Origin of the sequence: Acinetobacter guillouiae CIP 63.46, assembly GCF_000368145.1 — a bacterium.
Lineage (GTDB): Bacteria > Pseudomonadota > Gammaproteobacteria > Pseudomonadales > Moraxellaceae > Acinetobacter > Acinetobacter guillouiae.
Genome location: NZ_KB849281.1, coordinates 362067 through 477409, shown reverse-complemented (window position 1 = coordinate 477409; position 115343 = coordinate 362067). Strand labels below are relative to the sequence as shown.

General features: G+C 38.5%; 94 protein-coding genes and 3 pseudogenes (2 of these 97 cut by a window edge). 69 read left to right on the top strand and 28 right to left on the bottom strand.

Annotated elements, in window-relative coordinates:
• The 5 genes from F981_RS02110 to F981_RS02090 form a co-directional block, all read left to right on the top strand.
• Nucleotides 1–108: the end of a type I restriction-modification system subunit M gene (locus F981_RS02110; protein WP_004717797.1), read on the top strand. Its footprint begins 1452 nt before the window's first position; only the last 108 of its 1560 coding nucleotides appear in the window; its start codon lies off the left edge, out of view; it ends in the stop codon at nt 106–108.
• A 28-nt stretch (nt 109–136) separates the two neighbouring features.
• The gene (locus tag F981_RS02105) at nt 137–598 is read left to right on the top strand and encodes a GIY-YIG nuclease family protein (protein ID WP_004717796.1); all 462 of its coding nucleotides are present in this window, start codon (nt 137–139) and stop codon (nt 596–598) included.
• A gap of 464 nt (nt 599–1062) precedes the next feature.
• Entirely contained in the window at nt 1063–3975 is a 2913-nt protein-coding gene (locus F981_RS02100) for a type I restriction endonuclease subunit R (protein ID WP_004717794.1), read from the top strand.
• A 106-nt stretch (nt 3976–4081) separates the two neighbouring features.
• Nucleotides 4082–5578, top strand: a complete 1497-nt coding sequence (locus F981_RS02095; protein ID WP_004717793.1) for a DUF262 domain-containing protein — start codon at nt 4082–4084, stop codon at nt 5576–5578.
• A 5-nt stretch (nt 5579–5583) separates the two neighbouring features.
• Nucleotides 5584–7584 (top strand): DUF262 domain-containing protein, encoded by a 2001-nt coding sequence (locus F981_RS02090; protein ID WP_004717792.1) that lies wholly within the window; start codon nt 5584–5586, stop codon nt 7582–7584.
• A gap of 138 nt (nt 7585–7722) precedes the next feature.
• Here F981_RS02090 and F981_RS02085 read toward each other — a convergent pair whose 3' ends face one another.
• Together F981_RS02085 and F981_RS02080 are read right to left on the bottom strand one after the other, a co-directional pair.
• The gene (locus F981_RS02085; RefSeq protein ID WP_004717791.1) at nt 7723–8763 is read right to left on the bottom strand and encodes an IS481 family transposase; all 1041 of its coding nucleotides are present in this window, start codon (nt 8761–8763) and stop codon (nt 7723–7725) included.
• 122 nt (nt 8764–8885) lie between these two features.
• On the bottom strand, nt 8886–9773 hold the full coding sequence (locus tag F981_RS02080; RefSeq protein ID WP_004717790.1) for a LysR family transcriptional regulator: 888 nt from the start codon (nt 9771–9773) through the stop codon (nt 8886–8888).
• 696 nt (nt 9774–10469) lie between these two features.
• Between F981_RS02080 and F981_RS02075 the strand changes: the two genes are divergently transcribed.
• Nucleotides 10470–10931 (top strand): hypothetical protein, encoded by a 462-nt coding sequence (locus F981_RS02075; protein WP_004717789.1) that lies wholly within the window; start codon nt 10470–10472, stop codon nt 10929–10931.
• A gap of 228 nt (nt 10932–11159) precedes the next feature.
• Here the strand turns inward: F981_RS02075 and F981_RS02070 are convergent, their stop codons facing one another.
• Together F981_RS02070 and F981_RS02065 are read right to left on the bottom strand one after the other, a co-directional pair.
• Nucleotides 11160–11606 carry a GNAT family N-acetyltransferase gene (locus F981_RS02070; RefSeq protein WP_004717788.1) on the bottom strand — a complete coding sequence of 149 codons (447 nt, stop codon included), beginning with the start codon at nt 11604–11606 and terminating at the stop codon, nt 11160–11162.
• 273 nt (nt 11607–11879) lie between these two features.
• Entirely contained in the window at nt 11880–12347 is a 468-nt protein-coding gene (locus F981_RS02065) for a hypothetical protein (RefSeq protein ID WP_004717787.1), read from the bottom strand.
• A 446-nt stretch (nt 12348–12793) separates the two neighbouring features.
• Here F981_RS02065 and F981_RS02060 point away from each other — a divergent pair, with 446 nt between their 5' ends.
• From F981_RS02060 to F981_RS02050, 3 genes are all read left to right on the top strand, one after another.
• Nucleotides 12794–13375 (top strand): DUF4189 domain-containing protein, encoded by a 582-nt coding sequence (locus tag F981_RS02060; protein ID WP_004717786.1) that lies wholly within the window; start codon nt 12794–12796, stop codon nt 13373–13375.
• A 260-nt stretch (nt 13376–13635) separates the two neighbouring features.
• On the top strand, nt 13636–13926 hold the full coding sequence (locus tag F981_RS02055; protein ID WP_004717784.1) for a hypothetical protein: 291 nt from the start codon (nt 13636–13638) through the stop codon (nt 13924–13926).
• 11 nt (nt 13927–13937) lie between these two features.
• On the top strand, nt 13938–14381 hold the full coding sequence (locus F981_RS02050; protein ID WP_004717783.1) for a hypothetical protein: 444 nt from the start codon (nt 13938–13940) through the stop codon (nt 14379–14381).
• 127 nt (nt 14382–14508) lie between these two features.
• Here the strand turns inward: F981_RS02050 and F981_RS02045 are convergent, their stop codons facing one another.
• Nucleotides 14509–14847 (bottom strand): hypothetical protein, encoded by a 339-nt coding sequence (locus tag F981_RS02045; RefSeq protein WP_004717780.1) that lies wholly within the window; start codon nt 14845–14847, stop codon nt 14509–14511.
• A gap of 187 nt (nt 14848–15034) precedes the next feature.
• Between F981_RS02045 and F981_RS02040 the strand changes: the two genes are divergently transcribed.
• Nucleotides 15035–15796 carry a DUF4882 family protein gene (locus F981_RS02040; protein ID WP_004717778.1) on the top strand — a complete coding sequence of 254 codons (762 nt, stop codon included), beginning with the start codon at nt 15035–15037 and terminating at the stop codon, nt 15794–15796.
• Nucleotides 15797–15987: 191 nt separating this feature from the next.
• On the opposite strand, the pseudogene F981_RS02035 reads toward F981_RS02040, so the two are convergent.
• From F981_RS02035 to paaZ, 3 genes and pseudogenes are all read right to left on the bottom strand, one after another.
• Nucleotides 15988–17229 (bottom strand): annotated as a pseudogene (locus F981_RS02035) (OprD family outer membrane porin).
• 20 nt (nt 17230–17249) lie between these two features.
• Nucleotides 17250–18626 carry an MFS transporter gene (locus tag F981_RS02030; RefSeq protein WP_004717771.1) on the bottom strand — a complete coding sequence of 459 codons (1377 nt, stop codon included), beginning with the start codon at nt 18624–18626 and terminating at the stop codon, nt 17250–17252.
• Between the two features lie 785 nt (nt 18627–19411).
• Nucleotides 19412–21481, bottom strand: coding sequence for a phenylacetic acid degradation bifunctional protein PaaZ (gene paaZ, locus F981_RS02025; protein WP_228129013.1), 2070 nt, complete (start codon nt 21479–21481; stop codon nt 19412–19414).
• A 304-nt stretch (nt 21482–21785) separates the two neighbouring features.
• Here paaZ and paaA point away from each other — a divergent pair, with 304 nt between their 5' ends.
• The 14 genes from paaA (at nt 21786) to F981_RS01955 (ending at nt 34560) form a co-directional block, all read left to right on the top strand.
• On the top strand, nt 21786–22727 hold the full coding sequence (gene paaA / locus F981_RS02020) for a 1,2-phenylacetyl-CoA epoxidase subunit PaaA (protein WP_004717768.1): 942 nt from the start codon (nt 21786–21788) through the stop codon (nt 22725–22727).
• A gap of 36 nt (nt 22728–22763) precedes the next feature.
• Nucleotides 22764–23054 (top strand): 1,2-phenylacetyl-CoA epoxidase subunit PaaB, encoded by a 291-nt coding sequence (gene paaB / locus F981_RS02015; RefSeq protein ID WP_004717766.1) that lies wholly within the window; start codon nt 22764–22766, stop codon nt 23052–23054.
• Nucleotides 23055–23065: 11 nt separating this feature from the next.
• On the top strand, nt 23066–23821 hold the full coding sequence (gene paaC, locus F981_RS02010; protein WP_004717764.1) for a 1,2-phenylacetyl-CoA epoxidase subunit PaaC: 756 nt from the start codon (nt 23066–23068) through the stop codon (nt 23819–23821).
• A 28-nt stretch (nt 23822–23849) separates the two neighbouring features.
• Nucleotides 23850–24350 (top strand): 1,2-phenylacetyl-CoA epoxidase subunit PaaD, encoded by a 501-nt coding sequence (paaD, locus tag F981_RS02005; protein ID WP_004717762.1) that lies wholly within the window; start codon nt 23850–23852, stop codon nt 24348–24350.
• Nucleotides 24351–24402: 52 nt separating this feature from the next.
• A complete protein-coding gene (locus tag F981_RS02000; RefSeq protein WP_004717759.1) occupies nt 24403–25461 on the top strand; it encodes a 2Fe-2S iron-sulfur cluster-binding protein in 1059 nt (352 codons plus the stop codon).
• A gap of 25 nt (nt 25462–25486) precedes the next feature.
• A complete protein-coding gene (locus tag F981_RS01995; RefSeq protein ID WP_004717758.1) occupies nt 25487–26257 on the top strand; it encodes an enoyl-CoA hydratase-related protein in 771 nt (256 codons plus the stop codon).
• Nucleotides 26257–27048, top strand: coding sequence for a 2-(1,2-epoxy-1,2-dihydrophenyl)acetyl-CoA isomerase PaaG (gene paaG, locus F981_RS01990; RefSeq protein ID WP_004717756.1), 792 nt, complete (start codon nt 26257–26259; stop codon nt 27046–27048). The genes F981_RS01995 and paaG overlap by 1 nt, the downstream gene beginning before the upstream one ends.
• A 2-nt stretch (nt 27049–27050) precedes the next feature.
• Nucleotides 27051–28604 (top strand): 3-hydroxyacyl-CoA dehydrogenase, encoded by a 1554-nt coding sequence (locus tag F981_RS01985; protein WP_004717755.1) that lies wholly within the window; start codon nt 27051–27053, stop codon nt 28602–28604.
• A 10-nt stretch (nt 28605–28614) separates the two neighbouring features.
• Entirely contained in the window at nt 28615–29829 is a 1215-nt protein-coding gene (gene pcaF / locus F981_RS01980) for a 3-oxoadipyl-CoA thiolase (protein WP_004717753.1), read from the top strand.
• A gap of 69 nt (nt 29830–29898) precedes the next feature.
• Nucleotides 29899–31227, top strand: coding sequence for a phenylacetate--CoA ligase PaaK (gene paaK, locus F981_RS01975; protein WP_004717752.1), 1329 nt, complete (start codon nt 29899–29901; stop codon nt 31225–31227).
• A gap of 49 nt (nt 31228–31276) precedes the next feature.
• Nucleotides 31277–32218: a PaaX family transcriptional regulator gene (locus F981_RS01970; RefSeq protein WP_004717750.1), complete on the top strand. Its 942-nt coding sequence runs from the start codon at nt 31277–31279 to the stop codon at nt 32216–32218.
• A 60-nt stretch (nt 32219–32278) separates the two neighbouring features.
• The gene (locus tag F981_RS01965) at nt 32279–32866 is read left to right on the top strand and encodes a hypothetical protein (RefSeq protein ID WP_004717747.1); all 588 of its coding nucleotides are present in this window, start codon (nt 32279–32281) and stop codon (nt 32864–32866) included.
• A gap of 148 nt (nt 32867–33014) precedes the next feature.
• Nucleotides 33015–33596, top strand: coding sequence for a hypothetical protein (locus F981_RS01960; protein WP_004717746.1), 582 nt, complete (start codon nt 33015–33017; stop codon nt 33594–33596).
• Nucleotides 33597–34101: 505 nt separating this feature from the next.
• A complete protein-coding gene (locus tag F981_RS01955; RefSeq protein WP_004717743.1) occupies nt 34102–34560 on the top strand; it encodes a hypothetical protein in 459 nt (152 codons plus the stop codon).
• A gap of 131 nt (nt 34561–34691) precedes the next feature.
• Here the strand turns inward: F981_RS01955 and F981_RS01950 are convergent, their stop codons facing one another.
• Together F981_RS01950 and aspT are read right to left on the bottom strand one after the other, a co-directional pair.
• Nucleotides 34692–36293: a bifunctional aspartate transaminase/aspartate 4-decarboxylase gene (locus tag F981_RS01950; protein ID WP_004717742.1), complete on the bottom strand. Its 1602-nt coding sequence runs from the start codon at nt 36291–36293 to the stop codon at nt 34692–34694.
• 54 nt (nt 36294–36347) lie between these two features.
• Entirely contained in the window at nt 36348–38033 is a 1686-nt protein-coding gene (gene aspT, locus F981_RS01945; RefSeq protein ID WP_004717741.1) for an aspartate-alanine antiporter, read from the bottom strand.
• Between the two features lie 534 nt (nt 38034–38567).
• Between aspT and F981_RS01940 the strand changes: the two are divergent.
• Both F981_RS01940 and F981_RS01930 read left to right on the top strand, forming a co-directional pair.
• Nucleotides 38568–46349 (top strand): annotated as a pseudogene (locus F981_RS01940) (YadA-like family protein).
• Between the two features lie 101 nt (nt 46350–46450).
• Nucleotides 46451–46867 carry an outer membrane protein assembly factor BamE gene (locus F981_RS01930; protein WP_004717738.1) on the top strand — a complete coding sequence of 139 codons (417 nt, stop codon included), beginning with the start codon at nt 46451–46453 and terminating at the stop codon, nt 46865–46867.
• 174 nt (nt 46868–47041) lie between these two features.
• Here F981_RS01930 and F981_RS01925 read toward each other — a convergent pair whose 3' ends face one another.
• Together F981_RS01925 and F981_RS01920 are read right to left on the bottom strand one after the other, a co-directional pair.
• Nucleotides 47042–48103 (bottom strand): alpha/beta hydrolase, encoded by a 1062-nt coding sequence (locus F981_RS01925; RefSeq protein WP_004717735.1) that lies wholly within the window; start codon nt 48101–48103, stop codon nt 47042–47044.
• 441 nt (nt 48104–48544) lie between these two features.
• Nucleotides 48545–49354 (bottom strand): IclR family transcriptional regulator domain-containing protein, encoded by an 810-nt coding sequence (locus F981_RS01920; protein WP_004717733.1) that lies wholly within the window; start codon nt 49352–49354, stop codon nt 48545–48547.
• Nucleotides 49355–49491: 137 nt separating this feature from the next.
• On the opposite strand from F981_RS01920, the gene pobA reads away from it, so the two are divergent.
• The 3 genes from pobA to F981_RS01905 all read left to right on the top strand — a co-directional run bounded on the left by pobA (nt 49492) and on the right by F981_RS01905 (nt 52547).
• Entirely contained in the window at nt 49492–50724 is a 1233-nt protein-coding gene (pobA, locus tag F981_RS01915) for a 4-hydroxybenzoate 3-monooxygenase (protein ID WP_004717731.1), read from the top strand.
• A gap of 436 nt (nt 50725–51160) precedes the next feature.
• Entirely contained in the window at nt 51161–51595 is a 435-nt protein-coding gene (locus F981_RS01910) for a hypothetical protein (protein WP_004717730.1), read from the top strand.
• Between the two features lie 271 nt (nt 51596–51866).
• Nucleotides 51867–52547 (top strand): GntR family transcriptional regulator, encoded by a 681-nt coding sequence (locus F981_RS01905; protein ID WP_004717728.1) that lies wholly within the window; start codon nt 51867–51869, stop codon nt 52545–52547.
• Nucleotides 52548–52612: 65 nt separating this feature from the next.
• Here F981_RS01905 and F981_RS01900 read toward each other — a convergent pair whose 3' ends face one another.
• Nucleotides 52613–53557, bottom strand: a complete 945-nt coding sequence (locus F981_RS01900; protein WP_004717725.1) for a PDR/VanB family oxidoreductase — start codon at nt 53555–53557, stop codon at nt 52613–52615.
• A gap of 12 nt (nt 53558–53569) precedes the next feature.
• Nucleotides 53570–54646, bottom strand: coding sequence for an aromatic ring-hydroxylating dioxygenase subunit alpha (locus F981_RS01895; protein ID WP_004717724.1), 1077 nt, complete (start codon nt 54644–54646; stop codon nt 53570–53572).
• Between the two features lie 648 nt (nt 54647–55294).
• Here F981_RS01895 and F981_RS01890 point away from each other — a divergent pair.
• The gene (locus F981_RS01890; protein WP_004717720.1) at nt 55295–56641 is read left to right on the top strand and encodes an MFS transporter; all 1347 of its coding nucleotides are present in this window, start codon (nt 55295–55297) and stop codon (nt 56639–56641) included.
• Nucleotides 56642–56673: 32 nt separating this feature from the next.
• Complete coding sequence (locus F981_RS01885; protein WP_004717718.1) at nt 56674–57957, top strand: OprD family outer membrane porin; 1284 nt, start codon at nt 56674–56676, stop codon at nt 57955–57957.
• Between the two features lie 198 nt (nt 57958–58155).
• Here F981_RS01885 and F981_RS01880 read toward each other — a convergent pair whose 3' ends face one another.
• The 3 genes and pseudogenes from F981_RS01880 to F981_RS01870 form a co-directional block, all read right to left on the bottom strand.
• On the bottom strand, nt 58156–58632 hold the full coding sequence (locus tag F981_RS01880; RefSeq protein ID WP_004717716.1) for a hypothetical protein: 477 nt from the start codon (nt 58630–58632) through the stop codon (nt 58156–58158).
• Between the two features lie 348 nt (nt 58633–58980).
• Nucleotides 58981–59379, bottom strand: coding sequence for a hypothetical protein (locus tag F981_RS01875; RefSeq protein ID WP_004717714.1), 399 nt, complete (start codon nt 59377–59379; stop codon nt 58981–58983).
• Nucleotides 59372–60711: pseudogene (locus tag F981_RS01870) on the bottom strand (MFS transporter). The gene F981_RS01875 and the pseudogene F981_RS01870 overlap by 8 nt, the downstream one beginning before the upstream one ends.
• Before the next feature lie 100 nt (nt 60712–60811).
• On the opposite strand from F981_RS01870, the gene F981_RS01865 reads away from it, so the two are divergent.
• The 5 genes from F981_RS01865 to F981_RS01845 all read left to right on the top strand — a co-directional run bounded on the left by F981_RS01865 (nt 60812) and on the right by F981_RS01845 (nt 65803).
• Nucleotides 60812–61705, top strand: coding sequence for a LysR family transcriptional regulator (locus F981_RS01865; protein ID WP_004717711.1), 894 nt, complete (start codon nt 60812–60814; stop codon nt 61703–61705).
• A 202-nt stretch (nt 61706–61907) separates the two neighbouring features.
• Complete coding sequence (locus F981_RS01860; RefSeq protein ID WP_004717709.1) at nt 61908–62588, top strand: paraquat-inducible protein A; 681 nt, start codon at nt 61908–61910, stop codon at nt 62586–62588.
• Nucleotides 62585–63391: a paraquat-inducible protein A gene (locus F981_RS01855; RefSeq protein WP_004717708.1), complete on the top strand. Its 807-nt coding sequence runs from the start codon at nt 62585–62587 to the stop codon at nt 63389–63391. Before F981_RS01860 ends, F981_RS01855 begins: the two co-directional genes overlap by 4 nt.
• Before the next feature lie 11 nt (nt 63392–63402).
• The gene (locus tag F981_RS01850) at nt 63403–65070 is read left to right on the top strand and encodes a PqiB family protein (protein ID WP_167468956.1); all 1668 of its coding nucleotides are present in this window, start codon (nt 63403–63405) and stop codon (nt 65068–65070) included.
• Nucleotides 65060–65803 (top strand): PqiC family protein, encoded by a 744-nt coding sequence (locus tag F981_RS01845; RefSeq protein WP_004717703.1) that lies wholly within the window; start codon nt 65060–65062, stop codon nt 65801–65803. The genes F981_RS01850 and F981_RS01845 overlap by 11 nt, the downstream gene beginning before the upstream one ends.
• Nucleotides 65804–65910: 107 nt before the next feature.
• Here F981_RS01845 and F981_RS01840 read toward each other — a convergent pair whose 3' ends face one another.
• From F981_RS01840 to F981_RS01830, 3 genes are all read right to left on the bottom strand, one after another.
• Nucleotides 65911–68139 carry a phosphocholine-specific phospholipase C gene (locus F981_RS01840; protein WP_004717702.1) on the bottom strand — a complete coding sequence of 743 codons (2229 nt, stop codon included), beginning with the start codon at nt 68137–68139 and terminating at the stop codon, nt 65911–65913.
• Between the two features lie 26 nt (nt 68140–68165).
• Nucleotides 68166–68312, bottom strand: coding sequence for a hypothetical protein (locus F981_RS23835; RefSeq protein ID WP_016539485.1), 147 nt, complete (start codon nt 68310–68312; stop codon nt 68166–68168).
• A gap of 389 nt (nt 68313–68701) precedes the next feature.
• Entirely contained in the window at nt 68702–69568 is an 867-nt protein-coding gene (locus F981_RS01830; protein ID WP_004717699.1) for a DUF4344 domain-containing metallopeptidase, read from the bottom strand.
• A 384-nt stretch (nt 69569–69952) separates the two neighbouring features.
• On the opposite strand from F981_RS01830, the gene F981_RS01825 reads away from it, so the two are divergent.
• The 5 genes from F981_RS01825 (at nt 69953) to F981_RS01805 (ending at nt 73571) form a co-directional block, all read left to right on the top strand.
• Nucleotides 69953–70819: a metal-dependent hydrolase gene (locus F981_RS01825; protein WP_004717697.1), complete on the top strand. Its 867-nt coding sequence runs from the start codon at nt 69953–69955 to the stop codon at nt 70817–70819.
• 30 nt (nt 70820–70849) lie between these two features.
• Nucleotides 70850–71287: a PaaI family thioesterase gene (locus F981_RS01820; RefSeq protein WP_004717695.1), complete on the top strand. Its 438-nt coding sequence runs from the start codon at nt 70850–70852 to the stop codon at nt 71285–71287.
• A 142-nt stretch (nt 71288–71429) separates the two neighbouring features.
• Nucleotides 71430–72110, top strand: coding sequence for a glutathione S-transferase family protein (locus F981_RS01815; RefSeq protein ID WP_004717694.1), 681 nt, complete (start codon nt 71430–71432; stop codon nt 72108–72110).
• Complete coding sequence (locus F981_RS01810) at nt 72107–72880, top strand: SDR family NAD(P)-dependent oxidoreductase (protein WP_004717691.1); 774 nt, start codon at nt 72107–72109, stop codon at nt 72878–72880. The genes F981_RS01815 and F981_RS01810 overlap by 4 nt, the downstream gene beginning before the upstream one ends.
• Before the next feature lies 1 nt (nt 72881).
• Nucleotides 72882–73571, top strand: coding sequence for a Rossmann-fold NAD(P)-binding domain-containing protein (locus F981_RS01805; protein ID WP_004717689.1), 690 nt, complete (start codon nt 72882–72884; stop codon nt 73569–73571).
• A gap of 68 nt (nt 73572–73639) precedes the next feature.
• Here F981_RS01805 and F981_RS01800 read toward each other — a convergent pair whose 3' ends face one another.
• Nucleotides 73640–74536 carry a LysR family transcriptional regulator gene (locus F981_RS01800; RefSeq protein ID WP_004717688.1) on the bottom strand — a complete coding sequence of 299 codons (897 nt, stop codon included), beginning with the start codon at nt 74534–74536 and terminating at the stop codon, nt 73640–73642.
• A 123-nt stretch (nt 74537–74659) separates the two neighbouring features.
• On the opposite strand from F981_RS01800, the gene F981_RS01795 reads away from it, so the two are divergent.
• Nucleotides 74660–75412, top strand: coding sequence for an SDR family oxidoreductase (locus F981_RS01795; protein WP_004717686.1), 753 nt, complete (start codon nt 74660–74662; stop codon nt 75410–75412).
• 124 nt (nt 75413–75536) lie between these two features.
• On the opposite strand, the gene F981_RS01790 is transcribed toward F981_RS01795, so the two are convergent.
• Both F981_RS01790 and dsdX read right to left on the bottom strand, forming a co-directional pair.
• Nucleotides 75537–76877: a D-serine ammonia-lyase gene (locus F981_RS01790; RefSeq protein WP_004717683.1), complete on the bottom strand. Its 1341-nt coding sequence runs from the start codon at nt 76875–76877 to the stop codon at nt 75537–75539.
• Between the two features lie 17 nt (nt 76878–76894).
• Nucleotides 76895–78232, bottom strand: coding sequence for a D-serine transporter DsdX (gene dsdX, locus F981_RS01785; protein WP_004717682.1), 1338 nt, complete (start codon nt 78230–78232; stop codon nt 76895–76897).
• A 219-nt stretch (nt 78233–78451) separates the two neighbouring features.
• Here dsdX and dsdC point away from each other — a divergent pair, with 219 nt between their 5' ends.
• From dsdC to F981_RS01750, 7 genes are all read left to right on the top strand, one after another.
• Nucleotides 78452–79384, top strand: coding sequence for a DNA-binding transcriptional regulator DsdC (gene dsdC, locus F981_RS01780; protein ID WP_004717679.1), 933 nt, complete (start codon nt 78452–78454; stop codon nt 79382–79384).
• Between the two features lie 786 nt (nt 79385–80170).
• Entirely contained in the window at nt 80171–80977 is an 807-nt protein-coding gene (locus tag F981_RS01775; RefSeq protein ID WP_004717677.1) for a hypothetical protein, read from the top strand.
• A gap of 268 nt (nt 80978–81245) precedes the next feature.
• Nucleotides 81246–81731 (top strand): sigma-70 family RNA polymerase sigma factor, encoded by a 486-nt coding sequence (locus F981_RS01770; RefSeq protein WP_004717675.1) that lies wholly within the window; start codon nt 81246–81248, stop codon nt 81729–81731.
• 7 nt (nt 81732–81738) lie between these two features.
• Complete coding sequence (locus tag F981_RS01765; protein ID WP_004717673.1) at nt 81739–82719, top strand: FecR family protein; 981 nt, start codon at nt 81739–81741, stop codon at nt 82717–82719.
• Nucleotides 82720–82786: 67 nt separating this feature from the next.
• Complete coding sequence (locus F981_RS01760; protein WP_004717671.1) at nt 82787–83371, top strand: biliverdin-producing heme oxygenase; 585 nt, start codon at nt 82787–82789, stop codon at nt 83369–83371.
• Nucleotides 83368–83832 (top strand): YbaN family protein, encoded by a 465-nt coding sequence (locus tag F981_RS01755; protein WP_004717669.1) that lies wholly within the window; start codon nt 83368–83370, stop codon nt 83830–83832. Before F981_RS01760 ends, F981_RS01755 begins: the two co-directional genes overlap by 4 nt.
• 78 nt (nt 83833–83910) lie before the next feature.
• Entirely contained in the window at nt 83911–86619 is a 2709-nt protein-coding gene (locus F981_RS01750; protein ID WP_004717667.1) for a TonB-dependent receptor, read from the top strand.
• Nucleotides 86620–86839: 220 nt separating this feature from the next.
• On the opposite strand, the gene F981_RS01745 is transcribed toward F981_RS01750, so the two are convergent.
• From F981_RS01745 to F981_RS01735, 3 genes are read right to left on the bottom strand one after another with little or no spacing between them, the layout of a single operon-like run.
• Nucleotides 86840–89929, bottom strand: a complete 3090-nt coding sequence (locus F981_RS01745; RefSeq protein ID WP_004717664.1) for a MexW/MexI family multidrug efflux RND transporter permease subunit — start codon at nt 89927–89929, stop codon at nt 86840–86842.
• 12 nt (nt 89930–89941) lie between these two features.
• Nucleotides 89942–91045: an efflux RND transporter periplasmic adaptor subunit gene (locus F981_RS01740; protein ID WP_004717663.1), complete on the bottom strand. Its 1104-nt coding sequence runs from the start codon at nt 91043–91045 to the stop codon at nt 89942–89944.
• Nucleotides 91042–91470, bottom strand: coding sequence for a DoxX family protein (locus F981_RS01735; RefSeq protein WP_004717661.1), 429 nt, complete (start codon nt 91468–91470; stop codon nt 91042–91044). The genes F981_RS01740 and F981_RS01735 overlap by 4 nt, the downstream gene beginning before the upstream one ends.
• 290 nt (nt 91471–91760) lie before the next feature.
• Between F981_RS01735 and soxR the strand changes: the two genes are divergently transcribed.
• The 5 genes from soxR (at nt 91761) to F981_RS01710 (ending at nt 101329) form a co-directional block, all read left to right on the top strand.
• Nucleotides 91761–92222: a redox-sensitive transcriptional activator SoxR gene (gene soxR / locus F981_RS01730; RefSeq protein WP_004717659.1), complete on the top strand. Its 462-nt coding sequence runs from the start codon at nt 91761–91763 to the stop codon at nt 92220–92222.
• Between the two features lie 258 nt (nt 92223–92480).
• Complete coding sequence (locus F981_RS01725) at nt 92481–95651, top strand: type VI secretion system Vgr family protein (protein ID WP_004717657.1); 3171 nt, start codon at nt 92481–92483, stop codon at nt 95649–95651.
• A gap of 15 nt (nt 95652–95666) precedes the next feature.
• Nucleotides 95667–100490: an RHS repeat-associated core domain-containing protein gene (locus tag F981_RS01720; protein ID WP_004717655.1), complete on the top strand. Its 4824-nt coding sequence runs from the start codon at nt 95667–95669 to the stop codon at nt 100488–100490.
• Complete coding sequence (locus F981_RS01715; RefSeq protein ID WP_004717653.1) at nt 100478–100873, top strand: hypothetical protein; 396 nt, start codon at nt 100478–100480, stop codon at nt 100871–100873. The genes F981_RS01720 and F981_RS01715 overlap by 13 nt, the downstream gene beginning before the upstream one ends.
• 123 nt (nt 100874–100996) lie before the next feature.
• Nucleotides 100997–101329, top strand: a complete 333-nt coding sequence (locus F981_RS01710) for a hypothetical protein (RefSeq protein WP_004717651.1) — start codon at nt 100997–100999, stop codon at nt 101327–101329.
• 109 nt (nt 101330–101438) lie between these two features.
• Here the strand turns inward: F981_RS01710 and F981_RS01705 are convergent, their stop codons facing one another.
• A complete protein-coding gene (locus F981_RS01705) occupies nt 101439–101780 on the bottom strand; it encodes a winged helix-turn-helix transcriptional regulator (RefSeq protein WP_004717650.1) in 342 nt (113 codons plus the stop codon).
• Between the two features lie 142 nt (nt 101781–101922).
• Between F981_RS01705 and F981_RS01700 the strand changes: the two genes are divergently transcribed.
• The 4 genes from F981_RS01700 (at nt 101923) to F981_RS01685 (ending at nt 105670) form a co-directional block, all read left to right on the top strand.
• Nucleotides 101923–102579, top strand: coding sequence for a DsbA family protein (locus tag F981_RS01700; RefSeq protein WP_004717647.1), 657 nt, complete (start codon nt 101923–101925; stop codon nt 102577–102579).
• A 25-nt stretch (nt 102580–102604) separates the two neighbouring features.
• Nucleotides 102605–103465: a Vmh family MBL fold metallo-hydrolase gene (locus tag F981_RS01695; RefSeq protein WP_004717646.1), complete on the top strand. Its 861-nt coding sequence runs from the start codon at nt 102605–102607 to the stop codon at nt 103463–103465.
• 469 nt (nt 103466–103934) lie between these two features.
• A complete protein-coding gene (hchA, locus tag F981_RS01690; protein WP_004717644.1) occupies nt 103935–104804 on the top strand; it encodes a glyoxalase III HchA in 870 nt (289 codons plus the stop codon).
• 128 nt (nt 104805–104932) lie between these two features.
• Nucleotides 104933–105670 (top strand): PA1136 family autoinducer-binding transcriptional regulator, encoded by a 738-nt coding sequence (locus F981_RS01685; protein ID WP_004717643.1) that lies wholly within the window; start codon nt 104933–104935, stop codon nt 105668–105670.
• 240 nt (nt 105671–105910) lie between these two features.
• Here the strand turns inward: F981_RS01685 and F981_RS01680 are convergent, their stop codons facing one another.
• A complete protein-coding gene (locus tag F981_RS01680; protein ID WP_004717641.1) occupies nt 105911–106726 on the bottom strand; it encodes an IclR family transcriptional regulator in 816 nt (271 codons plus the stop codon).
• Nucleotides 106727–106984: 258 nt separating this feature from the next.
• Between F981_RS01680 and F981_RS01675 the strand changes: the two genes are divergently transcribed.
• The 11 genes in view from F981_RS01675 to F981_RS01625 are tightly spaced (at most 42 nt apart) and all read left to right on the top strand, a layout consistent with a single transcriptional unit that may run on beyond the window.
• The gene (locus tag F981_RS01675) at nt 106985–107290 is read left to right on the top strand and encodes a non-heme iron oxygenase ferredoxin subunit (RefSeq protein ID WP_034615827.1); all 306 of its coding nucleotides are present in this window, start codon (nt 106985–106987) and stop codon (nt 107288–107290) included.
• 25 nt (nt 107291–107315) lie between these two features.
• Nucleotides 107316–107615 (top strand): recombinase-like helix-turn-helix domain-containing protein, encoded by a 300-nt coding sequence (locus tag F981_RS01670; protein ID WP_004717634.1) that lies wholly within the window; start codon nt 107316–107318, stop codon nt 107613–107615.
• A gap of 17 nt (nt 107616–107632) precedes the next feature.
• A complete protein-coding gene (locus F981_RS01665) occupies nt 107633–108700 on the top strand; it encodes an aromatic ring-hydroxylating oxygenase subunit alpha (RefSeq protein WP_004717632.1) in 1068 nt (355 codons plus the stop codon).
• Nucleotides 108693–109457, top strand: coding sequence for an SDR family oxidoreductase (locus F981_RS01660; RefSeq protein WP_004717630.1), 765 nt, complete (start codon nt 108693–108695; stop codon nt 109455–109457). Before F981_RS01665 ends, F981_RS01660 begins: the two co-directional genes overlap by 8 nt.
• 11 nt (nt 109458–109468) lie before the next feature.
• Nucleotides 109469–110401, top strand: a complete 933-nt coding sequence (locus tag F981_RS01655; RefSeq protein ID WP_004717628.1) for a VOC family protein — start codon at nt 109469–109471, stop codon at nt 110399–110401.
• 25 nt (nt 110402–110426) lie between these two features.
• Nucleotides 110427–111638 (top strand): NAD(P)/FAD-dependent oxidoreductase, encoded by a 1212-nt coding sequence (locus F981_RS01650; protein WP_004717624.1) that lies wholly within the window; start codon nt 110427–110429, stop codon nt 111636–111638.
• 40 nt (nt 111639–111678) lie between these two features.
• Entirely contained in the window at nt 111679–112902 is a 1224-nt protein-coding gene (locus F981_RS01645; protein WP_004717622.1) for an MFS transporter, read from the top strand.
• A 24-nt stretch (nt 112903–112926) separates the two neighbouring features.
• A complete protein-coding gene (locus F981_RS01640; protein ID WP_004717620.1) occupies nt 112927–113448 on the top strand; it encodes a cupin domain-containing protein in 522 nt (173 codons plus the stop codon).
• A gap of 42 nt (nt 113449–113490) precedes the next feature.
• Nucleotides 113491–114303, top strand: a complete 813-nt coding sequence (locus F981_RS01635) for an alpha/beta fold hydrolase (protein ID WP_004717618.1) — start codon at nt 113491–113493, stop codon at nt 114301–114303.
• Between the two features lie 20 nt (nt 114304–114323).
• Nucleotides 114324–115118: an SDR family oxidoreductase gene (locus F981_RS01630; protein ID WP_004717617.1), complete on the top strand. Its 795-nt coding sequence runs from the start codon at nt 114324–114326 to the stop codon at nt 115116–115118.
• A gap of 9 nt (nt 115119–115127) precedes the next feature.
• On the top strand, nt 115128–115343 hold the 5' portion of the coding sequence (locus tag F981_RS01625; RefSeq protein ID WP_004717614.1) for an aspartate dehydrogenase. It continues 576 nt past the right edge of the window; 216 of the gene's 792 nt are visible here — the first part of the coding sequence; its start codon is at nt 115128–115130; the stop codon falls past the right edge of the window.

The following is a 115343-nucleotide window of genomic DNA, read 5'->3' as shown; positions in this document are numbered from 1 at the left end:
GAAGTGGCTATTAGGCTCGAAAAAATAGATGAAAATTTAGAGCAGATTGATTTGGATATTAGAAAGTATTGCGATGAGCTAAGTGTTCGGTATCCATTTAAAATTTGATTATTAAATATAGAAAAAGGAGGCAAAAATGCAAATTGAATTAGATTGGTATGAACCAATAGAGCTAGGTAGTTCAAGTACATTAAAAGAGAATGTTAAGAACTTTGACTTTTCGTTACTTCCTGAAATCTCAGGAGTCTATATTTTTTATAGAGAATATGGGGGATATCAAGAAGCTCTGTATGTTGGGAAGTCTGAAAATATTCGCACAAGAATGAAGTCTCACTTTAATAGCATTAAGTTAATTGATGGCCTTATAGATACACCTAAAGGTCAAAAAAAGTTAATCTTTGCTGAAGTCAAAAGTCGTTCAGATTTAGCAAAAGCATTAGCTCAAGCTGAAAAAGGATTAATCAATCAATTAGATGACGAAAAGCATCCTTTACTTAATCGTAAGCTAATGAAGGATCAATACGATTTTATTATTTCTAAAGGAAATCCATTAAGCATTATTGATGAAGAGATAGCCGTATTTTCTAGCAAGGTCTAATTTTATTATCACTGCACGGTAATAATCATGCAGTGAAATTGTCTTTATTTTTTAGATATAACCAGTCAGGGTGAATCACAACAGTTTTGATACCATTACTATGCACTGCTCGATAATTAGGTTGTAACCTATCGTCTTTTGAAATATAGAATCGAGCAAATGCCTTTAGATTAATCACATAGTCAAACATTTCATGTTCTTCTAGATCTAATGTTTTTTTAGATGATTGAGTGGATTATGAGAACTTTCACGTCCTAATCGGAAACTTACAAGGTTAGTTTTTCGATTCTTTTGTTGGAATGAATATAACTTTTTCTGTTAGTAAATAAAAACAATCACTATATTTTGATCAAAAATCGCCATAGACCTCTCGCTGTATATGAAATGCGTTAAATTAGTGCTATTTTAACATTTTAAAATGATGTAAATCATTACATTATAATGACTAGAGAAGAGATGGAAGCGTGGGTACACAAGTAGAACTTGAGCTGGAAAATAACTTCATTCAACAACTTGAAGGGTTAGGCTATGAACGAGTGATGTTACGGACAGAAAAAGCATTAGTCGATAACTTAAAACTGCAAATCCAGAAGCTCAATCAAATCCATCATGTTTTTTCAGAACAAGAGTGGAAACAGGTTTGGCATTACCTTACGAAAGAAACATCTGTCTTTAGTAAAGCACAATTGTTGCGTGATCGTTTCCCACTAAAATTCGATGATGGTACGGTCAAGCATCTATCTTTTCTTGGTGAAAACGCGATAGAAAATATCTACCAAGTTTCTAATCAAATTGTATCAAATCATTCTGCCTTGAATGGTAAAACGAGTCGTTTTGATGTCACTTTATTGGTGAATGGATTTCCGCTTATACAAGTCGAGTTAAAACGCCGTGGAGTAGAGATCCAACAAGCATTTAAGCAAACCATTGAATATGCAAAATCAGCCTATAAAGCAGGTGATGGTTTATTTGGTTATATCCAGTTTTTTGTGATTAGTAATGGTGTCAACTGCTTGTACTATGCCAACGGCACCAAAAATATCGAATTTGCATTCCCGTGGGCAGATGAAAATAATAAAAATATCAACGATCTTACTGAGTTCACTAAAGCCTTCCTAAATCCGACACACGCCTTTAAGATGTTGTCACAGTACATTGTGTTACATCACTCCGATCAATTTTTGATGATCCTGCGTCCGTATCAAATTTATGCCATCGAACGCATGGTTGAACATGTCAAAACATCTAAAGAAAATGCTTATATTTGGCATACCACTGGCTCAGGTAAAACCTTAACCTCGTTTAAGGCAAGTCAGTTACTGATTAGGAATCCTGAGATTCGTCGCATAATTTTTGTCGTTGACCGTAAAGATTTAGATGAGCAAACCTACACTGAATTTAATGCGTATAGAGAAGGTTCTGTGGATAGCACCAACAACACTGCCAACCTCATTAAGCAATTACGCTCCTTAGATAATCGTTTAGTGCTGACTACTATTCAAAAGCTGAATAATGCGATTACCAAAGACCGCCATCAGAAGGAGATGGCAGATTTACAAGATGAAAAAGTGATTTTTATTTTTGATGAATGTCATCGTAGCCAGTTTGGTGAAACACATCAGAACATCAAACGCTTCTTTAAAAATGCTCAAATGTTTGGTTTTACGGGGACACCAATTTTTGATAAAAATGGTTTAAAGAAATCGGGAGAGAAATTTACGACTGAATTTTTATTTCCTAAACGCTTGCATGAATATCTCATTGTGGATGCAATTACCGATCGCAATGTGCTTCCTTTCCAAATTGACTATTGGGGAAAATATAGCACCACAAGTGAAACTGATAGTAATGAAAAAGTTGAGGAAATTGATAGCAAAGAGTTATACGACAATCCTGAACGCTTGGAAAAAATTGTTCGTCATATATTGAGTATCCATGATAAAAAAACTCGTAACAGAGAGTTTTGTGCCATGTTCTGTGTGAGTTCAGTTGAAAATCTCATTCAATACTACGAACTGTTTGAAAAAGTCCAAGCTGAAATGGTAGAAGACGCAGAAAGAAACAAGACCTATTTCCAACCAATTTCAGTGCGAACAATTTTCTCATTTGGTGTAGAAGAACAGGATCAGCAGAATACCGCAGATGAAATAGAAGCAGGTATGATCGCTGAAGAACCAGTGGATGCCCCAAATACTGTAGATGAGTCAAGAAAGGCAAAACTCGACAAGTATATTGCCCAATACAATGAAATCTATGGTTCAAGTTACAATACAACAGATAGCTTCTATGAGTACTATCAAAATCTTGGTAAGCGAGTGAAATACTTTAACATCAAGTATGAGAAAGATGAGCAGATAGACTTACTTCTTGTTGTGAACATGTTCCTGACAGGATTTGATTCAAAACCATTGAACACGATCTATGTAGACAAAAACTTAAAATACCATGGTTTGATTCAGGCATTCTCACGCACCAATCGTGTTTATAAACCTTCAAAGCCATTCGGAAATGTGGTTTGTTATCGAAACTTAAAGCAAGCAACGGATAAGGCATTACGTTTGTTCTCTGATAAGAAACCATTCAGTAGTGTAACCATACCTGAAATGAGTGTGTTCTTAGAGGAGTATGAAACCGCTGTAGCACAGTTGAAAACACTGACTCCAAATTGTCAGGATGTAGATGATTTAAAACTTGAAGCTGAACAATTGAAGTTCGTAGAAACATTCAGGGAAGTTCTACGTTTGAATAACCTACTCAATATGTTTACTGAGTATGACAAAAACACAGCGCCAATCACTGCTCAAGATTTAGAGGATTATAAAGGTAAATACAAAGACTTATATAATCGTATTAAACAGCCATCTGATGATAAAGAGAAAGTCTCAGTCCTAGAGGATATAGACTTCCAATTGGAACTTGTACATAACGACCGAGTGAATCAAGATTACATTATGGCACTGCTTGGGTTGATTGTGACCGCATCGAGTCAAGCGCAGAAGGATCAACGTAGAAAAGAGTTGATAGATATGCTGAGTAATGATGCCAAGATGTACAACAAAAAAGACCTGATCGAAAAATTCATCAATGAACAATTACCAAAGATGATCACAGGGCAAACGGTGAAGCAGGCATTCTCTACATTTTGGGATGCAGAAAGAGCGCAAGCCTATGAAGGGTTCTGTCGAGATGAACAGTTGAAAAAGTCTGAGTTTGATAGAGTGGCTGATAACTTTAATTTCACAGAGCGTCTTCCATTGCCGCATGAAATTAAAGAATTACCTATTCAAAAACCACCATTGCTAAAGCGTAATCTTTATTTCGCAGAGTTGCATACAAAGACATCTGAACTATTAAGTCACTATAGTTTGAAATTGTAAAAAAATGAATGCTGTGACAGGACTCAAGTCAGCCGAGGTATTTCTCGGGTGAAGGCTGTGAAAAAGTCGCTTTATGATGAACATCTTGAATGAATATTGAAAAAACATGACCGCAGCAACTGCAATGTTAGAGTCGAGAGTAATCTCATTAAAAGAACTGTATCAACAGCATTTGAGTATTCCTGATTATCAACGTCCTTATAAGTGGACAGAGAAGCATGTTAGAGTGCTGTTTGATGACCTAGATTATTTTATTGCAGGGATTACAGCGAAGAACCGTGATGATGAACGTTATAAGTATCGCTTAGGGACAATTGTTCTGCATAGTAATGTGATCTTCCATCCTAAAAAATCTGCTGACCTTTATAAGTACTCTCTCGAACAGATTGTTCAGCATAAACTGCCAAAAGTTAAAAAAGATATCGTAGATGGTCAGCAACGGACATTAACTTTTTATTTAATTTGGCATGCTTTACAAGCGAGAAAAGATCAACTCAATAAGTTGGATTTGCCTGATTTTGGTTTAGATATTCCTGCTTGTCGCATTAGCCAAGAAAATTTACGTCGAAATTATGATGTGGTTGAAAAGCTGATCGATAAGCCACGCTCAATGCCGTTAGAAGAATATGTTGATACTCTTTTAAGTAAATGTGAGTTCGTAATAGTTGAGCTAAGCAAGCTATCTGAGGCTTTCCAGTTCTTTGATTCACAGAATTCGAGAGGATTAGACCTACATCCACATGATTTGTTGAAAGCATACCATCTGCGAGAATTTGATCCATCAGAAGCAGAGTTAAAAACAAAAGCCGTTCAGCAATGGGAGCAAAGGAATGAAAAGGAAGTCCATCGAATATTTTCTCATTTCCTGTATCCCATCAGACAGTGGACGAAAGGGGAAAAGGCATTTCACTTTGGCAAAGCACAGGTGGAGGGGTTTAAAGGTTTGTCACTGCATCAGGAAGATCAGTTTCCACTGAGTCAGTCATATCGTATCTTGCACAGCATGGTCGATGAGTACAACAGTGATCGCTTCCGCAAGGTAGATAACATACATTTGGCTTACCCATTTCAAATCACCCAAACTATGATCAATGGGAGACGCTTTTTTGAATGGTTTAGCCATTATGAAAGCAAAGCTTTAGAATTGCTTCCTCTACAAAGTTATGATGCTTGGGTCAAACCATTATTAACCACATCAATGTCGAAAAAAATTTGGAATGTCATCAATGGTGTTGCCTTGACTGAAAATCATAAAGATTATGATTATTCAGGCAGAACAAGAACAGGTGATGGCTATGTTCGGAAAATGCTTAATGCTTTTCTGCTAGCTTACTATGATCGCTTTGGTGAGGTGGAGTTTTCGAGTGCTTTGGGGATAGGGTTTATTTGGGCATACAGTATACGCCTTAAGCAATCTAGCATCTATGAATCTAGTATTGAGAACCATGTGATAGGGCAAAATCTTTTTAGGCGTTTGGATCAATCACTACGACCAAAAGATTTCTTTAATTTTTCCTTGAATATCTATATTGATGTTAGCCAAACAAGTAAAGCCAAAGGTATTGAAAAATTGTTCAAAGAAATGAAATACATGGCGGAGTAAGAATAATGTCTATAGAGCAATCAAAGCCATATACTATTTTAGAGTTACTTAGCGAGGATGTGAATTATCAAATCCCTGTGTATCAAAGAAATTATGCTTGGGGACGACCGCAGATCCGAGCATTAATACAGGACATCTATGACTATTACCTGAAGTCTAGGTCAGGTATTGAAAACTATTATATCGGTAGTTTAGTCGTAGCCAAAAAAGACAATCACTTTGAAGTGTTAGATGGACAACAACGATTTACGACATTAAATCTTATAGCTTTATTTTTAAAATCTAAACTTAACAATCCGAAAATACATCAATTTAATTATATACGATTAAGTTTTGAAAGCCGTGAAAAGTCAGCAATCCTATTGGATTCATTATGGAAATTCTTTAGTGATCAATTCCTTGAAAAAAACATAGATAGATTGAATATAGAGTATGGGGATCACTCTATTCTGAGAGGCTATCGAATCATTGCTGAAGAGTGTTTGAAGATAGTCCAGAGAAATGAGCTTGAAAAATTTGCAGACTATTTGTTGGATCACGTCATTATTTTACGCACCATGATTCCAGAGCTTGCAGATGTAACGCATTACTTTGATGCTCTGAATAACCGAGGAGAACAGTTAGAAGCACACGAAGTCATTAAGGCTCATTTTCTCAGTCTATTAAGTACGGATGATGATCGTTATCTTGTTCATCAGGTATGGTCTGCATGTCAGGATATGTACAAATATGTTGCTTATGGTTTTGATGTGGTACAGAGAAAGCAAATATTCGGTGCTTCGTATCATGATTGGGCAACCAATAATTATAATGCGCTTAAGAGATGCCTGACAGTTGAAAATACCTCGAAAGACTCTGATTCAGAAGGTAAAATCTCATATGGAGCTAAGCTTAATTTAGCAGAAATTTTAAAACTTGATGTGGTTCCTGTTAATCAAAAACACATAGATGAAGAGTCTAGTGAACGTTTCACAAGCATCATTGATTATCCAAACTTCCTGATGCAAGTTTTGAAAATTTATGTCAAAACGTATGTGAAAGATCGTAATCCAAGTTCCATTGCACTCGATGATAAGACTTTATTAGAGAGCTTTAAAAAAACGATTGTCGACGCGAGTCATGCAAAAGACTTTATTTATCTACTTTTGAAAATACGTTATTTATTTGATCTGTATGTCATCAAACGTGAGAATAGTCTCCAGCACAAAGGCTGGTCTCTAAAAAAACCAAAATACTACAGTTCTGGGAATGTGAATTATGTAAATACATTTTCCAAGACAACGCAAGAAGAGGGACATGAGTTAGCACTAGACGGTGATCAAAGAAACCTAGTAATGCTTTTATCCGCATTTCATGTTTCCTACCCGACCCATGCACGTAAGAACTGGTTATTCAGTGTTTTGAATTGGCTCGTTGATCATAGTCAAAATATCAGTTTAGAAGCTTATTTTACATATGTAGAAAATTTAGCACGAACGTTGATCAAGAAGCGCTACTTGAGTTCAGTACCACAAGACTATGAAAGTTTCATGTATGCTGACAAATTTGATTGCGATATGGTAGTGACTGTACAAGATATTGCAGTACATTTTAGCTATGGGAAGATTCCTTACTTCTGTTTTAACTATTTAGATTACGTTTTATTGAAGAAGGGAAAAGGAAGCCATACTAAGTTTTACTTTAGTTATAAGGATTCTATTGAGCACTTTTATCCACAGAACCCAAAGGTAGGTAAACCTTTATCAGAGGAATCAGTGTTACATAGTTTTGGTAATTTAGGTTTGGTCAATCAGAGTGAAAATTCTACTTTAACTAATGACATGCCGATCCAAAAAGCAAGTTGGTTAAGGAAGTATACAAAAGTACCAACCAGCTTGAAGTTAGAGTTGATGATGCAGGTGGTCGAGAAGAATGGATCTGACTGGAATACCGAGAGTATAGAAAAACATCAGCGTGAAATGGTAAAGTTACTAATAGAAGATTTAAACAGAAAAGTATGTTCTTAGTGGCATGCTTTTTATTATGTATACCTTTTAGTGTATTAAATTCAATTAAATCTTAAAAAAATAAAATAAAAACAATAATTAGGTGTACTAGCTCAAACCAGATCTGACAGTTACCCATTTTTTAGTGTGCCTGTCAGGTTAAATTTGAGCTAAATTCTTCTCAGCCCAAATTCGCTTCCCATCAAGTAATGTTTCCAGTGGTGTGCGACCACAGCACATTTTTCCCTGATGAGTTCGTTCAGTATTATAGAATTTTTGCCAAACGTCTAGATCAGCTTGTAATTCCTCTAATGTACTATATAGCTTCTTCCTAAATGTAATTTGATAAAACTCCTGCAAGATCGTCTTATGGAAACGCTCGCATATTCCATTCGTTTGTGGGGATGCTGCTTTTGTTTTGGTGTGATCAATATCATTGATGGCTAAATATAGCTCATAATCATGTTGTTCAACCTTACCGCAATATTCAGTACCTCTATCTGTCAGGATACGCAGCATTGGTAGATCCTGCGACTGATAAAATGGTAGTACACGATCATTTAACAGATCTGCCGCTGTAATCGGTGTTTTCGTTGTATAGAGCTTGCAATGAACGACTTTGCTGTAGGTATCGATGAAAGTTTGTTGATAGATTCGACCGACACCTTTCAGATTGCCAACGTAAAATGTATCTTGGGCTCCAAGATATCCTGGATGGTGTGTTTCTATTTCGCCACAAGCAACATCATCTTCATGTTTACGCTCAAGTGCAGCAATCTGATGATCATTTAACTCAAAGCCATCTTGTGCCACTTTGGCTTCTAAGGCTTTCAATCGCTTTTTAAAATTCTCTAAATTGTGGCGAAGCCAAATAGATCGAACCCCGCTACCTGAAATGAATACACCATTTTTACGCAATTCATTACTACTGCGGTGTTGACCATAAGCTGGATATTGGATTGCGAAATCAATAACGGCTTGTTCTGTCGCATCGTCTACACGATTCTTAAGATTCGGTACTCTTCGGGATTTATTGATGAGTGAATCAACATCACCTGATTCAACGAGTTCCTGATAACGGTAAAAGGTATCTCTAGAGACACCCATGACTTTACAAGCTCTGGATACATTTTGAAGTTCTTCAGCTAAATTGAGTAAGCCTACTTTGTGTTTGATGATTTGATTGTTAGTATGCAACATAAGAAAGTTACCTTTGTTTGATTAAGATTCGACACCTTTATCAAAACGGGTAACTTTCTCTTTTTCAAGATCAATGTCTGATCAGATCTGAACTAATACAAATTATAACATTCCAAGGAAATTCAATAATTAATATTGTCTTTGGTAAAGTTAATAAAATCTTTGACAACATCTCTCTTTTTTAATTTTGAATACACCATGTAAAGTGATAATTCAGATGAATGATTGTCTTTAAAACACTCAATTAATACACCATCTTCTAATTCTTGTTTCACCTCGTGATATAAACGATATCCGATACCAAATCCTTGAATCATCCATTGGTGTGTAACTTCAGCATTATTACTTTTTAAATAAGGGTGTACATGAACTTCAAATATTTCGTCATTTATGCTGTATTTCCAATCTTGATATATGTGACGATTTCGTATTAGACAGATGCAGCGATGATTGAGTAAGTCTAAGGGATGTGTAGGATAGCCAAATTTATTAAAATATTTGGGTGAAGCACAGAATATACGTCTAGTATCGAGTAAAACTTCTGAATTGTAGATTACATTATTGGGTTGTTCGAGTTGAAAAAGGATATCGAGTTCATTTTCCACAAGATCCATTTTCGAGTCAGAAAGAATGAGTTCGATTTCTAGATTTGGATGCGGTACGCTGAATTTTGCTATTAAATCACCTAACTTACTGCGACCAAGATAATTTAAGCTACCAATACGTAATTTACCTGCAAAAGAATTCACATTTTGAGAAACTTCGTCATGAACTTGTTTCATTAAAGATGATATGTAAATACTGCGATCTAATAATAGTTTACCAGCCTCTGTTAAATCAAATTGTCTAGCAGACCTATTCATAAGCCTCTTACCATAAAAATATTCAAGTTTTGCTAACTTTCTACTTACTGTTGGCAGGGGAATATCCATTTCAATGGAAGCACGCGTCATTGATTTTGATGAGGCTAATGTTATAAAGAAATCTAAATCACTAATTTCATCTTGCATAATTTGCTTTCCGTAGCATAAATCAATTTAATTTTTGTATAGCACACCTTTGTCCAAAATATAATTGATGCTTTTTAAAATTAAATTTGAGGTGTTGTTAACTTTTATTTTTTTTCAAAAATCCCATTTTCATTAAAATTTAAAAATAGCGATTTGACTTACAATGGTCATTATAGCAGTAGTTAGGATAAGTATGAGGAAAATTAATATTTTGAAAAATATAAATTTAATTCAGAAATTGTAAATAAAATTGAATAAAAAAGTGTTATGGCTAAATATGTCATAGAAAAATATAATATTAAATATAGAAACCTATTTCTCTTGGTATTTTTAGGTTCAAAGTTAATTATTTTAGCCAATCACAAGTCGAATGTAACTTTGAAAGTTTATGCACTTTTCCAGCCAAAACTCCATATCAACAGATTCATGGAAAATTTACCTTCTATACAATTGTTTTTTGACTATTATTCTTGAGAAATTCAATTTTTCCGCTGAGGATCATTTGAAAGCATGATGGCTTCAAACTATCTTACTAACTCAGTATTTTATAAAAAATCCTGGTCTCGAATGTTTGCTAAAATTACGAAGAGATGTAAGCAATAATATAATTACAAGTACAATTTGAAAATCACGCACATTACAAATAAGGTATGATACGTAGCGATGACTTTCACTATTTTGAGTTGAGTATACTTGATGAAAAAAATATTAATGTTGCTGATCAGTCCTGTAATTGCTGGTTCTGTGTATAGCGCTGAAGATTGGTCGAAAAAGCCTCAATCCTATGCATTTTTACAAAATGAAGAACCTCAATATGGGAATAACAATAGTGAACATGTTGATTTTTTTGAGTTGTCAAAGCAACAAGAGCAAGATCGTATCGCTCAACGTGAGGTAAATGTCGCAAAAATGTATGAAAGTCGGGCAAATACTTCTAATATGAGTCCATTTGAAAGATCTCAATATCTTCTGAAAAATAACGATACTTATGCTTTGAATGCACATGAAAATGAACAGCAGTTAAAATCATTGCAAAAGGCACGCAATAGAGGGGTAATTTCAGAGCGCGATTATCAACAGAAAATGATTAAGCAAAATCAGATGCCTTTAGAACAGAAAAATAATCAACTTAAATATTCAATCCCTGTAGGGGAGTGATGATGAATATCTTTAAGTGTGATTGGTGTTGAACGGGTTTTTTTAATTACTTATTTTTATAAAGGAGTACCTTAGGGTACTTTTTTTAACACATTAAAAATTCAACTTCGCTACAGGTTGAAATCGTTATGAGCAATTCTATAATCTTTCGTTATCTTTGATTTAAGTTTTTATCATAGTATTTACGAATCATCCGTATCTCCTAAAAAACATTAAGTTAAAGCGTAATTATATTAAAGGGTTAGAATAAAAATAAACTAACTCTGGATCACCATCATCAAGATTTTCTATGTGACCGCTCGCGATAAATCCAGAATTTAGTAATAATTGCTGCATTGGCAAATTAGATCGATTAGTTGTGGTAAAAAGCTTCGGATGTTGGCAGTTAGCCTTTAATACATTCAGTAATGCTCGTCCCGTACCACAGCGACGATAAGGTTCTCCGACCATCAGCATCTCAATAAAACCGCATCCGAAAAAATGGTAATTTAGAACGCCGTAGCCCATTACTTTTCCATTTTTTTCAACAAGAAAGCAGACACCCTGCATACACCAATTGTGGATTTGCAATATTCGCTGCGGATCGTGTGAGGCAACACTGTCAATAGCGATTAAGTCTTTAGTGTCAGTTTCAGTCGCTAGGCGAATAAGTATATGTTCATTTATATCAGTCATTACGCTATTCACTATAGCAAAATATATAGACCAATTTAGAATTATGGTCGTGATAAGAAATTCTAGATAGTTTCTTTATAGATCAATCGCCTAATAATAGCCTTACCGCAAAAATTAGAATCAGGGCAGAGTAAAGATATTTTACTTTGAGGTATTGATACTATTGCTAAGCACAATGAGTCTAGGGTTTTGAATCATGTAAAGAATAAAGTGCTCAAGTGAGCCTAAATCAGATATAAGCTCATTTGAAATTATGAGCTTTAAGCTACGCTATCACTTCTTTTTATCACAACCGATTACTATGGCATCGGTGATGATGTTCTTTTTATCGGTGTACAGGGTGATATTGCAAAAGTAATCGATAACAGTCCGATTTTCTGTATATCCAGTCTTCCGATATACAGGTTCGCTACCAACTGGCATTTGGCCAACCACGCCACCGCCGCCGATTCCAACCATGGTCGTCTTTTGGCCAATATACTCAACACCTGTCTGCACGAAAACTTTTTCTGGTGTTACATGAGTTTGCACTCGATTCCACCCATAGAAGCCACCACTACCATACGACGATGGACCTAGACCATGATCAGGTTTGCCAAATATTTTAAATGCATTACTGGCTGGTTGCCCTACTAGTTTTTGTGCAGCCACTTCGACTTCATTGGGTTTGGTGGCCAAGGTGGCGCAAGCGCTGATACTAAGCACCATGAGGGTGACACAACTATATTTGAATAAAGGCATGGAAAAGACTCCTAAAATAATCAATGTTATACGTACAGAGCAGAGCGAGATATTAATTCATCATAATTTATTATTTGGTATATATTTCACACGATTATATCGCATAACTATTGATAGTCAAAAGCCCATTCTCACTAAAATAATTTGGTGTTAACTTTCCTCTGCTCATAGTCCATTGATGATCTTTTTAGAAGGCGCGATCCTCGTATTGAACGCTGTTTTGAATAAACTTTATTATATTGGGTTTGTTAATCAATATATTGATTTAATTAGAAATGTTGCATAAATATCAAGTTGTGATGAGCACGATCATCAGAATAAAAATAAGTAATGCCAATTCAAAATTTGAGTTTAGTGATGAATTATTTTAAGATTTAGAATGACTAAAAGTTAATTTATAAATGATAGATATTTCACAAAATAATTTACGGCATGGATGAAAAATTATGGCTAAATACAATAGACCGCAGATCATACAATTTTTTATATCGTTAATTTATCTTACTCTATTTTCTTTAACGATGTCAGGTGTTGCGCATGCTGAGGGGAATTGTCCTCCGGGCTATTATCCTATCGGTGGTCAAGGTGTACAAGGCTGTGCGCCTATTCCGAATTATGGAAGCAGTGGGGGATATTCAGCTCCAAGCTACCGGACCCCAAGCACAGAAGGTTATGTCGCTTCGGGTACAAATGGTGTAATTGGTGTGGCTACTGCAAAAATTTTCCGCAGAAAGTTAGAAGAGAAAGCATTGCAAGCTTGTGAAAAAAAAGGTGGGACTGATTGCAGAATTTGGTTTACTTATGATGACAACCATTGTGCGACTGTAGGTCAAGCGGAAGGAACAAATAGGTTGTATAAAGCACGAACAACGGCGGGTGAAGTAAGCGATGTTGTTCCAATGTTAGTCCCAGGAAGTAGAAAAGCTTTAGGACGGAAAAAAGTTTTAGAGGCGTGTCGTTATGATGGCTTTCCTGAGACTCAATGCAAAATTATTTATGAAGATTGCCGTAGGCTTAATCTTCCATAAGTATTTTATTTTGCGATTAAAATATGAAATACAAAGCTTGGGAAGACGTTTACGGAGTCGAGCTGAAGCGAGTTTTTAAGACAAATAAAACTACCTTCGGGTGGTTTTTGTTTAATGGATGATTCTAGCTTGGTACTAGAAATACTTGCTATTTCTTATAAGCATCATTTTGTTAATGGAGGAAGTTTTGAGCTAGGGTGATCAAATTTTGTATAGTTTCTTTCTTATACTTTAATATCAATGTAATGGGCAGAGGACTTATGCTACAAACATTAGAGTGGACTTTACCTGATTCTGTCTATGACCCATATGATTATGAATTAAATAAAGATACAGATTTTAAAAAATTGAATCCTGAGCAACAGGCTAATATTGTAGCTGATTATTTTGGATTAATTGAAGGATATAATCAGATTAATTTCAGTTTAGCTTGGCGAAATCATATAGCTGATAATTCACAGTATATAAGACAGGTAATGCAACCGATTATAAGTAATCCTTCAGGATATACACTGGTTTCTAATTCTACTCCGACTCCATTAATTTACTGAATTATCATCTCATGAAAAATATTAATTTATTAAGTGTTTTTTTTATATCAATAATATTAATTGGTTGTAAAGAGAAACGTGTAGCTGATTTCCAATATGAAATATTAAAAGATAAGAGCATTTGTTCATTAAAACCCCAAGAAATTTATGATTCTAATGAGTTTTCAATGTTTGACACATCATTTAAAAATGAAAGTGGAAGTTTCAATGATGAATTATCAAACAAAATATATGCACAAAGTTTAGAAAATTTATCTAATAAAGATAGTAAATATATTTTTTGCTTTTCAAAAGATATGCTTATGTCAAATTATTTAGAGACTCAGATCCGTATTGAGTTAAAAAAAGGAAAATCCTTTAGACAATATGAATTTATAAATTACTTCTGTCTAACTAAAAAAACTTCAATTATGAATTTCAATATTCGGGATAAGAGTATACAAGAATGCCAATAATTCTGATTTCCGTAAAATTACCATAATACAGGTGACTTGAAATCTTACTTTCAACATCTATATCTTAGTCAAAGCAGTTCTAGAATTCGGCATGCTGGAACAGTTTTACCGAGTAAGTCTTAAGTTTTTAAAAGTGGACTTTGATCTGTTTATCTGCCGTTCTGCATCGTATTTTTTGCTGTTCTATAGGTAAACCAATGAGTTCATCATAAGCATTCATTACCTGTTCATCTGTAGGGTCAATCAGTTCACGGGAAACCTTACATTTCTTTTGATTTTTTAAAAACAAAGCACTTAAGCTTTTTCCGTAAGTTGAATTTTCATCTTTGTCACAAAGACTACTAAGAGCAACTAAACGAGCAAATTTTAATTGTTGAACTTGGATTTGACATGATGATTTGGATTTTGGTAACTCAGCCCAAGTTCCACTACTAATTAAGAGGTTGAGAAGTAGGAATTTTTTCATTTTTTGATCCTTTATTTTGTTTATTCAATGATAGATTTTTTATTGGAAATAACAAGATTGAGCTACTAGGAAATTAGAAAACTAACTTTTATTTTTTATTGAATAGTTAGTAAATTTTTATCGGATTTATTTCATATAACTCATTTCCTGTTCTATATTTTATTTTCAAAATAACAAGGAATGGATAATGAAAAAATTAACAATAGCACTAGCAACTGGATTGATGAGTATGAGTGGGTGGAGTGCTTGTACTTATAATTTTGATGCGACACAAGCTCAAATATCTGCAGTTTTCTCAGGATTTCAGAAATTCCCCAGTATAGTTGGACAAAAGACATCATTTACAACAACTGTCACTCCAGAGAACTCTCAACAGATGTATATTGCAGCAAATGGTAATGCAATTTCAGGTCAAAGTAATGGTAGTGCTGTTCCACAGAGTGGAATCTTCGCTTATGAATACAAGATTAAAGTGCCAACAACCTTGCTTCCTAATAATGAACAGATATTTATGTATCCTAATTATGCTGATGCTTATTACGATAATGGAAAAGGTCAAATAGTAGCTCTATATGCAAATCATTTACTCGGTAGTACCACTCCAAATAAAGTCACAATTGGCGTGGGGAGTACTGTTGATGGTGCAACAGGTATGATTGAGCTGCCTTTGACAAGTACAACTGATGGATATCAAAAAATTGGTATATATGTAAACCAAGATACAAAGCAGGTTGGTGTCATTTATAATGGCGTTAATAAGGGTTATGTTTCAACAAATCCAAGTAAGATTAATAGCTTAGCTTTTACAAATGGAATGGCTTACTATGGAACAGATTCGACTTCACCTAATATTGGAAAGGTCCATTCAGTAGAACTTATTACTGATAAAAATCAATTCCAATTTACTTATCCAACAGGTACGAAAGACATTTGTGGAAATGTAATTTAAAATATTGTTGTAATGTAAAACTCTTCGATTTTCATAAATGAAAAACGAGTTTTAGTGATTTTAAACAATTAGGCCTAGTCAGACAATATGGCCATATATTAAGCGACAATCAGTTGAGATAAACGTTTTTCCTCATCCATGCCTGATGAAATTCATCAGGCATGGATTGACGCTATTTCGAGACGAGATGATTAGAATTTGTATTGATAATTGATAAAGAAACGATTTTCTGTAAAATCACTTCCATAATCTTGCTGGTAACGTGTAAATAAGTGCTGTAAAGACAGTCCTTTTAGCGCAGGTTGTTGAAAATTATAAGTCGTCAGAACATCAAGTTCGGACTCTTTGTTTTTATCACCATTGCTCATTTTAATATCTCGTCCAACCGCGTACTTTGCAATGCTGTTTAAACCGAGGATGTAATCTTTAAAGTCATAACCATAAATAAAATGCCATGATTTTTCATTTTCTTTAAAAAAGCCGGTGACATTCCAGTTAATAAAATAAAGCTCAGGTAAAAAACCATCAGGCAAAGGGTAGGCGTCCCCAATAATTCGTTGATAACCAACACCTAAAGTGTGATTGTTCAGTTTCAATGTTTCCAACAAACCTACATTTTGACTATCGATGTCTAAAGCATTACTATTATCTTGCGAATTAAAATATCGTAATTTTTAATGCAAGGCGATATTGTCAGCAATTGGGTATCGATGCTCCACGCCTAAATAGTGTTTATCATATAAATTTTCTAAATGCCCATAGTAATAATTGATATTAAAATCTTTATTCACATCATAAGATAAATTCAGGTAATCCAATCCATCTGAATAATGTTTTATACCTTTCTGCGTATAAGAAAATTTATAAAAATCCTCCTCATTGCGCGGAGAGTTTTTCGACACATGACCAAGTTCGACTTTAAGTTTTTCCTGAATTGGAAATTTTAAGTTCACACCTTGATAAGTCGTTAAAAGCTGACGGCTTGTGTCGATTGCGGTCATGGGTAAATTGAGCCATAACTCACCCACTCTCAATTCTGCCTGATCATATTTAAGTTTAAGTGTACCCCCATATTTTAAATAGTCTGCTGCTTGTTCTTGTTTGACTGGGTCAAAAGGCAATACGGTATCATTGACATGTTTGTCATTGCTTAGACGTACCGCATATTGCATTGAACCATCAACGCCAATTTGCAGAGGATGTTTTAAAATTTCAATGGGTGTGTCATAAAATTGTGAGTGATAAAATAATGATACGCCTTGTGACCAACTCCCCGAATCTTTGACATTTTCTTGGTCAAAATTGCGATCAATATAGGCATTTTTTAAAGTTAATTTCCATTCATCTTTGGCTAGCGTTAGTTGTGTAAAAGCACAAGTATTGATGAATATGAGCGTAGTAAAAATCTTTGTAAATGGTGTATTGAATAACATAAGGCATCCTTGACTTAAGTTTATTTCCAGATGAAAGGTGATTTTTTCTGGGTTTCTTCAGCATCAGGTTCTAAAGCAATACCTGTACGGTCTTTAAAAATACAAATCGCTAAAAAAGCAATCACGGACATCACGGTTAAATACGCACTGACTAAATAAATACCGTTTACTTTGCCGATTAATGCTGCTGCAATTAATGGCGCGAACGCACCGCCAATGATTGAGCCAATTGCATAAGTGATGGATATACCTGAAAAGCGAATAGAAGCAGGGAAGAGTTCAGAATAAAAGACAGCTTGTACACCATAGGTGATTCCAATACCTATTGATAATAGGGCTAAGCCTGACATGATGTAGCTATAGTTGCCTGTACTGATCAGTGGGAAAAGTACCAGAGCGGTAATGATTTGAATCAATGAACCGAAAATATAAACTGGTTTACGTCCAAATTTATCTGAAAGCACTGCAGATAACCAAGTAAAGAAGGTCCAAATAACGGCAGAAATACTGATCAATGTTAAAATGATAGGACGCTCTAAATTCAGACCATTTGGATTGGTGGTAAAGCTTTGAATAAAGCCACCAGCAGTCATGTAGCCCAGCGCAGTTGTACCAGCTATCAATAATGCTGAGCTAAAAATGACTTTTTTATACTGTCCAAAAAGTTCACGGATCGGTTTCTGTGTGGTGCCTTTCTGTTTTAATTCCTCAAAAATAGGGCTTTCTTCAACAGAACGGCGAATCCAGTAGCCTAAAGCAAAGAGGAAAATACTGCATATAAATGGAATTCTCCAACCCCATGCTAAAAACTCTTCTCCTGGTGAAACATAGCCAGTCATGATCACTAAAACCAGTGATGCCAGTAATAAACCAAGTGGAACACCGAGTTGTGGGAATGAGCTAAATAATCCACGTTTGTGGGTTGGTGCATGTTCAACGGCCATCAATACAGCGCCGCCCCATTCACCGCCTGCGGAAATTCCTTGTAAAATACGCAGTAAAATTAAAATGATAGGCGCGATGATACCCACGCTGTCGTAAGTGGGTAATAAGCCAATCAGAGTTGTGGTTCCACCCATCATGATTAACGTAGCGGCTAGAACGGTTTTACGTCCAAACTTATCGCCAAAATAACCTGCGATAAATGCGCCAAAAGGCCGAAAAATAAAACTAATACCTACAGATGCAAAAACCAACAGTGTGGCAAAGGCCGGACCTGCGGGTTTAAAAAACAGTTGATTAAAAACTAAGCCTGCTACAGCGGCATAAATAAAATAGTCATACCACTCTATTGTGGTCCCAACAATCGTTGCTATCGCAATTTTGCGAGTACGTGATGCCGATGAAGTGGGAAGTGCAAGCGTCGAGCCGTGCAATTCTGCTTGAGAGTTTTCCATAGCTTTTCCTTTTTGTATTTCACTTATGCTTCAATCTATTCTTGGTTTTTTGATTGAAACAAAATCCTTGTCGTATTGACTCATCATGAATCAATCGAATAATTATGCTTGAATATTTTTTAAATGGATACACTATTTTTAAAATAAAATAGAAATGGTATCTTTTTAATTTAAATTGGTAATGTTTTGAATTTTAAATAATGATATTAAAATATTTTAAATCAAATGATTATAATTTTTATCGATGTATTGGTTTTAATTTTTATTTGTAATTCGATACTAAAATTAATTAAATTATAATTTTTTAGTATCTTTTTATGTCTTTTATTAAGTCTTTTGCAACAAGAAAACACAAATAAACTGATTTGGGTAAATATGATTTTGCAGACGAAGTTGAATCAGGTTTTGTATAAACCCTTATAAGTTATATCTTCACTCAGTCATCCAATCGATTAAGCTGTAATGTGTGCTGTCGTGTTATCAATCAACGTTGTATCCGTGTGAGCAATCACCTCATCTAAAGTTATTTTGGTCGCGTGTTTAATTCCATGAATTTCATCTTTATTTAGGCAAATACATCATCACGACCAACAATGTGATTTATTAATGCCGAGATCGCTGACTGAAATTGCATCTGTTCAGTATTTATTCTGGGATAATTTATTCTAGGATATGTTTGAAAAACTCCCCTAAAGCCTAGCTTGATTGCCACACAATGACTGAGGCTAACTTTGGAAATTTAGGAGAGCTGATTCAATAAAAATTAGTTTTAAACAAACGCTTAATTAGTCGCGATTGACTAAGGTTAAAATATCGTAAGTGGCAACTAGTTCATGTCGTTGGTTTTTTACTTTAATGTCCCAAACAACAACGCCGTGGGCTTTTTGGCTTGGGTCTTGTAAAGGCTTCGGGGTTTTTTGTTTACAGGTTAATTCGACTTGAATGGTATCTCCGATTTTAACAGGCTCTACAAAACGTAAATTGTCCATCCCATAGTTTGCAATCACTGGACCTGGTGCTGCATCTACAAATAACCCCGCAGCGGCGGATACGATAAAATAGCCATGCGCAACACGATCACCAAATATTGAGTCAGCCGCAGCAATTTTGTCCATATGTGCATAGAAGTGATCGCCACTTAAGCCAGCAAAATTGACAATATCAGCTTCTGTCACAGTGCGGCGAGCAGTCAATAGGCGTTCACCGATACGTAATTCATCAAATGATTTTTTAAAGGGATGAATTCGATCTTCAAAAATCTCTGAACCAATGGTCCAACTATGACCAATTTGTGTCATGGCTTTGGGTGAACCTTGGATTGCTGTGCGTTGCATATAATGTTTTACCGCACGTAAACCACCTAATTCCTCACCACCACCAGCACGACCTGGACCGCCATGAACTAAGTAAGGAAGAGGCGAACCATGACCTGTACTTTCTTTGGCATTTTCACTATCTAGGATATGTACACGACCATGCCAAGGTGCAATTTTGGCAATGATCTGCTCTACATTTTCATCCGCATTGCGCACCACAGAAGCAACTAAACTACCTTCTCCTCGTGCAACTAAGTCAGCGAGCTCTTGAAGGTTTGCATAAGGCATTAAAGTAACAACTGGACCAAAAGCTTCTATTTGATGAATGGTCGTGGCTTGGCTTGGATTTTTACAGACTAAAACAGTCGGTGGATAAAATGCACCTTGTTCAGGATTTTCAGCTTGAATGGTGAAATCTTGACGGAGGTGGCTACCAAATACAATTTCAGCCTCTTGATTGAGTTGCTCTACTTTTTCTGCCACATCATGTTTTTGTTTTACACTGGCTAATGCCCCCATAGTGACATTTTCACGTTCAGGGTTGCCCACGACCACATTTTTTAATTTTGCGATTAAGCGTGTTTGTACTGTTTCAAGTAACTCTACGGGAACAAAGGCACGACGGATTGCAGTACATTTTTGCCCGGCTTTTGTGGTCATTTCACGAAAAACTTCTCGTACAAATAGATCGATTGTTTCCGTAGATGTGTGTTGAGTCAAAATAGCACTATTGACAGAATCTGCTTCCATGGTAAATGGAATTGAATAATGATTTAAATGCGGCGTTGCGCGTAATTTTTGCCCAGTGGATGCAGAACCTGTAAACGTTACTGTGTCTTGAGGGTTTAAATGTTCGAATAAATCATAAGTTTGACCACAGATAAGCTGTAATGCACCTTCTGCTAAGATGCCGCTAGCCAAAATGTCTTTGACAACAGCGTGGGTCAATTCTGCACCTTCCGTGGCCGGTTTAACGATACATGGCACACCCGCCAATAATGTAGGGGCAATTTTTTCTAACATTCCCCAAATTGGAAAATTAAAAGCATCAATATGCACAGCGACACCAGCCTTTGGGCTAAGAATATGCTTTGCACCAAAGGTACCGTTTTTAGACAGCGGAATCCAAGCATCTTCAACCAAGGCGGTTTCATCGCTGAGTTCACGACGAACTAAACTTGAATAGACGAATAAAGTTCCGATCCCACCCTCGATATCAATCCAAGCATCTTTACGGGTACAACCTGTTGCTTTGGCAAGTTCATAATAGCTTTCTTTGCGTTCCAGCAAATATTGAGCGACTTGTTTTAATGCATTGGCACGTTGATGGAAAGTCAGTGATGCAAGTGCAGCACCTTTTTGTTTTGCATAATCAACAACGGCTTGAGTGTCGATTCCTTGACTACTCACTTGATAAATGGCTTCGCCTGTTATCGCATGATAGACAGTACGGAAGTCTTGTTGAGCGATATATTCTTGTCCATAAACCAAAGAGCTTAATGTTTTAATCGCAGGCTGCGTGGTTGATTTTGTGGTCATTTCATCGGGTTCCGTATGGGGTATTGCCGTATCTAAATCAAGCATTACTCAAACTCCTTTTGTGATACGTTTTAGATGGTTTTCTATTTTTAATGACTCATAATTTGTCTTTTAAATTTTAAAATGTCAAATTTTTTTAGCTAAATATTGTGATATTAAAAATATAATAAAAATAATTTTAATTAAAACAATTGTTTGCAAAAGTTAATCTTGGAATAATTATGATACATAAAAATATGTATTGATTTTTTATTTGTATCGTTTTAATTTAAATAGCATAACACTTGGGATAAGTGAGGACACAATGAATAATCATCAAAAAGATTTCGATCAATCTCTCGAAAAGGATATTTCGATTGAGCCTAAAGATTGGATGCCAGATGCATATCGTAAAACTTTAATTCGTCAGATTGGACAACATGCACACTCAGAAGTTGTGGGAATGTTACCTGAGGGCAATTGGATCACGCGTGCACCAAGCTTAAAACGTAAAGCTGTTTTACTTGCTAAAGTTCAAGATGAAGCAGGGCATGCATTGTATTTATATAGTGCGGCTGAAACCTTGGGTGCCGATCGTGATGACATGATGGATAAACTCATTGCTGGGCAGATGAAGTATTCATCAATTTTTAATTATCCAACCTTAACTTGGGCCGATGTTGCTGCCATTGGCTGGTTGGTTGATGGTGCGGCAATTGTCAATCAAGTTGCGTTATGTCGTACCTCTTATGGTCCCTATGCACGTGCCATGGTGCGTGTATGTAAAGAAGAAAGTTTCCATCAACGCCAAGGCTTTGAAGCCATGATGCAGTTGGCAAATGGGACACCTGAGCAAAAACAATTGGCACAAGATGCAGTGAATCGTTTTTGGTGGCCTGCACAAATGATGTTTGGTCCGAGTGATGACAATTCTCCAAACAGCGCGCAAAGCATGCAATGGAAAATTAAACTCTTTAGTAATGATGCACTCCGTCAAAAATTTGTGGATAACACGGTACCGCAAGTTTTACAGCTTGGTTTGACTGTGCCAGATCCTGACTTACGTTTTAATGAAGCAACAGGACATTACCAGTCTGGTGAAATTAATTGGGACGAATTTTTTGACATTCTTGCAGGTAAAGGCCCATGTAATCACGAACGTATCGAAGCACGCCGTAAAGCGTGGGAAGGTGGCAAATGGGTACGTGATACTGCTGTGGTCTATGCACAAAAAAAGCAACAACAAGCTGCTGCCAAAGTTGCTTAGTTCAGAGTTTTAGTCAAATTTAATAAGGATTTTATGATGGACAATAAAAATAACTGGTCGCTATTTGAAGTTTTTGTACGAAGTAAACAAGGTTTAAGCCATCGTCATGTGGGTAGTTTACGTGCACCAGATGCAGAAATTGCACTCCAAAATGCCCGTGATGTTTATACCCGTCGCAATGAAGGGATCAGTATTTGGGTGGTGAAATCTGAATGGATTACTTCATCTCAACCCGATGAAAAAAATGAATTTTTTGATCCAGCATTAGACAAGGTATATCGTCATCCGACGTTTTACCATATTCCAGATGGCATTGAGCATATGTAAGGGGGACGAAGATGAGTCATTCAGTATTTGCACAGTTCCTATTGCATTTGGGTGATAGCCAACTGATTTTATCGCATCGTTTGGCCGAATGGTGTGGTCATGCGCCTGAGCTAGAGCTGGATATTGCATTAGCCAATATTGGTTTGGATTTGCTAGGTCAAGCCAGAACATTGTTAAGTCTTGCCGGTGAAGAGGAAGGCTTAGGTCGTGACGAAGATCAATTGGCATTTTTCCGTAACGAACGTGAATATCGCAATTTATTGTTATGTGAACAACCCAATGGTGACTTTGCACAAACCATGGTACGCCAGTGGTTAATGGATCATTATCATCATTTGTTATTTGCTGCATTAACCCATAGCCAACACAAAGCGTTAGCTGCATTTGCGCTGAAATCATTACGTGAAGTGAAATATCACTTACGTTTTTCTACTGCTTGGATGGAACGTTTAAGTTTAGGGACGAGCGAAGCACATGCAAAAACCCAATTAGGTTTAAACGAACTGTGGCGTTTTAGCAAAGAATTATTTGTCTTAACCACCGAAGAACAAGGCTTGGTATCAGAAGGCTTAATTCCAAATATTGAACCTTTAAAAGCGCAATGGCTGGATGTCGTAACAGTTGAACTGCAACGTTTTGAGCTTAGTTTACCTGAAACAGGGGCGTATCGTAGTGGTGCAAAACAAGGCCTGCATACCGAACATTTAGGTTTCGTTTTGGCTGAATTGCAATATATGCAACGTACTTATCCCAATATGAGTTGGTAAGTTCAGCTTTTCACAAGGAGTGAAGCACATGAATTTAATTCGACAATTTAGCGATGATTGCTGGGATATTTTACAACAGATTTCTGATCCTGAAATTCCAGTGTTATCGGTTGTGGATTTAGGCATGATTCGTGGGGTGGAGTTGAATCAGGACAATAATATTGTGGTTCGACTTACACCCACCTATAGCGGTTGCCCTGCAACAGACGTGCTGAAAGATGAAATCGTACACGCGTTTACTGCAAAAGGTTTCACACCGATTCAAGTTGTGGTGGATTTAACAGAAGCTTGGACCACCGATTGGATGAGCCAAAATGGCAAAGACAAGCTGAAACAATACGGTATCGCACCTCCAAAAGGCGAGGCACACAGTTGTGGTACACATGTCGCATTAACCGATGGGATTGAATGTCCACATTGCCACAGCATACACAGCAAATTATTAAGCGAATTTAGTTCTACTGCATGTAAAGCCTTATATCAATGCCAAGACTGCTTAGAACCATTTGACTATTTCAAATGTATTTAAGTTGAACATTGTTCAACAGTTTGAAAAGTTAAAATGAAAGAGGGATTTTCACATGAGTCAATTTGTACCATTAACCATAAAATCAATTACGCCTCAAACTGAGCAGGCGATTTGTATTGCGTTTGATCTTACCCCAGAACAGCAACAGCGCTTTCAGTATCAACCAGGGCAACATTTAACTATTCGCCATTTAACAGAAAGTGGTGAAATTCGTCGTTGTTATTCGATTTGTAGTGATGTTCAAGAAGATATGAGTATCGCGATTAAAAAAATTGATCAAGGTCAATTTTCAACTTGGGCAAATGACAATTTAAAAGCCGGTGATCAACTTGAAGTAATGCCGCCGCAAGGGATTTTTTTTCAAAAAGTTGCCAAAACTGGAGGAAAAAACTACTTAGGATTTGCCGCAGGCAGTGGAATTACCCCAATTTTATCCATTATAAAAACAGTGTTATTACAGCAACAAGCTGCCAGTTTTACCCTGATTTATGGCAATCGTACTTGGAAACAAACCATGTTTGCTGAGCAAATTATGGATTTAAAAGATCGTTTTAAAGAGCGTTTTCAATTGATCAATGTCTTCTCTCGTGAAATGAATGACAGTGCTTTGTTTAATGGTCGGATTGATGCTGAAAAACTGCAATTATTATTTAAAGCAAATCTGATTCATGCAGAATTTGATCATTGTTTTGCCTGTGGTCCCAATGAAATGATGGAGGCCATCGAAACGGTTTTACCTGAATTTGGCATTGAACGCAGTAAAATTCATACTGAACGTTTTAATACTGGGGCTGTGAAAAAAGCCACAGCGCAGCATATTGGCAATCGTAATGAAGAAAAAGTCAATATTGTGCTGGATGGGCGCGAGTTGATCATTGAAGTCGCCAAAGAAGATGACAGTATTCTAGATGCTGCATTACGTGCCGGTGCTGATTTACCTTATGCATGTAAAGGTGGCGTGTGCGCAACCTGTAAATGCAAAGTACTTGAAGGCAAGGTCGAGATGGCAATTAACTATAGTCTTGAACCTGAAGAACTTGCAAAAGGTTATGTACTCAGCTGTCAAGCATTGCCAACGACTCCAAATGTGCGTTTGAGTTTTGATGAATAAAACGGAATAACATTGGAGCAGAGAGATGGATTTCTTAAAAACCAGTTTAGTGAAAACAGGCGTCATGCTTATCGAGTTAAATCGCCCAGAAAAACATAATGCGCTAAATAATGCCACCTTAAAACAACTTGTGGATGTGCTGCAAGATTTAGAGCGGGACCAAAGTATTAAAACTGTTGTGATTACCGGTAATGAAACATGTTTTGCAGCGGGTGCTGATCTAAAAGAATTGGCAGCCCTTGATGTGGTGACAATCCAGCAAGATCAACGTCCGTTACTATGGAAACACATTGATGAGTTTTCAAAACCAATCATTATGGCGATCAATGGCTTTGCCTTTGGTGCAGGCTTTGAGCTCGCCTTGCATGGCGATATTGTGCTGACTGGTGAAAATGCACAATTTGCCTTACCCGAAATTGGTTTGGGTATGTTGCCTGGTGCAGGTGGTACACAGCGTTTAGCACGTTTGGTCGGACAGCAATTGGCCATGCGTTGGGCAATGACAGGGGAACGTATTTCTGCAGCGCTTGCATTGCAACATGGCATTAGTAGCCAAATTTGCCCAAGCGCACTGACGGTGCAATATGCAATTGAACTGGCAGAAAAAATTGCCAAACAAGCGCCATTGGCAATCCATGTCATTAAACAATCGTTGAAATCCATCCATGAAGTAACTTTAAGCCAAGGCTTGAAGCAAGAACGTCAGCATTTTGTCTGGCTTACGGCAACTCAAGACCGTAAGGAAGGTATTGATGCATTTTTTGAAAAAAGAAAACCAGAATTTAGAGGTGTGTGATGGATTACCAAACCATAATTGTTGAAGAAAAAAATGCAGTCGGTTATTTAACTTTTAATCGCCCAAAGCAACTGAATAGTTTTAATGAAACGATGCATCATGAAGTATCACAAACATTAAAGGCCTGGGCCAAAGATTCAAATATTCGCGCGGTGGTGATTTCAGCCGAAGGTCGTGGTTTTTGTGCCGGGCAGGATTTAGCTGATCGAGTGGTTGATCCCAATGCAGACGCACCTGATTTGGGGGTATCGATTGAAAAATATTACAACCCATTAATCAAACTGATTACAGAAATGCAGAAACCCGTGATTTGTGCAGTAAATGGTGTGGCGGCTGGAGCAGGTGCAAATATTGCCTTGGCTTGTGACATTGTTCTTGCCGCAAAATCTGCATCATTTATTCAAGCCTTTTGTCGCTTAGGATTGGTGCCTGACTCAGGAGGCACTTGGTTTTTACCCCGTTTGGTTGGACGCGCGCAGGCAATGGGTTTGGCAATGCTGGGCGATAAAATTTCTGCTGAAAAGGCAGAGCAACTGGGCATGATTTGGCAAAGTGTTGCAGATGAACAACTCAAAGCTGAAGCGGAAAAATTGGCTAAGCATTTGGCAACACAACCCACCTATGGCTTGTCTTTAATAAAAAAAGCAATCCATGCTGCTGCTGACAATAGCCTAGATGATCAATTGATTTTAGAGCGTGACTTACAGCGTTTAGCAGGTCGTTCCAGCGATTATAAAGAAGGCGTACAAGCATTTATGCAAAAGCGTAGCCCTGAATTTAAAGGATGCTAATCATGCAACAATTCAATTTACAGCAAGCAAATGTCGCTGTTATTGGTGCAGGAACGATGGGTATCGGGATTGCTCAACTGGCTGCGATGAATGGTCATCAAACGCTGCTCTTTGACCATGATCTCAATATAGCCAAGGCATCACTTGCACAGCTGACAGTACAACTGAATAAACGTGTACAAGCTGGAAAAATAACACAGGCCCTTGTGGACAGTGCATTGGTGAATTTAACTGTGGCGGATGATATTCAACAACTTGCGGCAGCAGGATTAATTATTGAAGCTGTAGTGGAAAATAAAGAAGTGAAACAAAGCATTTTTCAACAACTTGCTGCAATTTGCTCAGAACAGACTATTTTTGCTTCTAATACCTCCTCCATTTCAATAACTGCAATAGCGTCTGTGATTCCGCAACCTGAACGTGTGATTGGATTACACTTTTTTAACCCTGCACCGGTAATGAAACTAGTTGAAATTGTACAAGGCTTAAAAACTGCCAAAGTGAATGCAGATGCTTTGTGTAATCTGATGCAGACATGGAACAAAGTACCCGTTTTAGCCAAATCTACGCCTGGTTTTATTGTGAACCGCGTGGCTCGTCCGTATTATGCTGAAGCTTTCCGTGCTTTACAGGAAAATGTGACGACGCCTGAACAGTTAGATTTCATTTTACGTGAATGTGGTCGCTTTGTGATGGGACCATGTGAGTTGACGGATTTAATTGGTCAAGATGTGAATTTTTCAGTGACACAGAGCGTTTATCAGGAATTTTTTTACGAGCCACGTTATCGTCCCTCTCTTATTCAAAAACAACTGGTAGATGCAGGTTGTTTGGGGCGTAAAAATAAACAAGGCTTCTATAATTATCATCAAGAACAACCAACACCAGTATATCGCTTACCTGAAATGACTCAGGATAGCTCACAGAACATGAATGTGAGTATCCATGGTGAATGGGCCAATCAAGCTGATTTTATTCAGCGCCTAAAAAATCAAACGACATTCAATATCAACAAAGTTGTGTCTCAACAAAATTATATTCAAATTGATGATATTGATCTCCAACTCACGCAAGGCGAATCTGCCGATATTGTTTATACACATCAAAAAGTTGTACTGATGGATTGGCATGCGGATTGGAACAAGGCTAAAGCAATTGCAGCGACGGCATCTCCAGCATGTTGCCAAGCAGATCAAGAAAAAATGACACAATTCTTTGCTGCAATTGGTGTTCATGTAGTTTGGACAAAAGATCATCCTGGGTTATATGTAATGCGAAGCATTGCAATGTTAGTCAATGAAGCTTGCGAGGCGGTTTTGCATGATGTCGCGACAGAACACGATATTGATGCTGCCATGAGATTTGGAGTGAATTATCCGCAAGGTCCGTTCCAATGGATGACGCAACTGGGTGCACAACAGATTTTGATGATTTTAGAAAATTTACATCAAGTTTATGGTGAGGAACGTTATCGCCCAAGTCTGTATTTAAGAAAAAAAGTTGCTGCTTTGGCTTTACCCGTGCAGCAAGCACAACAATTAAAACAAGCAGGATAAGGAGTAAAAAATGGAACAAGTGTTTATTTGTGATGCTATTCGTACTCCAATTGGTCGTTATGCAGGAGCTTTAAGTAGTATTCGTACAGATGATTTGGCTGCTTTGCCGATTCAATATTTAAAACAACAACATCCTACGTTGGCTTGGGATCAGTTAGATGAGCTTATCCTTGGTTGTGCCAACCAAGCCGGTGAGGATAATCGTAACGTCGCTCGAATGGCATCATTACTTGCGGGACTACCAGAATCAGTACCTGCGATTACGGTAAACCGTTTATGTGCTTCGGGATTAGATGCGATTGGTTTGGCTGCACGTGCTATTAAGTCAGGTGAAGCACAATTTGTATTGGCAGGTGGTGTTGAGTCAATGAGTCGTGCGCCATTTGTACAGTCCAAGCCAGAAACCGCTTTTAGCCGAACACCAAGTATTTATGATACAACTATTGGTTGGCGCTTTATCAATCCAAAATTTAAAGCAAATTTTGGGGTGGACAGCATGCCTGAAACCGCAGAAAACGTTGCTGAAAAGTTTCAGATTAGCCGTGAAGATCAGGATTTATTTGCTTTCAATAGTCAGAAAAAAACGGCAACTGCGCAACTTAATGGCGTGTTTGCAGAAGAAATATGTGCTGTAGAAATAATCGATCGTAAAAAAAATCTAACACGTATAACTGAAGATGAACAACCACGCGCAGATACCTCACTGGAAAGTTTGGCAAAATTAAAAGCACCATTCCGCAAACAAGATGGTTCTGTCACAGCAGGAAATGCATCGGGTGTAAATGATGGAGCCGCTTGTGTGTTATTGACCAGTGAAAGTTTTGCAACGGCAAATCAGTTGAAACCACTTGCCAAAGTTATTGCAATGGTGAGTGCAGGTGTTGAAGCAAAATATATGGGAATTGGTCCAGTACCAGCAGTACAAAAACTGCTGAAACAGACAGGTTTAAGTCTGGATCAAATGGATGTCATTGAGCTGAATGAAGCATTTGCAGCACAATCACTTGCAGTAATGCGTGAACTGGGTCTGGACGATGATGATGCACGTGTCAATCCCAATGGCGGAGCAATTGCTTTAGGTCATCCATTGGGTATGAGTGGTACACGTTTGGTGATCACGGCAATGAAAGAATTGAAACGCCGTAATGGAAAATATGCACTATGTACGATGTGTGTGGGTGTTGGGCAAGGTGTTGCGCTTATTTTGGAAAATTTTGACGCATAACAACCACTGCAAGACCAAACCAAGGATTTTAAGAAACAGCCAAAGGATGGCTGTTCAGGGAGTAACAATATGAATAACAATACATTGGAACATTTAGAAAAAGCATCGGTTGATGAATTACGCAATGTTCAATTTGAACGTATGAAACAAACATTGCAACATGCTTATCAGAATAGTGCCGTCTATCGTCAGAAATTTGATGAAGTTGGGATACATCCTGATGATTTTAAAACTTTAGCAGATCTAGCTAAATTTCCATTTACCTCTAAAAAAGATTTACGCGAAAATTATCCATTTGGCATGTTTGCAGTTCCACAACAGCAAATAGTCAGAGTACATGCCTCGTCAGGTACAACGGGGCAACCCACTGTTGTAGGATATACCCAAAAAGATATTCAAGTTTGGTCTGATGTTGTGGCGCGTTCTTTACGTGCTGCAGGTTTAAGTAATCAAGATATTATTCAAGTGTCTTATGGCTATGGACTATTCACTGGTGGTCTAGGTGCGCACTATGGTGTTGAGCGCTTAGGCGCAACGGTCATTCCTATGTCAGGTGGTCAAACTGAAAAGCAAGTACAATTAATACATGACTTTAACCCCACGGCAATTATGGTGACACCATCCTATTGCTTAAATATCATTGAAGCATTGGAGAAAAGATTTGGTACTGCTAAAGAGTGCTCCATTAAAACCGGAATATTTGGTGCGGAACCGTGGACCAATGAGATGCGTAAAGAAATTGAAGATCGTTTAAGGATCGATGCACTGGATATCTATGGCCTATCTGAAGTGATGGGACCCGGTGTGGCGATGGAGTGTCTAGAGACTAAAGATGGTTTAACCATTTGGGAAGATCATTTTTATCCTGAAATTATCAATCCAGAAACAGGAGAAGTGTTGGCTGATGGTGAATTGGGCGAATTAGTTTTTACCACGATTACCAAAGAAGGCATGCCTGTCATTCGTTACCGAACCCGAGATTTGACTCGTTTATTGCCAGGCACAGCAAGAACAATGCGCCGTATGGATAAAATTGTTGGACGTAGTGATGATATGATGATTATTCGTGGTGTAAATGTATTTCCATCTCAAATTGAAGAACAAATTTTACAAATCCCTGAATTGGTTCCTAATTATGAGATTCAGATTTGTAAACAAGGTCATCTGGATGGATTGCACATCCGTACAGAAATGCGTCAAGATATACCTCAGGAAATACACGCACAACTGTGTACTCAGCTCAAAACTAAGATCAAAACGATGGTTGGAATTACGGTAAGCATTGAAATTTTGACAGAAGGGGCATTGCCACGTTCAGAAGGTAAGGCTCAGCGTGTATTTGATTTGCGCAGCAATAATCATGTTACACATCCATCAAGTACGCTTAGCCTCGGTTAATTTGATTGTTGTTATTTGAGATTTTTAAATTAAGGTCCTATCGAACATTATGAATTCAAAATTAAAACTTGCTATAGATGATTTTATTACCAAAGAAATGTTAAGTGGAACGTCACTGATCATGACGGTTTTTGGTGATTGTGTTCATCATCACGGTGGGATTATCAGTCTTGCAAGTTTGATTCAGTTAATGAGTGTTTTTGGACTCAATGAGCGTTCGGTACGGACTGCTGTATTTAGATTGGTACAAAATGGCTGGTTAGTGTCTGAAAAAATTGGTCGTACAAGTTATTATCGTGTGACTGAAAGTAGTCTCAATGGTTTTACACTCGCAGATACTAAAATTTATAATTTTAATCATAAAGAATGGGATCAAAGTTGGGATTTGGTCTTACTCAGTTCATTAGATATTGATAATAAACAAATTTTAAAGAAAGAGTTGGAGTGGCTGGGTTTTGCCAGTATCGCAAGTAATGTAATGGCTTATCCAAGTTGCGATAAATTGAAATTACAGAATTTATTGCTCAGTCAGAACATGACAGATCAAGTGGTAATTTTTAAAGCTGAAACTTTGCAACTGTGGCAAGAATCTTATCCAACAGTAAAACGAATGGTGGAAGTTAATTGGCCAATTCTTGAGTTACATTCACGTTATGAAAAATTTATCCAAGATTTTCGAGAGTTCTTAAATCTTGTGGAAAATTCAGATGATATGGATGCCGCACAAGCATTTCAAATCCGTATTTTGCTTATTCATCAATTCCGCCGAATTTTATTAAAAGATCCAAATTTACCATTTGAATTATTACCTTCAAACTGGTTATCGCTGAATGCGAGAAATTTGAGTAGTAACCTCTATCAACTGGTTGTTTTTGCAGGGGAAGAGTATTTTATGCAGTTTGCTCGCACATCAGAAGGTTTTATGCCACCTTTACATCCTATGTTTTATAAGCGATTTGGTGGTTTAAAAGTTGAGGAAATGGACGCTTAAACCCACCAACGCATTTAATTATTTAAATGAATTGAGCTTTGAAAAATATGGATTATTCACATGCCTTGTTATGCCATTGATAATGTAATTCCAGTCGTACATCCTAACGCCTTTGTACATCCAACTGCTGTATTAATTGGTGATGTTATTCTTGAAGAGGGCGTTTATATTGGCCCTTTTGCTTCGTTACGTGCTGATTTTGGACAGATTCATGTCTGTAAAAATTCCAATGTGCAAGATAACTGTGTGATTCATGGCTTTCCGAAAAGTATTACCTTAATCGAAGAGTATGGGCATATCGGTCATGCTGCTATTTTACATGGCTGTACAATTGGCAAAAATGTTTTGGTTGGCATGAATAGTGTCATTCTTGATGAAGCTGAAATTGGTGAAAATACCATTATTGGGGCCAATAGCACAGTTAAAGCCAAGGCAGTTATACCCGCAAATGTGCTCGCTCTTGGAAGTCCTGCAAAAGTCGTTCGTGATTTACTAGAACAAGAAATTGAATGGAAGCGAAATGGAACAAATGAATATATTCATCTTACACAGCGTTGTATAAATTCATTACGAGAGGTGGAACCTTTGATTTCTTTAGAGAATCGGTTGGATTTTACAAACTTTAAAGCTGAGCATAAGTTGTACTAGTAAAATATAAAGTTGTGATTAGATGTATCATCTGTAACGGAAAGGTATTAAGGGATATAGGTGGGTTGTATACGCTGAATATGTTAAATGGAAAGGTTAAAATCAATATAAACTATATGTATGAATCAATATTAAGGTAAAAAACGCCGTGTCTTTAACTTCGAAAACAAATCAAGAAATTTTTAAACAAATAATGGAAATCGCAAATAATTTTAACAGTGAGAAAGAAAACTATCTTCAAGCATATTCTTATTTTTTAAATTATTTTAGAAAAATTGATCGTATTCAATTGGATGATATCGTTATAGGAATAAGTTTTACTTATTCATGGATGCCAACAATTTTAAAAAAAATTGATCTTACAAATTCTGAAAATTTAATATTAATTTTGAATAAAGTAAAAAATGGAGAAGTAATCTCAATTGAAGAAATTAATTTATTAAAGCAAGCATTTAACAATTCTCTTGTTGGAACATCAAAGCTATTACATTTCATTAATCCAAATAAATATGCAATTTGGGACAGTAGAGTCTTTAAGTTCTTGAGTGGAGAAAAATCATATATTTCAAAATTTAAACAAGCTGAAATTTATATTGAATATCTGCAGTTACTTGATAATTTGAAGTTAGAAGAGGATTTCAATATTTTTTTCACACTAATTCAGCATAAAGTTGGTTATGAAATTTCAGAATATAGAGCTTTAGAGTTGGCCTTTTACAAAGGTGGATAATTTGAAATTAAAAAATATGGTTTGTGGTATTTTTTATTTAAATATCAATATTTTGATTTTAATTTTAAGTGCTCAGCGTACTGAAAAATTCTACTTTATGTATAGTTTTAAAAGAAGTTAGGTTCGGGTTATTTTTATTGAATAGTTAGTAAATTTTTATCGGATTTATTTCATATAACTCATTTTCTGTTCTATATTTTATTTTCAAAATAACAAGGAATGGATAATGAAAAAATTAACAATAGCATTGGCAACTGGATTGATGAGTATGAGTGGGTGGGGAGTGCTTGTACTTATAATTTTTTCGCCAATCTCTTAAAATAAGGAAAAATATCCTCTTACTGATGATTATCCAAAGCTTATGGTGGCCACGCAACAAATTGAACAAGTCAAGCTGTTGAGTAAAAGGCTGTTGTCATAGATGTCTAGGTGGTTCTTTTATTTGTTAAGATTGGGTAAAATTACTGCAAATTTAGCACTTTATAAAATGTAGATTAGGATGATGATGAACAAAATTTTAGTGATTGCCTTAGGGATATTGCCAGTATTTGCACAAGCACAAAGCTTCAAATACACAAACACCGAGTCTGGTTTTAAAAATTATCAGGGACTAGCCACTTTAACAGGAAAATTTTCACGTAATTTAGACCCTGAATATTTGGATTATATGGGCGATGATATTTGCTTTGAACCTAACAAAACATCAGCTGCACTTATTCCACGCCCAAAAGGTGATACACGAGATGTATGGTTTTGCTTTAGCAACTTTGATGCAGCAAAAAAGACTTTTAAGTTACCAGACAATATTAAAAAAGATTATTGCCAATATGAGGGACAGGCAACGATTCATATTAAAGACTATCATTTATTTATAGAGGAAACTGAAGGTTTTGATTCAACTCAATTAGTTTCAGCGACCAATATTACTCCTGCAAAAGCAATAAAATGTAAAGTGCAGAATTAAGACTGTTTGAATACTGTGATGAGATTTGATAACTACAAGTAAATAGAGCTTAACTTGGTTAGCTATTCGCAAACAGAAAAGATCGCATTAATGCGATCTTTTTTTAAAACAAATACTTAATCTATTTATACTCATTTATTCTTTTTGCTGGCTTTTTTATATTCCAGATAGGCTTCTTCAGCAAATTTTCGTAATGAAGTCCCGATTGCTGCATATTGGAATTCATTTAAGTTGGCAAGCGAGGCGCGTGCAGAAGGATGTTGAACACCAAAACCTGAACCCGGAAGTAGTACTACACCTGTTTCATCAGCAACTCGGAAAAGTAATTCTGTTGGATTCTTATTTTTCATCACCCAATCAGCAAATGCATCACCATATAGTTTCCGTGAGGTATTTTCTAAATTGACCAAGGTATAGTAATCAACGGCATTCGGATCTTGTGGGACTTCAACCCCAAGCTGTCTATAAAGCGCAGCATCACGTTCTCGAACCACAGATTTCACTGCTTTTTTATAGCTTTGACGAGAATCCATCATATTAAATAAAGCAAAAAGAACCATTTGTACTTGTTGAGGTGTGGATAATCCAGCCGTGTGATTTAAAGCAACATTACGGCTATCGGCAACAAGGCGATCAATAAACTTAATATTAGATGGATCTGTGGTGAGGGATGAGTAACGTTCTTCGAGTTCTTTCTTGTCTTTTTTAGAAAGCGCCGCAATTTTTTTATCTAAAATATTATGATTACTCAAGGCAATGACCCCAAGTCTCCAGCCAGTTGCACCAAAATATTTAGAGAAAGAATAAACCAGAATGGTATTGTCAGGGCAAATTGCAAATAAGGATTTAAAGTTATCTGCAAATGTGCCATAAACATCATCTGTTAAAATAATCAGGTCAGGACGCTTTTTAACAATATCAGCCAAAATCGCTAAACCTTCATCACTCATTTTAACCGAAGGTGGATTGCTTGGATTTACCAAGAAAAATGCTTTAATCGATGGATCTTCTAATTTGCGTAATTCTGATTCAGGGTATTGCCAACCAAGATTAGGATCAGCTTTGATGAGTACTTCTTCGAGCTGATAATCATTGAGTTTTGGAATTTCGAGATAAGGGGTAAAAATAGGCGAACCTATGGCAATACGATCACCATGTGAAATAATTTTATTTTCTTTTAATGAATTAAAAATATAAGCCATTGCAGCTGTACCGCCTTCCACTGCAAATAAATCGAGTTCCTCTTTAGGCATACCTTGTACGCCCATTTCACGTAAAACATATTCTTTAATAATCTTTTCGCTGACTCTTAGCATTCGATCTGGGACAGGATAATTACAGCCAAGTATACCTTCGACCATTTCGAGTAAGAATGCATCGGGATCAAGTCCCAATTGGTCACGAACATAAGAAATCGCTTTACCCAGAAAAACAACACCTGGCTTGTCACGATTTTCTAGGATGAAGTGGTCAAAGCGTGATTGCAATCCTTCCGCACGAGGAAATCCACCAAGTCCTTCTGGCATATAGGAAAAAGAAAATTCTGATTCAGTGGCAGAAAATAAACCCAATTGGAAAAAGGCACGCCGTGGAACAGTTGCAAGAAAGTTTGGATTTCCTCGTCCCGCATTGAGCATCATACGATCGGTATGGCTTTGTGCTAAAGCAATTAATTCATCTTTGAGTTCAAATGGGCTCAGTTTTGCATATTTTGAATAATCAACGTTCCCCATGGGAAGTCTCCTTAATTATCTTGAAGTGAATGAGTTTGAAATTTATAAAATTATTTATGCTAAACCGACAATCAGAGGGCCAAGCAAGGTTAAAAATACATTTGCGAGTGCATAGGTAATCGCAAATGGGACGGTCGGAATTGAGTTTCCAGCTTTGTCGAGTACGCCACCAAAAGCGGGGTTTGCACTGCGTGAGCCAGTTAATGCTCCAGCCATTACGGCGACATTGTTATAACGGAGTACATAACGGGCAAACAGCATTGAAAGAATCAGCGGTACTAGTGTGACCACCATTCCGATCATAAACAGGGACAAGCCACTTTCTTTAATGGTTTGAATGGCCTGTAAACCTGATTGCAAACCGACAGCAGCAACAAAACCAGCAAGACCTAAATCTTTGAGAAGTTGTGAAGCGGCTAAAGGCATATTGCCGTGGACTTGGTTACGGCTACGTAGCCAACCAAATAACAGACCTGATAACAGCGCACCGCCACCTGCACCAAGGGTTAAAGGAACATCACCAATACGTACAACAAATAGGCCAATGACTAAACCAACAACTAAACCTGCACCGTGGAAAATCCAGTCTGTTTTTAAGCTTTCTGGTAAAGCTTTACCCGCCTCTTTGACTAAGCGCTCAAGATCACTTTTAGTTCCATATACGGTGACCACATCGCCTTGACGCAGGACCGTATCATCACTTAAAGCTTGTGCTTCACTGTTACGTTTAATTGCAAGTACATAAATGCCATGCTTTAAATAATCTGGTGTATTGGCTTTGATATCTCCAAGGGTACGGTTGGCATATTTTGAGTTTCGTAATATGACATCTGTGGTATCCATGATCATTTCCATGCCTTGTGAGGATTGCAACTCAGATCCAATAAACTCGGCAATGGAAACGATACTTGCCCTGCGACCAACGACCAGAACAACATCATCTTTCTGTAAGGTAATTTCTGGCGCAACATCAATAAATTGATCTTTGCGTTTTAATCGTTCAATGGTGACACTCGGTACTTGTGTTTCGAGTTCGGCAATGGTGTGTCCTGATGCTTGTTTGACTTTGTAAATACGACCAACAATTTCAGGCATAGCCAATTCTTGACCAGGTGCCAGTTCAAATGCACCTTTTAACTGTTCCGCTTGCGCTTTTAAGGCATCATCATGAATTTCTCGTCCCATAAATTTTGGCAAGATATTCACACAGACAATAATTGCGCCTAGAGAACCAAAGATATAGGTCACGGCATATCCAATCGCAACATTGGCTTGAAGTTTCTGAATTTCTGCAAGTGGTAAGTCTAGGCGAGAAATCGCATCGCCCGCAGTACCAATAATCGCAGACTGGGTCATCCCACCTGCAGCTAGACCTGCGGCTAAGCCTTTATCTAGATTAAAGATTTTTGCCATGACTAAGACCGTAATGAGTCCACATACAGCCATAAAAATAGCCAACAAAATTTCTTTAATGGATTGTGGTCCAAGCGATTTAAAAAACTGTGGGCCACTTTCAAAACCGACTGCATAAATAAATAAAGCAAAAAGAATCGCTTTTACACCATTGTCGATTGGTACCCCAATAAGACTTAGAATAACAGCGACAAGTAATGATCCTGCAACACCACCAAATTGAAACTTTCCAAATTGAAATTGACCGATCCAAAACCCTATTGCTAAGGATAAAAATAATAGGATTTCAGGACTATGTTTTAATTCACCTTGTAGCCATTCAATCATTTTACGGCCCCACCTTTATTATTTAATCTATATTTGATTATGAATAGAATGTTCATTTTTTTACGTTAAATGGAAAATACTATATCAATCGAGGTTGTGTAAAACATCCATATTTAAAATATATTATTTCATTGTTTTTTTATTCATTTAAATAATATGAAAAATATAAAGAATATTAAATTTTACTTAACTAAAGAAAAATTCTAATCTTTATTTTTTGCTTGGATTTCTTATTTATTTCTAATGAGACTATGTTGATTGGTAATTTTTTATTAAAATTTAATTTATTTAAAAATAAATTTAATAAAGATAAACAAATTCTTTTGTATTTTTAAGGTGTTTGTATCGATGGTTATTTTATCATAAGTTATTGAAAATAATATATTATTTATTTTAATATTGGATATTTGTTTTTCTGGTGTTAGCAAAATGTATCGTTTGGTAAACAGTATGGAAAAATATAAATATATTGTGCATTTTATTTGAAAAGTAATTAATAAATTAAAAACTTCATTATAAATGTAGGTATATATTATGAATAAAGTGTATAAACTGGTCTGGAATGCTACAGTGGGAAGCTGGGTTGTAGTTTCTGAAATTGTAAAAGGTAATAAGAAATCGAAAATTAATAAAATTGTGAAAGGTTCGATGTTTTTATTATTTATTGTTAATTCAAATGCTATTTTAGCACAAGATATTAACGAGAGTTTAAATGTAAATGGTAGTTTAACTGCAACTGGAGATGTGTTTGCAAATGGTATTTCATTAACAACAGTAAATACTGATTTAGATCAAGCAAAAAATGATTTAAATACTCTTGATGATCAAGTTAATAATACTTCTACGGGGTTGGTCACAAAGGTATCACAGGTTGATTTTGATAGCTTAAATAACCAAGTAAATGATTCAAGCACGGGGCTGGCGACGAAAGTGTCACAGTCAGATTTCAATACATTGAATAGTCAAGTCAATGATGTCAACACTGGGTTAACCAGCAAAGCATCTGCCACGGATTTGAATTCGCTGAAGAACCAAACTTGGAATATACAAAGCAATGGTGGGACGTCTAGAGCTGTAAAAGCTACAGATACCGTGAATTTTGTGAATGGTAAAAATATTGCTGTGACCAATGCGGGTACAGATATTTCAATTTCCACAGTGGATGATCCAGAGTTTAACTCAGTAAAAATTGGTGATACAACAAATAATACCGTATTGACCAGTACAGCAAATGGTTTAGATCTTGGTGGCGATAAGCTCACAAATTTAGCCAACGGTAGTATTGCTGCAGGATCTACAGATGCAGTGACAGGTGGACAAGTGAATGATTTACTTTTCCAAAGTGGTCAAGGTATCAAATATTTCCACACCAACTCATCTCTTGTTGATTCACAAGCCAATGGTTTAAATTCTCTCGCTATAGGCCCTGTGGCAAAATCTGAAGGTGAGCTATCAATCGCTATCGGTCATCTCTCAAATGCTACAGGACTCAACAGTATTGCTGTCGGAAATACAGCCAATGCCATAAATGATTATTCTATTGCTTTTGGTAAAGAAACAGGCGCACTTGGCGCCAATTCAACCTCTATTGGAAATGGTGGTCAAGCGAGAGCATTGACCCCGACTTATAACGTATCCAATACGCAACTGATTGCAATCAATGGTATTCCTGTCACTGCAATGGGAACAGATCCCAGTACAATTACTGAAATTAATGGGGTTGCCGTCTCTGCATTGCAAGTGAATCAGTTCCTTACAGCTCTGCAAAATGGCGCCAATATGTCTGTTGGCGATAAAAGTGTTGCATTGGGGTCTTCTGCATTGGCGGGTGGGCCTTCAAGTATTGCGATTGGGGATGCTGCTATAGCAACAGGAACGCATTCAAATGCAATTGGTCAGGGTGCAAATGCCGTGGGAACCAATGCCAATGCGATAGGAACCTCGGCATCCGCTGCGACCAATGCCAATGCGATCGGAAATTCAGTGTCTGCGAGTGGAACTGCGAGCGTCGCAATCGGAAATCAAGCGACTTCAGGAGGTGCGAGTTCAATTGCATTGGGTGATGGCGCAAAATCTAGTGTGGTTAATGGTGTTTCAATTGGTAGTGCAGCAGGAGTAGGTTCTATTGGTTCTGGTACATTTGACCGCAATGGGCATATCGCCGTTGGAGCAAACGCAGGACAAAATATTAGTGGTAACCAATCGATTGCTATAGGGGTTGGTGCGGGTAGCAATTCAACAGTCAACTCAACAAGTTCTGATTACAATATCGCTTTAGGTAGCGATGCAGGAACAAACTTATCGGGTAATCAGAATATTTCAATTGGTTTTGGCAGCAATAAAGATAGAAATGCTACCGTACAAAGCTCAGTGGCGATCGGTGCGGCAACATTTACTGAAAGTTTAGGGGTTGCAGTTGGAACACGAGCAAGTGTTGCTCAAGGTGGTGTTGCACTCGGTTATGACTCGATTGTGACGGGTACTTCAGGGGTTGCAATTGGCTTGGATTCTTTAGCAGGTCAAAGTGATGTGGCATTAGGTTCAGGAAGTATTGCGCAAAATAACTCACTTGGAAATGGTTATATCACCAATGTCTCTGGTGGTGTGGGGGGCTTTAACATTGTTTCGGTCGGGAATAAAAATGAGCAACGTCGAATTACCAATGTTGCAGATGGTTCAGAATTGCAAGATGCGGTGACGGTCAATCAGATTAAAGCTTTACAAAATGACATTATCCGTGTGATGGGCGCAACGGATGCAAAAGGTAATCCTGCAACTATTGGAAGTGGCGGTACTTTACCTCTAATCCAAGTCAATGTTAAAGATTCTTCAGGAAATACCAGTAAGCTTCCAACAACAATTCAAGATGCTTTTGATTTACTGGGTACAGGACAAATTGGTGGCGTAGTACCTGATGCTGTGTTGTATAACTCAGACAAATCAGTTGTGAATTTAGTCGGTACTGATGGAACGATTATTCGCAACGTAAAAGGCGATGAAAATGATCTGTCCTCAGCGGTGAATTTTGGGCAATTAAAAACAGCTGTTGCGGAAGCAGGACCACAATACTTTTCAGTAAATACCACGGATATCAATAATAAAAACAATACAGGGGCAAATGGCGACAATTCTTTAGCAATTGGCCCGAGTGCCAGTACATCTTCCCTTGCAGCGGGGAGTGTTGCTTTAGGTAGTAATGTGATTGTAGCAAGAGAAAAATCAGTTGCGATTGGTGCGGGTGCGGGTTCAGTAGGGGTTTCCTCAATTTCAATCGGTGATTCTTCGATTGCCACAGGTACAAATAATATTGCGATGGGGAAAAGCGCAGAAAGCCGTGGCGAAGATAGTATTGTTATAGGGAATGGTTCTGAGGCGGACGGCACCAAGTCAAACTATGCGGTCGTTGTAGGGAGTGATGCTGAAGTTAATTCCGCAGATCAAGGGATTGCAATTGGTCGCCAAGCATTGTCTCAGGGAGATAATGCGACGGCAATTGGTTATCAGTCTAAAGCCAATGGTGCGCAGAGTGTTGCATTAGGACGTTTTGCCACAGCAACTGCTGAAGACAGTATGGCCTATGGAGATAATGCTAAAGCTTCGGGTGCGAATTCTACTGCAATAGGTTCAGATGCAAACAGTACTTCTCAAGATGGTTTGGCAATAGGCTCTCAAGCAAAAAGCTATGCAGCAAAAGCCACGGCAATTGGTCAAAACGCAGAAAGTGCGGGTGAAAATGCGATAGCGTTTGGTGTCAACAGTGTAAGTCGTGCTAAAGATGCCACTGCAATAGGCAATAATGCAACTTCAAATGGAATCAATGCGATTGCACTCGGCAAACAATCCAATGCAAATGCTTTAAATTCAATTGCGGTGGGTACGGAAACCAATGCACTTCAAGAGGATGCGGTCGCAATCGGAAATAGTGCTTCGGTGAGTGCGAAAGGCGCAACTGTATTGGGTAAGTCTGCAACAGCATCACATGAAAATGCTGTAGTTTTAGGAAATAACTCAGTTTCGGCAGCTTATGTGGCAACCAAATCAGCCACAATTAATGGCAAAACCTATAATTTTGCAGGAGCTCCCGCTGCTTCTTCTAGTGTAAGTGTCGGAGATGTCGGGGCTGAACGAACCATTGTCAATGTTGCTGCTGGGCGTGTCAGTAGCTCAAGTACAGATACAATCAATGGCAGTCAATTGTATCAAACCAATCAAGCCATTACCGATTTAGCAGATACGCCATTAAGCTTTGTTGGAGACACTGGCGCGAAAGTAGAGCGTAAATTGGGTGAGCAATTAAAGCTCACTGGTGGAGCGACTGGGGTACTTACAGATGGCAATCTTGGGGTTGTAAGTAATGGTACCGATACTTTGCAATTAAAATTGGCCAAAGATGTCAACCTGACTGCTCAAGGAAGCTTAAGCGTCGGCACTTCCAAAATTACAGATGGGCAGGTGGAAATTAAAGACAGCACCAATAATAGTAATATCAGCACCTCCACTCAGACAGTGATTACTGCTGGGGCAAGCAGTAATAGCGCAAATGCCAATACCATTAACTTAAAAAATGCGAGCAATAATGTTGTGTTAAGTGGTACGACAGGTACTTTGACAGGACTAACCAATAAAACTTTAACTGAATCAGACTTTGCCAAAATGGGGCGTGCAGCAACGGAAGAACAGCTTAAGTTAGTCAATGAGGTGGCTGAAAATGCCAATAAAGGTTGGAATTTAACCACCAACAAAGACGCTACAGGCACTACAAATATTGCAGCCACAGATACAGTCGATTTTTCAAATAGTGATGGCAATCTAGCCATTGGTCACACTGGTGCAAATGTCGATCTAAAACTTGCAGAAATCGTTAATGTGGGCGGACTTCCTGGTGGGGCAAACATTGCCATTAATGGCAAAAATGGCACGATTACAGGATTAACCAATACTACCTTTGATCCAAGTAATTATTTATCTGGGCGCGCTGCAACAGAGGATCAATTGGCAACACCAATTACATTTGCTGGAGATAATGCTGGTGTGAATGTTGATCGTAGATTGGGGCAACGCTTGAGTATTGTCGGTGGTGAATCTGTTGCGAGTAATTTAACCGACAATAACATCGGCGTGGTTGCAGACAGTACCGACAATAAACTAACCATTAAACTCGCTAAAGATATTCAGCTCGATAGTGTAAATGCGAGTGGCACCGTGATCGATAGCAAAGGCTTAACTTTTGTAAACGCAAGTGGCGGTGCTGTGCCGAATTCACCAAGTGTGACCGTGACAGGAATCAATGCGGGGACCAATAAATTGACCAATGTTGCATTGGGTGATATTAGTGACAGCTCTATGGATGCAGTAAATGGTAGCCAGATTAAACAGATCATCGATAAAGGATTTAGCATTAGTGCAAATGCTGACACTGCAGCAAAAGATACGATTGGTCTCGGTGAAAATGTTGATTTTAGTGCAACCGATGGCAACATTAAAATTACCAACACAGGCAATAATGGAATTAGCTTTGGGCTTGAGCCAGTGGTCAAGATTGGACCTGCCACAGGTGGGAATCCAATAACAGTCAATGGTAATACAGGAACAATTACAGGCCTAAGCAATACAACTACATCCAGTAATGACTTTGCTACAGTCGGTCGCGCGGCCACAGAAGAACAGCTCAAACAGATGCAAACTGGGCTCAATGATGCGGGCTTTGGCTTAACGGCTGGCGACGGCAATACCATTAACAAAAAATTGGGCGAAAGTATTGAAGTTATTGGTGCCGATAGCAATATTGCCACCAAAGTTACTGGTGGCAAAGTTGAAATAGAGCTTGCCAAAAATATTGATCTGAGTACTGCAGGTAGTTTAACGGTCGGTACCAGTAAAATTACAGATGGTCAAGTTGAATTAAAAGATGCGGGCAAATCGAATATTAGTACAGTGAATAGCACAATTGTCAGCGATGGTACCAATAGCAGTACGCTGGGTGCAGGAAATATCAATGTCAGTAATGGCATCTATCAAACCCAAGTCGGTCCAACACAAATTGTTGTAGGTGGTGCAAACCCTGTTAGCGTGAATGGCTCAACAGGGCGGGTGAGTGGTTTAAGCAATACCACTTGGGATCCAAATGCAATTTACAATTAAAAACAAGCTGCGACTGAAGAGCAGTTAAAACAAGTCAGTGATGTGGCTCAGAATGCCAATAAAGGTTGGAACGTCAAAACGGATGCTATTTTGGGGACAACCCAAGTCAAACCAGGCGATACGGTTGATGTTGGTTTAGCGACAGGTGAAACTAATTTAAATGTCAGTGCAAAAAATGACAGTAATGGAACGACAACCATTGATTTCAGCTTAAATAAAGACCTAAATATTGATAGCGTCACTGCAGGTACCGCAACGGATTCCACTGTGCTGAATAAAGATGGTATTACCGTACAAGATGGTAGCACTCAAAGTGTGGTGGGTTCTGGCGTGATTAGCGTCAAAAATACGGTCAATCATGTTGTCCTTGATGCCAATAAAGGCACACTAGAAGGTTTAACCAATAAGACCACATCAAGTCATGATTTTGCTACCACAGGTCGTGCAGCGACAGAAGAACAGCTTAAAGAAATCCAAACTGGACTGAATGATGCCGGTTTTGCTTTAACCGCTCAGGATGGCAATACAGTAAACAAGAAATTAGGTGAAAGCGTTGATGTAATTGGTGCTGACAGTAATATCAGTACCAAGGTGGCAGCTGGAAAAGTACAGGTTGAGTTAGCAAAAAATATTGATCTTACTTCTGCAGGAAGCTTAACGGTTGGTAAAAGCAAAATCAGCGATGGCAAAGTCGAACTGAAAGATGGCGCAAAATCGAATATCAGTACCGTCGATGGTACATTGGTGAGTGATGCAGGTAATAATAGTAGTTGGATTGGTGCAGGCAGTATCAATCTAAGCAATGGTATTTATCAAACCCAAATGGGACCAACACAAATTATTGTGGGCGGTGCAAACCCTGTAACTGTGAATGGTGCAACAGGAACTATTGGTGGGCTGACCAATAAAACATTTAATCCAAATAACTTTGTCAGTGGTCAAGCTGCGACAGAGGATCAGCTTAAAGCGGTGAGCGATCGTATTCAAACTGCAAACCAAGGTTGGAATTTGACCACCAATGGAACCAATAGTAATCCAGTCAAATCAGGCGATACCGTCGATTTTAGTAACAAAGATGGCAATATTAATATCAGTAACAATGCCAATAATGTCAGTGTCGAATTAGCCAAAGATATCCAGGTTGACAGTGTGACTGCAGGCAATACCGTAATCAATAATGATGGTCTTAGCATTACTGGCGGGCCAAGTGTGACTAAAAATGGTATTGATGCTGCGGGTAATAAAGTCACCAATGTTGCAGAGGGGAGTATTGCTCAGAACAGTAAAGATGCGGTGAATGGAAGCCAGATTCATAATATTATTGGGGATGGTGCATTCCAAGGCGGAGATGGCAATACCATTACCAACATCGGTGGGACAGGTGCAACCAACATTAATGATGCGATTAGCTCAATCAACCAAAAAGCTGGGCAACATTCTACAGTTATTGCTGGGCAGAATATGACGGTCACTGAAACAACCAATAGCCTAGGAGGTAAGGAATATAAGGTTGCAACTGCGGATGACGTAAAATTTAACACAGTTACCGCAAATACGGTTACTGCAGATAATGTCATAGCAAACACAGTCAAAGTGGGTGATGTTGCAATAGATCAAAATGGAATAAATGCTGGGAATAAAAAAATCACCAATGTTGCAGCAGGTGAAGTATCCAGCACTTCAAAAGATGCGGTTAATGGTTCACAACTCAATACATCAAACCAATACATCACAACATCTTTAGGCGGTGGCGCAAAATATGAAAATGGTCAGTTCACTCCGCCAACCTACAATGTAAATAACGGCTCATATCATAATGTAGGTGATGCCTTAGGTGCGCTTAATCAGGCTGATATTGATTTAGGTAATAAAATTACCAATCTAGGCGATCGTTTAGAGCAAGTATTTTATGACACCAATGGTCGCATAGATGATTTAGAGAAAAGAGCCAGTGCAGCCAATGCGCAAGCACTTGCAACAGCAGGTTTACCTCAAGCTTATATTCCAGGCAAAAGTATGATGGCAATCAGTGGGGGGACTTATCGTGGAGAAAGTGGGTATGCGATCGGGATGTCATCAATTTCAGATAATGGTCGATGGGTGTTTAAGGTGAGTGGAAGTGGTAACTCGCGTGGTGATTTTGGGGGAACTGTAGGTACTGGGATCCAATGGTAGTTTAGGGAAGCTAAGGTATTTTAGCCATGTAAACAGTGTTTTAGCTTACCATTTTTTGGATTCAAATTAACGAGAACAAGAATTTATGCGAGAGTCGACATATGAAAAATTTATTAATATTGAGTTTAATTGCCGTAACATTGAGTGCTTGTGCCACAGGAACCATTATTTCTAAAGAGGGTAAAACCGAGCAAGCGAAATGGCACAAGGTGGATGATGTCATTTTAAATAAAAAAGCGGGAACATTCCCAAATGTACAGAACTTGAATCAAGTCAGAGCAGGAATGACTAAAGATCAACTTTACGCGCTGATTGGTCGACCTCAATATGAGGATGGCTGGAGAGCTAGAGAATGGAATTATTTGTTCCATTTCACGACTGCAGACCGTACCAATGACACTATTACAACCTGTCAGTTTAAAATTTTATTTGACCAAGAAAAGATCGCAAGAAGCTTTTACTGGAATCCAATACAGCCTAAAGATGGCCTCTGTCCTCCCTCTCTTGAATTAAAGTAACAATCAGTGAGTAGATGATTGAAGGCGTTAAAATTGTATACTTTAAGCATTTAATTTTTTGCGTGTAGAAAAATTCAATCTCAAACAACAGTGTGTAAAGAGAAAACCCACATCGATGTGAACACTTTAAATAAGCGGTCATATCGTTGTGGCACATTTAAATCATATACGTTTTTATGATGATGTTTTAACACGCCATTGAGGATAGATCGAAAGGATATAGTCCTGAAATTGTTGTATCACTTTTGGATTGTTTGAACGCTTTAAATAGTCTAAAACACGATCTAAGTAAGCCTCACTGGGTTGTATCTCAAAGCCTAAATTTTGACTTAATTGAGCATAATGTTGTTTTATAAGATTGGGATTTTCTGGGATCGCTTTAATATTGACTCGCATACCTTCAAAAATATAACGCAAACCATCAAGATTACCTTTGATTGGTACAGTACCGTGATCTTCACCCTCATACTGGACATATTTATAGTTCAGTTGAGTAAAAGGCTGTTGACTTAAATATTGATTGAACTTTTTGATACCCTTGTAATGGTTGTCTAAACTGTCTGTATTTTCACTGGCACCAACTTGGGTTAAAAATAAAGTTTTATGCTGAAAATCTTGATTGTTCGCTTCCTTAAAACGTTTCAACATGATCTCATCATCCCACCAAATACTAGGGTCATGGACAATATAGGCTTGGATATTTTGTTGACCATTGAGCATATGATTGAGTGCGGTAATACCTCCGAAAGAATGACCAATCAATATATTTAACCCATTCGTACGATATTTTTTCTCAATATCAGGCATGAGCTCAGATTCTAAAAATTTAAAAAATGCGACATTTCCACCAGTTTCACCTTCAATTACACGTCCTTCATTAATTTCAGGCTTTTGCTTGGTTGGGGTTAAGTCTCGAGCACGATCTGTATTGACGATGCCCACAACGACCATTTCAGGAATCGAGGGATAAGGTGACTTCGATAATTTCTCGACAATTCCTGTCAAATAATGAAAGTTACTTTCGCTATCTAATAGATAAATCACAGGGTATTTTTGCTTGGGATATTTGCCATATGTAGCAGGGAGATAGATCTGTAATGGTCTTTTTTCATTTAAAATAGCGGAAGATATGTTTTGTGTTTCTCCAATACGAATGCTGTTATCGGCAAAAGTATGTATTGAGATTTGCATGATTAACACGCCTAGCGCCAAGTAGAGAGAAGTTTTCTTCAACATGAAAAATGACCTATTCGATAACAGTGGTGTGATTAACCCAGTCGAGTAAACTTATTGATTGCTCAAGTACGGGGACTGATGATTTACAGAAAAATGAGATTAAATTCAGTTCAGGTTTAATTGTTGGCTGATAGTGCTTTTAGCAGAAACAGGTGTTTTACAGCATCTGTTTGTATTTTTATAACTGACCAAAGTCATAGAGCTGAGTACACGATTTGCTATTGGCTGAATAAGAATAGATTGGGTCATAAAATTGATTTTTATAAATATGCGAATAATAATTATTATCTTTTAAGCTGGTGGTAAAAATCAATATGGATCTTTATGTTTTATAAATTTATGTTGCTTTGTACAAGTATATTTACAGACTAAAAAAATATTTGAGTTCTATTGATACGTCGGCTGCAAGATTGGCCCCAATTAAAATTTTTTCAGCGTGTTTTAAACCATACTCCTTAACTCATAAGCTGTATTTCTCAGTAAAGGCAAAACTTGCTGAATCAGCTGTTCTTCAGTGACACGATGTGTTTGTGCAATACAGTTTAATGCAGCGACGGCTTTGCCTTGTGCATTTAATACTGGAACTGCAATCGCAATAACCCCTAATTCATGTTGTTCTTTTGATAGACAATAATCTTGTTTTTGAATCTCTGCCAATACTTGATAAAACTGGACTTCATCTTGAATGGTATAAGCGGTGAGGCGTTTCAAAGTATATTTATTTACCCAGTGTTTTTGTTCTTCTAGATTTAACGCTGCCAATAAAACCTTGCCTGTTGAGGTTGCATGTGCAGGCAAACGATTGCCCAAATGCATCCCATACGGGCTGAGGCGTAAATTATCGTGTTGAGGTAGGTAGCTTCGGGCAATTGGAACGACTTCATGTTCATCTAAAACCACCAGTGAAAAAGTCAGACTGGTTTGTGCGCTTAACAGATTGAGAATAGGTTGCACAACTTTAGGCAGATGTGCAGAGCTTAAATAGGAGCTCGATAAGCGTAATACTTTGTGAGTTAACCAAAAGTAGTGATCATCAGTTTCTAAATAACCTAAATATTTTAAAGTGCGTAAATATCTTCGTGCCGCTGTACGGCTCAATCCTGTGCGTTCTGCGATTTGAGTCGAATTGAGTTTTTGACGATCAACCCCAAAGGCTTCAAGCAAACTCAGTCCTTTGGCGAGTCCAGCGATGTAATCATCTTGCTTAATGGTTTCACCTGAAACCTCGTTCTCAATTAAATCGTATCTCATCGTGCATCCATTCCTGATTATAATTTTATGGCCGATATACGGTCATTGTTGCCACTATACGGCGATTATCCAGTTTTCACCATATCAAAAAGAGATCAAAAAAATTAATTTAATGGTCAGGATATGGAGAAAATGTTATGGAAAATTTAACCACGCAAGTTGCGATTATTGGTTCAGGCCCAGCTGGGCTATTACTTGGACAACTGTTGTTTAAAGCAGGTATCTCGCACGTGATCATTGAGCAACGCAGTGCTGAATATGTAGCTGCACGTATTCGAGCAGGGATACTTGAACAAGTATCGGTTGATTTATTGAAGCAAGCGGGTGTGGATGAAAATCTAAACAAGTTTGGCTTAGCGCATGATGGTATTGAAATTTTAACCAATGGCTTAAAGCATCGTGTGGATTTATCTGAGTTAACTCAGGGTAAGCAAGTTACGGTTTACGGACAAACGGAAGTCACAAAAGATTTAATGCATGCACGTGAAGCGGCAGGTTTGTGCACTTACTACGAAGCAGAGAATGTGCAAATTCATGATTTTGAGCAAAACCCGTATGTTAGCTTTCAGCAAAATGGTCAATCGTACCAGCTTAGATGTGATTTTATTGCAGGCTGTGATGGTTATCATGGAGTCTGTCGTGCAAGCGTGCCACAAGATAAAATCAAAACTTTTGAGAAGATTTATCCATTCGGTTGGTTAGGTGTACTTGCAGATGTTCCACCTGTTTCAGATGAATTGATCTATGTGCAGTCAGAACGTGGCTTTGCTTTATGTAGTATGCGTTCAAAAACCCGTAGCCGATATTATTTGCAAGTTCCTGTGACGGATCATGTTGATGAGTGGTCTGACGAACGATTTTGGGATGAGTTAAAAAATCGCCTTGATGAAGAAAGTCGTAAAAATTTGGTTACAGGTACTTCAATTGAAAAAAGTATTGCACCTTTACGCAGTTTTGTGACAGAACCAATGCGATTTGGGAAACTATTTTTAGCAGGAGATGCCGCACATATCGTTCCGCCGACAGGGGCAAAAGGTTTAAATTTAGCTGCATCTGATATCGCTTATTTGTCAAATGCCTTAATTGAATTTTTTCTCAATGGTTCAGAACAAGGCATTGAGGAATATTCTGAAAAATGCTTAAAACGTGTGTGGAAAGCAGAACGTTTTTCATGGTGGATGACGCATTTACTACATCGTTTTGAAACGGAAAGTGAGTTTGATCATAAAATTAAGCAGGCTGAATTGAGTTATATTTTAGATTCACATGCGGGTTTAACCACATTGGCTGAAAACTATGTGGGTTTACCTTATGAAATTAAAACATTTAATGAGATGCAGGGTAGTCGTTCAGACTTGCTTAGTCATTAATTTTGAAAAATAGAAAGTTACCTATTTTGAGCAAGGTTTTTAAATCTTAATTAAATATAGGTGACTTTTTTGTTGCTAACCAAATTAAACGCAAAATAAAAAGCTTGATCTTCATGTTTATGATTAAGCTAAATTTAAAATGATATGGCTTTATTTAAAGTTTTTTTTAAAGTATTTTAAGCAACTTTTTGATAAACAATGAAAAGATATAGTTAAGAAAAGGATACTAAGATTAGAAAAAAGTAGTGTGATTGTTCATAAATAATGCGATAAAAAATACTGGAATTTTGAGATTTAAAAAACAAATGGTTCTGGATGTTACAAATTATTTTATAAAAATAAATACTTAAGAATGAGAAAATACCAAGAATTGGGTATTTTTTTACCAATTGGAAAATAATAATTTATTTACTCCATAACTCAAAGAGTAATTAAAATGACTAATTTAAATATTTTAAGTATTGATCAAAATGAAGAGTACATTGTGGTTTCCCTTAAAAATAATGAGGGTAAAAACTATGAGGTTGGCTATCCAAAATCTGCAGGATATAGCTTAGAACTAGTGACAGATACGTTGAATAAAAAGCAAATTGATAAAGTTGAAGGAAGCCGTTGTGAGTTGAAATGGGAAGTCAATGTAAAACCAGGTTATACATCTGATTGCGCAAAAGCATTAGGTATTGCTGAAGGGAATGTAATAGGCGGTATCAGTAAGATATATCAATGCCGCATACAATTTCGTAATACAAAAGGTTGGGGATTTACATTTTATGATTTAAGTGGTGATGACTATAGTTGTTCAACCGTTTTAAATGGATGGCACTATATTGATTATAATTCTAGCGAGCCTACAATCATCGCTGTTGACTAATAGAATTATTATTCTATGTAATTGATATATTAAAGATTTGATAAAAAAGCACACGCGTTGCTTTTTTATCAAAAAACTGCATCAATTGAGAGGGTATCAATAGTTATAGTTAAGGTTGAATTTAATATTAAGTAGGTTTTATGTCTGTAATGTAACTTCTTAAACCAAAACATTAGCTTCAAACCAAATAGATTCAAATCGAAAATTTGTTTTCATTTTATAGATGAACTTGTTAGCATCAAAGGGTATTTTTGATAGCGTGTGACAGTGAATGTCTTCAGGTCAACAAGTTTTAATTAAACTTAGAAAAATGATTATTGCTGGGGAGCTAGAGGGCGGTGCCAGAGTGGCAGAGATCCCAACGGCTGAGTTGCTTGGGGTATCAAGACAGCCTGTGCGTATGGCATTTCGTTTGCTTGAGCAAGAAGGTTTATTGATTAAAAATCCGACTCGAGGTTATACGGTTCGAGAAATTTCAGAAAAACTGATCAATGATGCACTTGAAGTGCGTGGTATCCTTGAAGGACTGGCTGCTAAAACCATTGCAGAACAAGGTTTGACGGAAGAACAGAAAAAAACACTACAAAATTGCATTGTCGAAACTGAAAAACTTTTTGATGGAAAAACTGAGTTTGGTGATCATGAACTGGAACGTTATCATCACTTTAATGTGATTTTTCACGATACCATTATTCAAGGTGCACAAAATGTTGCGCTGATCCAAGCCTTAGCCAAAAACAATCAGTTGCCCATGGCCTCGGCCCAAGCCATTACCTATGACCAAACTCAAGCACTTTCAGAATATCGTCGCTTACATTATGCTCATCTACAGCACTGTTCAATTTACGATGCTTTAATGCATAGACAAGCTGGGCGTGCTGAAACATTGATGCGGGAACATAGTAGTGTTGTGGTTTTGGGCGAGACTTTAAGAAACGTGTTGTCTCAATAAAACCGAAAAGAAATATCAACAGACCCTAAGCAGCTCTTTTAATCGAATCAAAGGGCTGTTTTTCATTAGAGTTCAATCAGCAAATTTGTAGATTTTGCGCGGGAACAGCAGGGGGTAAACTGGTTATTTAATGCATGTTCTTCGTCAGTCATAAATACATCACGGTGATCTGGAATTCCTGCAAGCACACGCGTGATACAGGTTCCGCAAATACCTTGTTCACAAGAAACAGGGACATCAAAACCGTTCTCAATTAAGGCTTGGGTTGCTGTTTGATGAGGCTGTACTTCGATTCGACAGTCACTGCCTTTGATTTCGATGGTAAACGCCGCATTGTTAGATACCTCTGACTTTTGTGCGACAAAGTGTTCTTGATGTAGCTGCTCTGTCTGCCAGCCCATGTGTTGAGCTGACTCCATCACAAATGCCATAAAACCTGCTGGCCCACAAACATATAAATGTCTATCGGATGCGTTCTGCTCCAAGACGGACGACATATCACATTGAGTTTCTGGTTGATCTTGAATATGAAAATAAATCTGACCTGCAAAGTGCTCGGTTAAATTTCCATAGAAAGCAATCATTTCATGACTACGAATAAAATAATGCAATTCAAATGGGATCCGCTGGGATTTAAGTCGATACGCCATTGAAAGAATCGGGGTAATGCCGATACCGCCTGCAAATAAGATTGCCTTTTGGGTATGAGGATGAATTTCAAATAAATTACGTGGTGCGCCAATACGTAATTGATCACCTTCACGGTACTCGGTATGCATACAACGAGAGCCACCTCTGGAATGCTCATCATGTAAAACACCAATCACATAACGATGTTTTTCACGACAACAGTTAGAAAGTGAGTATTGGCGGGTTAAGCCATTTTTGAGATGTACATCAATATGTGCACCTGCCTCAAAGCTTGGAAGGGCAGAACCATTGCTTGAAACCAATTCAAATGCTCGAATTGATGGAGTAAGTTGATGAATTTTATCAATAACAACATCCATGTGTATTCTCCTTTAAATCACCCGAATATTTGGAAACTTATGTTTTGTTGTTTCAGGCGTGAGCGTACTTTCTTGTGCCAGTAATCGCTCAATCACTTTACGTGACTGTACGCCACCAGCATCGATATTTAGCATCAGTAACTGGCGATGGGGATTTCGTAAAATATTTTGTTGCTGTTGTTCCAGCATTTCTAAATCTTCGGTAAAGATTTTGCCTTGACCTTCGCGGATGAGATCAGTGAGGGTCGGGTTATCTTGTTGGAAATTACGTGCCATTCCCCAAAAATACCAATGTGAGGTTTCTGTTTCAGGGCTAATAAAATCAACTACGATCGATGACACTTTTTTATCTTTAGGGGCATGATATCCGCCATATCCTGCATGAGCGACACCCACTTCAATGTGTACGTTACTTGGTGCAACGAAGTGGCAGCGTTGCCAACGATCTACGGCAACATCATCTGCTAAGTTATTACAACGAAGTGCCATTTGCCAAAATGGGGGAGCGATGACATTTTCGATATAACGCTCAGTAATGACATGATCACCATCGACCTTGGTGACAGGAAGTGCTTCATCAATTTCTTTTTGCCCAATACTGCTCGAATGAACATAGGTTTCATGGGTCAGATCCATAAGGTTGTCGACCATCAAACGATAATCACAATCAATATGGAATAAACCACCGCCATAGCTCCACTCAGGATGATCTGCCCATTCTAGTGTTGGGAGTTTGGACTCATCAGCCAAAGCTTGATCACCTGGCCAAACCCAAATAAAACCAAACTTTTCTACAGCAGCATAGGCTTTATTGCAGGGTAAACCGTTTACGCGTTGAGCTGGCATAGAAATGGTTTTTCCCTCGCATCCCATGACTAAACCATGATAACCACAAACTAAATTACCATCTTCAACATAGCCTAATGATAAAGGGGCGCCACGATGTGGACAAAAATCTTCAACAGCAGCGACTTTATTTTCTTTGCCGCGATAGAAAACAATTTTTTCACCACAGATGGTGCGACCAAGCGGCTTGTCTTGGATATCTTCAGGATAGCAAGCAACATACCATGCATTTTTTATAAACATTTGTGATGACTCCTTATCACTTATTGGATCCAATTTATATCAACACAAGTAAACGGTCAATCCATAAAATGATCATTTTTGATCATTAAATTCTTTGATTTAGGCTTATTTGTTTTGTGGTTATCGATATTTTACTGTTTTTATTTAAAAATTATCTCTACGAGATTTATGTGGTTAGTTGTACTTTTATTTATATTTTGGATCCAATGTGTGTTTTTGTTGAATACCTTTCACATTGCGAAAACTGAAATATTTAAAAAATAAGGGGGTGGACTTTTTTAATATCCTCAATAAGGTCACTTACTTAGAAGAGGTTAAATGAACTAAATGGATCCATTTTAGTGTAATTTTCAAATATGCATATTCGTTTTTCATTCTTTTAATTTAAATATATTGAGTTAAATCATGTGTTTTATAGGTTTTAATCTAATTTTGAAAATATTTTTTAATAATGCTATTGATTTTTTGGATCCAATTAATCAAGATGAAATAGAGCAGGACGCTCCAAAAAAATATTCTTGTTCAAAAACGAGTTTTAAAAATTAAATTATTCCTCTAGGTAATTATGGATACGGATATGCATAACCACCCAACGACGCAGTTCAGTAATGTTGTGTGTATATCCTATCCAGATTGGGAGATACACAAATGGAAAGAGATGTGCTTGGTGAGATAAGTCAAAATAAGATGAGCCGCTATCAATGGTTTGTGATTTTGATTTGTGTTTTCCTCAATATTATTGATGGTTTTGATGTCATGGTTATGGCATTTACCGCACCTTCAGTTTCAGCGGATTGGTCGCTTTCTGGTGCTCAAATCGGTTTGTTATTAAGTGCTGGTCTATTTGGTATGGCTGCTGGTTCGATTTTTCTGGCACCACTTGCCGATAAAATTGGTCGCCGTTTACTGATCTTAATTTGTTTGGTGATCGCTGGAATCAGCATGCTGGCATGTGCTTTTGTCAATAGTCATAGCATGTTGGCAGTCCTTCGTTTTGTCACAGGGATTGGGGTTGGCGGTATTCTTGCCAGTAGCAATGTTTTGGCCAGTGAGTATGCTAATACGCGCTGGAGAAGTTTTGCGGTCAGTTTAATGTCTACAGGATATGGGATTGGTGCCACACTTGGTGGGATATTGTCACTGACACTGATTGAACATTTAGGCTGGCGCTCGATTTTCCTTGCAGGTGGGATCACAACCATTGCAATGCTGTTGGTGAGTATATGGTTATTGCCTGAGTCCTTAGATTATTTGTTGGCAAAAAGACCACAACAAGCGTTAGGGCGAATGAACTCAGTATTACAGCGTATGGGCTTAACTCATCTAGATGCCTTACCTGATTATGCAAAAAGTGATGCAAAGGGTGGCGGAGATTTTGCTAAATTATTTGGGGGGCAACAGGGCTTTCAAACATTGTGCCTATGGGGTGCTTTCTTTCTCGTAATGTTTGGCTTTTATTTTGTGATGAGTTGGACACCGAAAATTTTAATTTCAATGGGAATGTCACCTGAACAAGGGGTTACCACAGGTATTTTAATTAGTATTGGTGGGATCTTTGGTGCAGCAATTATTGGTTTGCTGGCATCCCGTATCAAAATCTTCTATGCCTTAAGTCTATTTTTAGGACTAACTGCCGCATGTGTGTTTTTATTCGTGGCTGTCTCGGCCCAAGTGAGCGTGGCATTGATTGTTGGCCTATTACTTGGAACGCTGATTAATGGCTGTATTGCAGGTTTATATTCTATTTCACCTACAATTTACGACGCCGATATTCGTAGCCGTGGCGTAGGCTATGCCATCGGTTTTGGACGTATTGGTGCCATTTTATCACCAACTATAGCAGGCGTTTTTTTAGATAAAGGTTTAGCGCCAGCCACGCTTTATGCATATTACGGGGTGGTATTTATTTTGGCAATTGTACTTATTTTAATGTTAGGTAATGCATTTTATCGACATAAAAATGAAGCAGTCTATACGCTTAAAACAACAACTTAATCCTCTAAAAATTAAATAGTTGAGATAAAAAAATGAAAAAAACATCTTTGTGGGTGTGGGTATACTTTTGCCCATTATTTAGTGCTCTGGCGCATGCCGATTTAGTGACAGACAGCAGTGCAGAGCTAACGCTTAGAAATTTTTACTTTGACCGAGACTATAAACAAGATCCATACCCTTATACTGCTGCGCGCGATTGGGCACAAGGTATTATCTTTAATGGTCAATCGGGCTATACCGATGGAACAGTTGGTTTGGGTGTTGATGTATTGGCAATGGCTGGATTTAACTTAATTGGAGATCGAGCCGATGACTATGCACGGAGTAACTTATTACCTGTAAATGCAGATAATTCACGAGATGATTATTATGGGAAAATAGGGCTGACTGCCAAAGCAAAATTTAAGAAAAATGAGCTTTTTGTGGGGGATTTGGTTCCACGATTGCCCACGATTTTTTCTTCACCTGCGCGTTTGTTCCCTCAAACTTATCGAGGTGCTCGGTTTGTTTCCAATGAAATTCCAAAGTTACAATTGGAAGGTTTTTATGTAGACCAAGTGCGACAGCGTGATTCGATTCATTATAGTGATGTCGGTACGGACAATATCAATCGTCGTTTTGATCGAGCCGCAACAACAGATTACTTCTATAGTTTTGGTGGCGCTTATCAACTCAATGATGCATATCGAATCCGTGCTTATCAGGCTGAACTGCACGATATCTACCAACAGCAATTTTTAGGTTTCAATGGTAAACAGCCTTTAAATGAACAGTTAACTTTTTTAAGCGATGTACGATTTTTCAATAGTCAGGAGGCAGGTAGGCAGAAAATTGGTGATGTAGATAATCAGCATTTAAGTGGATTATTTGGCTTAAATTATCAAAACCATACCCTGTCTTTGGGTTATATGCAGGCTTTTGGTTCGACAGGCTTACCATTTTTGTCGGGAACAGAAAGTCCAGTGGTGCTTGATTTTATGAGCTCGGATTATTCCAATAAAGACGAGAAAGTCTATTCACTGCGTTATGAATATGATTTTAAAAATGTAAAATTAGCTGATATTTCTCTCAATGGATTGCGTTTTATGACCCGCTATGCCAAAGGGCAAGATATTGATTTACTTAGTTATGGCGATAAACGATTTAAAGAAGAATCGATGGAGCTAGATTTAGCTTATAAAATCCCAGAAGGGAAGTTAAAAGGCTTAGGCATGCGAGCACGTTTTTCTCATTACCGAAATGATATGCCAACCAATATGGTCTTTCACTCAGCCAATGAAACTCGTTTAAATATAGATTATAGCTTTAAGTTCTAAGGGCTCTGTATTACGAAACGGTTCTTTGATTTAAAGAACCGTTTTAAAATTCAGTCTAATGGTGAAGAGTGTGGGTTTAACTAAATTGTGATGAAAAGAATTTTTAATAAACCATCATCAAATAAATCAATGAACATTAAGGAAATGCGAGAAGATCTATTTGTTATAAAATTAGAGTATGGATTAAGTGCAATGTGATTAAGGGCATAGTCCATATTTTCGCTTCCCATTGCTGGGGATGCCCAGCTGCAAGAACTCCAAATGATCTCCGTCAAAAGCGACTGTCCAAACAACGCCATCTATATAGTAATTATCAATTTCAGGCATTCTACGTTTTGGTGTGCCAAGCTTCTTTACAATAGCTTCTCTACTGTCATTTGCTTTGAGCTCATAGGGGATTGGGCCAGAATAAAGGCCGTTTTTCTTTTCATCGCCAAATAGTCGTATTTCAAGTTGGCTAAATATAAATGTTCCCTCACTTTTGGGTGTGATTCCGCTTGCCTCGGCATCAATATCAAAAGACATCGAAAGCCCTTGTCCTTGGATTGCAATAATGGTGTCCAATGCGCGACTGATTTTTGGTCGGTTGTTTACATCATACTGAGTCAAGAAGTCGTTAAATTCTGCATAGACACTGCTATGACCCAGAAATTTTATCAGTTCTAATGCATTCATTTTTGGTCTTTATAAATCCAACGATTTTAAACTTTCCACAATATAATAATATATGAAGCTGGGTTTATTGGTGGATTTCTCAATGAATGTGATGAGCTCATTTTAATTCATGGGATTTTTTTATTTAAGGTTAAAACTTATCAGGTCGTATTTGTTGATTTTTCCAATGCTTATTGTGTCTATTTTTTTCCATTATTTTATTCTCTTATGCTGAGGATAATTGGGACTTTACATCACTATAAGATAAAGCCACTTACCTTGCACTTAATTCAGCTAGGTAGATCGATGAATAATATAAGACTGCTGAATTTTATTAGCAGTCTTTAGAGCATGTAGTATCTAACTCGATTAGGCTAAATTGACCAATGTTTCATGTAGATAAACCCAATAATATTGACCTGATTCAACTTTGATACAAGCCGTCGATATCCGTAATGTATCAGGTTCATGGCTTTGTTGATGTTCTTGATATTGAATCCAGCAGTGGTTGTCTGCTTCAAATAAAGCACGCGTATTTAAGATTTTAATTTTTAACGCAGGTTTATTACCTATATTTTGACTAAACAAGGCATTTATTTCGGGTAAACCAATGACATTGCCTTGCGTCGTAATCATTTTAAAATTTGGATCAAAACTGGCTAAGAGTTGATTTAGGCTTTCTTTTGCATTTTGACCAGTAAATACATTTTCAATCAAAATATGTAAATCGATGACATGTTGTAATGCATTGTCCATAGGATTAGACATGGGTTTTCTCCTTAAAAATGGAAATTAATGATAAGAGACACAGCAGAGCTGCAATCATAAAAGTTTGCTGATAACGTATTAAATCATTTGCAGCAGGCAACAGACTAAAAATTGAAATAAGGACAACTGTACCTAAACTAAAAGCGACTTGTCGATTAATGTTCCACAGCACACTGCCTTGTAATAGGTCTTGGCCGTTAAAATCGATGAGGGCACTGATTTGGGCAGTATTGGCACTTAGACCACCACCCATTCCCATCAGTAGATAAGCAACAATTAAGGTACTTAAATCATTGGCATTTGAAACCCAGAACAGCAGTGAAATTCCTAAACTATGTAGCGTAATACCGATTATAAAAAGCTGCTTTTTACCGAGATGACGATAGAGAAGCCCACCACTGGTCATCGATACCAATGCACCTACTGCATAGAGCAGCATAAATAAGCCAGTCTGTTTTGCATTAAACCCAAGGTTACGTTGTAAATTAAAGATATTTAGTAAATTCACACCAGTAAAAATACCGGGTACTGCGTAATAAACGATAAATGCATTGCGTAAATTATAATTTTTTAACAATTGCAAATTAAGAATCGGATGAGCAGATCCTTTCGCGTATTTGAGATAAATCAGAAGCATTGTGATGGAAAGTAGAAAGCTACTGATCGCGAGTAAAACACTATGGTAATCGTTAAATAATGAGAAAGAGAGTAACAAACACAATAGGCTGACATTGACCATAAACAGTCCTAAAAAGTCAGGTTTCCCGGACGTTTTAGCTTTATTTTCTTTGATCCATCGCCATGCTAAAAAAGCAGTGATCACGGTAAAGGGGATATTGGCGAAAAACACCCAACGCCAAGATAAAGCATCAATAATCATGCCGCCAATCGTTGGTGAAAAGGCTGGTGCAATTAATGCAATTGCCATAATCATTGTGGAGATACGTTGCCGTTCATGGTTTGGAAACAGTGCAAATACCAATGCTTGACCGACAGGGATTAATAATCCGCCAGCCACACCCTGAACAAATCTCCAAAAAATTAAACTATGGATTGATTCACTCATGCCAATCAACCAAACGCTGACGGAAAAAAGCAGCATTGAATAACACAGCAATTTCCGATCACCCAATACGCTTGCTAACCATAAGCTCATGGGCATGATTAAAACCAAACCCAAAATATAAGCATTGCTTACCCATGCAACCATCGATGGGCTGACTGAGAAAGCTGTTGCTATATCGGGTAAGGCAATTGCAGACATGAAAATATTGATGCAATCAATAAAGAACCAAGTAAAAACACTGTTGCTATTTTATAGCGATATGACATAGCGACCTCCAAGATGCAGGAGGGTACGATTCAGGCCTTTTATTGTCGATGCATGCGAAGTAAAATCATTGTTTAATAATTTCAAACAATCAGTGTGATTATGCAAAAAAACCTAAAACAGATTATAAGTTTTTTGCAAGTGGTTGATTCAGGATCATTTACCAAGGCAGCGGAGATTTTGGGGTTAAGTCGATCGATGGTGAGTATTGATATCAAGCATTTAGAACAGCATTTAAATGTGAGTTTGCTGATTCGTAATACGCGTAATATCGCACTGACTGAAATAGGCAAAAGCTTTTATGAGGATTTCAAACACATTCAATTGCAAATCGAAGAAGCTTTTGAGCGCAGTCAAAACTTAGCCACAAGTATCACAGGGATATTGCGTTTTTCATCGACCAATGAATTTGGACGGAAATTCATCTTACCTTTGCTGGGTGAGTTTTGCCGCCAATATCCTCAATTACAGCTACAATATTCATTTAATTCTTCCTTAGATGATTTAGTCACTGAAAAATTAGATTTGGTCATTCGGTTGGGAAACTTAAAAGACTCATCGATGCGGACACGAAAAATTGCTGAATATCCGATTTATTTGGTTGCCAGCCCTGAATTTTTAAAACGTTATCCAATCAATAGTATTGCTGATTTAGCACATGTTCCTTGGATTGGTCATCGCTTATTGAATTGGCAGGATGCGCAATATGTTTTACAAAATGATCAAGGTGAAAAACATACATTGCCTTTTGTTAGAAGTCAGTATGAATCTAATTCAGCAGAAGCGATACATCAGATGACACTTGCTTCATTGGGTGTTGCGATATCGCCAGCTTGGTTGGTCGATGAAGATATTCAGCAAAATCGTTTAACTCGGGTGTTAGCTGATTTTGATTTACCTGTGCAAAATGTCCAATTGCTCTATCCGAATACGGGAACCTTGCCTGCAAAAACTCGTGTCTTTATCGATTTTTTGGTGCAACGACTGTGTATTTAATCATGTCAAAATTGGCGCTTGCTATTGCAAATAGATAAAATGCATGGTCAATTGTTAGACTAGATTTCGCCAGATCAATTGTTTATATAAAACCAACAGGATATCATCAAAAAATATCACAACTCATCTGTATACATCTCAGTAAAATATAGCAAGATGAGCTTCGGTCTAAAAAGAATTTATAAAATGGTGTTGATGTTCTATGCGTGAGCCGTCCTCCTGTCCGCCAGTTTCTGTGTCCTTGAATCAGCAAGCATTGATTCAAAATGGTGATATTGCACCGCAAACACTGGTTGCCTGTGAGGAATGTGACACGCTCTATCATCGAATTCAGCTGACCCAAGGTGAGCGTGCTTATTGTCTCTGTTGTGGGGCTGAGCTTTATCGGCAAAGCAAACCATTTAGTGTCTTACTGGCAATGGTAACAACAGCGCTGATCGTATTTGTGATTGCCAATAGTTTCCCGATTGTTAAGGTGGAATTGCAGGGGAATGATTCCCAGACAACATTACTGGGTGCTGCATGGGCAATGTTTCATGCAGGGCAAGGGCCCGTAGGCGTGTTGATTCTTATCACGACTTTCGTGGTGCCTCTATTGGATTTATTGCTGCTGTTCTATGTCCTTTCATCAGTTCATTTTTTTAAAGTTCGGCCTCGTTATTTAGTTGCAGCATTCCGTACCTTGTTTTTATTTAGAACATGGGGAATGGTTGAGGTATTTTTGATTGGGGTATTGGTCACCTTGGTTAAACTGGTCGGTATGGTTGTGGTGATTCCAGGCGTTGCATTATGGGGATTCTCCATACTGAGTGTATTGCTGGTTTATATTGCCTCAGTAAAAGTCAAAGATCTTTGGGATGAGATCGACAGGAGACTCTCATGAAAACTGAACAGTCTCAGGCTAATTTTTCAAAATACTCAGCGAATACAGACAATAAAAATTCGCAACAATATCCAAGAGCCAAAGATTTGTCTTTGGTGCTTTGTCATTGCTGTGGAACGCTCAATAAACAGGTTCCAGAGGCTGAAACAAAACACACTTCACATTGCTTGAAATGTCATAGTGTGCTGCATCAACGTAAACCAAAGAGCTTAGACAGAACCCTTGCTTTGGTGATTGCTGCGAGTATTTTATATATTCCAGCCAATGTACTTCCGATGACTGTCACAGATTCTTTGTTAGGCAGTCAGCAAGATACGATCATGAGTGGTGTGATCTATTTTTGGCAGAATGGGGATTATTTGGTTTCTGCTGTTATTTTTATGGCCAGTATTTTTATTCCCATGTTAAAACTTTTAATTCTGTGTTTTCTGTTGATTGCAGTAAAAATGCAGTCTTCTAAACGATTGCACTTTTCACCTGAGCATTGCTCAATGCTTTATCGGATTGTTGAGTTTATCGGTCGATGGTCGATGATAGATGTTTTTGTGGTGGCTTTATTGACTGCTTTGATTCAGATTCAATCACTGGCAACTATTCTCGCTGGGCCGGGCGCGGTTGCTTTTGGTGCAGTGGTGGTTTTAACCATGTTTGCTTCACTGAGTTTTGACCCGCGTATTATTTGGGATAATTATTCTGCTGCCCAGAATACGCACAACAAGAACGGGCTTTCCCTGCAAGGCTCAGATGTGATTCACGTGGATCATCCTCCCTTGAATCATGATTTATCCAATTCCAGTCAATAAAACAATGATGGGTGTGTATGTCTGAAAATAAAACCAATAACGAAAGCTCAGATCATCAGGATCCTCATGCTGTAGATGAAACGCAGCAGATTTTGCCTGAACCTGAGAAAAATAAAGGACGCTGGCGACCATCGTTGATCTGGCTGATTCCGTTTATTGCCTTGCTTATAGGTCTGTCGTTGGCAGTCAAAGCGGTATTAGATACTGGCCCGACCATTAATGTTGCTTTTAGAACGGCTGAAGGGCTGGTTGCAGGTAAGACGACTGTTCGTTTTAAACAAGTGGATATCGGTCTTGTTCGCCAAATTGATCTTGCCGATGATCATTCACATGTCATTGCCAAAATTGAACTGCGTAAGGATGCCAGTAATTTTGCTGCAAAAGACTCACGCTTCTGGGTGGTTCGCCCCCGCATCGGTGCCAGTGGTGTCTCAGGAATTGATACCTTATTGTCGGGTGCTTATATTGAGGTTGATGGCGGTAAGGCAGAACAAAAACAGGATGAGTTCACTGGCTTAGAAGTTCCTCCAGTCATCTCATCAGATGTACCGGGTAAAATCTTTTTCCTCAAAGCCAATAACCTAGGCTCACTGGATATCGGTTCTCCTATTTATTATCGTCAGATCAATGTGGGTCAAATCACGGCTTATCAGTTGGCCAAAGATGGTAAGAGTGTTGAGTTACAGACCTTTATTCAAGCACCTTATGATAAGTTTGTGACCACAGATGCGCGTTTTTGGCAGGCCAGTGGTGTCGATGTCAGCTTAAGTGCATCAGGATTTAAGCTAGATACCCAGTCTCTGGTGAGTATTATCGCTGGCGGGATTGCTTTCGGTTATCCTGAGAATTCTCATGCTGCTGTTGCTTCGGATCAAAGTCGTTTTAATTTATGGGATTCTCGTACTGAAGCTTTGAAAGAACCAGATGGCAATCCACACCGTATCATTATGTATTTTGATCAGTCTTTACGTGGCTTGTCGGCAGGTGCACCGATTGACTTTATGGGGATTGAAATTGGTAATATTCAGTCGATTAATGCGGAGTTTGATGCAAATTATACTCAGATTCGGATGCGGGCTGAGGGGGTCATTTATCCATCTCGTTTAGCCAATGGCAAAGAACTTGATCCTGATGGTGTTATTTTTAAACGCTTTATCGAAAGAGGCTGGCGTGCTCAGATGCGCACCGGAAATCTACTGACAGGGCAGAACTATATCGCCTTTGATCTATTCCCTAAAGCAAAACCAGCAAACTTAATCATCAGATCAAATGGTGTGATTGAGGTTCCAACCACACCAACCGAGTTGAAGGGATTACAAGCACAAGTATCGCAAATTGCGGATAAACTGAATAAATTCCCATTGGTGGAAATTGGGCAGGATGTACGTAAAACCCTCAATAATATGAATTCAGCGATTAGCTCTACAGATAAATTGGTGAAACAGTTGGATGGCAAAGTTGCGCCAGGACTACAGGCGACTTTGGATGATGTACGTAAAACCATGCGCTCTACTGAAACCATTCTATCCAGTGATGCGCCAATGCAACAGGATGTACGCCGTGCTTTACAGCAAATGACACGTGCTGCCGCATCTTTACAGCTAATGGCTGACTATATTGAACAACACCCAGAATCACTCATTCGTGGGAAAACGCCTGAGGTTAAGAATGCTAAATAAAAAAAATAGCTCACATTTTCTGTCCTATTTGCCGCAGTCTAGTCGAGCAGGTTGTGCTCTATTATTGGCCGTTGTGGGTTTAACGGGCTGTTCCAGTTCGCCTACACCAAACTACTATAGCTTGACGCCAACGGTTAAACCGTTGGTGAGTTCAAATGTACGGGTGATTGAAGTACTGCCAGTGGGATTACCCGACCGTTTAAACAGGGCCCCCTTAGTCTTACAGGACAGCAGTGGTAAATCTAATGTATTGGATAATGAACGCTGGACGTCCACGTTGGGGGCAGAGTTACGTGATGGTTTGTCTGCGGGTTTGCAACAGAAATTAGGTGCTGTCGATCGTTACAGCAGTGGTATGACGGGTGGTAAAGTCTCTTACCGTATTGCAACCGACTTTTCTCGCTTTGATATTATCGAACACTCCAACACACGTTCGTTAATGGGTTCGATGAATCGGGATATTGAGGTGGCAGTTGCTTGGATTATTAAACGTGATGATCCAGCCAGACCCTTAAATCAGCCAACAGGTGTACAAAATGCAGTTTTGCCTAACCGACAACTCAGTTGTCGAATGGCATTTACCGATGCAGTTGGTGCAGATGGCAATAAAATTGTTGATATAGTCAGTGTTTCACGACAGTCATTGAGTAAGGTTGTCGAAGCGATTGCCGCTTCTGTTGTTGCGACAGAAGCCAATAAAGCTGTGGTGATGGAAGGAGTGACGTGTTCCTAAGCAAGCACTATAAAAAAGCACCCCAGTTTTAAATAAAGCTGGGATGCTGTTAATTTTGATTCAGTGTTAATAATCTAAAAAACTGAATATTCAAAATTCTTTAAATATTAAACCATCGCTGGATCACTGACAGAATCTGCACCTGTTTCAACGCGTCCTGCAAAGCGTCGATAAAACTTAGTGTCCTGAGTACAGGTTACGGCAAAATCATACCATTGCCATGTATCTTTCAGTTCCCAATGTCGTGTTGATGTTTGACCTGCTTTTACAGTGATTTTTAACGCTGCATCACTACGATAGACGACTGGGTTAATGACCAGTTCAACATCTTTTGTGCCCGTATTGGTCAGGTCTAAATAAACATTACCATTGGCAATATCATAACACACTCGAATTTCAGGATTGATTTGCAGGCTTTGATTACGATTTAAATCACCTTTGAAATGGCGATGAAAACCATTTGGTCCCATCACCCAAAGATCGTATAAGCCTTGATTATCCTTTTTCACATTCCAAACATCATCCAGTGTTTTACCCGCTTCTACAATATAACGACGCGGAACACGACTGAGATTTAACTTGTCATAGACATGAAAAACTGCGCCTTGAGTCCCTGTATTCGAGAACAAGAGTTTGACTGTTCCATCATTTTGACAGCGTGCACTGGTATGTAATTCATAAGGCAATGCTTTAGATGGGCGAATACCACTGGCTTGAATTGGAAGTTGTAAATTGGTTGGAATCGGAACATTGGGCAACTTTTGCTGAGCTGAACGAAGTTGATCTGCTTGCTCACGGGTTTGTTTACCATTTAATTCTGGCAGTACATCTTCATTTGGGGTTTTAAAATTAAATGCTGAGGTTAAATCACCACAAATCGCACGACGATAAGGGCTGATATTTGTTTCTTTTACCCCAAAGCGTTGTTCTAAAAACATTAATACTGACGTATGATCAAACACTTGAGAGTTAACCACACCACCACGACTCCATGGTGAAATTACAAAGAGTGGTACACGTGGGCCCGGTCCATAAACACCATTGTCTTTTTTAGGCTGGCTGCTGCTGCCTAGTGGCGCGTCATGTAGATAATATTCATGCTGCATATCAGCTTGGCTGAGTGTGGATTTACCTGCATAAGTATTGTCTGCTTGTAAGGTCGGTGCAGATGGAGAAGGAACATGGTCAAAATAACCATCATTTTCATCAAAATTGATCAAGAAAACGGTTTTACTCCAAACCTCTGGCACTGCTGTTAAAGCATCTAAGATTTCTTGAATAAACCAAGAACCTTGTACTGGGCTTGATGGACCTGGATGTTCACAATAGATAGAAGGTGCATTGATCCAAGACACTTGGGGGAGTTTGCCTGTTTTGATATCATTTTTAAAAGCATCTAAAAACTCTTCGGGTTTATTGCCGGGCAGGGTGTTTGCGATACCTTTATACAGTGGATTTTTAGCATTATCGGTTGTGGCATCATAAGCTTTATAAGGCAATGGTTGCGCTGCTTTATTGTATGGACTATTCGGCGCACCACCACTTGAAACTGGATAGCCTGAAGCAATATTGGCTTTTTTAAAGGTACGGAATGCACCGAGCATGTTATCGCCCCATTCATCCGGCATGTTTTGATAGCAAATCCAGTTAACACCTGCTTCTTCTAAACGTTCAGCATAGGTTTTCCATGTGTAGCCGACATCAACGTTTTGGGGATCACCATCAATCCAGTCCCATTCATTATTCACAAATGCGGTACTGGTCGGTACTGCACCATTGGTGCCCGTTAAATGAAATGAACGATTGGCATCTGTACCTGTGTGCATTGAACAGTGATATGCATCGCAAATGGTAAAAGCATTGGCTAAAGCAAACTGATAAGGGATTTCCTGCTCTTTAAAATAACCCATTGCATAATCAGTTTTATGGGTTGGCCAGTTTGACATACGGCCGTTGTCCCAAGCTTTTTGGCTATCCACCCAAGTATGGTTTGTACCGGGTGCACGTTGTGCATTATTACTTGATCCATCTAAATGAAAAGGCGTTAATAAGGCACCGTTACTTCGTTGTTGTTGCCATACAGTACGATCATTTTGCAAAGGAATGGTTAAGCGGTCGGCAAAACCACGAACGCCTTTCAATGTACCAAAATAATGGTCAAATGAGCGGTTTTCCTGCATCAGGATAACCACATGTTCGACATCCTGAATGGTTCCTGTTTTATTATTTGCAGGAATAGCCAATGCCTTTTGAATGCTGGCTGGAAATGTAGATAAGGCAGCAGCACCAAAACTTGTTTTAAGTGTATTTGCTAAAAATTGACGACGATTAATCACAATATTTCCCTTTGGTATTTTTATGTTTATGGTGCGCAACGCAATAATGGTTTTTTAGATCCATCAGGCTGGGTAGTGGCCTGATCATCATTTGAATCATTACAAGCGGTGAGTGCCAGTAAAATTGGGAAAATATAAATGTACGATAACCATCGTTTCGGTTTTTTTAACATGTGCTTCGTCCATAATAAAGATGCCCACACATTAGACAGCGCTTGTGACAGCAAGGTGTCACCTTTATGACAAATCATTGACATGGCAATAGCGCTAGAAATCGAGACAGAAATCCAAATAGAAATAGAAAATAAAACAGAAGCATACTTAATCGCTTTTGATGGAGAGATTAAGTGTGATGTTTAACTTTAATTTGAATTGTTGCTGAGATCTAAGATATCAACTAAGCACCTTACTTTTAAAAGATTAATTTTATTAGTCACATTTTTATAGAATAAATGATCACTCATCAGGTGAAAATACGATGGGTGAAAACAGGTTTTAAGTTTTTGGCTGAGCATGCAGGATATTGCAGGAATGAATGGTTCCTGCATTTATTGACGGCCGTTTATTTTAAATGTTTTTTAAGCAAAGCATCCCATCTTTGAACCAATGCTGAATATTCAGTTTTACAGCCAAGTGCTCTGCTTTTGGGTAAGTATTTTTCTTTGACCAGATACGCATATTTTTGCGAGTCAGACCCATAAACATAACATAAGAAATTTTCTGCTCTTACCCATTCAGGTGAGTGCCCCTCTGGTGTAAGTTTTCTTGAAATGGCTGGCCCTTGTTGCTCTAGCCCATAAGAGTCTGAAATAGAAATTAAATAATCTTTATCTTCATCATAAGTTGTTAGGATATAAGCAGCGACTTGATCAGCATAATCCTCTTCGAATTTATAAGGGATATCCAATGCAAGTGTATCTATCAAGGCATGGCCTGCCTCATGATACAAAGTACCAAGTGCGCTTTGAAACAGCTCATCTTCAAGTTCGGTACCTTTAGCACCTGCTTGAGAAAATAGCTCTCTTTGTTCTTCACCTAATTCATAACACATCTCTATTGTGGAAGTATCAGCATCATAGAATGCATTCACTTCACCGCATTCTTTGGCAATCACTTTGATATCCTGCGGTATATTGATATAGCTGTTCATATATTTCGCAAAGTCTTCTAATAAATAATTCAAGCGCCAGAATTTTTCTTCGATCTTGGTTTGGGCATTTCTAGCGGGTTGGTAAATCGCAATAAATTTTCCTGTTTGATCTTTAGCCGCATGCTTTTTATGCTGATTTGATGATGAGGGAGTCTGTTTTTGCTGATTGATTTCAGATTGATTATTTGCGGAATCAGCGCTAGTTCCACAAGCGACCATGCTACTAAGTACTAAACTGATCAAACAACTTTTTAAAGTAAGGTGGATCTTTTTGTTCATATGTTTTCTCAAAACAAAAATAGGAAGAATTATTTATATGCGAATACAAGTACTGAAAAAGCTGATTGTGTACATACATTTTGGATCATCAGTAAAGTTCTAAGATTGCCTGAAATAGGTGAAATTCATGTAATTAAATCATTCATTTCAATGTGTTCAGCCCTTAACTTATTACTTTATCATTTCATCATCATGTTATTTTGATAGCTTGGTTTTATCTTTTGTCTTTACAGATTGTCTTTATAGGAACAGGTCTGTCATTTAAGGACAACCTAAAGCTTTAACGTATTCAGACCATTGACAAGATCAACATGGATCATTATTTTAACTCAACAAGTTCTTTTTTGGAACTTGTTATTTTAAGATAAATTCTTGAGGTGAACCATGTCTATATCAGCGGTGAAAGAAAAATCAAAGCAAAAAACACCTGCATCATTTCCAGTACGTCGCATGGATTATCAATTTCAGGATATGCCCAAGTATTGGTGTAATGATGAACCAACCTTTACCCATTACTTCACAGGTTTATCGACGCTTTTTCCTGAAGGTGAATCGTACTTTGTCCGTTCAGTGCGCGCTTTACGTGAAAAAATTAAAAATAATCCACAATTAGACCGTGATATTGGAGCCTTTATTGGACAAGAAGCCATGCACTCTAAAGAACATCATGCTTTTCATGTCAGTGCACAACAATATGGTTTAGATCCTGAATCTTTAGAAAAAGTCACAGGGATCATATTAAAAGCGGTTGAACGTGCTTTTCCTAAAAAATGGAATCTCTTGGTCACAGTGGGTTTGGAACATTACACCGCAGTGTTGGTGGTGGAGATGATGAAAAATGTCAATGAGTTAATGACCGATACCACTATTCGTAATTTATGGTTATGGCACAGTGTTGAGGAAACTGAACATAAGGCTGTGGCTTATGACATGTATGAATACTTATATGGCAAGGGCTTAGATGCCTACATTCCTCGCGTGGCAATTTTTACATTTAGTCTTGTGCTGATCACGCTATTTTCTAATGTATATCAAGTGGTGTTGATGTCGAGAGACAAACAATTATTAAACCTTAAGTCTTGGACTAAGTTTGCTGGGTTTACAGTGCAAGCCTATCGTAAGCTGGTACCGCAATTTTTCTCTTATTATCAGTTTGATTTTCATCCGAATGATACCGATGAATCCGAAATTGTCGCACAAACTAAAGTAAAAATTGGTTTATCCCCTGAGCAATCAAGCCTTCTCCAATAAGTATTTTATTTATCAAAATAGGAAATAGTGATGAATCCACTCAATATGACTGGTCTAGAAATTATGCAAGCATTCCAAAAAGGACTGGTGCCAGCGCCTGGTATTGCAAAAACCATGGGGATGGAGGAAGTCGGAGACGTTGAATATGGTCGCATTGTATTTATGGCCATTGCGGATGAACGTCATAGCAATCCATTGGGTGGAGTACATGGTGGTTTTGCCGCAACGATATTGGATTCAGTGACAGGGTGTGCTACACATACCGTCTTGGCTGCAGGTGAGGGCTATGGAACCACTGATCTTGCGATAAAAATGTGTCGTCCAATGCCGTTTAATAAAAAGTTAATTGCTGAAGGTAAAGTCATCAACGTAGGGAAAAACTTAGTCATTTCAGAAGGCTATCTTCGAGATGAAGAAGGAAAATTGTATGCACATGCAACAGCAACCAATATGATCATCCGTCGTTGAAAGATTCTATTTCTGCATCATGGTTTTGAACTAGAATTTTTGGATCAGGGCTTTAAAAGCAGGCCTTTGAAGTATTAAGTGCTGATCCTGTGATGTCGCTCATCGAATGTCAATCGACCCAAAGTTAAGCTGAGAATATAAAATGAATTCAGTTGTATTACATCAATGGGAAATCTCTCCTTTTTGCCAAAAAGTTGCCAGGATGTTGCAATTTAAAGGGATTGCTTATCAGACTGTGGATTATAACGGTGTACTGGGCGCAAAAGTGCCAATGCTCAGTAAAGCAGGCAAGGTTCCTGTTCTAGATATTGATGGTCAACGTATTCAGGACAGTACCCGTATTGCACGTTATCTTGATGATGCTTACCCAGACTTACCACGTTTATATCCTGAAGATCCTTTACAAAAGGCCTATGTTGAGCTTTGGGAAGATTGGTCAGACGAGTTGTTATATTTCTATGAGGTGCACTTTCGTGTCAGTGATGCTGATGCTTTAGATCATGCGGTTGAAATGAGTGCAAAAGGTCGCCCCAAACATGAAATATATCTGTTAAAACCCTTGCTCAAAGCAACATTAAACCTGCAACTTAAAATGCAGGGTACAGGTCGTATGGCTAAGCAGGATATTGAAGCGGAATTTACTCGTCATTTAGAGCGTATCGAATTGGTGTTGGCGCAAACAGGATGGCTGGTTGGCGAGGTTAAAACACTGGCTGATATTGCAGTAGGTTCGCAGCTTTTAGAGATTGTCCGCACCAGTAAAATTTGGGGCGCTAAAATTAAAGCTTATCCTTCTATTGCTCAATGGTTAGACTTGCTATGAATACGCAGAATGCAACATCTCAAAATATAGCAACACTACCATGTGTGGTTGTTATGGGCGTAGGTGCTGAACAAGGAATTGGAGCAGCAGTTTGTCGTCGTTTTGCTCAAGAAAAATTAAAAGTACATGTTGTGGGGCGTACTTTAGCGAAAGTGCAAGCCGTGGCTGATTCAATCAATGCGCAAGGTGGACACGCCGTAGCACATGCTTTGGATGCTGAAAATGAACAACAAGTGCAGACTTTTTTTGCGGAGAGGAATGCGCAAAAGGAGCATCTCGTCGCTGTTATTCACAATGTGGGGGGCAATATTCCCTCAATTTTTTTAAAGACCTCTCTTCAATTTTTTACTCAAATGTGGCGTTCTACTTTTTTATCGGCTTTTTTAGTGTCGCAACAAGCCTTAAAAATCTTTGAACAACAGCAATATGGCACGCTGATTTTTACCGGGGCAAGTGCATCTCTTCGTGGTAAACCTTTTTTTGCGGCATTTACCATGGGCAAATCCGCATTACGTAATTATGCGATGCATCTCGCCCAGATATATAAGCCTCAAAACATCCATGTTGCACATATTATTGTTGATGGCATGGTCGATGGTGATCGTGTTAATAAAGCTGTATTTGGTTTAGGACGCTTACTGAGACTTACACGAGGCACAGGCGGATTAAATATCGAAGCGATTGCTGAAAATTATTGGATGCTTTATCAACAAAAGCGTGATTTATGGACCCATGAGCTGGATTTACGTCCTTATCAGGAGAAATTCTAATATGTACAATTTAATTCCTCCATTGCTGAGAAAAAAATCCAAACTACAGGGCTGTATCGTTGTTATTGGCAATGAAACTCACTCGCTCAGCCAGCTTTTTGTGCATCAAGCACACAACAGTACAATGCCTGTATATCAAGTTCAGCATGATCCTACCCAAACCAATCTAAAGATTGAGCAACAAGATTCAGGTCTAAAACGGGTTCGTTTGAATCTGATCAATCCGACTGCTTTAAAAAATTTAGTTGGCTATATTCAACGAACAGGGCATTCAATTGAACTGTGTGTTTTCCAAGCTGATTTTTCAAAATCATTGTCGAATTCCGATGCTTCAGCCCAACAGATCGAACAGCTTTGGCAAAATACTGGTTTGGCTGCGGTAAATATTGCCCAAGCGATTATTCGAAAGATGCTGATAAAGTCACAAGGAACTTTGATCTTTCTAGGAACACAGCCCAACCTGATCGCTGAAAACAATGGCTTAACTCAGAGTATGTTTGCCAGTATTCGGGCATTGGCACAATCTTTGGCAAGAGAGTTTCATCTTAAAGGTATCCATATCACTTATTGTATGTTGGAAAGTTGGGATAGTCAGAATGTTGTCCTGATGGATTCGGTTAAAAATATGTGTTGGCATCTTTATCAACAACCTGATTCAACTTGGAGTCAGGAATTGAGTGTTGGTGTATAAATGCTATGGGGATTAATGCGAGAGAGCGCTAGTTAATCATATCCATCCCAAGCAGCGTGATTCAAACTTCAAAGCAATCGATTATCCTGAAACAATCGCACAATCCATTCGATAAAAACTTTTTGTCGTGGTGAAACCAGTGTTTTTGATGGATAAAGTAAAGAAATAGGCAGGGATGGAACAGGATAGTCAGTTAAAATTTGACAAAGTGTGCCTTGCTCTAGCTCAGATAAATAACCATAACGTGGTGCTTGGATGATGCCAAAATGCTGTTTGGCTGCTGCTGCATAGGTATTTGCACCATTGACTTGAATCTTTAACGGCAATTCAAAAAACTGTGTTTTCTTGCCTGTCACAAACTCAAGCGGCAGTGGCTTTTGTCGAGCAGAAGAATAAAATCCGACCATAAAATGTGATTTCAGATCGTCTAAGCGTTGTGGTGTGCCATATTTTTCTAAGTATTTTGGACTGGCTAATGTCACTTGTTGAATATCGCCCAGATGCCTGACAATTAACTCACTATTATTGAGCTGACCTATACGAATGACACAATCAATGCTTTCTTTTATCAGATCTACATAACGGTCGCTTTCGGTGAGTTGCAACTGTATCTGTGGAAACTCAGTTAAAAAATCATCTAATTTTGGCAGAATAAAATGCGCAGCAAAAATACCATGAACTGCGATTTTTAAAGGCCCTTGAGGTTTTGCATCAAGAAAATCATGATCAGACTCATTGATATAACCCAAGATATATTTGCAGCGCTCATAATAAATATGACCTTCATCGGTTGCTTTTACCTGACGAGTGGTACGCAACAATAAGCGCGTATTGAGTTGGAATTCTAATTGTTTAATTGCATCGGTCAGTGTTGAACGTGGCAAATTTAAGATCTGTGCTGCTTTGGTAAAACTTTGTTGTTCAACCACATTGACGAAAGCAGACATTGCATTGAGTTTATCCATACGCCATTCCAATTGTTCGATTTATTCGGATAAAGATGTCAGGTTTAACTAGATTATCTGGTTTTATCTGAACAGTATCATAGAAGCGATTAGAGGTATATTTTATTCCATGAGGTTATCACGATGCATACAACAGGTCATACACAGCAAGAAAAAGTGATTTTAATTACAGGCGCTTCTCGCGGAATTGGTGCATTTACTGCCAGCTTATTAGCACAGCAAGGCCATAAGATCATTATCAATTATGCCAGTAATGATAAAGAGGCGGAGCATGTCTTGAGCAGCATTCAAGCGTTAGGCGGAACAGCGAGTCTATTTAAAGCCAACATCAGCCATTCTAATGAAGTGACTGCATTATTTGATTATGCAATTCAAACCTATGGTCGATTAGACGTGCTGATCAACAATGCAGGGATTTTGAAATTAAGTAAGATTGAACAATTAGACGATGAAAGTATTGATCAAGTTTTAGCAATTAATATTAAAGGCTCTTTATATACCATGCGTGAAGCTGCTAAGCGACTGCAAAAGGGCGGAAAAATTATTAATTTATCCAGCAGTGTGGTGGGGATGAAGCTCGAAACTTATGGTGTTTATACTGCATCAAAAGCTGCTATTGAATCCTTAACAGCTATTTTAGCCAAAGAGTTAAGAGGAAAAAATATTACGGTAAACGCAATTGCACCTGGGCCTACGGCAACTGAACTTTTTCTTGAAGGCAAAAGTGATGAATTGATTGCTCAGTTAAGCAAAGCTGCACCTTTAGAGCGTTTAGGCATTGTAGAAGATATTGCCGCAGTGTTGGATTTCGCCGTAAATGAAGCGAGTAATTGGGTCAATGCCCAAGTCCTTCGAGTCAATGGTGGGATCGTTTAATTCCAGATGAAAAATCCTGACTCAAGTCTTTAATTGGGGGCGATAGAGAATAATCACTTTATTTATCTGCTATCGCCCCAGATTCTGATGAGATCAAGATCTGTGAGAATCAAGGCTATACAAATTATTTTTTATAGGCTTTCGCTTGGGTTAAATATTTTTCCATTTCTTCATCTGGAACCATTCCTCCTCCAGTCCCCCAGACAATATGATTAGCATTTTCCAATTGCTGTTGGCTAAAGTGATGTAGCGCGGCATAGTCTTGATGTTGATTGGTCAAAATTGGTCCAAGCATACCCGCCAACGCAGAAGGTTCTAATTTAAGCTGTTCTGCATCATTGAGCATGCCCAAGAGTACATACATGGTTTCATCAGTTAATGTATAAAAACCGTCTAATAACCTTTGCATGGCTCGACCCACAAAGCCAGATGCTCGCCCAACAGCGAGGCCATCAGCAGCGGTGATATTGTCTATACCCAGATCTTGAACTGAAATTTCATCATGTAAACCTGTTGCAACACCGAGTAACATACAAGGTGAATGGGTCGGCTCGGCAAAAATACAATGTATATGATCACCAAAGGCCATTTTTAAGCCAAATGCAACGCCTCCGGGGCCTCCGCCAACACCACAAGGTAAATAAACAAATAAAGGATGTTGTTGATCAACCAAAATATTTTTTTGTTCTAATTGTTGTTTTAAACGCTGCCCAGCAACTGCATAACCTAAGAATAAGGTTTGTGAGTTTTCATCATCGATAAAAAAGCAGTTTGGATTTTCTAATGCTGCCTTTCTGCCTTGTTCTACGGCAACACCATAATCTTCAGCATATTCAACTACTGTAACATTGTGCGCACGTAACTTATCTTTCTTCCATTGACGCGCATCTGCTGACATATGCACAGTCACATCAAAGCCTAATTTTGCACTCATAATGCCAATAGAAAGACCTAAATTGCCTGTAGAACCGACCGCAATACTGTATTGACTAAAAAACTGTTTAAACTCTGGACTATCCAGTTTTGCATAATCATCCTCAATGTTTAGGCGTTGTGCTTGAATCGCAAGTTTTTCAGCATGACAAAGCACTTCATAGATACCACCACGCGCTTTAATTGAACCCGATATTGGAAGATGGCTGTCTTTTTTAAGCCATAATTGACCATGGATCGATTGTCCAAAATACTGTTCCAACTGTTGCTGCATTTGAGGAATCGCTGCCAGTTCGGATTCTATAATACCTTGAGATGCCGCTGTTTCTGGAAAGGCTTTCATCAAATAGGGTGCAAAGCGTGTCAAACGTGCACTGGCATCATCAATATCTTTTTGGTCCAACCCGACATAGGGCAGCCCTTCTACCAGTGAGGTAAAATTGGGATTAAACCACGCCACTTCTTTGAGTGCGATAAGGTCTTTAACAATTGGATATTGGGCAATCAGCTGATTAATCTGTTGAGCGTTCATAAAATACTCCTAAAGGCTTAAATAAAATGAGAAAGCAGGAAGGTGCAGCCCAATGCGGTGAGGGAGGCAAGGAAAGTTGCAGAGGTATAGTATTTAAAGGTTTCGTTTAATGTAGCACCACAGTATTGTTTGACTAACCAAAATAGAGAGTCGGTCACAATGGTAAAACCGATGGCACCTGAACCAATCGCAATCGCCATGATTTCAGGACTAATATCCGGATAGAGCGGTAACATTGGCGCAACGATTGCAGTTGCACCCATCATTGCAACAGTGGCAGAGCCTACAGCTGCATGTAAAATCAGCGCAACCAACCAAGCAAGTAAAATTGGATGCATATGCAAGTGGGAAAGCGTAACAGCCATTGAGTCAGCTAAACCACTGGCTTTTAAAATACTGTTAAATGCACCACCAGCCCCAATGATGAATAAGATGTTGGCAATTGAAGAAAATGAGTCTTCTGTGGCTTTTAATAAGCTTCCCATCTGCATATTACGACGTAGACCAAGGGTGTAGTAGGCAACAAATACCGCAATAAACATGGCGGTGATCGGATTGCCGATAAAGCCTAAAATGTGTGAAAGCTGAGTGGATGTATGACTATTTAATTCAGCCACAGTTTTGATTAACATTAATCCGATTGGAAGAAATACCGTAAATAAGGTGATTTTTAAAGAGGGTAAGCTATGTTCTTCTTTCAGGGCGAGCTTTGAAAACTCGACAGGTACTGCTTTAAACGGTAAACGTTGACCAACTAATTTTAAAAACAGTGGGCCACCAACCAGTGCGGCTGCTAAACCCACCATTAAGCCAAAAATAATCACGGTACCGACATCAGCCCCTAGTTTATTGGTGACATAAAGTGCGGCAGGGTGTGGCGGTACCACACAATGTACAGCCATTAATGCTGTGCATAATGGAATAGCCAATTTAAACAAAGAGGTTTTGGTATGCTGCGCTATAGAAAAAGCCAAGGGAATTAATAAAACCACACCAACTTCTACAAATAAAGTGATGCCACAAAATAGCCCAATCAACACCATGACCACATCACTGGATATCCAGTGACATCGCTGCAAAGACAGTGCGATACGTTCAGCGGCGCCAGAGATTTCCATCATTTTGCCGAGAATGGTACCCAATGCAATGACTGTAGCAAGGAAACCCAAGGTGCTTCCAATCCCATTTTCAATTGCATTGACCATATCCAGTAATGGCATTTTCATTGCTACACCGACAAAGAAGCTTGCCAGAAGTAAAGCTAAAAAGGGATGCAGTTTAAATTTTAAAATAGTGAAAATAATTAACCCGATACTGGTTAATAATATACCGACATCCACGAAATTGGTTTCCATACCATATATCTCTGTGACAAAAGTTGTTCTTTGTCTATTGAAGTTAAACCAGAGAAATCCGTAAAACGATGATATTTGATCTACGGGTTAAAATAATTCACTTGAAAAATAAATCCTAAATAAATTTTGATTTTTAAATGATTTATACGTTATTTATATGGGCATAGGACAGCAAGAAGCATGTGATCAATCATTTTGTTTCAGCAAAAAGGAAAAGGCATGACCAACGCACATAAAAATCTAACCGGTTTTCAGCTCTCAAAACTGTATACATTTGAAGTTGCGGCAAGACATGAATCTTTTGCACTCGCCGCTGAAGAACTGTCTTTAACCCCAAGTGCGGTAAGTCACCAAATTAATTTGTTAGAAAAAGAACTTAATATCAAACTGTTTTTACGTTTGCATCGTAAAGTAAAGTTAACCACGGAGGGACAGCGGATTTTAGCCGCTTTACAATTTTCATTAGACTCGTTAAATGTTGAAATTAAGGCACTGCAAAATCAGCAACTTGTCGGCTCACTCACGATTTATGCAAGACCATCGATTGCTCAGTGTTGGTTAGTGCCCCAATTGCCTGATTTCATCCAACGCTATCCATTGATTCAACTTTCAGTTTTAACGGGCAATGAGGATGTAAATTTTCAACGTAGCGGAATTGATATTGCGCTTTATTTTGACAATCAACCGTCTTTTCAGTTGAATTATCAGTATTTAATGGACGAATATATTATCCCCGTATGTAGTCCTGCATATGCTGAAAAATTTAACCTCTACGATCATCTAGACAACTTAAAAAACTGTACATTGCTGCATGACTGCCAAGCATGGAGTAACGGCACAGGCGCAGATGAATGGAACAGTTGGACGCAGCATTTTAATGTAAATATGGATCATTCTTCAGAGATGAGTTTTGACCGATCTGATCTGGCTTTAATTGCTGCTAAAAATCACTTGGGTATTACCATGGGACGTAAAAAACTAGTAGAAAAAGACTTGGAAAGTGGTGAGCTGGTAATGCCATTTAAAAACATGTATTTAAAATGTGATCAGCACTACTATATTACATCATTGAAAAATAATGAATTACCTAAAGTTAAAGCATTTAGTGACTGGATAAAAGCACGAGCAAACTCAGAAATAGGGCATCAATGAAAAACCCTAAACCCTAGAAAAAGCCTAAACTCTAGAAAAAGCCGAGCAAGCCTTGAATAAAAAATAACAAAATCAATTTTATGCTAAAACCTAAAAATTAATATTTTTTGCTGTTAGAATTTTTATAATACTTGATTATTATGGTGAATATTTGAGTGTTTATATTTTAATAACGCCAATCAAAATAAAAAATAAACAAACCTAAATATAACGAGAAATAAAAAGGAAAGATGCAATAAGTTTTTATATTAACAATAGGATGATGGAGGTGGAAAAGCTAAACTGAAAATGACATTTTAAAATATAAACAACAACAAAATATACGAATTTTAAGGCAGTAAGATCATCGAAAAATACAGATTCTTCCCTAAAGTCATGTTCAAACCTTTATAAAAAAGTAAAGTTTAATTATAAATATTTATTATTTTTCAATATTTTGATGGATTTTGTTGAAGGTTGAAAAGCAGATCTACTAACATTGTTATTGTAAATAAAATTGTAATTGATTATTATTCTCATTTGTTGATTGTGTGTGTATATTTGTAATCCATATTTTTACTTCTGATTTGAAGATACTGGATGACCTGAAATATACACATTTAATGATGATTAATATCATTTAATAAGATTTCTCCCTCATCAATTTAAACCCTGTTGAGCTATATGAATAGGGGTAGGATGAGGGTAATCGATATAACAAGTATCGAATTTAAATATTTATTTTTTAAATAGCAAAATGGAAAGAATTTTTTAATTCAACAAATATTCACCTCCAAGGAAACGAACATGAAAAAATTGGCGCTATGGATGACCAGTTTAACTGCAATGGCAACTGCTGGATCAGCGATTGCTGCTACAGTCGATCAATCCAATGCTTATCAACAGGCATATGCATTGTATGTGCTTTACCATCCTAATAATAAAGAGCAGAACAGTAGCACTTTAATTAAGCAATATACTCAGGACTATGCCGAATTGTTTAAGGCGAATAAAAAAGTCAATCAAGTGCAGTTTGTTCAATACGAGCAAGCACGTTTAGAGCCATTACTTAAACAGCGCCGTGAAATGTCAGAAAAACAGGCGCATGTACGTTATGGCATTCTCGATAATAATAAAGACCAGAAACTGACTTTAAAGGAATTTCAGGAGACAGGTTTAAAAACCTTTAATGAGTTTGATAAAAACTTGGATGGTTTAGTAAATGCAGAAGATGCCAAATTAGCGGGCAATAGTAATGCAACGCATGATGGATTCCGTGTGAAACTACCAATTTCAATGCCGATGCCAAGCAACATCAACGAATTTATTAGCCAATATGGTCAAGGGAAAAACTATGTAACGCTTGGAGATTATCTAACAGCGCGTGACAAACAATATTTTGCAACCGATGCGAATGGTGATCATATTGTCACTGAGAAGGAATATGTGGATGAGTTTATGCAACGTTTTGATGCCAATATCGCAACAGGTAAAGTCAAAATGCAGGAAACGGCAGCACAACAATTTCAATTGATTGGCAAAGGTAAAACAACAATTCAAGCCAGTGATATTCAAAAATTTGCTAAAAATATGGATCAAGCGATCAGTCAATAAATTATAGTCAATACGTAATAAACAGTGTCTCGGTCATCTTGAGGATGATCGAGAAATTTTTTATTTAAAAGCGATAAGCTTTTGATAAAATTATAATAATTTTGAATTAAATTTTGTTTAAAATTTATCATATATCCCATTCGAGTATGTTGCGTAGTCTTATAAATGAGTTGGATGAATTAAAAATTCAATTAAAAGGGCAAACCGAGCTCTTATTTTCTTTATTTTTCTGCTAAGATATTGCTAATAATTCTCATTCTCTTTAAGTATGTCTGATCCTATTAGCACACTATATCGTCATCACCATTCTTGGTTATATCAATGGTTAAAACGTCGCCTCAACCATAGTGAAGATGCCGCTGATTTAGCCCATGATACTTTTCTGCGTATCTTAAAGCGTAAAGATGAATTGTATTTTGATCAGCCGCGTGCAATTTTGACCACTGTTGCCAAGGGAATTTTGATTAATTGGTATCAACGTAAATCGATTGAAAAAGCCTATTTAGAGGCGCTTTCAAGCAGACCTGAATATGATGAAATTACACCTGAGCAAAAAATATCGGCAATTGAATCTTTATGTTTGATTAATCAATTACTCAATCAATTGCCTGAGCGCCAGCAACAGGTCTTTATTTGGTCACAATTAGAAGGGCTGACTCAACAGGAAATTGCAACACGCTTAAATATTTCTACCCGAACCGTGATGCGTGATCTGGTTTCAGTACTGAGTCAATGTTTAGCTGTTATGGATTAATGCCTGCATGTTGCATGATCAAATTTATCAAGAAACAGCGCAATGGATCATTAAAATCCAACACGCACCATTGAATGAAACTGAACAGCTTGAATTTGAACAATGGAAACAGCAAAGTTCCCAACACCAAGCTGCATGGTCTAAAGCCGAACGCTTATTGTATAGCCTTGAGGAATTTCCCGAAGATGGGCAGCAGCTGATTCAGCAAGGCAAGAAAAATGCCCAATTTAATTTAAACAAACAACTGGTGCTTGCCTGTTTACTGTGTTTTGGCAGTGTCATGCTATGGGACTCGGATTATCGCTATATATGGTTATCGGATTATCGTACTGCGGTGGGTCAGCAGAAACAGGTTGAGCTGGAAGATGGGACACAACTTCAATTAAATACCCATACGGCTTTGGACGTGCGTTATACAGCGCAACAACGTATTGTAAAATTACATTATGGCGAAATACAAATACGTACGGCCAAAGAAAAAAATCATGCTTATCGCCCATTCTCGGTCGAAACTGAATCGGCAAATCTGCAAGCGCTTGGCACTGTATTTAATGTTCAGTATTTCAACAACAGTGAAAAGCAAACCTGTCTAGGCGTCATAGAAAGCGCAGTGAAAGTCAGTTTGAACCAGTCCAAACACACTAAAATTGTCCATGCTGGTGAGCAGCTATGCTTTGATGATCGCAATTTTAAAGCATTACAAAGTTTAGATCCGAATATATTGGCATGGAAAAACCATATGGTCATGGCTTTTGAAATGCCGTTGGAAAAATTGCTTCAAGAGATTGGGCGCTATCAACACCAATATATAGATATTGCCCCTCAATTGAAGTCGTTAAAAGTTTCAGGTTCATATCCAGTCAATGACTTTGGCACCTTACAAACAGCATTGCAATTCAGCTATCCAATCAAAGTAGAACGTTATTTCGGGGATCGTGTGTTGAGCATTCAGCCTAAAGCTGAAAATCAGAAAAGTAAAAATAATTAAGAAATGATGTCAGTTTTTACAGACAAGGCGGGTAATACAGTTAAACCAAACAAACTGGAGAAAATTGATGAGCACGTCATTCACACTCAACCGCCTTGCATCTCGTTTAAAAACAGAAACAGCCAGTCAACATGAATATATGCATCAATTAATGGAAAAAGCCCAAGTATTTAAAGACGTCGCACATTATGCAAAATTTACTTTGTCGCAGTATTATTTTCAAAAAAATGTCGAATATTTATTTCAACATTCCAAGGTTGCAGCCTTGATTTCTGATTTAGATATTCGTGGGCGTTCACAAGCGGCTTACTTAGATCTACAAGATCTTCAGATCGAACCAGAGTCGTTGGCCTTGGTTACTGAAACGATCGGCTTTCCTGAAGCGCTGGGTTGGATCTATGTATCAGAAGGTTCTACGCTGGGTGCAGCATTCTTATTTAAACAAGCACAACAAAGTTTGGGGTTTTCCGCAGATTTTGCTGCGAGAAATTTGGCTGCCTATCCAGAAGGGCGGGCCAAAGTCTGGAAACACTTTATTGAGGAACTTGATCAGGCTGACTTTACTCAAGACGAGCAAGATCGCATCATTTACGCTGCTCAACAAGCCTTTGATTATTTTGGCGCATTATTAAAAGACATTCATTCAACATGAAGAAAGTGTCTTCTGTTAGCAATCATACACAAGGCAAAGACTTAACGCTGTTAGCGTCTTTGCCAGTAACGCCATCCGCAAATTTACATTCATCCTCAGTAGTGCGTGTGATCTGCATCATCTTGGCAATTTTGTGTCTTGTTCTCGCTGTGGTGGGCATTGTATTGCCAGGGATCCCAACTTTTGATTTCCTCTTTTTATCAACGATTTTTGCCTCAAAAGGTTCAGCACGCTTGCATCGTTGGTTACATCAAAATCGTTATATTGCAATGTTGCTCGCACAGTATCGTGGCGGTTTTAAACAGATTTCGCGTTCACGTAAATGGATGATGACATTGAGTATTTTATTCGGTACGACAATGTTAATGGTGTCTTCACTGCATTTGCACTTAAAACTTAGCCTGTTGGTCATTTTGCTGATTGGGTTGATCTGGATTTGGACCAGACCAGAAAAAATATAAATTTTCATGTCATGTTTTAACAATTCACTGGGTAATGATTATTGAAAATGAAAATCATTCACAAGTGTGGGCGTTCCTATGAAGTTTAAAAAACAAACTCTGGCCATGTTAATACAGTGCTTTTGCATCAGTGGTGTTTATGCACAAATTACTCCCAATGTTTCAATGGCAGCGAAAAAAGCGCCAGAAAAATATTATCAAATTTCAGAGAACCAATTGGGCTATGTGTTATCAAGTTTTGCAGCACAGTCGGGTATTGCCTTAAGTTATGATGCAAATATTTTAAAAGGGCTGAAAAGTAAAGGAATTACCGGGCATTATAGTGTAAAGCAAGGCTTCGATTATTTGCTTACAGATCACCCTTTTCGGGTAGAGCAGCAAGGTTCGACTTATGTCTTAATTGCTAAATCTGGCTCAGCTAAACCGAATACAGAGAAAAACACTGCGACTGGAAATACAAGCACTCCGTTAAATAACCCTTCGCTTTTCAATAATATGGACAGTGATGTTGTTACGCTTCCTCAGATTAAAGTCAATGCTGTACAACAAAAACAAAAGGTCAATACAACACAGCTGAATCGTGAACACATTAGCCGATTTAGAGGCACGGGGAATGGTGATGTGTTTTCTGATATCGCTGGTGTACAAGTCAATAGCCTGCGTAACGAAGCGGGTGCAATAGATATTGGTATCCGTGGAGTACAAGGTGAGGGACGTGTTCCTGTAATTATTGATGGTAGCCTACAATCCAGTCATACCTTTCGAGGCTATCAAGGAGAGAGTGACCGAACTTATATCGATATGGATTTGATTAGTCAGATTGAAGTCGAAAAAGGTGCATCGCGAGCGAAATTTAGTGTGGGCGGTATTGGCGGAATCGTGAAAATGCGTACACTCAGTGCAAACGATATTTTGCTGCCTAATCGTCAATCAGGTGTCATGCTAAAAGGCAGTTTTTATAACAATAACAAAGCACCACAGACCTCAGATAATGAGCGTGAGCAGATGTCTTATCTGCTTCGTAATAAACTGTCCTCGAATAATTTTCAAAATGGCGCTGGCACAATCGCTGCTGCTTATCGGAATGATGTATTCGATCTGGTGGCTGCTTATAGTAAACGGGAAGTCGGTAATTACTATGCTGGAAAACATGGCATTGATTATTATGAAGCGCGAGATATTGTTGATGTTGGACCCGGTCAAGAGGTGGTAAACACCAGTTATAAAAGTGATTCAGGCATCATCAAAGCGGGTATGAATATTACAGACGAACATCGTGTTGAAGTGAATATGCGCCGCCATATGCAAAAAGCGGGTGAGGTCATGGCTTTTTATTGGAATAGATCGCAAGTGATTGATCCCAACTCTCCACCTTGGGGATACATCGATGGTGATTATGTTCTACCCAAATATATAGAGGGCGCATATACCATGCCACAATGGTCCCTTGGAACCGCAGCGATTAATGCATTCAGTGCCAACTATACCTATAAGCCCAAGAATAATCAGTGGGTTGATTTAGAGTTCGGGGTTTGGCATACCAATGCCAAATATCGCCAGCACAATGGCATGCTTGGCATAGCCAATTCTCATTATGGCGACCAATACTGGGGAAGTTTTCAGGACTATCGTAGTGGGATTAATTTAGAAAACACCAGTAAAATTGATGCTTTAACCTTGAATTATGGTCTGACATATGACGAGCAACGGATGAAGCCACAAAACCTTATTGATACTGAAATCGCACGTGATGGATTACGTCAAGAGTCCTCTCTATTTATCAATGGCGATTATATCTTTAAAGATTTTACCCTGAGTTTAGGCAGTAAATGGCATAAGGCAAAAGTTAAGGATTATGGAGACCAGTATGTCGCAATGAGACCGGTCGCCAATTCCGATTTAAATGACAAAGGCTATGCGCTTCGAGATTATGACGGAAAGATCGACTGGATGGCGCAGCTGAATTATCAGTTGCTGAATGGTATTGATGTCTATGCAAAACTCTCCAATATGTACCGCAGTCCAAGTTTGTTTGAATCGACGGTTTCCAAACAAACCTTTAGTTATGATCCAGATTTGCCGATTAAATCAGAGAATTCTCGTCTTGTAGAGTTTGGCTTTATTGGGCACAACGATAACGTATTCACTGAAGCAGATCAGTTAAAATTCAATATCAATTATTTCCGTAATCAAACCCAAAATTTCCTTACCCAAGGAGTACAACGTAAAGAGATTGTTAATGAGATTACGCCTGATTTTATTTTGCCTTATACCACCTCATATACTTTTCTAAATTATGAGCAAGTTGTATTGAAAGGTTTAGAGTTTAATCTTGGTTACCAGCATCCAAGTTTCTTTGTAAACATGAACGGAACTTTATATCAAGCACCGAAAGTATGCCCAGCAACGAAAGATGATTGTAATGAGGTCGGAGATTCTTGGAGTCTGATTTCAACACGCTTGCCACCACGTAAACTTTTTAATATTAGCTTAGGCAAGAGTTTGTTTGAAAATAAACTCAATGTGGGGGTACGTGCCAGATATCATTCTGAAAAGAAAAATCCTAAAGGTTGGTTACAGGGTACAGGGGTGAGTGGGCGTGCGGTGACCGAAATTTCTTCGGAAACCTTAGTTGATATTTTTGCGAGCTATAAACTGAATCCAAATCTAAATCTCTCGTTTAATGTTGATAACTTAACCAATCGTTATAACTTTGACCCTGGTACAGTGATCGGTATGCCGATTCCCGGCCGTACCATCAAAGCAGGGTTCGAAATGAGATTCTAGAATCATAAAACAATCAAATCGGCAAAACCCAACTGTAAAAATATGAGTGAACAAAGTAGTGAAAAATCAGTAGCTCTAAATCAGTGGTTAGAATCACGCACTAAAAAGTTGATAAAGTTCTATAGATATAGAACTTTATCATCAAAAAATTATATTCAAGCGATCTGATCATACACAGAAGCTTAGACAGCAGCATGCTGGCCGTTCAGCCCACTCAACGTCATGATTTTTGCGCCTGTTGGTCAATCTGTTGTAGCTCTTGTAAACGGCTAGAGTGAAGGTCTTGATTATGTTGACGAGCCAACAGACTGTAAATGGTAGGTAAGACAAAAAGCGTAAAGAAGGTCCCGATCAACATACCGCAGACAATCACAAGCCCTAAGCCAAAACGACTATGTGCACCAGCGCCTGTGGCAAAAAGGAGTGGAATCAGCCCAAACACCATTGCCGCTGTGGTCATCAGAATTGGACGTAAACGAATTTGAGCAGCTTTTAGAATAGCCGCTCGCCGATCTAAACCTTCATGAACTTGCAATTCATTGGCAAACTCAACCATTAAAATACCATGCTTACTAATCAGTCCAATCAGTGTGACTAAACCAATCTGAGTGTAGATATTGACTGTGGCAAGTCCAAAAGCCAAGGGGATTAATGCGCCACAGATCGACAGCGGAACCGTAATTAAAATAATAAATGGATCCATTAGGCTTTCATATTGAGCGGCTAAAACCAGATAAATCACAATCAGCGCGGCTAAAAATGCAAACATCAAAGCGTTACCTTCCTGTACATACTGACGTGCATCGGCTTGCCAGTCATAACTAAATCCAGTCGGTAACTCAGATGCAGCCTGTTCCAGAAAACTTAAAGCTTGACCTAAGGAAACCCCAGCGGCGGGGATTGCCTGAAAAGTTGCAGCATTTTGTTGATTAAATTGAGTGAGTTTATTGGGTTCTACCTGTTCACTTAGACTGACCACAGTCGATAAGGGAATCAGTGTGTCTTGGTCGGTACGAATAAACTGTCGTGTCAGTGCTTGAGCTGTCAAACGTTGTGTATTGATGCTTTGTGGAATCACATCATAGGCACGACCTTGCATACTAAAACGATTGATATAATTTTCACCAACCAATGTCGCCAAGGCTTCACCGATATCCTGCATACGAATACCCAGACTATTGGCTTTGGCCCGGTCAACCTCGATTCGAATCACGGGGTTATTAAAGTCGAGATCACTGTCGACCACCACAAAAAGGCCACTTTCACGGGCTTTTTGCTTGATGTTCTGCATCGCCTGATAAATGGTTGAATAGTCTTGTGCACTACGTAACACCATTTGTACGGGTAAACCACCTGTTGAACCGGGAAGCGCAGGATTTTGGAATACAAAAATACTGCTGCCTTCTACATCACCGACTTTAACTTGAAGTTGCTGTTGAATTTCATCCGCAGAATGCACTCGCTCAGACCATGTCGAAAGGGTTGTTCCACCAAAACTTGATGCAGGCCCATCTGTACCATTAATAATCCACGTGGTACTGGTTTCGGGGAAAGTCCAGAAGATTTCATCGAGTTTTTGATTAAAGTGCTCAGCATAATTGAGATTGGCATGTTGTGGTGCTTTGATGGCTGCCAATACACTGGCTTGATCTTCATTGGGCGCCAATTCTTTTTGAGGGAGTTGGTAAAGCAATGGAAGGCTAATAAAAATAGCAATCGCAAAAACCACTGTGATCCAACGATGATGTAATGAAAAATTGAGCAATTTACTGTAAAGCTGAGTCAAATGTTCAAAGAACCATTCGGCTGCTTTTGCCATTTTACCTTCCTGCTGTTTGGATTGAAGCAGAAATGAACTCATAACAGGAGATAAGGTTAAGGCAATAATCCCTGAAACCAAAACTGCGCCTGCTAAAGTAAAAGCAAATTCTTTGAATAAGGAACCAGTTAATCCACCCATTAAACCAATCGGAGCATACACTGCGGCCAGTGTAATGGTCATTGCAATTACAGGGCCTGCGACTTCTCGTGCCCCGATCAGAGCTGCTGCAACTGGGGATGCTCCTTCTTCAATATGCCGATGGACATTTTCAACCACCACGATTGCATCATCTACAACCAAGCCGATGGCGAGTACCATGGCTAAAAGCGTGAGTAAATTGATGCTAAAGCCACATAACAGCATTAAACCCAAGGCACCTAACATTGACAGTGGAATTGTCACTACAGGGATCAAGACACTACGTAAAGAACCTAGACACAGATAGATCACTGCAATAACAATAATCAGCGCTTCGATAAAAGTATGTAAAACTTCATCAATAGAGGCATCAATAAAGCGGGCTGTTTCATAGGCAAGATTGACTGTAACCCCCGGTGGCAAAGTTTTTTTGATCTCAGGCAGTTTATCTTTAATTCCCTGTACGATCACCAAGGGGTTGCCTGTAGGCGTCGCTTGTAGACCAACAAAAATTGCAGGTTTACCATCCATAGAGGCACTTGTTTCTGTCGAAGCAGCGCCAAGTTCAACTGTTGCCACATCTTGTAGACGAATTAGATTTTGAGCATCATTGCGTATCACCAGATTTTTAAAGTCCTGAATACTGGTGAGATCTGTGGAAACATTGACATTTGAAACCACCAATTCGCCTTTGACCTGACCTGGTGCGGCTTGATAGTTATTTTGACGGATCGCATTGGCGACATCGGCGGCAGTTACCCCACGACTGGCCAAACGATCTGCATCCAACCAAATCCGCATAGCCAAACGCTGACTGCCATAGGTCTGTACCTTGGCAACGCCATCAATTGTAGACAGCATGGGCTCTACCACCCTAGACAAATAATCGGTTAATTCAGCCAAGGACAGTTGTTCGCTGGAAAATCCGATATAGGCAACATCGGTAGATTCACCTGAAGAACGTTCAATGACTGGATCAAATGCCTGTTCTGGTAGTTTGTAACGGACTTGATTAACCTTTGCCATCACCTCTGTTAATGCTTGGGTCGAGTCACGATTTAATTGCATACGTAACGTTACAGCACTGCGACCTTGTACAGTAGAAGAACTGAGATAGTCGATGCCTTCCACCGAAGACACTGCTTGAGCAATGGGTTGGGTGACAAAACCTTGCATAAGCTCAGCAGATGCACCGGGATATTCTGTATTGATACTTATCGTTGAAGTTTCAAGTAAAGGATACTGTCGGATAGGCAGTTTATTTAGGGAAAACAAGCCCGCCAGCAAGATCAAGGTGCTGACGACCAAGGCCAATACAGGGCGTTTTACAAAAAGGTCAGTAAATTTCATTCGCTTATCTCCCTAGACTTTGGGCTTGATCGAGGAAGATTGGGGATGCTCAAGTGTATTTACGCTCGGCTCAACTTGCATACCATCACTTAATTTAAGTTGTCCTGATACAACAACTTGATCACCTGCTTTGAGCCCAGATTTGACTACAACTTTGGCTTGATGGCGCTCACCGAGCACTACCGCCACACGTTGCACAATCAGCTTGTTATGGTCTTGTTTTGCAAGGAAGACAGTATTGCCATAAGCCGTATAGGTAATTGCAGTTTCAGGAACGACCAAGCTTGGGCGTTCAGATTCTTGGATGTCTAATTTGGCATACATGCCCGGTTTTAACTGTTGATCATGGTTATTTAAAATTGCTTGCCCCTGCACAGTTCGCGATGTTGTGATCAGCGGTTCGATTGCACTTACCACAGCTGTAAAGGACTTTTCAGGAAATGCATCAATTTTGAGTTGTACAGATTGTCCGATTTTTAATCTTGATGCCAATTGTTCATCCAATGTGAAATTGGCAAGAATTTGTCGAAAGTCGACCAGATTAGCAATACCAGTGCCTGCCTCTAAATATTGCCCTTGATGCACTTGGCGTATTCCCATGACACCAGAAAAGGGGGCACGAATTGCTTTCTGTTTTATGCTGGCTTGTAGCTGTTGGATTTCTGCACGCGTCATATCTCGATCAGCCAATGCCGTATCCATTTCTGCCCGTGAAATCGCATGACTATCAATCAAAAGTTTGCTGCGGTGATAGGCCATTTCGGCTTGTTTCAATTTGGCTTGCAAGCGACCTAATTGAGCTTGTTCAACATCGGTATTGAGTTGAATCAGTATTTGACCTTGTTGAACCGCTTGCCCAGATTGGAAATAAATCTGTTTGATCATACCTGTTGTTTCTGTTGACACTTTGACTTGTCGGATTGCTTCCAACTCACCAATACTGGAAAGCACTTGTGGAATATTTTGTTCGACCACTGTACTCAATGCCACTTTGACTGGAGGGTAAGCGTCAGATTGATGCGTTTCACTTGAACGAGAATTTAAATAAAAATAGATTGCGACACCCACGAGAATTAAAGTGATCGCGATTAGAAAAAGCCATTTGTTATTTTTCATGCGACAACTCCAAGGTTGCGGAGTTGTTGTAGCAAATGACTGGCAATGGTCAGCGCTAAAAGACCGCCAATCACTGAAATATGTTCAAGTGCAAAGTAAAAGGCGATATTGGCTTGAATACCAGTCATGTTCCAAAAGTGATGCACAATCACAATTGTCAGTGCTAAAAATACGGAAAGAATCAGTGTGCCAAACCACATATGCCGCTCAAATAAAATACAATAGGCGCCCACAAGTAGAATCAACGCAGAAGCATAATTAAATAACCACGCCGGCTCTAGACCAGCCGCCTGCATTTCCAAAAATCCTGTTTCTACAGCAAGAATTTTACTAAGTCCTGAACTTAGAAACAGAAGCGCAAGACAACATCTGCTGATGGCCCACAGCCATTGGCTTTCTAAACTTAATTTAATGAAATATGGCATGAGAATATTTTCCTGAAGAAATAAGACTGGATAATTAAAACCTTTAAAATGAATAGCTTGTTGTTATTCGTAACAGATGTGGCAAGCAGTCTAAAACCTCAAGTTATATTTAGGTCAATGGGCTTTGATCAGAAAATTTGTAGAGAGATAAGATTTTTACAATGGCTTAAATTGGCGATAGCGTTTTTGTATTTTGAGTTGTAATGATGAAAAGCCATGGCAACTAAGATCAATTGACAAATGTACTTTGCTGAATTATAAAACCTCAAGTAATGTTGAGAAATATCAAAATGCGGACAGAAGAAAAAATTGATTTTAATCGAATGATGACGGTAGGAGAGGTGGCTAAACGGAGTGGTGTAGCCGTTTCAACCTTGCATTTTTATGAGTCGAAAGGGCTAATTAAAAGTATTAGAACAAATGGAAATCAGCGTCGTTTTCCATCAATTGTCTTACGTTATATTGGAATTATTAAGGTTGCACAAAAAGTAGGAATTTCTCTGGAGGAAATTAAAAATGCATTAAGTGTTTATCCTATGGGAAGCAAATTAACCGCAGAACAATGGTCAGTGTTATCATCGCATTGGCGTAAGGATTTAGATGAGCGTATTCAAAAACTAACACGTTTAAGAGATGAAATGGATTGGTGTATTGGTTGTGGTTGTTTATCTCTAAAGCAATGTCCTTTACGTAATCCAGAAGATATATTAAGACACCAAGGATCCGGTCCCCGTATTTTAGAGCGTGAATAAGAATCCAATATTAATATTTTATGTGATTGATATTTTAGCTTTTTATCTTGAGCTGTTGATCACTTATGTTTGGTGAAAAAACTCTAAGCGCGCTTTCAAGTTTTTAATCATTGCAAATGACCATTATCAATAATGATATTGAGCTAAAACGGGCATATTCAAAACCAAGTCAGTGTTGTGTAAATAACCAGTAATAAATAGACAGTCCGCCTAACTTTTTAGTAGAATACATCACAATTTAAAATTAAATAATAATGCATGTCTAACAATATTTACGCTGCTTTGGAGCAGCTTGGCTTATCAGCACAAAAACGTGCGATTCACGTACAATTTTCTAATTCGGCGTTGAGCCAACAGGTGTTCCTACAACGTATCGATGGAACACATCAAATCAATGAGGGTGTTCGGCTCCAACTCATCTGTCTTGCAACGTCAGCAACTATCCCTTTAAAAAGCTTTATTGGAACTCAAGCTGCAATCGATATTGTCACAGATAAATCTGAGTTAACCCGTATTTCAGGGATTGTGACCCAAGCCGATATTGGCGCATCTGATGGTTCTCTTACTATCTATCGTTTGACTGTAGAAGACCCAACAGCACTTTGGAAACACCGTAGAAACTCTCGAGTATTTATGAATAAGTCGGTTGTGGATGTGATCCAGACCGTGTTCCAAGAATGGGCACAACGCAGCCCACTGTTTGCCTCAAGTCTGAGTCTAGATAAGAGTGGCTTAAGCAAAGACTATGATGTACGCCCATTTATTATGCAGGCTTCTGAAAGTGATTTTGACTTCCTGACCCGTTTGATGAGAAGTGAAGGGATTAACTGGCTGATCGATGAAGCCCAGCTTAAAGTGTCGAGTTCAACAGAACAAATTCAAGCACAAAAGCTTCGTTTAATTGATGACAATTCGCAATTTAGTGCCTTAGAACGCCGCAATATTCGCTTCCATAGAAGCAGCGCCGTAGAAAAAACTGATTCAATTACCAATTTTATTGGTCAGCGTTCCATTCAACCGACTTCGGTGCATATCCAGCGTTGGCAAGCTGATGTATTGGATATTGATGAAGGCGCTGGTAGTGTCCAAAGTAAGCACAGCCATAGTGAAAATTATGACAATGCCAGTCTAGCTTTAGAACAAGCATGGCACTTTAGCCCTGCATGGATTCAAGACCTTAATGGTGAAGATGGCGCAACGCCATCGGGCAACAGTCAGATTGAAAAATTTAATCAAAACCTCAGCAACTATTATGATTCACAAGCCAAACAATTTACAGCAACGTCAACAGTGCGCGATGCACATGTTGGCTATTGGTTTGAACTGAATGAACACCCTGAGATAGATCAACACTCAGGTGCAGACAAAGAATTTTTAATCACAGCTAAAAGTTTTTATAACCAAAATAACTTACCCAAAGACCTCACCGATCAAGTCACCGCTTTAGTCCAACAAAGCAATTGGCAAATGAGCAATATTACAATAAACAATAGTGATGAGCGTCAAGCCAATCAGTTGGTGCTACAACGTCGAAATATCACCACTGTTCCAGAATACGATCCATTAAAACATCGTCCGATTGCATTACCCCAACGTGCTAGAGTGGTTGGACCAAGTGGAGAAGAAATCCATGTCGATGAATGGGGGCGTATTAAAGTTCGCTTCCTGTTTAGCCGTAATGAAGACAATACCCATGATGGCGGTGCGGGTTCTAATGACAATGACACAGATTCCGCTTGGGTCGATATCCTGACCCCATGGGCAGGTGAAGGCTATGGGGCGCGATTCTTACCGAGAATCGGTGAGATTGTTGTGATTGATTTCTTTGATGGCAACATTGACCGTCCATTTGTGGTTGGGCGCATCCATGAAGCGCAACGTCATCCAAGCAAGTTTGATGACAAAGGCAAACTGCCTGATACCAAGAAACTGGCAGGAATAAAAAGTCGAGAGTATCAAGGCAGTGGCTACAATCAACTTAGGTTTGACGATACTACTGGCCAAATCAGCAGCCAGTTACAGAGTAGTCATGGTGCCAGCCAACTCAACTTGGGCAAACTGAGTCATCCTAAAGACAAAGCAGGAAGTGATGATCGTGGTGAAGGCTTTGAGCTGAGAACTGACCAATGGGGAGCCGTTCGGGCAGGGCAAGGCTTACTACTTTCAACCTATAAACAAGACCAAGCCAAAGGTGATCACCTTGATTCAGAGCTTGCCAAAAAGCAACTTGAGGGTAGTCAGACCAACAGTAAAGCCTTAAGTGATATTGCCAAAAATCAAAAAACTGATGAAATTGAATCAGTTGAACAACTAAAAGAATTTGCAGAACAATTAGAGCAAAAAATTGCAAAATTTAATAAAGCCTTGCTTTTATTAAGTTCACAAGATGGGATTGCCTTAAGTACTCCAGAAGATATTCATTTATCAGCAGATTCACAGATCAATCAGATTGCAGGCGATAGCATCAACTTGAGTACGCAAAAGAATTTGATTGCACACGCACAAAACAAACTCAGTTTATTTGCTGCTCAAGGTGGCATTAAAGCCATTGCAGCGCAGAGTAAAGTCGAGATCCAAGCGCAGTCAGATGCATTAGATATTTTTGCCAAGCTGGGGATTAACATTTCATCTACTGATGACAAAGTTGTGATTAGTAGTCCTAAAGAAGTTGTGATTACAGGTGCAACTTCACAGATTACTTTAAATGGCTCAGGAATTTTTCCAAAGACGGGTGGAAAGTTTGAAGTGAATGCTGGGCAGCATGTGTTTCAGGGCGGGGCAAGTGTTAGTGCTAAGTCTAGCCTACCCCCACCACCGAAACGTGCTTCAGGCGTTTTAGAGTTGTTGCATGATTATGCGCATGGAAATTTTGTAAAAAGTGGGGAATATAGTGTTACTGATGTATTAGGCAAAGTTGTTAAAGGTAAATTAGATGATAAAGGTTTTGCCAGAGTTACAGGATTAGCAGCAGGTGCAGTCAAAATTAATTTTGAAGATGATCAACGTGATCCTTGGGATGAGTCTAGTGACTTCAAGCGTGAAGTTGAGTGGCCTAATAAAAATGATGAGGATTTAGAACAATCTGAATCACTTCTGGCAAATGTGAGTAAAAAAGCACAAGCAGCGTTAGGCGATTTTACCAAACAACTGACTGATCCTAAAAGCTTAATGAAGAATATTCAATTAGCACAAAAAATTAAATCTGATGGTGCTAAAACTTTGCTACCAATGCTCAATAATCAAGTACAGGGTGTGGTATCAGAGAAAATTTCAAGTTTATTACCGAATACAAAATCAAATGGTAGTCTGGCTAATTTAGGCGGGGGATTTGTTGCTTCGCAAAAAAGTGAAGTTAATCTTTCAAATATCAGTGGTATAACAACAAATGTTTTACCGCAATATTTAAAAAGCCCATTTGATAAGAACTAATAGAGAAGAAATACAATGGCTCAACCAAAAACAGAAGTTGTAAAACCACTCAATGAAGTGTCTATTAAAGACATCAATAATTCAAAGCAAAAAATTGATAAGTGGTTACTAGACCATACTCACCAACTCGTTGGTTTGAACTTAGTTAGCAGTGTATTAGGAACTGTACCGATTATTGGGAATGTTATGGCTGCAATTGATGTAGTTACAGACATTTTCCAAATTTATGAAAAAGGTTATCAGAATGCCGATGTCTTTGATTGGACAACTGTAGGTATTGATTTAATAGGTGTTGCTCCCGTACCAGGTACAACAGCTATTCGTACCTCAGCTCGACCTGCATTATTTCTAGTACGTCAGGAAGTAAAGAGGGTTGGAAAAGCTGCGTTAGCTGAAGCAGTAATTACTGTTATTGGTAAACATCTAAATGATCAAGTTGCAGGTAATATTGAAAAATTTTGTGCATCGGGCTTGACGCAACTCAACTCTATTTTAGGATCATGCGGAAATACCATTCAAGGTGCAACTACTGAAATCAATGGAGGAATTGTTCGTGTGGTGACACAGGGTAAAGTGTTTACCAATGCAGGTGCAAATGCAACACGGGCACAACAACAAGCAGCAGGAATTGCTAAGGGATTAAAAAGTGGAGATCTTGTACGTGCTGGTAAAAATATAGTTTATATGACTGAAAACTGGGGTAAAGCCCTGTTTAAAACTAATGTAAATAACAATGCTAAAGTCGTTTCAATGCTTGTTCCGCAACATTTAAAACAACCTGTTTTAAATGTGGGTGCAACAATCAGTAAAGTAGGTGTGACGGCAAATGCCAAAATCAGAAAACTAGGAAATAAAGCTGAACCACAAACAATAGGATGGTTATTTGAGGTCTTGAGATTAGGTGCTTCTCGATTTAGAAAGACCAAGTCAGCTCAAGTGAAAGCCACACAGACAACGCAGGCAAAAAATGCAAAGAACAATAATAAATTAGAAAAATCTAGGGATGAACATCCTGCGACTAACAATGCCAATCAATGTAAGAACTGTAAAGGTGGAACAAGCGGTTCTATCTCATTTGCAATGGGGACCGAGTTTTTAACGCATGATGATGCACTGATTCATCCATTAGTGGTTGAGCCCTTGGCTCGTTCTTATATTTCGAATCTATATCAGTATGACCAATCCATATTTGGCGCACGTTGGACAACGCCATTTAGCAGTAAAATTGTACAACGTAGTCAATATAATGAAAAAAATCCAAAAGAAAATATTGAACTGAAAGGTTGGGAATATATTGGTATAGATGGTCGTCCTATCAAGCTACGTGAATTAAAGGCTGGGCAAAGCTTTTACGATGAAATTGAAAATTTTACCTACACTGTAGTTTCTGATGATATTCGTGCAATTACATTTGGTTCAAATGAATCTCGTTATTACCAAAAATATAAAAATGAATTTAGACTAGTTTCTATAGAGCGCCAAAATGGGTTTAGCGTAGGTTTACGTTATGATCACCGCATTGATGATGAAAGCTATTTATCCGATATTATATTTAAACAAGACCAAAATATCTTAGCGCACCTTGCTTTAAAGCTGAATCAAAACAAATTGGTTGATGAAATATGGTTGGTGAAGGATGGGCAATTAAAACGTCAGTTATCTGCATATGTATACAATGATCAAGCTGATCTGATCCAAGCAACCAACGAATTTGGTGCTTCTTACCAATATACCTACCAACATCATCTTCTTACACGTTATACAGACTTGACAAAACGTGGTATGAATTTGAAATGGAATGGAAAATTACCAAGCTCAAAGGCGATTGAAGAGTGGGCTGATGATTATAGTTCGGCAAGAAAACTTGAGTGGGATGAGAATGTACGTGTTACTACTGTAACTGATATAGATGGTAATGTGACGGAACATTACTACGGCATTACAGGCTATACCTATCGTATTATTTATCCTGATAATTTACAGGAATGGTTTTTTAGGGACGATGCAAAAAATATTACTTCACATGTGGCTACAGATGGCACAGAAACAGTTTATAGCTATGATGAACGAGGCAATGTTCTCTCGACAACGCAAGCAGATGGTGCAACAACTTACTTTGAATATGATGAACAAGACCAATTGATTGGTATGGTGGATGCAGAGCAAGGTCGCTGGTTTAAACAATACGACGGTTCAGGCAACCTGATTAAAGAAATTGATCCGCTGAAACATGAAACTGGTTATGCCTACAACAGCATGGGCTTAGTGACTGCAATTACAGATGCCAAAGGGGGGAGTAAAGCCCTTAAATATGATGATCAAGGTAACTTGCTGAGCTATACTGACTGTTCAGGTAAAGAAACTAAGTGGCAGTATGATGATCGAGGGCGAGTTAAATCTGTTGAAAATGGTTTAAAACAGAAAGTTGAATATTTTTATACAGAAATTACTACAGATAAGGGTGAGCCGATAATCAAAGGTTTGCCATTGAACGCCTTTGGTCAGTTGGAAAAGATCAAACATCTTGATGATTCTATTGAACATTTTGTGCATGATGCTGAAGGACGATTGCTTGCTCATATAGATCCAAAACAACATCAAACAAGCTATGAATACGACGAAGCAGGTTTAATCCTGTCACGTACCGATGCACTGAATCATAAACTGAAATACAAGTGGGATCGCCTTGGACGTTTGACCCGATTGATCAATGAGAACGGTGCAAACTACGAATTCATTTATGATGTAGGCGGGCGCTTAGTTAAAGAAATTGATTTTGATGCTAAAGAAACTCTTTATCAATACGATGAATTGAATGGTCGTTTGGCTACAAGTATTGAAGTAGCATCAGCATATGGTCAAGATCTAAAAGATCGTACAGCACCAAAAGACCGAATCCAACAGTTTATTTTTGACAGTATGGGGCGTTTGGAACAACGAACAGCAGGCTATGGTCACGATGGTTTAGAGCTTGAATCCAAACAAACCGAAGAATTTGCCTATGACTATTTAGGTAATCTCATACAAGCAAAAAATGCCGAGAGCAATTTACAGTGGTTCTACGATGCTGCTGGCAATGTAATTAAAGAATACCAACAGGATTATAAAACACATAAAACAGCAGTATGGAAGCATAGTTATGATGAAATCAATGATCGAATCAAAACCATACGCCCTGATGGACAAAATATAGATTGGCTTACCTATGGTACAGGTCATGTACAAAGCCTGATTGTCAATGGACAGGATTTGGTGAGTTTTGAGCGAGATGACCTACATCGTGAAGTTGTTCGCCACTACGCTAATGGGGTTAGCCAAGAGCAACAGTTTGACTTAGCAGGACGATTACACAGCCAAATCATGCTCAATGAGCATGACAATGGTTACCAAAACCAATACAAAGTCCCAAACGAAGAAAAGAACAATGCACTACAACAAACTAGCCAATTAGTACAACGACTATATCAATACGATAAAACAGGTGAGCTGACAGCGATCAAAGATACACGTCGTGGTAACATTGCATATAAATATGACCCTGTTGGACGCTTACTTGAAGCCAGTAGTAAACTCGGTAAAGAAACCTTTAGTTTTGACCCTGCCAGCAATATTGTTGATCGTTACAAAGATGATAAAGCCAAAAGCCATCAACAAACAGCAGAAGAAAAAGGCTATCGCTACAATCGTCTAGTCAATAACGTGGTCAAAGAATACCTAGACCAACAATACCAATATGATGCATACGGACAATTGGTCCGACAAAAATCAACGCAAGGTGATTTAAATCTTGAGTGGGATGTTTATGGTCGAATGATCAAAAGCCGTAACAGCCAATACACAGCAGAATATCGCTATGACGCTTTAGGACGAAGAATACAAAAACGTAATAAGCAGCATCATACAGGGGATGAACATAACATCATCTATGGATGGGATGGTGACACATTGGCTTATGAGTCAACAGAACAAGCCACTAAACACTATATCTACGAAAAAGATAGTTTTGTGCCGATGCTGCAAGCCGTCTATCAAAGCCCTATAGAACTACATCAAACACCTGATTGGTCAGACAAGCCGTATAGTGTACATCGTGACCCACTATGGAAAACTACCAAGCAAAGCAAAGGCTTTGATGATGTATGGTTCTACCACTGTGACCATTTGGGTACACCACAAGAAATGAGCGACCATACAGGTTCGATCATTTGGAAAGCTGAATATAAAGCTTGGGGTGAGTGTAAGGCTGAAAAAGCTAAATCTAACTTCTTTGAAAGCTCAGAAATTATAAGCAATAACATCCGTTTTCAGGGGCAGTATTTTGATGAAGAAACAGGACTGCATTACAACCGTTATCGTTACTATTCACCTTATGTGGGGCGGTTTGTAAGTAAAGATCCTATTGGATTAACAGGTGGAAATAATCTATACCAATATGCACCTAGTTCAACCAGTTGGATTGATCCTTTAGGATTGGAACGTATAAAGTCAACTAAAACAATTAGGTACAGTCAAAATGGTTATAGTCCTTGTTTTGGAAATGGTGGTAATGTTAATGGCCTAGCACATAGATTGCAGGCAGATCCATCTTATGCTGCCAAAGTTGAGCCTATTAGGTTAGTGAGATTTAAAGATCTTCCACAAAATGTTCAAGCCAAATTATTAGAGCAAGGTGCTAAAAGTAATATGGTATATTCTCTTGATAATCGAAGATTAGCGGCCGCGAAACAGGCGAAAGTTGGAGTAAATACAAGATGGGCTACTCCAGAAGAAATACAGCAAGAAGCTACTTTACGTCGATTCTCTACAAATGATGCAGGAAAAACAATATGTCACAATTAAATTTTTTACCAATCAGTACCAGATTTGGGATACTTTCATCTCGTACAGATTTTTGGTTAAATGAGTTTAAATTTAATCCTCAAGGTAATAGCTTAGAATTTAATTTGACATATAGTCAAATTAAAAAAAATGAAAATGGTAAAACTTTTAAAACTTCCGAGTTGCTATCAATCATGTTTACTAATGTAAATAATTTTAAAATGCTTCAATATGATGAGTTCGAACATTTGTACTCACATAAATCTAATTCAAACTTTGATTATGTAAATTATGATGGAAATGGAATGAATTTATATTTATTATGGACTTATGATCATTGTTTTGAAATATATGCAAAAGGTTATTCATTTTTACCAGTATCTTCTGAAGAAAATAGAAGCTAATTCATAGCAGAATCACGACAAAGTAGTAGTAAAAAGTTGAAAAGCTATAAATGAAATACTAAGTTTTGAAAATGAATATGATTATTAAAAATAATCATATTTTTTGTAATTTAATGAACAGATATGCATATCACAATTTTATTGTGGGAATTCAAAAAATATAAATTAATTTTAGATGTTTATATTTATCCAAAAATTGAAAGTGATATGTATATAGGGTTCGAATATGAAGTCACAGTAAATCTTGTTAACATGAATGAAAATAATATAAATTTAGATATTGTCGAATTTGAAGCGAAAGGAATTAGTGATTTAATTAAGTTGATGAATATTTTCTTGCCTTATATATCTTTAAATGTAAATAAATATATCGAGAATAAAAGCTTAAAAATTAGTTGTGATTTGGAAGTGATGGTGAATGAATTTAATTTAGGCAATAAAGTATTAAGAACCTAAATAATATAAGTTGAAATAGATATCACTCAGTCCCTTATGTTTATTGATAATATCAAACTTAAGAAAAGTGAAAAAGAACATTAAATACACAACTTATAACAATTCCTAGTTAATTTTCATTTTGTTCAATCCATTGAACCAAGTCATAAATTTTTTCAGCGACTTCAACTCCTTTATTTTCAGATAAAGAATATTCTACATGTGGCGGAATAATTGGATATTCCTTACGAATCACAAAACCATCATTTTCCAAATCACGTAAAGTTTGAGTCAACATTTTTTCACTGATGCCATCAATTCTCCGTCTTAACTCACTAAAACGATGTGTTCCTCGTCTTAAACAGAACATGACCAAAACGCCCCAACGATTGGTTAAATGCATAAGCTTAACCCGAGAGGGGCAATTCTTTGACAACACATTTGCGGCTAAACAAGATTCATCAGTATTCATAAACTTTCCACGACTAAAAAACACTTACTTTTTAGTAAGTACTTACAAAAAGTAAGTTTATTATTTACTATAACAAATATCAGCAAAACTGTGTGGCTTTTCACATATTTTGAATCATATATTTATAGATGAGAGTTAATTTATGGCTTCTCCAATTCTACACTGGATTATCGACCCAATCTGCGGCTGGAGTTATGGGGCACTGCCTTTAATTAATGCAGTCGAAGAAAAATTTCCAAATCTACAACGCCTACATTTTGGTGGACTTTATAGCGAAGATCATCAGCCACAAATGACAGCAGCAATGCGAACACAGATCATTCACTATGATGAACAAATCCATCAACTCACAGGTGTTGATTTTGGTGATGATTATAAAAATGGTTTGCTTAAAGACAGCACACTGATCATGAACTCTATCCCTGCAACTCATGCTTTACTGAGTATTCAGCAGGGGTTAGGGCATAGCGCGATGATATCGTTATTAAATTTAATACAACAGGGCTACTATCAAAAAGGTCTAAATGTCACACAATATAGTGTACTGGAGCAATTTGCTGTCGAGTTAGGACTGAATAATGACCAATGGTCAAAATATTTAGATGCGATCGATCAAGATCAACAAGATGAATATATTCAGCATGCACGCCAATTATTATCCCATGTTCGAGGACAAGGTTTTCCAACATTGGTGTATGAAAATCAACATGGTGAAATGGGCAAAATACCGCTTCATGTTTTTTATAATAAATCAGAGGATTTTGTACGTTTTCTAGATCAACAACTACTTAAATCTTAATTTAATTCCAAAGAGAGCTAACAATATGAAATTATTTTTAAAAACACTTCTTGCAAGTTCAGTGATGTTAAGTGCTTCAGCATTTGCAGCAGAGTTAAGCTATAAAGTTTATAACCCACAAGCACAAGGCATTTTTCCAGTTACATCTACACTTATTTCGGGTGAAAAAGATGCCGTGCTGGTGGATGCGCAATTTAGTGTCAACGATGCAAAGAACTTGGTTAAAATCATTCAAGACAGCGGTAAAAACCTTAAATATATTGTGATTACAGCGGGTGATCCAGATTTTTATTTTGGTTTAGAGCCACTGGTACAAGCGTTTCCAGATGCAAAAGTGATTGCAACCCCAGAAGTTGTTAAACATATTGAAGCAACCAAAGAAGGTAAGTTTGCTTATTGGGGGCCTATCTTAAAAAATGGTGCGCCATCTCAAGTGATTGTACCGAGTGCCAGTGAAGATAAAACCATTGTGCTAGAAGGTGAAAAAATTGAGATCAAATCACCGGGTAAATACGCATCTTATCTTTGGGTTCCAAGCAATCGTACAATTCTAGGTGGTGTAGGGCTATCTTCAGGGATTCATGTGTGGACAGCAGATGCACAAACTGAAAAAGAACGTAACGAGTGGCGAAAAACGCTAAAACAAATGAATCGTTTAAATCCACGTGCAGTGATTCCTGGACATTATATTGGTGATATTCCAACAGGAACTCAAGCAATCGACTTTACTTATCAATACCTTGTGGAGGTTGATCAAGTTTTAAAAGATCATAAAGATTCAGCATCAGTGATTGCTGCTTTAAAAGAAAAATACCCGAACTTGGCTGAAGAAAGTTCTTTGGAGTTAAGCTCTAAAGTGTTGATGGGTGAGATGGAATGGAAATAATTTAACGATGACCTATTGTTTTAAATTCATGAACTTCGTCATTGTTGGTGAACGAGGATAATGGGTTAAGCTAATCAGGTGAAACTTAATCTAAGATCATGGTTAAGTTTCATCATTGAAGCCATTGATTTTTTCTAAGCGGAATTTAGAGTTTCAAAGTCTAATACACAATCAACATTTAAAAAATCTCTCACAGTATTTCATTTCATCTCTACGTTGTATTTCTGTATCGAGCGTGAGTATGGATCGTAGAAAATATAAAACTTTCTTAAAATATAATTAAATAAAAATCAGATGCTTAATGTTAATAAAACAGGGTTTATTGGCAGCGATAGCGTGATTAAAATTGAATTCAGCATATGTTTTAAAAATGTAGGAATAGGGGTTTTCCCTCATTCAAAAATCTTTTTAGGGCAGAATATACTGTGCATGTTGAATATATCCTCTATAAGAACGCTTGGAGTAAAAAATGACTGAACTAAGTAAAATACCTACACCAGATACTGCTGAAGATAATGCATTTTTTCCATCCCCTTATTCTTTAAGCCAGTACACCGCATCGAAAACAGATTATGACGGTACGACTTATCCCAATCCATATCGTGGCGACAAAAAAATTCTGATGATTACAACGGATGAGCGCTATATCCTGATGCAAAACGGCAAATTCTTTTCTACAGGAAATCATCCAGTTGAAATGTTACTTCCGGTATTTCATTTAGACAATGCAGGCTTTGAGTTTGATATTGCAACGCTCTCAGGCAATCCTGCCAAGCTGGAAATGTGGGCGATGCCGAATGAAGATAAGGTAGTTTTAGATACTTATGCAAAGTATGCTGAAAGACTTAAAAACCCGTTAAAGCTTGATGATATTTTGGACGAGATCATTGCTGGAAACTCGCCATATGCAGGGGTTTTCATTCCCGGTGGTCATGGTGTACTCGCGAAAATTCCTGAAAGTAAAAGTGTTAAAAAAGTTTTAGAATGGGCGATAAACAACGATAAATATGTGATTACACTGTGTCATGGACCCGCAGCTTTACTTGCCGCAGCCGTCGATGAAAAACCAGAAAACTATATATTTAAAGATTATGAAATTTGTGTATTTCCTGACTTTTTAGATAAAGGCGCAAATATTGAAATTGGTTATATGCCTGGGCCATTACAATGGTTGGTGGGTGAAAATCTCGATAAATTAGGCGTTAAAATCCTAAATAAAGGTATTACAGGGCAGGTCCATAAAGACCGAAAACTTCTGACTGGAGATAGTCCTTTGGCATCGCATAATTTAGGTAAGTTAGCCGCTGAAACCTTATTGGCTGATCCTGAATTGGTATAAGCATCAATCAAGAGGTTGTTTCTATTTAGACGCAATTTTTTATCTCAATATTGGAGATCTAGAGGCGATCTGCTACTGATCTCCAATATTTTAGTTTTAAGTGTTCAGTTTAGTGAGAAGACGGCTTTATGAGACTTGCAAGCAATCAACTGGCCGATTTATTGTTTCAGACTGTTCACCAATTGAGACAAGCACGTGACCTCGAAAGTCTATTTAAAATTCTGGTGGGATTTGCTGCTCAGCTAAATTTTGATCGGATTATTGTATGTAGTGTTTCACCTCAAAACCAACATGAATGGATTGATGAAGTTTTCTTTGTCCATGGCAATTGGATTGATCGCAGCAATATCGAAGAGCGTGAAGTATATTTACGCCGCTGCCCAATCACCAAGCATATTTTTGAATACGATGAAGCCTTTTTTTGGGCAAAGAGCTTGCATAAAAAAACTGCAAAAGAAACCTATCGGATTATCAAAAGCCCTTTGCATCTTGGTGAGGTCAACGGAATACAAGTGCCCGTATTTGGTCGGACAGGTTTAGAGGGTGCAATTTCATTTGCGGGTGAAATTTCGGATATGGGTGCTGATTTTAAACTCACAGTACAGATGGTTTGTAATATTGCCTTTGGTGAAATTTTACATAAACAAAAGCATAGAATTGCGCATAAAAAAATACTGACCAAACGTGAAAAAGAAGTTTTAAAATGGGCAGCAGTGGGTCAAAAGCATTTTGAGATTGCCGACATTTTAAAAATTTCAGAGAGAACTGTTGAAAATCATTTACGCAGTATAAGAAAGCGCTTAGGAGTAAAATCTACTGCTCAAGCAATTGCTTCTGCCATCATCAGCAGAGAAATTGAATTATAAAGCAGCTCGATGTTTGCGACTTTTAAACATTCAGGTTTAGCCAAAAGCGCAGCGATTCTTTTAAGAAACATAGCGTGAGCATTGAGATTTTAAGCCCCCCCCTCAAAAAAAGAAGAAAAGAAATAAAATAATAATGATCGCCAAATAAAAACCAGAAGGATTCTTTATTTGGCGTGTATGTGTAGAAAATTTGGTTAGTCTTCCCTATGCCCAAATTGAAGTAATTAGATTTATCAATGCTTAAAAATAAATAAATTTTGAAATTTTATCAGCATACTCAACTACATTTTGAGAAATTTCACCTCTAAATAAATCTTCTGTATAGGTGCTCAATGGGCAGCTTACAGATAATACGGCAGCGATTTCTTGAGTTGCCTGACTATAAATAGGTGCAGCACTGGCAGCCATATCGGTATTAAAGTGCCCCCAACTGATCATAAAATCCTGACTGCGGACATAGTTTAAACGTTCTAATAAACTCGCCAAATCACGTGGTGTACGATCAGAATAGACTTTCCAATCGGTAAAATGTTCATAACGCTTAACCACTTCAGCCTCGGAAAGGCGAGATAAAATTAATTGTCCAATTACGGTGGCATGGGCATGCCAACGTGTACCAATATGCACATTACTGGTAAATGAACCAATAGATTGGGCATTGCTGATAAAGACGATATCAGTGCCTTCTAAAATCGAAAGATGCACAGCGATTTTAATTTTATCGCGTAATTCACGCATGATGGGGCTAGCCAAATCAGTCAGCGATGATTTGGATAAGCTGTTAAAACCAAGTTCCATCACGTTGCTGTTCAGCGCATAAGTCTTTTGCGACATTTTTCTTAAATAACCACAAAACTCTAAGGTGTGGATTAAACGAAAAGCACTCGAACGGTTTACATCTAATTTTTCTGCGATTTCAGAAATGGTCATTTCCTGATGCTGTTGATCAAATAATTTTAAAATGGCTAAGCCACGCACCAAACCCGGTACTAAATAACGTTCATCATTATTGGGTTCAGCATTTTGCTCCAAGAGAGCATCATTTATTAAGTTCATTGCCAAGTTGCCCTATGTTTATTTTGGAATTCCTGCACATGGAATACCACTATAGTAATCATCAATTTTTCTAATCTCAATGTTTATATATAAAACATTTTTTTGATTAAGAAACATCTAAAAATATAACTTTTTATTAATTCATTGAAAAACATAAAAATATAGTATTTGACAAGCAAAATGATCAAAGCTTATGCTATTCATTATGTTTTAAATGCTAAATTAAGTTTTATATATAAAACAAATAAGGATGCAAAAATGAGTTGGATCTCAGTTTGTCAGCAAGATGACATTACCGAAGACGAGCCGAAAGCCATAGAAGTCGAGGGTAAGAAAATTGGTGTTTTTTTTATCGATGACAATTATTTTGCGATCGAGAATGTTTGCCCACATGCCTTTGCGTTACTAACAGAAGGTTTTATTGAAGATCAAACCGTGGAATGCCCATTACATGAGGCAATTTTTGATATTCAAACAGGTGAGTTAAAAAGTGGACCGGGATGTCGTGATTTGTGTACTTATCCCGTACGTGTTGAAGGGCAGGACGTTCAAATTCAACTATAAGTCTTATTTATAAGGATGGAATCTCATGAAAACATTTAATGAGAAGCTAGCGAACTGGATTCATGCCACGCCAGCGACCGAAGCAGGGATCAACAATATTCAAATACCAGGACAGCCAGAGCTTTTGGTTTGGCAAACACGTTATAAAGTGCCAACAGTCTATGAGCAGGATTTTGTTCAACATTTAATTCAAGCCTTTTCTTCAGGCGTAACAGAACTTACCGATTTAATTCAATCTTTAAATCAACAAGGTTTTCGTTGCGAGTCTGGTGAACTTTGGACTTCTGAAACATTTTCTGAAGAAATGCAACGTTTAGGTTATTGATTCAAGGAAGAACAGTGATGAATGCAGCAGTAACAGTGACTCCGAGTGTTGAGGAGTATTTAGATTTAGGTTTACGTGATCAATGGCATCCTGTACTGGCAAGTTGGGAAGTCGCAGCCAATCCTGTGGGTATTACCCGTTTAGGTGAAAATATCGTGGTTTGGCGTGATGACCAAGGTCAGGTGCATGCTTTAGAAGATCGTTGTCCGCACCGTGGTGCGCGTCTTTCTTTAGGTTGGAACTTAGGTAATCGCGTGGCATGTTGGTATCACGGCGTTGAAGTTCGCCATGATGGCAAGGTTGAAGATGTACCCGCAGTACATGAATGCCCAATGAAAGGCACAACCTGTGTGAAAAGCTACCCAGTGATTGAGCAACATGGTGCAATTTTCCTGTGGTTTGGCATTGATCCAAATGAAGTCGCTAAACCACTTGATTTTCCTGAGCAATTGGCGAGTGGGGAGTGGAGTTCATTTCTATGCCAAGCAGATTGGAAGGTCAATCATCAATATGCGATTGATAATGTAATGGATCCAATGCATGGCACCTATTTGCATTGTACCTCGCACTCAATGGCGGACGGTGAGCGTACTGCAGAAATGAAACACCGCTCAACTGAAAATGGTTTTGTCTTTGAAAAAGAAGGGCAAACAGGGGTCAATTTTGACTGGGTTGAATATGCCAATACCGGTGCAAGTTGGTTGCGTCTTTCGATTCCTTATCGTAAAGATTTTGGTCCAGGCGGTGAGTTTTGGATTGTGGGTTATGCCACACCGATTGATGCTCAAAATACCCGTGTTTTCTTCTGGCGTTGTCGTAAAGTCAGTGGTTGGCAACGTAATGTTTGGCGTTTTCTTTATCGCAATCATTTAGAAAAACTGCATTGGGATGTCTTGGAACAAGATCGAATTATTTTAGAAAATCTTGCGCCAAACGCACGTCAACATGAATTCCTCTATCAACATGATGTCGGTTTATCGCGCTTACGCCGTTTAATGAAAAAAGAAGCGGAAAAGCAGTTAAAGAAAATTGCGAGCTTGAATAGCTCAAACCGTATTGAAATGCAGGAACAAGTTCATGGTTAATGTCGCATTGTTGCAGGGCAAGAAAGTCTTTGTTACAGGCGCAGCAAGAGGCTTGGGACGAGACTTTGCACAGGCCATTGCCGAAGCAGGTGCTCAAGTGGTCATGGCGGATATCTTGACAGATCTTGTGCAACAAGAAGCAGCAGTATTGCAGGCACAGGGTTTACAGGTGACTGCGGTCACGATTGACTTGGCTGATGCTGATTCGATTCAACAGGCTGTTCAGCAAGCAGCTGAACATTTAGCTGGAATAAATGGTTTGGTGAATTGCGCTGCACTTGCGACCAATGTGGGTGGTAAAAGCTTGATGGATTATGACGCCGATCTATGGGACCGGGTCATGAACATCAATGTCAAAGGGACGTGGTTGGTCACCAAAGCATGTGTGCCATATCTCAAGCAGTCCGATGCAGGCAAGGTAATTAATGTGGCATCGGATACGGCTTTATGGGGCGCACCTAACTTGATGGCTTATGTTGCAAGTAAAGGTGCTTTGCTGGCAATGACCCGTTCGATGGCAAGAGAGTTAGGGCCATTTAATATTTGTATCAATACGCTTTCTCCAGGATTGACGCTGGTTGAAGCAACAGAATATGTACCGCAAGATCGTCATGATTTATATGTAAATGGTCGTGCGATTCAACGTCAGCAGTTACCACAGGATCTGAACGGAACAGCACTTTATTTACTTTCGGATTTGTCCTCATTTGTGACTGGACAGAATATTCCTGTAAATGGTGGTTTTGTCTTTAATTAAGGAATTGTTTCATGATTACAGGGATTGAGATTTTAAAGTTTGGCGTTGAGGATCGGGCTGCTTCAAATAAATTTTTGGCAGATTTTGGTTTAAAGCCAAGCCAATCAGATATTGAGGGTACGGATCTTTATCAAACCCAGAACGGCAGTAAAATTTATTTATTTGATTGTGATGATCCGCGTCTACCACAGGCCATCGAGTCAGGCTCAACTTTACGTGAAGTGACTTGGGGCTTGGATGATGCAGCACAGGATTTGGCTGATTTAGCGACTCGCCTGAAAGATGTAGATGGTTATCAAGCCACGGCTGACATGCTGCAATGCTTAGACCCAAATGGGATGACCATTCGCTTTCAAGCTAGCTTTACCCAAGAGCTACCTGCGTTAAAAACAGAAGGGATTAATCAATACGGCAGTATCACTCGTGTCAATGCAGCCAGTCCAGTGTATGAAAAAGGGCAACCTGTTGCGATTGGACATGTCGTGTTCTTTACCCCAGATTTAGAAAAAACAGAATCGTTCTATATCGAAAAGCTCGGTTTCTTCTTATCGGATGCTTATCGTAATCGTGGTGCTTTTTTACGTTGTCGTGGCAAAGGCTATCACCATGATTTGTTTTTGCTTTCGGTACCCAATAAACCTGCTGGACTCAATCATGTGGCCTTTGTGGTGCGTGATATTCATGAAGTGATTGGCGGTGGCTTAAACATGAACCGTTCTGAATGGTCTACTTTTATTGGTCCGGGTCGTCATCCAATTTCTTCGGCTTACTTCTGGTATGTCAACTCACCTTTGGGTGGTGCATTTGAATACTACACCAATGATGATTATTTGACGGAAGAATGGCAACCACGTGTTGAAGAACATTGTTTAGAACTCTTTACTGAGTGGGCGGTTGAAGGTGGTTTAGATGACCATACTCGTCGCCAAGTCAAACCTGTATAAGCAGTTGGAACAGGGAGATTAAGCTATGCAAAGAATAGTCATCGTTGGCGCAGGACAAGCTGCGGGTTGGGCAGTAAGCACACTCCGTCAACATGGATTTCTAGGTGAAATTCATGTGGTATCCAATGAGGAACGGGCATTTTACGAACGCCCACCCCTGTCAAAACAAGTCCTCTCCAAAGAAGCTAGTTATGACAGTTTGCATCTGTTCTCTGCTGAACAGATGCAAGATTTTAACATTGAGTGGCACAAACCCGCTGTGGCAACACAAGTGGATCGCCAACAAAAACATGTGGTTTTAGAAAGCGGTCAAGTTTTGCCTTATGACAAATTATTGATTGCAACAGGAAGCCGAGCACGTGTACCAGTCAATACATGGCAATTTATTCCCAATGTGGTGACTTTACGTAATGTACAAGACTGCGAACGTTTAGCCGAAATCTTACAACATACGCAAAAGTTAGCAGTAATTGGTGGTGGTTGGATAGGCTTAGAAATTGCAGCAACGGCACGGAAACAAGGCAAACAAGTGCATGTTTTTGAATACGGTGATCGACTTTGTGCACGTAGCGTTAGCCCGGATGTATCTGAATTTTTGCAAAATATGCATCAACAACAAGGTACTCAGATCCATTTAAATAGTAAAAATGTGCATTTGATTGAAGCAGGTCAACAGCAAGTTGAAGTGGTTAATCATCCAAATGCCAGTGAACTGTTTGATTGTGTAGTGGTGGGTGCGGGTGCAGATATTGCCAAAGAGCTGGGTGTGAGTGCGGGTTTAGACGTTAAAGATGGCATTGTTGTCAATGCTTTTGGACAAACTTCAGACCAAGACATTTATGCCGCAGGTGATGTGGCGATACATCCAAGTTTGGGCTATTGCATTCAGTCTTGGGCCAATGCGCAAAATCAAGCCATTGCCACGGCAAAGTCAATGTTAGGTATGGATACGGAATATCTGGATATTCCTTGGTTATGGTCAGACCAGTATCACTACAATATTCAGATTTTAGGGACTTACCAACCTGAAAAAACCAAGCAGATTGTGCTACGTCAAAACGCAGCAGATCAGTGCAGTTATCTTTATCTGGATGAGCAAAACTGTTTGATCAACATGATTGCGATCAATGACTCAAAACTGGTCAAACTGGCAAAGCGCTGGATGCAATCCAATACCGTGTTAGACCCCAAATTATTAGCAGACCCTGAATTTAATGTAATGAAATTAAAACCGTAAACATTAAATCCGGTTCATGACTCAATCGAAGGAATGAAATATGAGTAATGAAGAGAAAAGTGGATTGAAGCATTGGGTTCCTGCTTTTGTCCTGATGATCTGTGTCGTTCTGGCATTTTTCGACAAAATTAGTATCGCAGTCTTGTTTGCGGACCCGCACTTTCAGGGCGCGATGGGGATTGCCCAAGACAAAGCAAAGCTTGGATGGTTAATGACCAGCTTTTTATTGGCTTATGGTTTTTCCTCTGTGTTTTTAAGCTTCTTAGGCGATATTTTTAGCCCTAAAAAAATGCTGTTTTGGAGCGTCTTATCTTGGGGGATACTCATGTTCTGTATGGGTTTTACCACCAACTATACAGGGATGTTGATTCTCCGCGTTCTGCTTGGATTAGCTGAAGGCCCATTATTTGCCTTGGCTTATACCATCGTGAAACAAACCTATACAGATCGTCAGCAAGCACGTGCTTCCACCATGTTTTTGTTGGGTACACCGATCGGTGCCTTCTTAGGTTTTCCAATTACCGCGGCTGTTCTCGCAAACCATGATTGGCATACCACCTTCTTTGTGATGGCTGGTTTAACTGTAATTGCACTGATTGCGATTGTGTTTGGCTTACGTAATTTACAACTCAAGAAAACCATTGAGCTGGAATCGACCAGTAAACGTGTCAATTTTAAAGGGCATATCCATAACACCAAAGTGCTATTACAGAACGGTTCATTTTGGTTGGTGTGTATTTTCAATATTGCACTGATGACTTATCTGTGGGGATTAAACAGTTGGGTTCCATCCTACCTGATTCAAGACAAGGGCTTTAACCTTAAAGAGTTTGGTATTTATTCAAGTTTCCCATTTATCGCCATGTTGATTGGTGAAGTGATTGGTGCATTTCTTTCTGACAAGTTAGGTCGTCGTGCCATTCAAGTTTTTAGTGGCTTATTGGTGGCCGGCATCTTTATGTATGTCATGGTCATTATGACAGATCCAATTTTAGTGATTGTTGCAATGTCTCTTAGCGCAATGGCTTGGGGCTTTGGTGTCGCAGCAATATTTGCACTACTTGCTCGTGTGACCACTGCTGATGTGGGCGCGACTGCGGGTGGGATTTTTAATGGACTGGGTAATTTTGCCAGTGCAATTGCACCCGTTCTGATCGGTTACATCGTGATGCAAACCCACAGTTTTAATTTAGGAATTACCTTCTTAGCAGCAGTTGCTGTGATTGGATCGTTCTTCTTAGTTCCTTTACTAAAACGTTATTAATTCAAGATATCTAGGAGTTAAAACATGACTACTCAACAATTCGAATCATGGTCACAGCCTGAAGGTACAAGCTTACAAGATTGGTTAAATACCCGTATCGCACGTTTTGAAACACGTAAATATGATTTTGATGCCTTGAAGTTCCAAGCGGACTATGACCCCAAATATCGTCGTGCCCAAATGCGTTATATGGGCACAGGTGCAACAGGTGTAGTCAATGATGGCAACACCGTTCCAGCAGAAAACTTCACTTTTTCAACCATGGTTTTACCTCCGCAGTGCGAAGGGCCTTTGCATATTCATCATGATGTTGAGGAAGTGTTTTTTATGTTGCGTGGTGAGATTGACCTGTTTATCGAACATAACGGCGAAAAATTTCAAACCAAACTTAAAGAGCGTGATCTGATTTCAATTCCACCTGGAATTTACCGTGGCTTGTTTAATCCGGGTCAGGAAGATGCCTTGATGTGTGTGATGTTAGGTGCGGGTAAACCGACTATTCCGAACTATCCACCAGAACATCCATTGTCGCAAATCAAACGTTGATTGAATCGACAAAACCCAGCCCTACAGCAAAGGAATCCAGCCATGACATTGCTTGATCGATTAGCCAAATATCCAGTCAAAACCATTGTAGTGGATGGTCAAGTACACGCCTATCGTGAGGCGGGTCAAGGCCAGCCATTGATTTTGCTACATGGGATTAGTTCGGGTTCTGCTTCATGGATCAATCAGCTCGATGTACTGAGTCAGTCTTTTCGTGTGATTGCTTGGGATGCACCGGGTTATGGCTTATCGGAAGGTTTAAATACAACGCAACCGAATGCAGAAGATTATGCACAACGTTTGTTGGGTTTAATCGATGCTTTGGCAATTTCGCAAGCCATTTTGGTTGGTCATTCCCTTGGGGCTTTACAGGCCAGTGCTTTTGCTCATCTTTATCCTGAACGTGTACAGACTTTGCTGATTGCCAATGTGGCACAAGGTTATCAACGTTCAGATGAGGAAAGCAAATCACAGGTTTATCAAAAACGACCAATGCTGTTGAAAAGCTTAGGTCATGCAGGCATGGCGGCAAGTCGTGGACCGCATTTAATTTATAAACAAGACGCTCAAGCTTTGGCTTTGGTCACAGCAGTGATGCAGGATTTGACCTTAGACGGTTTTACCCATGCATCGTATTTGTTGGCCTATGACGAAATTAGAAATTATTTAACAGATATTCGTGTTCCTTGCGTCGTGATTGCAGGCGATCAGGACCAAATTACACCTGCACAAGGTATTCAAGACCTTGCCGCAGAAATGCAATTGAGCCGATGTCATCTGATTACAGATGCAGGTCATCTGAGTTATGTCGATCAACCACAACAGTTTAACGACATTATTTTATCGGCACGTTAAGACTCAAACGAGAGAAAAATATGAGCTTCCAAGTTGAAGGAAAAGTAGCAGTAGTAACAGGTGGCTCGTCAGGCATTGGTTTGGCTGCTGTCGAAATTTTAGTTGCAGAAGGTGCCAAAGTGGCATGGTGTGGTCGGGATGAACAGCGTCTAGCAGAATCAAAAAATTATATTTTGGAAAAGTATCCGCAAGCCCATATTTTTACTCAAGCCTGCAATGTTTTAGACAAACACGATGTAAAACGCTTTGCACAACAGGTCAATCAAAATTTAGGCAATGTCGACATGTTGATCAATAACGCAGGTCAAGGGCGTGTATCCAATTTTGAAGACACCCAAGATGAAGATTGGATGAAAGAAATTGAATTGAAGTATTTCAGTGTCTTGCATCCTGTCCGTGCATTTTTAGATGATTTAAAAAATTCGGCGTGTGGATCAATCACCAATGTCAATTCCTTACTGGCCTTGCAACCTGAACCACACATGATCGCGACTTCATCGGCACGTGCCGCTTTGCTGAATTTAACTCATTCCTTAGCACATGAATTTAGCCAATATGGGATTCGGGTGAATTCAATTTTATTGGGCATGGTGGAGTCAGCACAGTGGAAACGCCGTTTTGAAACACGTTCAGATAGCCAAGCGTCATGGGAACAGTGGACAGGCAATATTGCAAAAAACCGTGGTATTCCAATGCAACGTCTAGGTAAACCTGAAGAACCAGCACACGCTTTGGTGTTCTTGGCTTCACCATTGGCATCCTATACCACTGGTTCAGCCTTGGATGTTTCTGGTGGATTTAACAAACATTTATAAGGTGTGCCCATGAAACAGTTGATGATGATTGGTTTCGGTGCAATGGCAGCAGAAGTGTACGCACATATGCCACAAGATTTACAGCTTAAATGGATTGTGGTGCCTGCACGCAGTGTTGAAAAAGTACAGGCACAAGTATCCGCTCAGGTACAGGTAATTAGTTCGATTGATCAATGCCTTGGCACGCCTGATTATGTAATCGAAGTTGCAGGCCAAGCGGCGGTA

Bases quoted from the DNA above. Each gene is read 5' to 3' on its own strand.
- aspT (WP_004717741.1), bottom strand. From the start codon at position 38,033: ATGATTGAATGGCTACAAGGTGAATTAAAACATAGTCCTGAAATCCTA.
- F981_RS01830 (WP_004717699.1), bottom strand. From the start codon at position 69,568: ATGAACAAAAAGATCCACCTTACTTTAAAAAGTTGTTTGATCAGTTTA.
- dsdC (WP_004717679.1), top strand. From the start codon at position 78,452: ATGACCAACGCACATAAAAATCTAACCGGTTTTCAGCTCTCAAAACTG.
- paaK (WP_004717752.1), top strand. From the start codon at position 29,899: ATGAATAACAATACATTGGAACATTTAGAAAAAGCATCGGTTGATGAA.
- F981_RS01950 (WP_004717742.1), bottom strand. From the start codon at position 36,293: ATGGGGAACGTTGATTATTCAAAATATGCAAAACTGAGCCCATTTGAA.
- F981_RS02055 (WP_004717784.1), top strand. From the start codon at position 13,636: ATGCTACAAACATTAGAGTGGACTTTACCTGATTCTGTCTATGACCCA.
- F981_RS01635 (WP_004717618.1), top strand. From the start codon at position 113,491: ATGACATTGCTTGATCGATTAGCCAAATATCCAGTCAAAACCATTGTA.
- soxR (WP_004717659.1), top strand. From the start codon at position 91,761: ATGCGGACAGAAGAAAAAATTGATTTTAATCGAATGATGACGGTAGGA.
- F981_RS02045 (WP_004717780.1), bottom strand. From the start codon at position 14,847: ATGAAAAAATTCCTACTTCTCAACCTCTTAATTAGTAGTGGAACTTGG.
- F981_RS02040 (WP_004717778.1), top strand. From the start codon at position 15,035: ATGAAAAAATTAACAATAGCACTAGCAACTGGATTGATGAGTATGAGT.
- F981_RS02095 (WP_004717793.1), top strand. From the start codon at position 4,082: ATGACCGCAGCAACTGCAATGTTAGAGTCGAGAGTAATCTCATTAAAA.
- F981_RS02065 (WP_004717787.1), bottom strand. From the start codon at position 12,347: ATGCCTTTATTCAAATATAGTTGTGTCACCCTCATGGTGCTTAGTATC.
- F981_RS01790 (WP_004717683.1), bottom strand. From the start codon at position 76,877: ATGAACGCTCAACAGATTAATCAGCTGATTGCCCAATATCCAATTGTT.
- F981_RS01660 (WP_004717630.1), top strand. From the start codon at position 108,693: ATGGTTAATGTCGCATTGTTGCAGGGCAAGAAAGTCTTTGTTACAGGC.
- F981_RS02090 (WP_004717792.1), top strand. From the start codon at position 5,584: ATGTCTATAGAGCAATCAAAGCCATATACTATTTTAGAGTTACTTAGC.
- F981_RS02060 (WP_004717786.1), top strand. From the start codon at position 12,794: ATGGCTAAATACAATAGACCGCAGATCATACAATTTTTTATATCGTTA.
- F981_RS01965 (WP_004717747.1), top strand. From the start codon at position 32,279: ATGCCTTGTTATGCCATTGATAATGTAATTCCAGTCGTACATCCTAAC.
- F981_RS01795 (WP_004717686.1), top strand. From the start codon at position 74,660: ATGCATACAACAGGTCATACACAGCAAGAAAAAGTGATTTTAATTACA.
- F981_RS01655 (WP_004717628.1), top strand. From the start codon at position 109,469: ATGATTACAGGGATTGAGATTTTAAAGTTTGGCGTTGAGGATCGGGCT.
- F981_RS01860 (WP_004717709.1), top strand. From the start codon at position 61,908: ATGCGTGAGCCGTCCTCCTGTCCGCCAGTTTCTGTGTCCTTGAATCAG.
- F981_RS01760 (WP_004717671.1), top strand. From the start codon at position 82,787: ATGAGCACGTCATTCACACTCAACCGCCTTGCATCTCGTTTAAAAACA.
- paaZ (WP_228129013.1), bottom strand. From the start codon at position 21,481: ATGACCACAAAATCAACCACGCAGCCTGCGATTAAAACATTAAGCTCT.
- F981_RS02050 (WP_004717783.1), top strand. From the start codon at position 13,938: ATGAAAAATATTAATTTATTAAGTGTTTTTTTTATATCAATAATATTA.
- F981_RS01805 (WP_004717689.1), top strand. From the start codon at position 72,882: ATGTACAATTTAATTCCTCCATTGCTGAGAAAAAAATCCAAACTACAG.
- hchA (WP_004717644.1), top strand. From the start codon at position 103,935: ATGACTGAACTAAGTAAAATACCTACACCAGATACTGCTGAAGATAAT.
- paaG (WP_004717756.1), top strand. From the start codon at position 26,257: ATGGATTACCAAACCATAATTGTTGAAGAAAAAAATGCAGTCGGTTAT.
- paaB (WP_004717766.1), top strand. From the start codon at position 22,764: ATGGACAATAAAAATAACTGGTCGCTATTTGAAGTTTTTGTACGAAGT.
- F981_RS23835 (WP_016539485.1), bottom strand. From the start codon at position 68,312: ATGTTAAAAAAACCGAAACGATGGTTATCGTACATTTATATTTTCCCA.
- paaD (WP_004717762.1), top strand. From the start codon at position 23,850: ATGAATTTAATTCGACAATTTAGCGATGATTGCTGGGATATTTTACAA.
- F981_RS02075 (WP_004717789.1), top strand. From the start codon at position 10,470: ATGAAAAAAATATTAATGTTGCTGATCAGTCCTGTAATTGCTGGTTCT.
- F981_RS01695 (WP_004717646.1), top strand. From the start codon at position 102,605: ATGAAATTATTTTTAAAAACACTTCTTGCAAGTTCAGTGATGTTAAGT.
- paaA (WP_004717768.1), top strand. From the start codon at position 21,786: ATGAATAATCATCAAAAAGATTTCGATCAATCTCTCGAAAAGGATATT.
- F981_RS02000 (WP_004717759.1), top strand. From the start codon at position 24,403: ATGAGTCAATTTGTACCATTAACCATAAAATCAATTACGCCTCAAACT.
- F981_RS01700 (WP_004717647.1), top strand. From the start codon at position 101,923: ATGGCTTCTCCAATTCTACACTGGATTATCGACCCAATCTGCGGCTGG.
- paaC (WP_004717764.1), top strand. From the start codon at position 23,066: ATGAGTCATTCAGTATTTGCACAGTTCCTATTGCATTTGGGTGATAGC.
- F981_RS02085 (WP_004717791.1), bottom strand. From the start codon at position 8,763: ATGTTGCATACTAACAATCAAATCATCAAACACAAAGTAGGCTTACTC.
- F981_RS01705 (WP_004717650.1), bottom strand. From the start codon at position 101,780: ATGAATACTGATGAATCTTGTTTAGCCGCAAATGTGTTGTCAAAGAAT.
- pobA (WP_004717731.1), top strand. From the start codon at position 49,492: ATGGAAAATTTAACCACGCAAGTTGCGATTATTGGTTCAGGCCCAGCT.
- F981_RS01650 (WP_004717624.1), top strand. From the start codon at position 110,427: ATGCAAAGAATAGTCATCGTTGGCGCAGGACAAGCTGCGGGTTGGGCA.
- F981_RS01955 (WP_004717743.1), top strand. From the start codon at position 34,102: ATGAACAAAATTTTAGTGATTGCCTTAGGGATATTGCCAGTATTTGCA.
- F981_RS01765 (WP_004717673.1), top strand. From the start codon at position 81,739: ATGTTGCATGATCAAATTTATCAAGAAACAGCGCAATGGATCATTAAA.
- pcaF (WP_004717753.1), top strand. From the start codon at position 28,615: ATGGAACAAGTGTTTATTTGTGATGCTATTCGTACTCCAATTGGTCGT.
- F981_RS01875 (WP_004717714.1), bottom strand. From the start codon at position 59,379: ATGTCTAATCCTATGGACAATGCATTACAACATGTCATCGATTTACAT.
- F981_RS01665 (WP_004717632.1), top strand. From the start codon at position 107,633: ATGAATGCAGCAGTAACAGTGACTCCGAGTGTTGAGGAGTATTTAGAT.
- F981_RS01895 (WP_004717724.1), bottom strand. From the start codon at position 54,646: ATGTTTATAAAAAATGCATGGTATGTTGCTTGCTATCCTGAAGATATC.
- F981_RS01800 (WP_004717688.1), bottom strand. From the start codon at position 74,536: ATGGATAAACTCAATGCAATGTCTGCTTTCGTCAATGTGGTTGAACAA.
- F981_RS01675 (WP_034615827.1), top strand. From the start codon at position 106,985: ATGAGTTGGATCTCAGTTTGTCAGCAAGATGACATTACCGAAGACGAG.
- F981_RS01865 (WP_004717711.1), top strand. From the start codon at position 60,812: ATGCAAAAAAACCTAAAACAGATTATAAGTTTTTTGCAAGTGGTTGAT.
- F981_RS01740 (WP_004717663.1), bottom strand. From the start codon at position 91,045: ATGAAAAATAACAAATGGCTTTTTCTAATCGCGATCACTTTAATTCTC.
- F981_RS01710 (WP_004717651.1), top strand. From the start codon at position 100,997: ATGCATATCACAATTTTATTGTGGGAATTCAAAAAATATAAATTAATT.
- F981_RS01880 (WP_004717716.1), bottom strand. From the start codon at position 58,632: ATGAATGCATTAGAACTGATAAAATTTCTGGGTCATAGCAGTGTCTAT.
- F981_RS01755 (WP_004717669.1), top strand. From the start codon at position 83,368: ATGAAGAAAGTGTCTTCTGTTAGCAATCATACACAAGGCAAAGACTTA.
- F981_RS01745 (WP_004717664.1), bottom strand. From the start codon at position 89,929: ATGAAATTTACTGACCTTTTTGTAAAACGCCCTGTATTGGCCTTGGTC.
- F981_RS01645 (WP_004717622.1), top strand. From the start codon at position 111,679: ATGAGTAATGAAGAGAAAAGTGGATTGAAGCATTGGGTTCCTGCTTTT.
- F981_RS01995 (WP_004717758.1), top strand. From the start codon at position 25,487: ATGGATTTCTTAAAAACCAGTTTAGTGAAAACAGGCGTCATGCTTATC.
- F981_RS01985 (WP_004717755.1), top strand. From the start codon at position 27,051: ATGCAACAATTCAATTTACAGCAAGCAAATGTCGCTGTTATTGGTGCA.
- F981_RS01855 (WP_004717708.1), top strand. From the start codon at position 62,585: ATGAAAACTGAACAGTCTCAGGCTAATTTTTCAAAATACTCAGCGAAT.
- dsdX (WP_004717682.1), bottom strand. From the start codon at position 78,232: ATGGAAACCAATTTCGTGGATGTCGGTATATTATTAACCAGTATCGGG.
- F981_RS01930 (WP_004717738.1), top strand. From the start codon at position 46,451: ATGAAAAATTTATTAATATTGAGTTTAATTGCCGTAACATTGAGTGCT.
- F981_RS01770 (WP_004717675.1), top strand. From the start codon at position 81,246: ATGTCTGATCCTATTAGCACACTATATCGTCATCACCATTCTTGGTTA.
- F981_RS02030 (WP_004717771.1), bottom strand. From the start codon at position 18,626: ATGGAAAACTCTCAAGCAGAATTGCACGGCTCGACGCTTGCACTTCCC.
- F981_RS01845 (WP_004717703.1), top strand. From the start codon at position 65,060: ATGCTAAATAAAAAAAATAGCTCACATTTTCTGTCCTATTTGCCGCAG.
- F981_RS01670 (WP_004717634.1), top strand. From the start codon at position 107,316: ATGAAAACATTTAATGAGAAGCTAGCGAACTGGATTCATGCCACGCCA.
- F981_RS01715 (WP_004717653.1), top strand. From the start codon at position 100,478: ATGTCACAATTAAATTTTTTACCAATCAGTACCAGATTTGGGATACTT.
- F981_RS01815 (WP_004717694.1), top strand. From the start codon at position 71,430: ATGAATTCAGTTGTATTACATCAATGGGAAATCTCTCCTTTTTGCCAA.
- F981_RS01910 (WP_004717730.1), top strand. From the start codon at position 51,161: ATGACTAATTTAAATATTTTAAGTATTGATCAAAATGAAGAGTACATT.
- F981_RS01810 (WP_004717691.1), top strand. From the start codon at position 72,107: ATGAATACGCAGAATGCAACATCTCAAAATATAGCAACACTACCATGT.
- F981_RS01925 (WP_004717735.1), bottom strand. From the start codon at position 48,103: ATGTTGAAGAAAACTTCTCTCTACTTGGCGCTAGGCGTGTTAATCATG.
- F981_RS01630 (WP_004717617.1), top strand. From the start codon at position 114,324: ATGAGCTTCCAAGTTGAAGGAAAAGTAGCAGTAGTAACAGGTGGCTCG.
- F981_RS01970 (WP_004717750.1), top strand. From the start codon at position 31,277: ATGAATTCAAAATTAAAACTTGCTATAGATGATTTTATTACCAAAGAA.
- F981_RS02105 (WP_004717796.1), top strand. From the start codon at position 137: ATGCAAATTGAATTAGATTGGTATGAACCAATAGAGCTAGGTAGTTCA.
- F981_RS01820 (WP_004717695.1), top strand. From the start codon at position 70,850: ATGAATCCACTCAATATGACTGGTCTAGAAATTATGCAAGCATTCCAA.
- F981_RS02080 (WP_004717790.1), bottom strand. From the start codon at position 9,773: ATGCAAGATGAAATTAGTGATTTAGATTTCTTTATAACATTAGCCTCA.
- F981_RS01775 (WP_004717677.1), top strand. From the start codon at position 80,171: ATGAAAAAATTGGCGCTATGGATGACCAGTTTAACTGCAATGGCAACT.
- F981_RS01720 (WP_004717655.1), top strand. From the start codon at position 95,667: ATGGCTCAACCAAAAACAGAAGTTGTAAAACCACTCAATGAAGTGTCT.
- F981_RS01725 (WP_004717657.1), top strand. From the start codon at position 92,481: ATGTCTAACAATATTTACGCTGCTTTGGAGCAGCTTGGCTTATCAGCA.
- F981_RS01735 (WP_004717661.1), bottom strand. From the start codon at position 91,470: ATGCCATATTTCATTAAATTAAGTTTAGAAAGCCAATGGCTGTGGGCC.
- F981_RS01825 (WP_004717697.1), top strand. From the start codon at position 69,953: ATGTCTATATCAGCGGTGAAAGAAAAATCAAAGCAAAAAACACCTGCA.
- F981_RS01885 (WP_004717718.1), top strand. From the start codon at position 56,674: ATGAAAAAAACATCTTTGTGGGTGTGGGTATACTTTTGCCCATTATTT.
- F981_RS01680 (WP_004717641.1), bottom strand. From the start codon at position 106,726: ATGAACTTAATAAATGATGCTCTCTTGGAGCAAAATGCTGAACCCAAT.
- F981_RS01685 (WP_004717643.1), top strand. From the start codon at position 104,933: ATGAGACTTGCAAGCAATCAACTGGCCGATTTATTGTTTCAGACTGTT.
- F981_RS01905 (WP_004717728.1), top strand. From the start codon at position 51,867: ATGTCTTCAGGTCAACAAGTTTTAATTAAACTTAGAAAAATGATTATT.
- F981_RS01890 (WP_004717720.1), top strand. From the start codon at position 55,295: ATGGAAAGAGATGTGCTTGGTGAGATAAGTCAAAATAAGATGAGCCGC.
- F981_RS01920 (WP_004717733.1), bottom strand. From the start codon at position 49,354: ATGAGATACGATTTAATTGAGAACGAGGTTTCAGGTGAAACCATTAAG.
- F981_RS02070 (WP_004717788.1), bottom strand. From the start codon at position 11,606: ATGACTGATATAAATGAACATATACTTATTCGCCTAGCGACTGAAACT.
- F981_RS01640 (WP_004717620.1), top strand. From the start codon at position 112,927: ATGACTACTCAACAATTCGAATCATGGTCACAGCCTGAAGGTACAAGC.
- F981_RS01750 (WP_004717667.1), top strand. From the start codon at position 83,911: ATGAAGTTTAAAAAACAAACTCTGGCCATGTTAATACAGTGCTTTTGC.
- F981_RS01900 (WP_004717725.1), bottom strand. From the start codon at position 53,557: ATGGATGTTGTTATTGATAAAATTCATCAACTTACTCCATCAATTCGA.